At 41.3% G+C, this 115,343-nt stretch carries 108 protein-coding genes, 1 rRNA gene, 4 pseudogenes and 1 other annotated feature (1 of these 114 running past the window's edge); of the genes and pseudogenes, 17 read left to right on the top strand and 96 right to left on the bottom strand.

The genetic code is table 11. The features are described 5' to 3' along the window. The 16 genes and pseudogenes from ABT996_RS05380 to ABT996_RS05455 form a co-directional block, all read right to left on the bottom strand. Positions 1-178 (bottom strand): 16S ribosomal RNA (locus ABT996_RS05380); the annotation flags it as partial. Between the two features lie 520 nt (positions 179-698). Next, positions 699-1,955: a tyrosine--tRNA ligase gene (gene tyrS, locus ABT996_RS05385; protein WP_035447834.1), complete on the bottom strand. Its 1,257-nt coding sequence runs from the start codon at positions 1,953-1,955 to the stop codon at positions 699-701. A gap of 42 nt (positions 1,956-1,997) precedes the next feature. Continuing rightward, positions 1,998-2,189, bottom strand: a binding site (T-box leader). Positions 2,190-2,241: 52 nt separating this feature from the next. Continuing rightward, positions 2,242-2,688: a Fur family transcriptional regulator gene (locus tag ABT996_RS05390; RefSeq protein WP_035447832.1), complete on the bottom strand. Its 447-nt coding sequence runs from the start codon at positions 2,686-2,688 to the stop codon at positions 2,242-2,244. 118 nt (positions 2,689-2,806) lie between these two features. Continuing rightward, positions 2,807-3,394, bottom strand: a complete 588-nt coding sequence (locus ABT996_RS05395) for a metal-dependent hydrolase (RefSeq protein ID WP_035447830.1) — start codon at positions 3,392-3,394, stop codon at positions 2,807-2,809. A gap of 19 nt (positions 3,395-3,413) precedes the next feature. Continuing rightward, the gene (locus ABT996_RS05400; protein ID WP_052006347.1) at positions 3,414-6,509 is read right to left on the bottom strand and encodes an AAA family ATPase; all 3,096 of its coding nucleotides are present in this window, start codon (positions 6,507-6,509) and stop codon (positions 3,414-3,416) included. 2 nt (positions 6,510-6,511) lie between these two features. Then, positions 6,512-7,624 carry an exonuclease SbcCD subunit D gene (locus ABT996_RS05405; protein ID WP_010688099.1) on the bottom strand — a complete coding sequence of 371 codons (1,113 nt, stop codon included), beginning with the start codon at positions 7,622-7,624 and terminating at the stop codon, positions 6,512-6,514. 170 nt (positions 7,625-7,794) lie between these two features. Beyond that, positions 7,795-8,388: pseudogene (locus tag ABT996_RS05410) on the bottom strand (sugar O-acetyltransferase). A gap of 101 nt (positions 8,389-8,489) precedes the next feature. Then, positions 8,490-8,906 carry a type II toxin-antitoxin system PemK/MazF family toxin gene (locus tag ABT996_RS05415; protein ID WP_010688102.1) on the bottom strand — a complete coding sequence of 139 codons (417 nt, stop codon included), beginning with the start codon at positions 8,904-8,906 and terminating at the stop codon, positions 8,490-8,492. A gap of 25 nt (positions 8,907-8,931) precedes the next feature. Continuing rightward, the gene (locus ABT996_RS05420; protein ID WP_010688103.1) at positions 8,932-9,183 is read right to left on the bottom strand and encodes a hypothetical protein; all 252 of its coding nucleotides are present in this window, start codon (positions 9,181-9,183) and stop codon (positions 8,932-8,934) included. A 62-nt stretch (positions 9,184-9,245) separates the two neighbouring features. Then, entirely contained in the window at positions 9,246-10,361 is a 1,116-nt protein-coding gene (gene alr / locus ABT996_RS05425; RefSeq protein ID WP_035447827.1) for an alanine racemase, read from the bottom strand. A gap of 17 nt (positions 10,362-10,378) precedes the next feature. Next, positions 10,379-10,744, bottom strand: coding sequence for a holo-ACP synthase (gene acpS, locus ABT996_RS05430; RefSeq protein ID WP_010688105.1), 366 nt, complete (start codon positions 10,742-10,744; stop codon positions 10,379-10,381). A gap of 154 nt (positions 10,745-10,898) precedes the next feature. Continuing rightward, positions 10,899-11,630, bottom strand: coding sequence for a LutC/YkgG family protein (locus ABT996_RS05435; protein WP_035447824.1), 732 nt, complete (start codon positions 11,628-11,630; stop codon positions 10,899-10,901). After that, positions 11,623-13,113, bottom strand: a complete 1,491-nt coding sequence (locus ABT996_RS05440; protein ID WP_035447821.1) for a LutB/LldF family L-lactate oxidation iron-sulfur protein — start codon at positions 13,111-13,113, stop codon at positions 11,623-11,625. The genes ABT996_RS05435 and ABT996_RS05440 overlap by 8 nt, the downstream gene beginning before the upstream one ends. Continuing rightward, a complete protein-coding gene (locus ABT996_RS05445) occupies positions 13,114-13,911 on the bottom strand; it encodes a (Fe-S)-binding protein (RefSeq protein WP_029507265.1) in 798 nt (265 codons plus the stop codon). A 202-nt stretch (positions 13,912-14,113) separates the two neighbouring features. Further along, positions 14,114-15,322, bottom strand: a complete 1,209-nt coding sequence (locus tag ABT996_RS05450; protein WP_035447819.1) for an NAD(P)/FAD-dependent oxidoreductase — start codon at positions 15,320-15,322, stop codon at positions 14,114-14,116. A 15-nt stretch (positions 15,323-15,337) separates the two neighbouring features. Continuing rightward, positions 15,338-16,252 carry a prenyltransferase gene (locus ABT996_RS05455; RefSeq protein WP_035447817.1) on the bottom strand — a complete coding sequence of 305 codons (915 nt, stop codon included), beginning with the start codon at positions 16,250-16,252 and terminating at the stop codon, positions 15,338-15,340. An 87-nt stretch (positions 16,253-16,339) separates the two neighbouring features. On the opposite strand from ABT996_RS05455, the gene ABT996_RS05460 reads away from it, so the two are divergent. Then, positions 16,340-17,317, top strand: a complete 978-nt coding sequence (locus ABT996_RS05460) for a polyprenyl synthetase family protein (protein ID WP_035447815.1) — start codon at positions 16,340-16,342, stop codon at positions 17,315-17,317. Here the strand turns inward: ABT996_RS05460 and cydC are convergent, their stop codons facing one another. From cydC to ABT996_RS05515, 11 genes and pseudogenes are all read right to left on the bottom strand, one after another. Further along, a complete protein-coding gene (gene cydC, locus ABT996_RS05465; protein ID WP_035447813.1) occupies positions 17,318-19,063 on the bottom strand; it encodes a thiol reductant ABC exporter subunit CydC in 1,746 nt (581 codons plus the stop codon). Continuing rightward, the gene (cydD, locus tag ABT996_RS05470) at positions 19,053-20,777 is read right to left on the bottom strand and encodes a thiol reductant ABC exporter subunit CydD (protein ID WP_035447811.1); all 1,725 of its coding nucleotides are present in this window, start codon (positions 20,775-20,777) and stop codon (positions 19,053-19,055) included. Before cydD ends, cydC begins: the two co-directional genes overlap by 11 nt. Then, positions 20,777-21,802, bottom strand: coding sequence for a cytochrome d ubiquinol oxidase subunit II (cydB, locus tag ABT996_RS05475; protein ID WP_005922558.1), 1,026 nt, complete (start codon positions 21,800-21,802; stop codon positions 20,777-20,779). Before cydB ends, cydD begins: the two co-directional genes overlap by 1 nt. After that, positions 21,803-23,233, bottom strand: coding sequence for a cytochrome ubiquinol oxidase subunit I (locus ABT996_RS05480; protein WP_035447808.1), 1,431 nt, complete (start codon positions 23,231-23,233; stop codon positions 21,803-21,805). A 400-nt stretch (positions 23,234-23,633) separates the two neighbouring features. After that, positions 23,634-23,792 (bottom strand): annotated as a pseudogene (locus ABT996_RS05485) (YSIRK-type signal peptide-containing protein); the annotation flags it as partial. Positions 23,793-24,020: 228 nt separating this feature from the next. Then, a complete protein-coding gene (locus tag ABT996_RS05490; RefSeq protein ID WP_180978433.1) occupies positions 24,021-32,345 on the bottom strand; it encodes a Rib/alpha-like domain-containing protein in 8,325 nt (2,774 codons plus the stop codon). A 236-nt stretch (positions 32,346-32,581) separates the two neighbouring features. Then, positions 32,582-34,093, bottom strand: coding sequence for a degradosome RNA helicase CshA (gene cshA, locus ABT996_RS05495; RefSeq protein WP_010688119.1), 1,512 nt, complete (start codon positions 34,091-34,093; stop codon positions 32,582-32,584). 141 nt (positions 34,094-34,234) lie between these two features. Further along, a complete protein-coding gene (locus ABT996_RS05500) occupies positions 34,235-35,611 on the bottom strand; it encodes a UDP-N-acetylmuramoyl-tripeptide--D-alanyl-D-alanine ligase (protein ID WP_005919072.1) in 1,377 nt (458 codons plus the stop codon). Positions 35,612-35,737: 126 nt separating this feature from the next. Next, entirely contained in the window at positions 35,738-36,634 is an 897-nt protein-coding gene (gene htpX / locus ABT996_RS05505; protein WP_035447804.1) for a zinc metalloprotease HtpX, read from the bottom strand. A gap of 11 nt (positions 36,635-36,645) precedes the next feature. Then, entirely contained in the window at positions 36,646-37,203 is a 558-nt protein-coding gene (locus ABT996_RS05510; RefSeq protein WP_010688121.1) for a LemA family protein, read from the bottom strand. A 268-nt stretch (positions 37,204-37,471) separates the two neighbouring features. Further along, entirely contained in the window at positions 37,472-37,906 is a 435-nt protein-coding gene (locus ABT996_RS05515; RefSeq protein ID WP_010688122.1) for a GNAT family N-acetyltransferase, read from the bottom strand. A 159-nt stretch (positions 37,907-38,065) separates the two neighbouring features. On the opposite strand from ABT996_RS05515, the gene ABT996_RS05520 reads away from it, so the two are divergent. From ABT996_RS05520 to ABT996_RS05535, 4 genes are all read left to right on the top strand, one after another. After that, positions 38,066-38,203: a hypothetical protein gene (locus ABT996_RS05520; protein WP_004051144.1), complete on the top strand. Its 138-nt coding sequence runs from the start codon at positions 38,066-38,068 to the stop codon at positions 38,201-38,203. A gap of 292 nt (positions 38,204-38,495) precedes the next feature. Next, a complete protein-coding gene (locus ABT996_RS05525) occupies positions 38,496-39,689 on the top strand; it encodes a quaternary amine ABC transporter ATP-binding protein (RefSeq protein ID WP_035447802.1) in 1,194 nt (397 codons plus the stop codon). Beyond that, positions 39,689-40,525, top strand: coding sequence for an ABC transporter permease (locus ABT996_RS05530; RefSeq protein ID WP_010688124.1), 837 nt, complete (start codon positions 39,689-39,691; stop codon positions 40,523-40,525). The genes ABT996_RS05525 and ABT996_RS05530 overlap by 1 nt, the downstream gene beginning before the upstream one ends. A gap of 13 nt (positions 40,526-40,538) precedes the next feature. Further along, on the top strand, positions 40,539-41,444 hold the full coding sequence (locus ABT996_RS05535) for a glycine betaine ABC transporter substrate-binding protein (RefSeq protein ID WP_035447800.1): 906 nt from the start codon (positions 40,539-40,541) through the stop codon (positions 41,442-41,444). Positions 41,445-41,579: 135 nt separating this feature from the next. Here the strand turns inward: ABT996_RS05535 and ABT996_RS05540 are convergent, their stop codons facing one another. The 10 genes from ABT996_RS05540 to ABT996_RS05585 all read right to left on the bottom strand — a co-directional run bounded on the left by ABT996_RS05540 (position 41,580) and on the right by ABT996_RS05585 (position 52,503). Next, positions 41,580-43,394 (bottom strand): ABC transporter ATP-binding protein, encoded by a 1,815-nt coding sequence (locus ABT996_RS05540; RefSeq protein WP_035447857.1) that lies wholly within the window; start codon positions 43,392-43,394, stop codon positions 41,580-41,582. A gap of 26 nt (positions 43,395-43,420) precedes the next feature. Continuing rightward, on the bottom strand, positions 43,421-45,154 hold the full coding sequence (locus tag ABT996_RS05545; RefSeq protein WP_035447798.1) for an ABC transporter ATP-binding protein: 1,734 nt from the start codon (positions 45,152-45,154) through the stop codon (positions 43,421-43,423). Between the two features lie 156 nt (positions 45,155-45,310). Further along, positions 45,311-46,084, bottom strand: a complete 774-nt coding sequence (locus tag ABT996_RS05550) for a TIGR02452 family protein (RefSeq protein ID WP_035447795.1) — start codon at positions 46,082-46,084, stop codon at positions 45,311-45,313. A 22-nt stretch (positions 46,085-46,106) separates the two neighbouring features. Continuing rightward, complete coding sequence (locus tag ABT996_RS05555) at positions 46,107-46,631, bottom strand: dihydrofolate reductase family protein (RefSeq protein WP_035447793.1); 525 nt, start codon at positions 46,629-46,631, stop codon at positions 46,107-46,109. After that, on the bottom strand, positions 46,597-48,336 hold the full coding sequence (locus ABT996_RS05560) for a putative glycosyltransferase family protein (RefSeq protein ID WP_225361413.1): 1,740 nt from the start codon (positions 48,334-48,336) through the stop codon (positions 46,597-46,599). Before ABT996_RS05560 ends, ABT996_RS05555 begins: the two co-directional genes overlap by 35 nt. 156 nt (positions 48,337-48,492) lie before the next feature. Next, the gene (locus ABT996_RS05565; RefSeq protein ID WP_035447791.1) at positions 48,493-49,884 is read right to left on the bottom strand and encodes a flavocytochrome c; all 1,392 of its coding nucleotides are present in this window, start codon (positions 49,882-49,884) and stop codon (positions 48,493-48,495) included. A gap of 264 nt (positions 49,885-50,148) precedes the next feature. Next, positions 50,149-50,592 carry a MarR family winged helix-turn-helix transcriptional regulator gene (locus ABT996_RS05570; RefSeq protein WP_035447788.1) on the bottom strand — a complete coding sequence of 148 codons (444 nt, stop codon included), beginning with the start codon at positions 50,590-50,592 and terminating at the stop codon, positions 50,149-50,151. Positions 50,593-50,809: 217 nt separating this feature from the next. Next, positions 50,810-51,334 carry a TetR/AcrR family transcriptional regulator gene (locus ABT996_RS05575; protein ID WP_010688133.1) on the bottom strand — a complete coding sequence of 175 codons (525 nt, stop codon included), beginning with the start codon at positions 51,332-51,334 and terminating at the stop codon, positions 50,810-50,812. A gap of 180 nt (positions 51,335-51,514) precedes the next feature. Beyond that, positions 51,515-51,958 carry a universal stress protein gene (locus ABT996_RS05580; RefSeq protein ID WP_010688134.1) on the bottom strand — a complete coding sequence of 148 codons (444 nt, stop codon included), beginning with the start codon at positions 51,956-51,958 and terminating at the stop codon, positions 51,515-51,517. Between the two features lie 98 nt (positions 51,959-52,056). Then, positions 52,057-52,503, bottom strand: coding sequence for a CopY/TcrY family copper transport repressor (locus ABT996_RS05585; protein WP_010688135.1), 447 nt, complete (start codon positions 52,501-52,503; stop codon positions 52,057-52,059). Between the two features lie 162 nt (positions 52,504-52,665). On the opposite strand from ABT996_RS05585, the gene ABT996_RS05590 reads away from it, so the two are divergent. Next, positions 52,666-53,514: an undecaprenyl-diphosphate phosphatase gene (locus tag ABT996_RS05590; RefSeq protein ID WP_010688136.1), complete on the top strand. Its 849-nt coding sequence runs from the start codon at positions 52,666-52,668 to the stop codon at positions 53,512-53,514. Between the two features lie 201 nt (positions 53,515-53,715). Continuing rightward, positions 53,716-54,327, top strand: a complete 612-nt coding sequence (locus ABT996_RS05595) for a DedA family protein (RefSeq protein WP_010688137.1) — start codon at positions 53,716-53,718, stop codon at positions 54,325-54,327. 36 nt (positions 54,328-54,363) lie between these two features. Here ABT996_RS05595 and ABT996_RS05600 read toward each other — a convergent pair whose 3' ends face one another. Next, positions 54,364-55,539, bottom strand: coding sequence for an SAM-dependent methyltransferase (locus tag ABT996_RS05600; protein ID WP_035447786.1), 1,176 nt, complete (start codon positions 55,537-55,539; stop codon positions 54,364-54,366). A gap of 84 nt (positions 55,540-55,623) precedes the next feature. Beyond that, complete coding sequence (locus tag ABT996_RS05605) at positions 55,624-57,819, bottom strand: ATP-dependent DNA helicase (RefSeq protein WP_035447784.1); 2,196 nt, start codon at positions 57,817-57,819, stop codon at positions 55,624-55,626. Positions 57,820-57,951: 132 nt separating this feature from the next. Between ABT996_RS05605 and ABT996_RS05610 the strand changes: the two genes are divergently transcribed. Continuing rightward, positions 57,952-58,251, top strand: a complete 300-nt coding sequence (locus tag ABT996_RS05610) for a DUF454 family protein (protein WP_035447782.1) — start codon at positions 57,952-57,954, stop codon at positions 58,249-58,251. 63 nt (positions 58,252-58,314) lie between these two features. Here ABT996_RS05610 and ABT996_RS05615 read toward each other — a convergent pair whose 3' ends face one another. The 5 genes from ABT996_RS05615 to ABT996_RS05635 form a co-directional block, all read right to left on the bottom strand. After that, the gene (locus ABT996_RS05615) at positions 58,315-60,396 is read right to left on the bottom strand and encodes a DNA topoisomerase 3 (protein ID WP_035447780.1); all 2,082 of its coding nucleotides are present in this window, start codon (positions 60,394-60,396) and stop codon (positions 58,315-58,317) included. 107 nt (positions 60,397-60,503) lie between these two features. Next, complete coding sequence (locus ABT996_RS05620; protein ID WP_035447777.1) at positions 60,504-61,055, bottom strand: GNAT family N-acetyltransferase; 552 nt, start codon at positions 61,053-61,055, stop codon at positions 60,504-60,506. A 53-nt stretch (positions 61,056-61,108) separates the two neighbouring features. After that, positions 61,109-61,720, bottom strand: a complete 612-nt coding sequence (locus ABT996_RS05625) for a matrixin family metalloprotease (RefSeq protein WP_225361412.1) — start codon at positions 61,718-61,720, stop codon at positions 61,109-61,111. 174 nt (positions 61,721-61,894) lie between these two features. After that, entirely contained in the window at positions 61,895-63,034 is a 1,140-nt protein-coding gene (locus ABT996_RS05630) for a trans-sulfuration enzyme family protein (protein ID WP_035447775.1), read from the bottom strand. Then, positions 63,035-63,967 (bottom strand): PLP-dependent cysteine synthase family protein, encoded by a 933-nt coding sequence (locus ABT996_RS05635; protein WP_035447773.1) that lies wholly within the window; start codon positions 63,965-63,967, stop codon positions 63,035-63,037. Positions 63,968-64,279: 312 nt separating this feature from the next. On the opposite strand from ABT996_RS05635, the gene ABT996_RS05640 reads away from it, so the two are divergent. Continuing rightward, positions 64,280-64,765, top strand: coding sequence for a GNAT family N-acetyltransferase (locus ABT996_RS05640; RefSeq protein WP_202807645.1), 486 nt, complete (start codon positions 64,280-64,282; stop codon positions 64,763-64,765). Between the two features lie 90 nt (positions 64,766-64,855). Here the strand turns inward: ABT996_RS05640 and ABT996_RS05645 are convergent, their stop codons facing one another. From ABT996_RS05645 to ABT996_RS05655, 3 genes are all read right to left on the bottom strand, one after another. Further along, entirely contained in the window at positions 64,856-66,799 is a 1,944-nt protein-coding gene (locus ABT996_RS05645; protein ID WP_052006346.1) for an AlwI family type II restriction endonuclease, read from the bottom strand. After that, positions 66,796-68,901: a Dam family site-specific DNA-(adenine-N6)-methyltransferase gene (locus tag ABT996_RS05650; RefSeq protein ID WP_035447769.1), complete on the bottom strand. Its 2,106-nt coding sequence runs from the start codon at positions 68,899-68,901 to the stop codon at positions 66,796-66,798. The genes ABT996_RS05645 and ABT996_RS05650 overlap by 4 nt, the downstream gene beginning before the upstream one ends. A gap of 163 nt (positions 68,902-69,064) precedes the next feature. Continuing rightward, positions 69,065-71,191: a putative ornithine decarboxylase gene (locus ABT996_RS05655; RefSeq protein ID WP_035447768.1), complete on the bottom strand. Its 2,127-nt coding sequence runs from the start codon at positions 71,189-71,191 to the stop codon at positions 69,065-69,067. A gap of 202 nt (positions 71,192-71,393) precedes the next feature. On the opposite strand from ABT996_RS05655, the gene ABT996_RS05660 reads away from it, so the two are divergent. Continuing rightward, positions 71,394-72,848 carry an APC family permease gene (locus ABT996_RS05660; RefSeq protein ID WP_035447766.1) on the top strand — a complete coding sequence of 485 codons (1,455 nt, stop codon included), beginning with the start codon at positions 71,394-71,396 and terminating at the stop codon, positions 72,846-72,848. Between the two features lie 45 nt (positions 72,849-72,893). Here ABT996_RS05660 and ABT996_RS05665 read toward each other — a convergent pair whose 3' ends face one another. The 3 genes from ABT996_RS05665 to ABT996_RS05675 all read right to left on the bottom strand — a co-directional run bounded on the left by ABT996_RS05665 (position 72,894) and on the right by ABT996_RS05675 (position 75,355). Then, the gene (locus ABT996_RS05665; protein WP_035447764.1) at positions 72,894-73,886 is read right to left on the bottom strand and encodes an oxidoreductase; all 993 of its coding nucleotides are present in this window, start codon (positions 73,884-73,886) and stop codon (positions 72,894-72,896) included. A 75-nt stretch (positions 73,887-73,961) separates the two neighbouring features. Next, on the bottom strand, positions 73,962-74,585 hold the full coding sequence (locus ABT996_RS05670) for a GNAT family N-acetyltransferase (RefSeq protein ID WP_035447763.1): 624 nt from the start codon (positions 74,583-74,585) through the stop codon (positions 73,962-73,964). A gap of 89 nt (positions 74,586-74,674) precedes the next feature. Further along, positions 74,675-75,355, bottom strand: coding sequence for a putative quinol monooxygenase (locus ABT996_RS05675; protein WP_052006345.1), 681 nt, complete (start codon positions 75,353-75,355; stop codon positions 74,675-74,677). A 452-nt stretch (positions 75,356-75,807) separates the two neighbouring features. Here ABT996_RS05675 and ABT996_RS05680 point away from each other — a divergent pair, with 452 nt between their 5' ends. Beyond that, positions 75,808-77,145 (top strand): aspartate aminotransferase family protein, encoded by a 1,338-nt coding sequence (locus tag ABT996_RS05680; protein WP_035447761.1) that lies wholly within the window; start codon positions 75,808-75,810, stop codon positions 77,143-77,145. A gap of 74 nt (positions 77,146-77,219) precedes the next feature. Next, positions 77,220-78,380, top strand: a complete 1,161-nt coding sequence (locus tag ABT996_RS05685) for an MFS transporter (RefSeq protein WP_010688154.1) — start codon at positions 77,220-77,222, stop codon at positions 78,378-78,380. Positions 78,381-78,414: 34 nt separating this feature from the next. Here ABT996_RS05685 and mmuM read toward each other — a convergent pair whose 3' ends face one another. From mmuM to ABT996_RS05705, 4 genes and pseudogenes are all read right to left on the bottom strand, one after another. Beyond that, complete coding sequence (gene mmuM / locus ABT996_RS05690; RefSeq protein ID WP_035447759.1) at positions 78,415-79,344, bottom strand: homocysteine S-methyltransferase; 930 nt, start codon at positions 79,342-79,344, stop codon at positions 78,415-78,417. 115 nt (positions 79,345-79,459) lie between these two features. Then, positions 79,460-80,016 (bottom strand): annotated as a pseudogene (locus ABT996_RS05695) (TMEM175 family protein). Positions 80,017-80,090: 74 nt separating this feature from the next. Next, positions 80,091-80,567: a methylated-DNA--[protein]-cysteine S-methyltransferase gene (locus tag ABT996_RS05700; protein ID WP_035447843.1), complete on the bottom strand. Its 477-nt coding sequence runs from the start codon at positions 80,565-80,567 to the stop codon at positions 80,091-80,093. A gap of 73 nt (positions 80,568-80,640) precedes the next feature. Then, on the bottom strand, positions 80,641-82,068 hold the full coding sequence (locus ABT996_RS05705; RefSeq protein ID WP_035447757.1) for a glycoside hydrolase family 1 protein: 1,428 nt from the start codon (positions 82,066-82,068) through the stop codon (positions 80,641-80,643). A 123-nt stretch (positions 82,069-82,191) separates the two neighbouring features. Between ABT996_RS05705 and ABT996_RS05710 the strand changes: the two genes are divergently transcribed. After that, positions 82,192-82,878: a GntR family transcriptional regulator gene (locus ABT996_RS05710; protein WP_010688158.1), complete on the top strand. Its 687-nt coding sequence runs from the start codon at positions 82,192-82,194 to the stop codon at positions 82,876-82,878. A 714-nt stretch (positions 82,879-83,592) separates the two neighbouring features. Here the strand turns inward: ABT996_RS05710 and rpsI are convergent. The 6 genes from rpsI to ABT996_RS05740 all read right to left on the bottom strand — a co-directional run bounded on the left by rpsI (position 83,593) and on the right by ABT996_RS05740 (position 87,831). Continuing rightward, on the bottom strand, positions 83,593-83,985 hold the full coding sequence (rpsI, locus tag ABT996_RS05715) for a 30S ribosomal protein S9 (RefSeq protein WP_004050245.1): 393 nt from the start codon (positions 83,983-83,985) through the stop codon (positions 83,593-83,595). A gap of 13 nt (positions 83,986-83,998) precedes the next feature. Next, positions 83,999-84,442 (bottom strand): 50S ribosomal protein L13, encoded by a 444-nt coding sequence (gene rplM, locus ABT996_RS05720; RefSeq protein WP_004050247.1) that lies wholly within the window; start codon positions 84,440-84,442, stop codon positions 83,999-84,001. Positions 84,443-84,594: 152 nt separating this feature from the next. Beyond that, on the bottom strand, positions 84,595-85,347 hold the full coding sequence (truA, locus tag ABT996_RS05725) for a tRNA pseudouridine(38-40) synthase TruA (protein ID WP_035447755.1): 753 nt from the start codon (positions 85,345-85,347) through the stop codon (positions 84,595-84,597). Between the two features lie 9 nt (positions 85,348-85,356). Next, entirely contained in the window at positions 85,357-86,151 is a 795-nt protein-coding gene (locus tag ABT996_RS05730; protein ID WP_035447753.1) for an energy-coupling factor transporter transmembrane component T family protein, read from the bottom strand. Then, positions 86,144-87,016, bottom strand: a complete 873-nt coding sequence (locus ABT996_RS05735) for an energy-coupling factor ABC transporter ATP-binding protein (RefSeq protein ID WP_010688162.1) — start codon at positions 87,014-87,016, stop codon at positions 86,144-86,146. Before ABT996_RS05735 ends, ABT996_RS05730 begins: the two co-directional genes overlap by 8 nt. After that, on the bottom strand, positions 86,992-87,831 hold the full coding sequence (locus tag ABT996_RS05740; protein ID WP_010688163.1) for an energy-coupling factor ABC transporter ATP-binding protein: 840 nt from the start codon (positions 87,829-87,831) through the stop codon (positions 86,992-86,994). Before ABT996_RS05740 ends, ABT996_RS05735 begins: the two co-directional genes overlap by 25 nt. A gap of 128 nt (positions 87,832-87,959) precedes the next feature. Here ABT996_RS05740 and ABT996_RS05745 point away from each other — a divergent pair, with 128 nt between their 5' ends. Then, complete coding sequence (locus tag ABT996_RS05745; protein ID WP_035447751.1) at positions 87,960-88,493, top strand: NADPH-dependent FMN reductase; 534 nt, start codon at positions 87,960-87,962, stop codon at positions 88,491-88,493. A 44-nt stretch (positions 88,494-88,537) separates the two neighbouring features. Here the strand turns inward: ABT996_RS05745 and ABT996_RS05750 are convergent, their stop codons facing one another. The 33 genes and pseudogenes from ABT996_RS05750 to rpsJ form a co-directional block, all read right to left on the bottom strand. Beyond that, positions 88,538-89,182, bottom strand: a complete 645-nt coding sequence (locus ABT996_RS05750) for an SDR family oxidoreductase (RefSeq protein ID WP_029507269.1) — start codon at positions 89,180-89,182, stop codon at positions 88,538-88,540. 14 nt (positions 89,183-89,196) lie between these two features. Beyond that, positions 89,197-90,525 carry an FAD-containing oxidoreductase gene (locus ABT996_RS05755; RefSeq protein WP_010688166.1) on the bottom strand — a complete coding sequence of 443 codons (1,329 nt, stop codon included), beginning with the start codon at positions 90,523-90,525 and terminating at the stop codon, positions 89,197-89,199. Positions 90,526-90,726: 201 nt separating this feature from the next. After that, positions 90,727-94,140: a G5 domain-containing protein gene (locus ABT996_RS05760; protein WP_161633759.1), complete on the bottom strand. Its 3,414-nt coding sequence runs from the start codon at positions 94,138-94,140 to the stop codon at positions 90,727-90,729. A 108-nt stretch (positions 94,141-94,248) separates the two neighbouring features. Continuing rightward, positions 94,249-94,713, bottom strand: coding sequence for a YSIRK-type signal peptide-containing protein (locus ABT996_RS05765; RefSeq protein ID WP_035447746.1), 465 nt, complete (start codon positions 94,711-94,713; stop codon positions 94,249-94,251). Between the two features lie 489 nt (positions 94,714-95,202). Further along, positions 95,203-95,586, bottom strand: a complete 384-nt coding sequence (gene rplQ / locus ABT996_RS05770) for a 50S ribosomal protein L17 (RefSeq protein WP_004050261.1) — start codon at positions 95,584-95,586, stop codon at positions 95,203-95,205. A gap of 27 nt (positions 95,587-95,613) precedes the next feature. Next, on the bottom strand, positions 95,614-96,558 hold the full coding sequence (locus ABT996_RS05775; protein WP_010688171.1) for a DNA-directed RNA polymerase subunit alpha: 945 nt from the start codon (positions 96,556-96,558) through the stop codon (positions 95,614-95,616). Between the two features lie 85 nt (positions 96,559-96,643). Continuing rightward, positions 96,644-97,030, bottom strand: coding sequence for a 30S ribosomal protein S11 (rpsK, locus tag ABT996_RS05780; RefSeq protein ID WP_004050265.1), 387 nt, complete (start codon positions 97,028-97,030; stop codon positions 96,644-96,646). A 33-nt stretch (positions 97,031-97,063) separates the two neighbouring features. Continuing rightward, positions 97,064-97,429, bottom strand: coding sequence for a 30S ribosomal protein S13 (rpsM, locus tag ABT996_RS05785; RefSeq protein ID WP_004050267.1), 366 nt, complete (start codon positions 97,427-97,429; stop codon positions 97,064-97,066). Between the two features lie 25 nt (positions 97,430-97,454). Next, positions 97,455-97,568: a 50S ribosomal protein L36 gene (gene rpmJ / locus ABT996_RS05790; protein ID WP_003696792.1), complete on the bottom strand. Its 114-nt coding sequence runs from the start codon at positions 97,566-97,568 to the stop codon at positions 97,455-97,457. Between the two features lie 34 nt (positions 97,569-97,602). Beyond that, positions 97,603-97,821, bottom strand: a complete 219-nt coding sequence (gene infA, locus ABT996_RS05795; protein WP_003689399.1) for a translation initiation factor IF-1 — start codon at positions 97,819-97,821, stop codon at positions 97,603-97,605. 217 nt (positions 97,822-98,038) lie between these two features. Beyond that, entirely contained in the window at positions 98,039-98,698 is a 660-nt protein-coding gene (locus ABT996_RS05800) for an adenylate kinase (protein WP_010688172.1), read from the bottom strand. A gap of 239 nt (positions 98,699-98,937) precedes the next feature. Next, positions 98,938-100,230, bottom strand: a complete 1,293-nt coding sequence (gene secY, locus ABT996_RS05805; RefSeq protein WP_010688173.1) for a preprotein translocase subunit SecY — start codon at positions 100,228-100,230, stop codon at positions 98,938-98,940. Positions 100,231-100,233: 3 nt separating this feature from the next. Next, positions 100,234-100,668, bottom strand: coding sequence for a 50S ribosomal protein L15 (gene rplO / locus ABT996_RS05810; RefSeq protein ID WP_004050280.1), 435 nt, complete (start codon positions 100,666-100,668; stop codon positions 100,234-100,236). A gap of 35 nt (positions 100,669-100,703) precedes the next feature. After that, on the bottom strand, positions 100,704-100,886 hold the full coding sequence (gene rpmD, locus ABT996_RS05815; RefSeq protein WP_004050281.1) for a 50S ribosomal protein L30: 183 nt from the start codon (positions 100,884-100,886) through the stop codon (positions 100,704-100,706). A 16-nt stretch (positions 100,887-100,902) separates the two neighbouring features. Continuing rightward, entirely contained in the window at positions 100,903-101,403 is a 501-nt protein-coding gene (gene rpsE, locus ABT996_RS05820; RefSeq protein WP_004050282.1) for a 30S ribosomal protein S5, read from the bottom strand. A gap of 21 nt (positions 101,404-101,424) precedes the next feature. Continuing rightward, positions 101,425-101,790, bottom strand: coding sequence for a 50S ribosomal protein L18 (rplR, locus tag ABT996_RS05825; protein ID WP_029507270.1), 366 nt, complete (start codon positions 101,788-101,790; stop codon positions 101,425-101,427). A gap of 37 nt (positions 101,791-101,827) precedes the next feature. Then, complete coding sequence (gene rplF, locus ABT996_RS05830; RefSeq protein WP_010688174.1) at positions 101,828-102,364, bottom strand: 50S ribosomal protein L6; 537 nt, start codon at positions 102,362-102,364, stop codon at positions 101,828-101,830. Between the two features lie 31 nt (positions 102,365-102,395). After that, on the bottom strand, positions 102,396-102,794 hold the full coding sequence (gene rpsH, locus ABT996_RS05835) for a 30S ribosomal protein S8 (RefSeq protein ID WP_010688175.1): 399 nt from the start codon (positions 102,792-102,794) through the stop codon (positions 102,396-102,398). Between the two features lie 31 nt (positions 102,795-102,825). Continuing rightward, entirely contained in the window at positions 102,826-103,011 is a 186-nt protein-coding gene (locus tag ABT996_RS05840; RefSeq protein WP_004050287.1) for a type Z 30S ribosomal protein S14, read from the bottom strand. A gap of 12 nt (positions 103,012-103,023) precedes the next feature. Next, positions 103,024-103,566, bottom strand: coding sequence for a 50S ribosomal protein L5 (gene rplE, locus ABT996_RS05845; RefSeq protein WP_004050289.1), 543 nt, complete (start codon positions 103,564-103,566; stop codon positions 103,024-103,026). A 33-nt stretch (positions 103,567-103,599) separates the two neighbouring features. Then, positions 103,600-103,812, bottom strand: a pseudogene (rplX, locus tag ABT996_RS05850) (50S ribosomal protein L24); the annotation flags it as partial. A gap of 35 nt (positions 103,813-103,847) precedes the next feature. Next, the gene (gene rplN, locus ABT996_RS05855) at positions 103,848-104,216 is read right to left on the bottom strand and encodes a 50S ribosomal protein L14 (protein ID WP_004050293.1); all 369 of its coding nucleotides are present in this window, start codon (positions 104,214-104,216) and stop codon (positions 103,848-103,850) included. Positions 104,217-104,280: 64 nt separating this feature from the next. After that, the gene (rpsQ, locus tag ABT996_RS05860; protein ID WP_010688176.1) at positions 104,281-104,547 is read right to left on the bottom strand and encodes a 30S ribosomal protein S17; all 267 of its coding nucleotides are present in this window, start codon (positions 104,545-104,547) and stop codon (positions 104,281-104,283) included. 26 nt (positions 104,548-104,573) lie between these two features. Then, a complete protein-coding gene (gene rpmC / locus ABT996_RS05865; protein WP_004050297.1) occupies positions 104,574-104,768 on the bottom strand; it encodes a 50S ribosomal protein L29 in 195 nt (64 codons plus the stop codon). After that, entirely contained in the window at positions 104,758-105,189 is a 432-nt protein-coding gene (rplP, locus tag ABT996_RS05870; protein ID WP_004050298.1) for a 50S ribosomal protein L16, read from the bottom strand. Before rplP ends, rpmC begins: the two co-directional genes overlap by 11 nt. Before the next feature lie 3 nt (positions 105,190-105,192). Then, on the bottom strand, positions 105,193-105,849 hold the full coding sequence (rpsC, locus tag ABT996_RS05875) for a 30S ribosomal protein S3 (protein ID WP_004050300.1): 657 nt from the start codon (positions 105,847-105,849) through the stop codon (positions 105,193-105,195). Between the two features lie 13 nt (positions 105,850-105,862). Then, on the bottom strand, positions 105,863-106,210 hold the full coding sequence (gene rplV / locus ABT996_RS05880) for a 50S ribosomal protein L22 (protein ID WP_004050311.1): 348 nt from the start codon (positions 106,208-106,210) through the stop codon (positions 105,863-105,865). A 16-nt stretch (positions 106,211-106,226) separates the two neighbouring features. Further along, on the bottom strand, positions 106,227-106,508 hold the full coding sequence (rpsS, locus tag ABT996_RS05885) for a 30S ribosomal protein S19 (protein WP_004050313.1): 282 nt from the start codon (positions 106,506-106,508) through the stop codon (positions 106,227-106,229). Positions 106,509-106,561: 53 nt separating this feature from the next. Next, positions 106,562-107,395: a 50S ribosomal protein L2 gene (rplB, locus tag ABT996_RS05890; RefSeq protein ID WP_010688177.1), complete on the bottom strand. Its 834-nt coding sequence runs from the start codon at positions 107,393-107,395 to the stop codon at positions 106,562-106,564. 31 nt (positions 107,396-107,426) lie between these two features. Further along, a complete protein-coding gene (rplW, locus tag ABT996_RS05895; RefSeq protein ID WP_004050317.1) occupies positions 107,427-107,714 on the bottom strand; it encodes a 50S ribosomal protein L23 in 288 nt (95 codons plus the stop codon). Beyond that, positions 107,714-108,337, bottom strand: coding sequence for a 50S ribosomal protein L4 (gene rplD, locus ABT996_RS05900; RefSeq protein WP_010688178.1), 624 nt, complete (start codon positions 108,335-108,337; stop codon positions 107,714-107,716). Before rplD ends, rplW begins: the two co-directional genes overlap by 1 nt. 25 nt (positions 108,338-108,362) lie before the next feature. Beyond that, complete coding sequence (gene rplC, locus ABT996_RS05905) at positions 108,363-108,986, bottom strand: 50S ribosomal protein L3 (protein WP_004050322.1); 624 nt, start codon at positions 108,984-108,986, stop codon at positions 108,363-108,365. A 41-nt stretch (positions 108,987-109,027) separates the two neighbouring features. Beyond that, complete coding sequence (gene rpsJ, locus ABT996_RS05910; RefSeq protein ID WP_025086710.1) at positions 109,028-109,336, bottom strand: 30S ribosomal protein S10; 309 nt, start codon at positions 109,334-109,336, stop codon at positions 109,028-109,030. A 301-nt stretch (positions 109,337-109,637) separates the two neighbouring features. Between rpsJ and ABT996_RS05915 the strand changes: the two genes are divergently transcribed. Then, positions 109,638-110,186, top strand: a complete 549-nt coding sequence (locus ABT996_RS05915; protein ID WP_010688179.1) for a cysteine hydrolase family protein — start codon at positions 109,638-109,640, stop codon at positions 110,184-110,186. A 151-nt stretch (positions 110,187-110,337) separates the two neighbouring features. Beyond that, positions 110,338-111,198 carry a patatin-like phospholipase family protein gene (locus tag ABT996_RS05920; protein ID WP_035447732.1) on the top strand — a complete coding sequence of 287 codons (861 nt, stop codon included), beginning with the start codon at positions 110,338-110,340 and terminating at the stop codon, positions 111,196-111,198. 66 nt (positions 111,199-111,264) lie between these two features. Here ABT996_RS05920 and fusA read toward each other — a convergent pair whose 3' ends face one another. From fusA to rpsL, 3 genes are all read right to left on the bottom strand, one after another. Further along, entirely contained in the window at positions 111,265-113,355 is a 2,091-nt protein-coding gene (fusA, locus tag ABT996_RS05925; protein ID WP_004050332.1) for an elongation factor G, read from the bottom strand. Between the two features lie 106 nt (positions 113,356-113,461). Continuing rightward, on the bottom strand, positions 113,462-113,932 hold the full coding sequence (gene rpsG, locus ABT996_RS05930) for a 30S ribosomal protein S7 (RefSeq protein WP_004050334.1): 471 nt from the start codon (positions 113,930-113,932) through the stop codon (positions 113,462-113,464). A gap of 68 nt (positions 113,933-114,000) precedes the next feature. Further along, positions 114,001-114,414 (bottom strand): 30S ribosomal protein S12, encoded by a 414-nt coding sequence (rpsL, locus tag ABT996_RS05935; RefSeq protein WP_004050336.1) that lies wholly within the window; start codon positions 114,412-114,414, stop codon positions 114,001-114,003. 285 nt (positions 114,415-114,699) lie between these two features. Between rpsL and ABT996_RS05940 the strand changes: the two genes are divergently transcribed. Beyond that, positions 114,700-115,343, top strand: partial view of a prepilin peptidase gene (locus ABT996_RS05940; protein WP_010688181.1) — the 5' portion only. 34 nt of this gene lie beyond the right edge of the window; only the first 644 of its 678 coding nucleotides appear in the window; the start codon lies at positions 114,700-114,702; its stop codon lies off the right edge, out of view.

Raw genomic sequence — 115,343 nt, forward strand, 5'->3', positions numbered from 1 at the left:
TGTTTCCAAGTGTTATCCCCCTCTTTTGGGCAGGTTGCCCACGTGTTACTCACCCGTTCGCCACTCAACTCTTTATCGGTGAGTGCAAGCACTCGGTGATAAAGAAGTTTCGTTCGACTTGCATGTATTAGGCACGCCGCCAGCGTTCATCCTGAGCCAGGATCAAACTCTCAATTTAAAGTTTGTGACTCTTTATTTTTACTAGCGAATTGACTTCGCAAAATGTTTATTGCTCTTATCACTTAGATAAGAGACCCTGCACATTTGCTTATCGAAACTTTGTTCAGTTTTCAAAGATCTACTCAACTTTTATTCATTCACTTGAATAAAAATTCATTGATATGTCTTATCGACTTAATTATTATATCCAAACTTGTATCTCAATGTCAACAAGTTTTTTGAATTAATTTTTAAGCGATTTGAAATGTTTGATCACATCTCAACGACAAGAACTACTATACTCACTTTTGGCTTAAACGTCAACCCTACTTTTAAATTTTTTTGCATAAACTTTCACTTTCTACCGTTTAAAAAACGAACATAAATTATCACTAAATATTATTGTTCGTTTTTTACTCAATTAATCAGTATCTCTTTAACTAAAAAATAGTTTTTTACCCAGTAAAACACTTACATTTTCCGTGAAAAAATTTTTTCAAAAAAATCTGCAGACAAACCGTCTACAGATCCTTTAACAATTATTTAGTTACACGTGCCAAGAAATAACGCTTCTTGCCCCGACGTGCGATCACAAATTTTCCATCAAAGTTTTCTGCTGGATCGATCACCGCATCTAGATCTTGAACACGATCACCGTTGATATAGATCGCACCATTGGTTACATCTTCACGGGCTTGACGCTTAGATTTTTCGATCCCTGTGTCAACAAGCCATTCAACGATATTTTCCGGTTCAGAACTGATCTCAACTGTTGGCATATTCTTAAAACCTTGCTCGATCTCAGCTGCAGTCAAAGCTTTCACTTCACCTGAGAAGAGGGCCTTAGAGATATGTTCAGCCTGCACAACAGCTTCTTTTCCGTGAACAAATTCGGTCACTTCTTCGGCTAAGCGACGTTGAGCTTCACGCAATTCTGGATGTTCTTCAAGTTTCTTCGCTAATTCTGCGATCTGAGCTTCATCCAAGAAAGTAAAGTACTTCAAATATTTCACAACATCACGATCGTCTTGATTCAACCAGAATTGATAGAATTCATATGGTGTTGTTTTTTCTGCATCGAGCCACACTGCACCACCAGCTGTTTTACCAAATTTTGTCCCGTCAGCTTTCAACATCAATGGGATCGTCAAGGCAAATGCTTGAGTATCTGAGCCTTCCATTTTGTGGATCAGATCGATCCCAGCTGTGATATTGCCCCATTGATCAGCCCCACCGATCTGAAGTTGCACATCTTTTGTCTTCAATAAATGATGGAAATCGATTGCTTGCAAGATCTGGTACGTAAATTCAGTATAAGAGATACCTACTTCTAAACGGCTAGCAACGACTTCTTTGTTCAACATCGTGTTAACATTGAACAATTTACCATAATCGCGCAAGAAATCTAATAAGCTGATCTCCTTTAACCAATCATAGTTATTAACGATCGTGATATTATCTTTACCGAAAAGAGCCTTCATTTGTCCGGTCAAGGCTTCTTCATTGTGGTGAACTTGTTCCATTGTTTGTAAAGTCCGTTCTGACTTCTTACCCGATGGATCACCGATCGAACCAGTCCCCCCACCGATCAAGATATGCGTACGATGACCAGCCATTTGGAATCGTTTCAACATCATAAATGGGATCAAGTGCCCAATATGCAAACTATCACCAGTCGGATCGACCCCACAGTAAACACCGATCGATTTTTTAGCTAATAATTCTTCCAGACCCGCTTCATCTGAAACTTGGTTGACAGCGCCCCGCCATTTTAATTCTTCTAAAATATTTTCCATTTAAGATCCTCCTTTTAATAAAAAAGTCCCCGATGAAAAATCATCAGGGACGAATTAATTTCCGCGTTACCACCCAGATTGCTACATAAATGTAACCAACTCTGTCATCGATATCGGAATGACCCGTTGTTGCTCCATAGTGTACTTCGCAAAAATCATATATGCCACCTTCCAGCATCAGTGGCTCTCTGTGATAGGGATGAGATCTGCTACTATCTATTTCATCGCAAATAATAAAATATCTTGGTTGATTATAGCACAAAACTGGCTACTTACTCCAGAAAATTTATGCGTTAGTCTTCTTTTGCTGACATTCTGGGCAAATACCATACACATCATAGCGACTATTAACGATCTCGTAGTCACTTTGCGCCTGAGCCAGTTTTTCCAATTCTAAGTAAGTGTCATCAAAAATATCCTCGATCTTGCCACACTCTAAGCAGATCAAATGATAGTGGGGCTTAGCGAAATAATCATACCTCACATGTCCCGCACTATCCAAAGCCACTTCAGATACTAGGTCAGACTTCGCCAACAATTCGAGGGTATTATATACAGTCGCCAAACTCACCTTGATATCTTGCTTTTGCAGATATTGATGGATCATCGTGATCGATGGATGCTCATCTGAACACATCAGATATGCTAAGATCGCTTGGCGTTGTGGTGTTGATTTTATCCCGTGTTGCTTTAACTTTTGTGCTGAAGATACTAATAATGTTTGATCTTTCATTGGCTCCACCCACGCTATTATATATAGCCTGTCCTTTCTTGTTGACTTCTCACTTAGATGATACGCTATTTTTTCAAAAAAATCATCAAATACTTTTTCATGTCAAACATTTAGTATTTCAATGTGGTAAAAGAAGAAGCTGTAACTTAGCTATCAATAGTTTGAGTGACGCGGCCCAGCCATGATCAAATAAACTTGTTAAATGCCCGGACCATAGTAAGTTCAATTCGATCAGTAAAAGACATAGCGCAAAGCCTAAGATCAAATACTCACTCACATGCCCTGTTCGATAATAAAACAGGCGTTTACGCGCACTTTTCTTGAATTTAGAAAAAGGCCAAAACCAATGGATACTATTTTTGGAGAAACTATCTTCGATCAAATGCAAAAGATAGCCGATCAGTAGCCAAAATGGTAAGTGCATCGCTGCGGTCGCCAAATATGCTTTAGCAATAAATAAAGCCAACAAATAGACCCCTGCCGCAACAACTAATGAATGGGTCGCTCCACGATGGCCCAATGTTTTATTGGCTACTTTACTAACAACTTGACTCCGCTTACCGATAAATGACTTTGGATGGTCGATATCTGGTAAAACACTACCACAGACTAACGCCGCAGTATTGATAAATGTCACTTGATCGACTGCGGCTAGCATTGGCAAGCCTACAGCCAGTGAGACTGTTATATGTGTACGATATTGCATCGTTTTTCCTCAAATCTAACTAAATTGTCGTCACATACCGCAAAGTACTTCGCTCACCCTTAGTAACAACTTGTAATTGATATGGCAATTGCGCCTGTAATTCGGTAACGTGACTGATTATCCCGACCATGCGATTTTTCCCCTCGATCGTTTGCAAAGTTTCTAAAGCAACTCGCAAAGCTTCTTGATCGAGCGAACCAAAACCTTCATCGACAAATAACGCTTCGATCTCGATCCCTCCGCTCTTCTTTTGGATAACTTCTCCGAGTGCCAAAGCTAAGGCTAAAGCTGCTAGGAAACTTTCTCCGCCTGAAAGAGTGTGGACGCTACGTCTTTTGCCCGCATTATCATCGTAAATATCTAGTTCTAACCCCGTACTCGATGCTCCACGCCCAGTATCCTCATTTAAGCATAATTCATAGCGGCCATTAGTCAAATGGGCTAGGCGCGCATTGGCCGTTATTAAAACTTCCTTGAGATAGGTTTGTAAAATGTAGCGCTCAAAGCCCAATTTTTGTTCACCTTTACCTGTCACAACATCGACGAGCTCCTTTAACTGCCCTAACTGTGTAAATTCAGCTTGCTGTTGTTCAAAGAGCTTCTTTACCTGTTGATAGCATTTAGTATTGGAACTATATTTATGCTCTAGCTCAGCGACTGTTTGCTGTAACTTAGCTTCCGCCTGTTTTGCCTGCGATAATTCTTCGTTAGTTTGCTCCAAGTCAGGCTGTTTTTGACCAGCTACTTGTTTTGAAAGGATCTCGACCTGACCAGCGATAGAATCTAGCTCTTTTTGTTGCTCAGCTAAAGTTTGTTCTAAATGTCCAAGCTGAGCACTTTGGGATAACAATTCTTTTAATTCTGCTAACGTCATCCCTTTGGCAGCACAGGCCGCTTCTAAGTCGGCTTGTCTTTGAGCGATCACTTGTTGCAATTCTTGAGCTTGTTGCTTGGCTTCATTTAGCTTGGCCTCAGTTGCTACTAATGACTGCTCAGTTTGTTTTATATGTGCATTCAAGTCAGCCCAATGCGTTTCAAACTCAGCTATCTTCTGTTGCCAAATTCTCAACTGTGCCTTAGCTTGTTGTTCAGTCTGATACTCTACTGGCAACTGAGCTTGTTTTTCAGCCAATTGCGTCACCAATTTTTGCTTCTCAAGTTGGGCAGTTTGAGCTTGTTCATTTAACTCAGTCAACTTTGTCTGGGCTTGAGCGACCTTTTGTTCTAGGGTCGTCTTTTGTTCCTGCAAGCTCGCTGCTTCTTTTTCCTTATCTGTGAGTCCCCTTATCTCTTGGGTCAATTCGTGTTTAGTTTGGGTCAGTTCAACTTCTAAATGAGTTAACTCGCTTTGCTCTAAAGCAGGATATTTTTCAAAAAAATCCTGCATTTTCGTCTCAAATTCACGTTTCCGTTCAACATTTTCAGCGTTGATCTCATCTATTCGTGCCTGCAAAGCAGTAACTTTATCTTCCAGCTCACGTGCTTGTTGTTTAGCTTGTTCGACTTGTTCTTCATCGATCCCAGCCACTTCACTGACTTTAGCTGGAGCCGGATGGTCTAAACTCCCACAGACTGGACAGGGCTTGCCTGCTTGCAGTTTTTTGACCGCTGCAGCAATATAGTGATCCGCTAATTGATTAGCTAAAGTTCGAGCCTTAGCCCGAGCTTCTTGGCTGATAGTTGTTTCAGTAACTAATTTATTTTGCAAGTTTGCAATATTAGTTTGGCGCTTATCTAAGTCTGCTTGCTTTTCCAAAAGCTCGGCTAATTCTGCTTGTTGATACTTTACCCTTTCTAATTTTGCCTTTAACGTTTCTTTGGCTTGGATCGATTCTGTGAGCGCGTGCTGTTTTGCTTCGATAGCAGCTATTTTTGCTTGCTTTTTCTCTAAAATCGTCGTTATTTTTTGGATCTCAGCTGCCAAAGCATTCTGGCTAACTTCGACCTCTTCTTGCGTGGCCAAAAGCTCACTGACAACTTTGTATAGGGGCAAATTATTCTCCAGTTGTTTATGCTGGTACTGATAATTTGCGATCTCTTTACGCTTAGCTTCATACTCTGCCAATTGTGCAGCTGAACTTAACTGTTCTTTTTTTAGTTTTGCCTGTTTTTGTGCGGTCTTTTGGATGTCAGCTTCAGTCTTAACAAGTGTGGCCTTATTATTTTCCAATAGCTCAAAGTTTGTTCGGTGTTCCAATGCCCATTTCAACGCAACTATTTGCTGGCGTAAAGCTTCACGTTTAGGGGCTTTAGCTAGCAGGTCAGCCTGCTTAGCTTGTAACTTTGCCAGTAGATCGAAGTCTTTTTGAAGCTCTTCTTGTTTACTCAAAACATGCTGCAAGCTCTCGGTTTCTTTTTTAGCTTGTTGCCAGGCTTTGTCTTGTTCCGATAATTCTGCCTTGACTTGTTCGAGCCAGCTTTTGATCTGTTCGAGCCATAATTCAGGGATCTGTGTCTCACTGGTAAAGTCAGCTTGTTGCATCCTCAGTGTTAGTTGCTGTTCTTTTTGTTGGTAACTTGCATTTTGCTCTTTAAATTTTGCCTTGAGCTGTTCGGCCCAGCGTTCAAATAATTCACTGCCAAATAAATTGCGCAAGACTTCTTCTTTTTCCTTACTATCAGCTGCTAAAAAATTACGAAATTCCCCTTGAGGCAACAAAATGACCTTGGTAAATTGTTCCGCCGTCAAATGTAACAACTCATCGATAAAGCGCCGGGCTTCAGGGATCTTTTGGATGGCCAACTTTTCTTCATCCGGACCTGGATAGATCAATTCGACTTTGGCCTTTTTTTCAACGGGCTTGCCACCACGCCCAGCTAAAACTTGTTTTGGCTGACGCTTGATATAATAGATCTTGCCTTGATGCTCAAAGGTAAATTCAACACTAGTCTCGGCTTTATCGCTAGCAAAATCAGAGCGCATTTGGAAGGCTTGCCGTTTTTTACCCGAAGTTTCATTGAAAAGGGCGTAACACATCGCATCAAAGATCGTTGTTTTGCCACTCCCTGTCTTACCCGTGATCAAAAACAACGGTGCCTGCTCGAAGCGGGTAAAATCAACAGTCTCATCCACATAAGGACCAAAATTTTTGAGTTTTAATTCTAATGGTCGCATCCCTACTCACCTTCCTTTTTTAAGGCTAATAGACTTTCTTTAGCCCACTTTTGTTGGAGTTGTGTTGGCTCTTGACCAGTAGCTTGAACAAAGAAATCAGTAAATAACTCCAACGGGGTCTTGCTTTCGATCTTTTCAGCTTGCTTAGTGTGGACCAAACGCTTCTTGCGCTTCAATTCAACTATCCGCGGATAATACTTGCGCAATTTATTCATCACATCAATGATCTCATGTTCATCGGTCAATTCGATAGCCACGTAGTCATCTTCTGCAACAGTCTGATAAAGTTTTGTCGTCAATTCTGCGTATGAGGCCTCCAACCGCCGAATGTCATTGAGCGGATCTAATGGGATCCATTTGCACGAAAAAGGCTCCGTCTCTACGATCCAAACACCTTTTTGACTATTAGCCTCAGCCACCGAATATTTCAACAAACTCCCACTGTATTTGACCGTTGGTAGATCCAATGCTCGCTTGTCATGCAGATGACCTAGCGCCACATGATCAAAATCGCTGAATAGTTCAGGCGGTACTGAATCAAGTCCGCCCACTTCGATCTTAGTCTCGGAATCCGACCGTAAACTGCCAGCCGCAAAAAAATGGGCCACTAAGACCTGTTTTTTAGTCGGATCAAATTTGGTTTTCAACTTTGCAACGATCAATTTCATTGCTGAAGTCAGATCACTCAAACTTTCATCGGCAAAATAGTTACGCGCTTCTTGAAGTTCAAAATACGGTAATAAGAAAAATTGCGTATCCGCAAATTCGATCGGGGTAAAAGCTTCGGCTAGCTTAGTATGCAAGTATAGTTTAGTTTGCTTGAACCACTCTTGTCCTGTTGCCAAACGGACTGCGGAATCATGATTGCCACTGATCGCTAGTAAAGGAAGATCTGCTTTTAGATTCAAGTTTTTTAAAGCTTGATTCACTAACGTCACTGCTTCTTCACTAGGTAAAGAGCGATCATAGAGATCACCCGCGACGACTACTGCATCGACTTGCTCTTTTTGAGCGATCTGAGCGATCTGGTCTAAAGCATCTTGTTGCTCTTTGACTAATGGATATTCGTGAAGTCGTTTTCCGATATGCCAATCTGCCGTATGTAAAAATTTCATCGTCTACCCCCTAAATCAAACTTTTGTTCGTTATTAAAAATATTATACCACGAAATTCCCAAGCTATTATTACAAAAATAGCAACTGTAGTCTTCAACTTCGAAAACTCAGTTGCTATCAAGCTAATCTAAGCTATTAAATTTTTCTTTAGCAGCTAGATATTTATCTTTTTAGGCCTGCCAATATTTGCGATCGGCTTCGCCTAGCGTTTTAATGACCTTAGCTGGATTGCCAACGGCTACGCTATCTGCTGGAATATCTTTAGTTACTACAGCTCCACTGCCGATGACTGCATTTTTACCGATCGTAACTCCCGGTAAAACAATGGAATTTGCTCCCAGCCATACATTGTCTTCGATCACGATCGGAAGTCCAAATTCGAGCTGATCTTCATTTCTGATCTGACTATCTAAGGGATGACCAGCAGTATAAAGGCCGACTCGTGGTCCAAGCATGACATTATTACCGATCGTGATCCGATTGACATCTAAAAAAATACAATCCATATTAGCATAAAAATTCTCACCAATGCTCACATGTCTACCATAATCGACGTAGACCGGTGGTGTAACGTAGTAATTTTTACCCGTTTTTCCAAAAAGCTGTTTGACCAATGCCTTTAATTTAGCTTTATCCTCGATCGGAGTTTAATTGATCTGTTGGGCGATCTTTTTGCCGTGGACTGACTTATGCTCAGGTAAAATACCTCCAGCCAGATAAAGCTCACCTGCTAGCATTTGTTGGTATTCAAAGTCTTTTTCCATCAATGCTCACCTCACAAATTTATCTAACTATATTGTATCAAATTTTTAAATACTTCTCTTAAACAAAAAGCACCGATCTCCTGCTAGACCGGTGCTCATTATTAGCGATTATATGTTTTTTCTTGCTTTTTATCGCTATTATTTCGTGTATGTATATCGATCAACCCCACACTTACTTTAAGTGCATAGTCGACCGATCTCATAGTCGAATCATCTAAATGGGATATCTTATCCCGTAAACGTTGTTTGTCCAAAGTGCGTAATTGCTCTAATAGTACGACCGAATCTTTCTCAAGGCCTTTTTTACCCTTTGGCGCAGCTTTTAAAGCCACATGGGTCAACATCTTAGGCTTCGAGATCTTCGACGTGATCGCAGCTACGATCACTGTTGGACTAAACTTATTTCCAATGTTGTTTTGGATGACCAGAACAGGTCGCATTCCACCTTGTTCAGAACCCACTACAGGCGACAAGTCGGCATAGAAGATATCTCCTCTCTTAACCAGTTCCTTTACCATAGGATCACTCTCTCTAATTTATTTATTAGCTCACCGATCCATAATCGGCATCGCAATCACAACTGCCGAAAATACCACAAATTTCTTGATTCAAACCACCCATTTGACCGTAACCATCGATCAGCTCTTCCAAGGCTGTATGATACTTTTCGATCCGCTCAGCGTATTCGGGATGGTCCTTTATCTCTTCCACCTCAATAGTATAGAATTCACAGAACTCTTTAATATTTTGATATTGCAACACGGTCATTTTCTTCCTCAAATCATCTTCCACCATGACTAGCCCTCCGTGACCATTAGTTATCGCAATCTTAACATAAATGCGTTTAAAAGTATACTTTAATTGTAATAGCGTGGCAACCGCTCAGATAGTGCACAGACTATCTCATAATTGATCGTTTGCGCATACTCAGCTGCATCTTGCGCTGTGATCTTGTGCTCACCATTTTGTCCGATCAAGGTTACCTTTGTTCCCAAAGGTAATTTATCGGGTAGTCGCACCATAAACTGATCCATGCACACTCGTCCCACGATCTCACATGGTTGACCAGCGATCAATACGTGATAACCTTGCATTCGTCGCAACCACCCGTCGGCATAACCGACTGGCACAGTTCCTAACCATTCTGGCTTAGAAGCGGTATACGTTTTACCATATCCCACTCCATCACCTGGACGCAACTGCTTGACTGCGACCAATTCACTTTCTAAACTCAATGCTGGCTTGAAAGTCTCCGGTAATTCTAATTCTGTTCCCGACGGATTTAGGCCATACATCGTGATACCGTAACGAACGACATTACCCCCACAATCCGTATGCCACATTGCAGCCGCTGAATTAGCCACGTGAATATAACGCGGTCTAGTCGTCACGACTTCCATCAACTCATTGAATTTTTTTAGCTGGTAATTGTAGTGCTCTTGGTCTTTAGCATCGGCAGTCGCAAAGTGCGTAAAGATCCCTTCGAATTCAAATTGTGCTGCATGTTCGTGCAAAAAAGCGAGCGCTTGACTCAATGTGGCTTGATCTCTAAAACCGATCCGCCCCATACCAGTATCTAAAGCCAAATGAACTTTGAGTTTAGCACCAGTTTGAGCTAATTTGCTTTGTGCCTGGATCAGAAATTCTAGATCTCCAACAGCAGTTGAAAGATCATATTTAGCCATCAAAGTAGCCTCATTAGCAGGCGTAACACCTAAGATCAAGATCGTTTCAGTGATACCGGCTTCACGTAAAGCCAGCCCTTCATCGATCATCGCAACACAAAAGCCAGTCGCTCCCGCTTGTTTTGCAGCTTTAGCGACGGGGACGATCCCATGCCCATAAGCATTAGCCTTTACGACAGCAAAAAGTTCTTGTTGTTCATCCATGCGAGCTAATTCAACTGCAATATTATGCTTGATCGCAGCTAGATCAACATTTACATGGGCGTTGCGGTGCAAACCTATAACCATTTTGATCATCTTCTCTCTTACTTGATTTTTTCTAAAACAACCATCGTGGCAACATGTTCTTTGGTATGTGATATCGAAATAAATGCGTTACATTCATTTTCGAGGGGATGGTACGAAAAATACGGACGGCCCAAGGGATCATTTAGGATCTCAATATCTAAAAAACTGACAGTTTGACCGATCCCAGTTCCCACCGCCTTACTATATGCTTCTTTAGCGGAAAAACGGCCAGCCAAAAACTCCCCCTGACGTTTTGGGGACAGCTCAGCAAAAAACGCTAATTCCGCTGGAGTCAAGATCTTAGTCGCCGTTTTGGGCAATTTAACTAACATCTGCTTGACCCGTTCGATACATTCTAAATCATTTCCGATCCCCAAGATCACTCGATTTCACCCTAACATCATCACAATTTTTTTACATATCAATCATACTTTTTCTCTCCAGCTTAATCAAGCCAAAAATCCGCTAGTCGCCTATAGCAACTTCAAAGAGCTTGAACTAAAGAGAAAAGGGGCCTAAATAGCCTCTTTTGCGTAATTATAGATCTTCCACCACGACATAAGTCATATCAAGTGGACCATGAACACCCACGATCAGTACCATTTCAATATCCCCCGAATTAGACGGACCTGAAATGAAATTGATATTTGAAGTCTTGAGTTTGCCAGTTTTCATTGCTTCATCGTAGCGGTCGATCGCTTGGCGCATCCGAGGTAAGATCTTACTTTTTGGAATGATCGCCAAATAGTGCGTCGGTAAGAAATGAAAACCTCGGCCTTGTTCCTTAACGGTGGCAGCTGTGATCGTCCCCGACTCAGCTAAGAGATAATCGGCAAAACCGATCGCTGCATCACTTTGGTCAGCATCGACTAAGTTATCTCGACCGCGTTTGGCATCCCAAAAATACAATTTATCTAAGTCTAATGCATTCCGCCAATCTAAAATACCATATTCTTGCCACTTTTCATCCGCAAAAGTCGGCAACATCAAACTGTGGATATCTTTTTCATGTAAGAAATTTTCCAGTGTCTCACTCAATTTAGCTACTGGTACTGTCTTAAAATCAACATGGATCGCCTCACTATTGGTCTTAGCCAAGGCTAATAATTCATCTTGATCCAGACCTGATAGCGTCGTCTTCGGTAGATCATTGATAAATACTAGCGGATCATTTGCTAGCTCATGGCGGGGACGATCAGCTTTTTTGGCGATAAAATCTAGAAATTCTTCACGGTTTTTAGGATCATTTGCTTTGATCGTTTCAGTCATTTTGTTCGCCTCGCTTCCGTTCTTTTTCATGTCGATCGTACCAATGGCGGAAGTTTTCTCTCAACTTCGGTGGCTCAGCCAGATCTCTGACATCGACCCAACCATGGATCAACTTCGGTGCGATCTTTGGAACTTTATCGATCTTACCTTCTGGATAAAGGTTCTCAACACTATTTTCTTTCTTATTGGAGAATGGCTTCATTGCCAAATGTTCACCCATCAAAGCGCCTTTAAAGAGGATCGGAGTCTTAGTCCCGACACTGATCGTCTTAAAGATAACATTATTTAGACTATGATCTAAATGAAGTTTATTCATCTCGACTTTACGGTGTTCCAAGATCAGATCATGCAGTGGGATCTTGACCGGACATGTTTCTGTACAGGCTCCACATAAACTGCAGGCATATGGCAGCTCACCAAAGTTTTCATAACCATCTAAAATTGGAGATAAAACTTCACCCATTGGTCCAGGATAGATCGAACCATAGCCTTGGCCTCCGATCTGGCGGTAAACCGGACAAACATTCAAACAAGCTCCACAACGAATACATTGCAAGATCTGTTCAAAGACTGTATTCAACGCATTGGAACGACCATTATCAATGATGACTACGTGGAAATCCTCTGGACCATCAAGTTCGTCGTCTAGTTTTCCTGCACTAAAAGTACAATAACTTGTCAATTTTTGACCGACCGCACTGCGGCAAAGCAGATTATCCAACACTTCGGCTTCCTTTAGCCCAGGAACGATCCGCTCCATCCCCATGACAACGATCTGCGTCTTTGGTAACGCCATCGTCAAGTCAGCATTACCTTCGTTAGTGACCAAATTGATCATTCCATTGTCGGCGATCGCAAAGTTACACCCGGTGATCCCCAAGTCGGCTTCCATAAAATACTTACGTAAATAGCTACGAGCAAAACGCCCCATTCTTTCAGGATCATTATCGCCCTCATAGCCGATCTTTTGGAAGACTTCCCGTACTTGATCGCGATTTTTGTGCAAGGTCGGAAAAACGATATGGGTCGGTTCATCCCAATTATCTTCTTGTAGGATAAATTCCGCTAAGTCAGTTTCCATCAATGATAATCCGGGGATCTTCAACAATTCCTTGTCTAGATCGATCTCCGTCGTGACCATTGATTTAGATTTAACGACCTTTTTGACATTCTTCTCACGTGCGACTTGCTTGATGTAAGCCGTTGCATCGGCATCTGTCTTAGCAAAATAAACATGTCCGCCATTTTTTTGGACATTTTCGCTAAATTCTTCAAGATAATCTGGTAAATGTTTAACGGCATGTTGGCGGATCTGCTCACCTAACTCACGCCACTCGTTCCAATGGCCCAATTGTTCCCGGGCACGTGTCCGCTTCTCAAATTGCGCATCTTGGGCTTTAGCCACTGATGCACGCATAAACTTGTCTTTTTTAGCATTTTTTACGCGTTCGTCAAATGAAAGTTCACTTGTCTTTAAGCCCATCTAAAACACCCCGCTTCCATTAGCTGGTACCATCTGGTGATCCGTATCCTTGACGTATTTGACCCGGGAAAGATCGACATTATGATTCAAAACTTCTGCAATATGCATCACTTTGATCTTTTCCCCTCGACGATTCATCCGTCCACCAATATTCATCAAACATGCTTGATCTGCCCCGATCAAGATCTGGGCATTCGTAGCTACGATATTATTGACCTTATCGTCGACCATTGCTTCGGATATCTCGGGTTCTTTAGCCGAGAAAGTACCACCAAAGCCACAACATAATTGCACATTATGCAATGGGATCATCTCAAGATCTTTAACATGATCGAGCAAGACAAATGGCGCAGTCCGTTCACCTAACAGCCGTGTCATGTGACAAGAGCGGTGGAAGGTGGCAGTTGCATCTAATTGAGCTCCACAGTCTAAGATACCTAGCACACGATAGATAAATTGTGAGAACTCATAGGTCTTATCATGTAAAATCTGAGCCTTTTTGGCATAGTTAGGATCATCTTTTAAGATATCTTTATATTCCTTTAACATCCCGACACATGAACCCGAAGGTCCAACAATGTAATCCGCATCTACACTTAATAATGCATCGATCTCATTGTAAAATGTCTTGATCGTCCCCTTACTGTAACCGCTATTATACGTTGGCTGACCGCAACAGACCTGCCCCTTAGGAAAGACCGTCTCACAGCCAAAGCGCTCTAATACTTCGACCATCGCTTGACCTACATTTGGAAAAAGCAGATCAACGATACAGGTTGAAAAAATACATACTTTCATTGATAAGTGCATTTAAAATGCACCTCCACCTCCTTTGATAAGGCTTGGGCAACATATAAATCAAAAAATACCAATAATCATTGCTATACCATAATTATACTCCAAAGCACGTAAAACGCTTGCATGTTTTGTTTTTAATTATTGTATATTTGCACAAAAAAAGAACGTAGACAGTTGATCCTACGTTCTTTTACCTAAAATATTAGTGATATAAGTCGAAACGACCTTTAGCAATAAATTCTTTGAACCCGCCGATCTCAAAGAGTGACTTGTTCATGATCATCTTCTTCATCATCGAAGCCGGATAACCCTTGATCTCCAACTTGCCGATCACCCCAAAGCCATGGGTATTACCGACTGAAGCGACCGTCCCTTTGCTCTTATATACAAATGGTGTACTTAAATGACCATTGCCGTTGATCTGTGATTCGAGATCTTTAGCCGCATAGACTGCCATCTCAGTAGCGATCTGCGCCGTTGTTGGATATGGCCGGCCGCTTTCTTTATCCATCACAGCCGCGACATCACCTAAGATATAAAGATCATCAAAGTTTGGATCAGTCAAATTATCTGTGACTACGACCCGCCCGCGACGTTCTTGTAAGTTGGATTCACCTACGACTGGACTGCCTGAAACACCTGTTGTCCAAATGATCGTTTCAGCTTTCAAGGAGTTGGTTTGACCATCTTTTTCATAGATAACTTCGCCAGGTGCCACTTCACTGATCTTAGCACCGCAAAGTAGTTCAACCCCCAAGCTCTCAACTAGTTTGACACCATAATCCGCTAGTTTTTCGCTAAACATTGGCAAAAGACGTGTTGCTGCTTCAACAACTGTGATCTTGACTTCAGATGGTGCTACTCCAGCAACTTTAGCATATTCTGGACGTCCTTCAGCTAAAGCACCGGCTAATTCGATCCCGGTAAAGCCAGCACCACAGACAACAAGTTGTAAGTACCGCTTATCTTTTATTTCTTTGTATTTTTCCATCGAAGCTAAAATATGGTCATAGATCGCCAATGATTGCTTGATATTTGTCATTTCAAGTGCATTTTCTTTAGCGCCCTTGATCCCAAAAGTCTCGGAAACAAAACCTAATGCTAAGACACAGTAATCATAGTCGAGCATACCATGTTGTTTTAATTGTACTTGTTTTTTAGTAGCATCTAGTTTCACCACTTCATCTTGGATAAATTCAGTCACTGCCGGATCAACGATATCAGCGATCGGATAAGTGATCTTCAAAGCCGATTGGGTCCCAGAAGCAACTTCGTGTAATTCCGTTGTTTCATAATGATAGTCATCTTTATCGACTAAGATGATCTTAGCCTTACCCTTGACATTCTTTTGTAACTTATGCACAGTTTGTAACCCTGCGTATCCAGCGCCTAAAACAACTACTTTTTTCATAAAAAAATCTCCTCGTTAAAAAATAAAATCAAATAAAATACCTAACAGATATAAAATAACTTGTAAAAACGAACCTACAGCTAAAATCTTGACGGCTGTGATAAAAGTCTCATTTTTTACTTGTTTTTCCCAGAGTAATTTATTTTGCCGGTAGAAAAATGGGAGTGTTAAAACGATCAATAAGACCGTGTAGGGTGCCAAGCCGATAAATGGTGTTGAACACAAACTGACTAACGCCAAAATATTTTTTGCAGTATAGACCTGCAAGGCTCGTTTTTTCCCTAAATAGTGTACGATCGTATATCGATGATTGCGCTCATCTTCAGCTAGATCACAAATATTATTAGCTAACATCAGATTTGAGATCCAAAGCATATTCGGTAACGCTAATAATGCGATCCGCCAAAGATCAGAGAGATCAAACGTAAATTCTTGATAAGTATTGATATAAATACTTATCAACATGATCATTCCGCCCATGGTAAAACCAGAAAAGAACTCGCCGACCGGTAAACTCGATAGCGGACGCGGACCAGCGGAATACAAGATCCCGACAGCAAAACAAAATATCCCCATCAACAATAACGGCCACCCAGTGCGTACGACCAACACTAGTCCTAAAACAGTTGCGACTCCAGCCATTCCAAGCAACATCCATAAAACTTCTCTGGGTGATAAGTTTTCTCGACCGATAATATTGGTCTTTTGTTTATACTCCTCTTTATCAAGAGCATTATGATAGTCATTGTAATTATCCCACGCATCGACTGACATGTTAAATAAAAACATCGCGATAAAAAAGAGCAACAGATTCGCCCAATTTAGTGAATGATAATAATAATAACTAAAACATACTCCGAGCAAGAAAGGTAAAACACTGGCTGTTTTGGCCTTGATCTCAACAAGTTCAAGGAAAACCTTAAGTGACATTCAAATTACCTCGCTTTGTACTGGTTTAGTCTTCACAGTATAGTGTACAATAAAACTAGATAAATATGTCGGAAGGAAACCTAAATAATGAAATTAAATTTTTGGCAACAGTATCCGTTGGTCAAAGATGATCTCCAGATCGTCAACCAATTGATCGCAAAAAAGATCGAAGTCAACGATCCTAAACTTAAAAGAGCTCTCTTACAGATGGCAAATAACGGGGGAAAATATCTCCGGCCAGCCTTGTTATTGCTCTTTTCCAAAGAAAATGCGCCTACGACTGCCGATGAACGTCTCCTTAAACTCGCAGCTTCGATCGAAGTTTTGCACACTGCAACTTTGATCCACGATGATATCATTGACGATTCCCCTAAACGACGGGGGCAGGTCAGCATTCAATCTGCTTTTGGTAAAGACATCGCCGTATATGCTGGAGACCTATTATTTACTGTCTTTTTCGATCTGATCGCTGACGCTTTGTACGCTTCACCTTATCTCAAAGTCAACGCACAAATGATGCGTCAGATATTAAACGGCGAGATCGGCCAAATGAACGCTCGTTTTGATACAGAAAAGAGCTTTTTGACTTATCTTCGCAATATCAACGGTAAGACCGCTGCGATCTTTAGCCTCGCCTGTCAAGAAGGGGCTTATTTCAGCGGGGCTGACCGTCGTCAAGTTGCTTTAGCTAAACGGATCGGGCAAAATATCGGCTTGAGTTTTCAAATGTTAGACGATATCCTTGACTACTCTGATGGCAAAAATTTAAACAAGCCGGTCATGGAAGATCTCGCAACTGGCGTTTATTCTTTACCACTATTAATGGTCTTACAAGAACACAAGGCTGAACTGATGCCTTATCTAGCTAAAAAAGAACAGATGACCACTGCCGATATGGAGGCCGTTAAACAACTTGTCTTAAAATACGGCGGTGTCACTAAAGCTAAAGCCCTAGCAGAAAAATTCATACAAAAAGCGCTCGATCAAACTTCACAGCTTCCAGTCTCGCAAAAACGTGACTTGCTCGAAAAGTTGATCAAACGCCTTTTGAAGAGAACTAACTGATCAATAGCCGCCATCGACTTGTTTAAGTTTTTGATAGCGCTTATTGTCGGCCAATTGCTTAGGTGTCCCTTGCAGTTCGATCTGGCCATCTTCGATAAAGACGATCTGATCTACATGCTCGACGCCTTGGAGATGGTGTGTGATCCAGATCAAAGTCTTATCCTGTAAGACATCCATGAATGTCTTAACTAAGGCCCGTTCAGTGATCGGATCAAGTCCGACTGTCGGTTCATCCAAAATGATGATCGGCGCATCTTTTAATAAGATCCGCGCTAAAGCTAGCCGGTGTCTTTCACCACCTGAAAATCTCAATCCTGCCTCATCGACCATTGTTTCCAGTCCTTGAGGCAGTTTTTTTATCAATTTTTTCAAGCCTACGCGCTCTAAAACATCCCAAACTTCTTCATCACTAGCAGCTTCATTACCGATCCGGACATTATTGACCACAGTCGTATTGAAAAGATATGGCGTTTGGTGGATGACACCGATATATTTAGCAATATCATCGCCAAATTCGGTCGTCTTGATCTCGTTTAAGGTCACTGAGCCGGCTGTTGGAGCCAAATCGCCCCGCAATAAACTAGCTAGGGTACTTTTCCCCGAGCCACTCCGACCTAAAATCGCCAACTTTTCGCCTGGTTTTATCTTTAAGTTGATCCTATTCAACACATTATGATGTCCATCGGCATAAGCGTACACCAAGTCTTTAACTTGCAGTTCGTATGGTGCTGTCACTGCTGGTGCTTTTTTACGTTCTTCTTCTGGGTGTGGTAAAGCATTTAAGCGCTTGATCGAATCTAAATATACATTTGTCTCTTGTGCAGCCGTTGGCAGTGGCATAAAGGCATCCGCCAAAGGAAAGACACAGAGCACAAACGCTGCGATCCAGTTGATCGAATCAGTCTCGGTACCACCAAAACGGCCTGAAGCCCAAATGATCAAACTAACAACGATCGCTAAAAAGATAAATTGTCCCACTAGATCACGGCGACGTTCAAATTTTCGCATCTTTTCTTGCGTCGTGAGCAATTTTGCTTCATTTTCCTCGTGTCGTTTAAGATAATCATTGGCACGTTCCGAAAAGATCCAATCCGAGACCCCCAAGACATTATCGGTAAGATCAAGATACAATGCATTTTTGATCTGCTTTTCGTACTCTTGCCGGGCCCCGTTGACAATAACTGACCAAAGCGGGAGCGCAAAGATCAAAAGGCCATATAACACAAGCATCCATAAGGCAAACAGAGGTGAGATCACACCTAACCCAACAATGATAAAAACGTAAAGCCCACAGACCGTAAAATATGGGAAAAGTGTTCGCAAATATAGATTTTGGATGTGGGCAACGTCTTCTGATAACAAGCCTAAGATATCTCCTAAGCGATATTTGTTATTGAAAAAGACCGCATCCCGTTCCAAAGCATCATACATCTTGCGCCGAAACTCTGAGGTCATCTTAAAGACCCAGTTATGGCTGGTCAACCGTTCTAAATAGTGCAATAATGGGCGAAAGATCCCAAATGCTCTCGTCAAAACGATCGGAACATAAACTAATAAGATATTTTCCGGTGGTGTTGCTGATTTTGTGATCAGATAGCCACTAGTAAACATCAATCCCCCTGCACAGATAAAAGTTAAAACGCCGAGGAAGATCGCTAACCAAAGCGTTTTTTTGTAGTACTTCAAAAACGGTTTGACCCAGCTATCATGTTGCAAAGCTTTAAAAAATGATAACTTATTTAGCATCTGTATCCCCCCTCATTTCACTTAATAACTTACAGAAGTAACCATTCTTAGCTAAGAGCTCACTATAGGTTCCACTTTCAACCAATTTACCTTCATCCATGACTAAGATATAGTCCATTTGGTGCATCCAATGCAGACGGTGTGTAGCAAAGAAAACCAACCGATCTTGCATCAGTGGCATCATTTTTTCTTTTAATTCCAATTCAGTCTCGATATCTAAGTGCGCCGTCGGTTCATCAAAGATCATGACCTTGCGTTTTTTATCCAAGAAGGCACGCGCTAAAGCGATCCGTTGCGCTTGACCACCTGAAAGTGCGCGTTTCCCGCTCCCAATCTTAGTATCCAAGCCTTCAGGTAACTCAGCGACTAAACGCTCAAGACCGACCACTTTGATTGCTTCGTAGATCTCCTCATCCGAAACATCAGGCGTATAAAATGCGATGTTGTTTCGTAAAGTATCTGAGAAAACATAAGGCGACTGTGGGATATAAAGTACCTGTTTACGCCAGTCAGCTAGATCCAAGTTAGGTAACTTATGTCCTTGAACAGTAAACTCACCCGAATCAGGTGTATAGAACCCACTTAACAAATTGATCAAGGTCGTCTTACCTGAACCACTCATACCAATGATCCCAACTTTTTGATAGCCTTTGACTGCAAAGCTCACAGGTGCGATCCCATTTTGTTCATCGTAGCTAAACCCGATCTGTTCAGCTTTAAAACCATCTGTGGCTTGCCATGAAGTCAACTCGACCTCAGGTGCTTGAGGTAATGGCGCATGGATGATCTTAGCGATCGCATGAAATGAATTCTTACCATTCAGTGTGGCATGATAGTCATTGGCAAAATTTCTGATCGGCAAGAAATATTCAGGGGCTAAGATCAAGATCGAGAGGCCATAGAAAAGCGACATTTGCTGATCGATCAATCTCAAGCCTAAAAAGACAGCCAAAACAGCGATCGATAAAGTCGTGAAGAAATCGAGCGCAAAAGTCGATAACATAGCTACGCGCAAGGTCTGCATCGTAGTCTTACGAAAGTTTTCACTTGAGCGATAAACACTCTTAGAATATCGCTTACTTAAGCCAAAATACTTTAAGGTATCAATGCCTCGCAACGAATCGATAAAATGATTGGACAGACGTTGAAACGTCGAAAATTGACGATCAGCTTTAGCTTTAGCCGCAAAGCCTAAAATGACCATGAATAAAACGATCAAGGGATATACCAATAACATGATGACCCCAGAAGTGATATCCATCCAAAATGTCACTAACAAGATCAAGACTGGCACGATCGCCATGCTCATCATTTTACTCAATAATAATTTGATGTAATTTTCTACCTGAAAGATACCATCCAAAGTTAAAGTCACTAAATTACCTGTTCCTTGCGTTTGGACCACTCCAGGCCCTAGAATGAAGATCTTCTCTAACAATCGTTTACGCATTTCTTTGGCACTTTGCCGCGCATAGTTATCTAATAATTTGGCATCGATCAGACCTATTCCCTGACGCAGGATAAAACAGACCGAAAAAGCACAAATATTGAATACCTGACTCCTCAGTGGCTTTCCCAACCACAGATCGGTCAAAGTAGCACTTAAAAATAAAGCTTGCCCTATGATAAGTAAAGCTTGCAGAAACGAGAGTCCTGCAAGCTTTACCATGATCTGTCTTATTCCTGCTAGTTTAAATAGCAGTTTATCGACCATTATTTAACTACCTCCGCTGTTTGTACAACTGGGAGTGCGATCCGTTTTCTAAAGATCCAGTATGACCAGATCGTGTATGCCAAAACAAATGGCAACAAGCAGATCGTTGCGATCGTCATCACCGTCAATGTATATGAGGTCGACGAAGCATTTTGGATCAAGAGGTCATACTTATCACTGATGCTAGAGATCATTACCCGTGGGAACATGCCAACAAAGATCATTGCGACCAATGAGACCATTGTCAAACCACTAGAAATGAAAGCTAACATTTCGTTGCCCTTGAAAGTTGCGATATGACCTAAAACAGCAAAGCAAACGATCAAGGCTACTGTGATCAAAGTTCCGACCGGACGAACTTGGAAGAAGTCTGTCTGGAAGAATAACAAGATCGCAAAGACTACTAGTCCAGCATATAAGACCCAGTAGAGAAAAGCAGCGTAATTGCGTGCACGTTCACGAATATCGCCAAGTGTCTTTAATGCAATGTAGTTAAGGCCGTGTAAGTAAGTCAATAAGACTAATGCCACACCACCAACAACTGACATCACATTGAAGTAATCAAAGAAACCAGCGCTCATGTTACCATTAGCATCGATCGGCATACCTTGGATCATCGAAACAAACATCACGCCCAAGAAAAATGGTACGATCAAACTACCTAATGCCAAAGCTGAGCTCCAAATATGTTGTTTCTTTGGATCACTAGCTGTTCTAAATTCAAAAGAGACACCACGAATGATCAAGCCAAACAAGATCATCAACAAGATCAAGTAGTAGCCACTAAACAATGTTGCATACCAATATGGGAACGAGGCAAACATGGCACCACCAGCAGTGATCAACCAAACTTCATTACCATCCCAAACTGGTCCGATCGTTTCAATAATTTGTGAGCGTTCATCTTCATTGTGAGCTAATGACCGCGTCGCCATACCGACTCCAAAGTCAAAACCATCAAGGAAGAAGAAGCCTGCAAATAGGACGCCGATCAAAATAAACCATAAAATTTGTAAGAAACTCATTTAAAACGCCCCCTTATCGAATGGATCCAAGATCTTGTCCGCATAGCCGTGGCCTTGCATTTGCGATGGATCGTTTTGCAATTGACGTTTTACCAAACCGATCATTACGATAGCAAGTGTCGTAAAGAGCGTGAAGTAAACAATATTCGAGATCAACAAGGAAGTTACAGAAACATTTGGTGAAACACTTTGTTGGATCGTGAACAGACCATAAACGGTCCATGGGTAACGACCAAATTCAGTGATAAACCAGCCCGCTGTATTAGCGATAAACGGTACAAATGTCGTTAGTGCTAAAGCCCACAACATCCAGCGCCGTTGGTACAATGTTTCTTTTTTCTTGCGTGTCATCAGTAAGCCGACAAAGGAAACTAAGATGATCCAAGCACCAAAGCCAGCCATCACTCTAAAACTCCAGAAAAGTGTATTTACTGGTGGAATATAATCCATCTTGGTCCCATCGATCGTGGTACCATATTTTTCCTTCATTTCAGCGTTGATCTCATCCATCCCTTTAACTGAACCAGATGGCTTATTGTATGACAATAAACTCAAAAGAACTGGAATATCGACCTTGTACTTGACCGTATGATTCTTAGTATCAGCGATCCCCACAGCTGTCCATGGTGCAGGGTCTTCTGTAGTTTCATAAATTGCTTCTGTTGCAGCAAATTTCATAGGTTGTTCAGTAACAAGATATTTCATTTGGAAGTCACCGACTAAGATCGTCCCAACTGAAAAGATCATTGCCATCCACAAGCCTAAACGCATTGATTTCTTATAGAGGACCTTAGCTTCTTTGGTAGTATCTTTCTTCAACATTTGGAACGCTGTTAAACCAGCGAGTACTACCCCACCCATAGTTAAAGCAGCTAGGATAACATGCCCATATTCGAACCAAAGTTGTGGGTTCTTCAATAAGGCAAAGAAGTCGACCATTTCGGCACGACCGCCTTTGATCGCATACCCAACTGGATGTTGCATAAATGAGTTAGCTGCCAGGATCCATAACGCAGACGTTAAAGTCCCAAAGCAGACCATCCACATAAAGAATAAGTGCGTGCCCTTCTTCACTCGATCCCAAGTAAACATCCAAAGACCGATAAATGTAGACTCAATGAAAAATGACAATAAAGCTTCTAAGGCTAAAGGTGCCCCAAAAATATCCCCCATGAAACGTGAGTAGTCAGACCAGTTCATCCCAAATTGGAACTCTTGGATCAAACCGGTAACAACACCGACTGCAAAGCTCAACAAGAAGATATTACCCCAGAACTTGGCTAATTTTTTATAAGCCTCATTCTTGGTACGGACGTAGAATGTTTCTAAAATTGCAACTACAAAGGCCGTCCCGATCGAAAATGGTACGAAGAAGAAGTGAAAGACCGTCGTCATCGCAAATTGGAAACGCGCTAGATCTACAATATCCATTTCTATCCCTCCATTCTAAAAATTGTTCCATAGTAAAGCCTATACACCTTAAGTTTACTCTTGCGACTAAGCGTTTTCAATTATTTAACTCTTTAAATACAGAATAATTTGGTTTTTTTTGTATTTTTACGTTTATAAATTTAAAAAGATCCTAATAGGAAATTCCTACTAGGATCTTTTCGTTAACTAACTATTTTGCTTCGTCATCTTTTTTCTTACGCTTAGTAGCGCCAAAACCAAGAATTCCCGCGAGAACGGTCAGCATAGATCTCATATACGATCTGAGCTACTGCCGGACGATCTGGTCCTATCACACCTGCAAATCTGTATTTGCGGTACTAGAGTCCGTTTCCGTTGTTGCTGGTGGTGGCGCGGAGGCTTACTTCTGTTTCTTAGGCTGCTACGTAGCCTTTTTTGCTGGTAGCGCTTCTTGTGCTAAGAAAGTGGCTTCAGAAGCACCACTATCAGCTGAAACAACTGTATTTCCAGGATAGATGGCACATGTTGTTCCGATCAAAACAGAAATTACCCCGACCGTGAACCTTTTAATAGTAAACCGTTACTGGGGCGGTTCCATTTTTTGTGCTTGGAGATTCTTATTATTTTTTTGAAAGCATATCCTCATCTACTACGTAAAAGCGTTATGTTATTTAATTTTCCCAAAGCCTTTTTCTAATCTAAAAAAATCCTAGTAATTTATAAAACGCTCTTTTAAAAGACCATTTCATTCAATTACTAGGATCAATTATTTGTATTCTATTTTTGAATCAGTAAAAACTAACTCTTATCAATGCTTCTTCTTATCGTAACTTACTCCAAAATTAAACAATCCTAACAACATTAGCAGTACTAAGCCTAATAGAGAAGTGTTCTTTGAAGTAGTTTCCCCGGTTTGTGGTAAAACTTGCTTGTTGTTTCCAACAGTAGCAACAGCATGTTGCTTATGACCTACTTGACGTGTCGAAACTACCTTCTTAACCACCTTAGCTTGCGGATGATCCACTTCATGCGTCATCTTAACAGCCTTAGTTACATCAACTACTTTCGCAGATACATTTACTTTATCTTTAGAACCGTCCGCATACATAACTTCTAACTTACCAAGTTGTGTACCAAGCTTTTCAGTATCAACTGGTACTGCCCAGTTCAATTGAGAACCAGCTGGAAGTGTTCCCGTCACTAAGTCAGCCAAAACTAATTTAGTCCCTTTAGTAACGACTAGATTTTTAACAGCCGTTGGCGTGAACTGATCGGCAACAGACTGAACTTTGACTGTCACATCCACTACATCACTAGACTTATCTGGATATACGACCTTAACTTCACCAGTCTGGTTTCCAGTTACATCCGCATCGACCGCTTTTGCCCAAACAAATTGAGTTCCTTTAGGTAGTTTGTCAGTTGCAACCAGTAGTTGTTGTGGTGCTACTTTTTCATGAAGTTTAATGACTACACCTACTTTAGCCAATAAATCGTTCAAATCTGCATCTGTGCCGACTTTCACTGAAACTTTGACTAAGTCCTGCGAGCCATCTGGGTAGGTTACTTCCAATTCGCCTGTTTGATGACCTGCTTTGGTTGTATCTACTGGTGTCTTCCAGTTCAATTTAGTTCCGGTTGGCAACGTTACGCTCGGATCTAAAACTTCTTCTGGGGTCAATTTAGAGCCTAGGGATACTTCTAAGTTTGCTTTAGCTTTTGGTGTCACTGCTTGTCCATCTGTTCCTACTTTTACTGGAACCTTAACTAGGTCTTTCGAACCGTCTGGATATGTTATTTCTAACTCGCCTGTTTGGTGACCCGCTTTGGTTGTATCCACTGGTCTCTTCCAACTTACTTTAGTCCCGGTTGGCAACGTTACGCTCGGATCTAAAACTTCTTCTGGGGTCAACTTAGAACCTAAGGACACTTCTAAGTTTACTTTAGCTTTTGGTGTCACTGCTTGTCCATCTGTACCTACCTTCACTGGAACCTTAACTAAATCTTTCGAGCCATCTGGATAGGTTACTTCTAATTCACCCGTTTGATGACCTGCTTTGGTCGTATCTACTGGCGTCTTCCAGTTTAACTTGGTCCCTGTTGGCAACGCTACACTTGGATCTAACACTTCTTCTGGTAACAACTTACCACCTAAAGCTACTTTTAAGTCCGATTTTACTTTTGGCATTGTTACCTGTGTGTCTGTACCTACCTTCACTGGAACTTTCACTACATCTTTCGAACCATCTGGGTAGGCCACTTCCAATTCGCCTGTTTGATGACCCGCTTTGGTTGTATTCACTGATGTCTTCCAGTTCAACTTAGTTCCGGTTGGCAATGCTACACTTGGATCTAGCACTTCTTCTGGGGTCAACTTAGAACCTAGCTTCACTTCTAGATTGTTCTTTGCTACCGGTGTTAACGCTTCGTCATCTGTGCCTACTTTTACTGGAACTTTCACTACATCTTTCGAGCCATCTAGGTAGGCCACTTCCAATTCGCCTGTTTGATGACCCGCTTTGGTTGTATCCACTGATGTCTTCCAGCTTACTTTAGCCCCGGTTGGCAACGTTACATTTGGATCTAGCACTTCTTCTGGGGTCAATTTAGAGCCTAGAGATACTTCCAAGTTTGTTTTTGCTTTCGGCGCTGTTGCTTGCGCATCTGTACCCACTTTAACTGAAACCTTGACTAAGTCTTGCGAACCATCTGGATATGTTACTTCCAATTTGCCTGTTTGATGACCTGCTTTGGTCGTGTTTACTGGCGTCTTCCAGTTCAACTTAGTTCCAGTTGGCAATGTTACACTTGGATCTAGCACTTCTTCTGGCAATAACTTATCACCTAGTGTTACCTTCAAATCTGATTTGACCTTTGGCATTGTTGCTTGTGCATCTGTACCAACCTTCACTGGAACCTTAACTAAATCTTTTGAGCCATCTGGATAGGTCACTTCCAATTCACCTGTTTGATGACCCGCTTTGGTCGTGTTTACTGGCGTCTTCCAGTTCAACTTAGTTCCAGTTGGCAATGTTACACTTGGATCTAACACTTCTTCTGGCGTCAATTTAGAACCTAAGGAGACTTCTAAGTTTGTTTTTGCTTTCGGTGTTGTTGCTTGCGCATCTGTGCCGACTTTCACTGAAACTTCGACTAAATCCTTAGAGCCATCTGGATAGAGCACTTCTAGCTCGTCGTTTGGGTGACCCGCCTTTGTTGTATCTACTGGTGTCTTCCAGTTTAACTTGGTCCCAGTTGGCAATGTTACACTCGGATCTAACACTTCTTCTGGAGTTAACTTAGAACCTAATGCCACTTCCACGTTTGCCTTTGCTTTTGGTGTTAAACCTTGGGCATCCGTACCCACTTTAACTGGTACAGATACTTCGTCTTGCGAGCCATCTGGATAGGTCACTTCTAGTTCACCAATTTGATGACCCACTTTGGTCGTATCTACTGGCATCTTCCAGCTCAACTTGGTCCCTGTCGGCAACGCTACACTTGGATCTAACACTTCTTCTGGTAACAACTTACCACCTAAAGCTACTTTTAAGTCCGATTTTGCTTTTGGCATTGTTGCTTGTGTGTCTGTACCAACTTTAACTGGAACTTTCACTTCGTCTTTTGAACCATCTGGGTAGGTCACTTCTAATTCTCCCGTTTGATGACCCGCTTTGGTCGTATCTACTGGTGTCTTCCAGCTCAGCTTAGTTCCTGTCGGTAACGCTACACTTGGATCTAACACTTCTTCTGGTAACAACTTACCACCTAAAGCTACCTTCAAGTCCGCTTTTGCTTTTGGTGTTAATGCTTGTGCATCTGTCCCGACTTTTACTGCAACTGGAACTAGATCTTTTAATCCATCAGGATACGTCACTACTAGTTCGCCAGTTTGATGCCCTGCTTTAGCCGTATCCACTGGTGTCTTCCAGCTTGCTTTAGTTCCGGTCGGCAATGATACGCTTGGATCTAATAACTTGGCTGGTTCCAATACTTCCGACACTTTGGCAGTTAGATCTTGCTTAGCTACTGGAGCATATTTTTCAGCTTGCGAAACGACTCTAACCGTCAATGGAAGCTTAGTTGTCGAACCATCGGCAAAACTTACTGTTGCAGTATAATCCTTTTCACCAACTTTACTTGTGTCAACAACTTGATCAAAGCTTGCAGCGGTGACTGAATATTTCTGCTTGGTTTCTGCCGTTAATCCTTTGGCTGCATCCGTAGCTGGAACATTTGTGTTCAGGTCTTCTTCCACCAATTGGGTTTGAAGCACTTTAGCAGCTACTTCTGCCATTGATAGAGCTACTGTTAGACTTACAGGCACCTCTTGCTTAGCCCCATCAGCAAAGGTCACTTGTAAAGTTCCCGTTGTTTGATGACTTTGTTCTGGAGTCGGTGTAGTTACCGGCGAAGCCTTCCAGGTATATGTCGGACTAAATTTAGTTAATTCTGCTGGATCAGAGACAACTGTGCTGGCATCAGGCAAAACACCCCAAGTAGTTTTAACTACTGGTTTCACTTGAGCTCCGACCACCTTAACTGGAAGCTGAGCCGTCATATTCGAGCCGTCTGTAAAGCTCAATGTAGCAGGATAATTCTTAGTCCCCAATTCCGTCGTTTGAACAGGTACTGTAAACTTAGCTGTAGCCAGCTTGAGTTGTTGTTGCATCTCAGCAGAAACTTCAGAGAGTGCCTGGGTTGGATCTACCTTAGCACCATAATTGACCGTTAGCGGAACATATACTTGCCGAGTATTTTCCATCAATTTTTCAGCAGCTGAAGGTTCCACTGCAAAGCTTACTGGCAATTGTTGTTTTGCTCCGTCACCATAAGTTACGGTAACGACCCCTGAGACAGTATGATTTTGTTCTTTAGTAGGCGTTACAACCGGTTCGGATAACCACTGATACATAACTGGATGATCTTTTGACCCAAATTGAGCTAAATTATCTACATTAGCGACTAGCTGTTTGGCAGCAACTTTAGTCCCCCACGGTGTACTTATGCCTTGTTTGGCTACAGCTCCAACTACTTCGACTGGAACATTTGTCTCTAGCGTAGAACCATCAGTAAATGATACCTGAACAGGCTGTAAACTCTCCCCAACAGTTAACGTATCGACTGCATTCTTAAAGTTAACATCAGCTACTTTCAAATTAACTTTTTCCGTCGGAGTCAAAGCTTTATTGGCGGCATCAGCCATAACTGTCGCACCATAGTTGACCGTTAATGGCTGTAATACTAAATGATCCCTAGCCGCCACAAATTCCTCACCGGCTGATTTTTTTACCGTTACTGGCAATATTTGTTTGGCACCATCGCGGTAAGTTACCAAAAGTTGCCCCATCACTTTATGATCTTCTTTAGCTGATGGAGTTGTAACTGGAGCAAGCCCCCAACTATAAGTTGCACCAAATGGCTGTAGTTCAGCAGTATCAGCAACTACACTTGCAGCATCCGGGACCTTGCCCCATTCTGTTTCGACTGGTGACTTCACTGTAGCCCCGACTACTTTAACTGGAACAGCAGCGGTTGTCGTTGAAGTATCTGCAAAAGTTAAAGTAGCAGGTACATTTTTAGTTCCATCTGTTGTCGTTTCAACGGGTGTGGTGAATGTTGCTTGAGTCACTGCAAACTGCTTACGACTTTCAGGCGTCAGTGCTTGTAAAGCATCTGTTGTTGCCACAGTAGCTCCATGGTTGACAACTACTGAGACTATTTTTCCAGTAGTTGCTTCATCGAATACTGTTGCTTGTGATCTACCGACCGCCAATGTCACTGGAACTGCTTGAACAACTTTATCTGGATAGGTTACATTAACGACCCCTGAAACTACATGGGGTTGATTTTTACCAGGTGTCACATTTGGCTGTGATTGCCAAGTATAAGTCGGAGTATATTGAGCTAAAGCTGATACGTTATCCACTAACGCCTGAGCTGCTGGCAAAACGTTCCACGCCGTCTTGACACCTGTTTTAGCGGTTGCACCCAGAACTTGGACTGGAAGTAACATAGAAGCGGTCGAACCATCTTCAAAGGTCAAAGTTGTTGCCACTTGTTTATTGCCAAGACCTGTTGTTACGACCGGGGCATTAAAAGTAACTTTACTTACTTTGGCTTGAGCCTTTTGCTCCGAGGTCAATACAGTAGCCGGATCTAAGTTTTGTCCATAATGAACAGTAACTTGATCCAAAGGCGCTTTGAACTTACTTGCCAATGAAGCACCGACCGTTACTGTGACTGGAACTTCTTGCATCGTTTTATCGCCATAATCCACCACGACCGTATTGTGCACAACGTGAGCTTCATTTTCAGTCGGAGTTACGTTTAATGGTGTCTTCCAAGTATAGGTAAGTGGCGTCACTTTACCAAATTGTGCTAACTCAGTTGTATTAGCGATCATATCCTGAGCTTTTACACTAGTTCCCCAAGGCGTCTTCACCCCTTGTTTGGCAGTTGCTCCAATAATATTTACCGGTACATTCGCTAAGGTAGTCTTATCATCTTTGGTAGTAACTGTTACGACTCCTTGTGCCGTTCCAGCTAGCTTAGTAGATGGACTTTGACTCCAAGTTACACTCTTGACTAAGGACCATAGCGGATCCCCACTAAGTGTCTTTTTACCACCTGTTTCCTGCCAACTTTGTAGTTCTTCTACTGGCAAAGGCCGCATATCATCATTTACTTCATTGACATGCATCACTAATGGTTTAAGTGTAAATTTGCCTGCTTTTAGATCAATATCTTCCACATTGACAGGAACATTGACTTCCATTTCGTGATGATAATTAGGATCATATTCGTCAGGGAAACTCACTTTAACGACTGCGTTTTTCATCCCACTTGTACTTAGATCTGGTTTTTTGACAAAAGTATAGGTCGCATTGGCCGGTAGTTCCTTAACATTAGCGATCAATTCTTTAGGATCTTGTAGAAAAACAGCATTTAATGGATACGTAAATCCACTCGCAGCAACCGGTCCGACCTTGACCTTCAAAGCGGTTTCTTGCGGAACTTCATTTTTAGTTGATTCACCATTCCCATCAAATTTACTTGCAACACGCACCACTAAATTACTATTAGCTGCTAAAGCATTTCCTGTTAATTCCACCTCAAACGGCAAAGCTTTAGCTAAGCCATTGAAACGAACAGGTTGGACATCTGTCTCACCTAAAACTTTACCTGTCTTATTCTCAACTGTTACATGTTGTGTATTTTTTTCAACATTACTAAAGACTAATTGGCCGTGTACCTTATTTTCCGTTCCATATGCATTGGAAACATTAGGCATCGACACATGTGGATTAGTGAAGACCGATTCTTCCTTTAGATCGGGCAAAGTATCACCATCAGAATCATTGAAAGTAAGCATACTTGTTGCTAAAGAATAATTTTGCATCGTATCACTGGAATCTCCGTAATACTGGCTAAACAGCAAGTTTCCACCTGCAGTTCCTTTTTTTAGCATATCCGTGTAGATATCTTCAGGCTTTTTGTTCAAATGATAGACTAACCGAACCATCACTGGACGACCAGCGATCGACACTGAACTGTTAAATTGAACATAGTCAGCCATATTGGTAGGATCAAACACACCCGTTCCGTCCAAATTCAGCGGAAGATCTGCCACTTTGTGCTCAAGTCTAGACAGATAAGCTATCCGCTTCCACAAAGACTTTCCGGTTTTAGGATCTGTAACTTGTTCAAAACCATAAGAACCATCTGCACCCCAACCATCTGCAGCTTTATCAAGCTCTACCGTATATGCCCCGTTATTTTTTTCAATATAAGGAAGTAGTGCACGGTCGATCGCATAATGTAATTTGAATTTCCAGTCACTATTATACGACCACATACTGCTTTTTTCGGCTTGATAATAGACAACCAAAGCACCATTTTTTCCAACACTAGGATCATAACTGACCGTCGAATTGGCCCCCATGAACTTGCCACCAAAATCACTCGTAACTGGGACCTTAGCTAATGGATCATTAGGTCCAACGATATAACCTTCATTGTTAGTCGATAACAACGCCGTACGACTTGAATTATCGTAGACATATGCATTATATACGAGCGGGCTCTTAGCGATATTTGGCAGTTTAGGATAGATGTTATCAAGAGTATCATTTAACATGATCTTCCCATTGCGCGCCATCGTAGCCTTACCTGCGCTGGTAAATAAACCGCCAAAGATCCCACCTTGCTTATAAACAACATTAGCTTCCCAAATATTAGTTGGTTTTTGGGCATCATTGTATACCCGCTTAAAATGGACGACTTCATTTACAGTATCAGCTGGACTGATCGAGATATCGGCTACTTTATCGACTAAACGATCGTCTAATTGGATCCTAAACTTATAATCTACTGATAAAATAGCAGTGGCATTGCTCCGGTGATTGACCGCTGTAAATGGGATCGAATTGCCTTTCATCACATCAGGTGTCAATCTTCCTGGATCGACCGACATTGAATACCACTTAGCGTTATAACTCAATTGTGGCGTATATAGCCCCGTCTTATTATCGACCGCTTTAGTTGCATCAGCTTGCCACTGCGGTGATTTTTGCGTCTGGACGGCTGGTGTTACTTGAGTTGGTGCAGTTTGGGTCGGTTGAGCCACGGCATTTTCAGTTGCTTTAGGTGCACTGCCAACAGGTGTCGTTGTTACCGTTGGTTTACTTTGTGGCTGAACACTGGCATTTTCCTGTGGTTTGCTTACAACTGCACTAGAACTCGCCGTAGTTGCAGGTTTAGCCTGTGGTTGACTTTCTACCTGAGAGTGCTCAGTTTCAGTCGCCTTAGCAGTGGACGCAGCAGCAACCGGTTCTGTACTTGATACCTCAGCTGTAGATTTGGCCGGCGTTTCCCTAGTCGTCTCTGGCTTAGCGCTATTTAAAACGACTTCTTTTTTCATATTTTGCTTGTTACTATCAGTTTTTTCACTTGCTGTATCGGACTGTGGAGCCGTTTCAGCAGCCATTGCAGTGTGTGATCCTGCATACATAGCAAAGGTCGAGCTGATCAAAACTGAGGCCACACCGATCGTTAGTTTTTTGATTGCAAAATGCTGTTGCTTGGCTTCGAGTTTTTGCGCTTGAAGTTGATAATTGTTTTTCGAAAGCATACGCTCACCCTCCATTGATTATTTGAAATCAAGTATCTATTTCAGAGATACTCAACAACTTGAACATACTTTATCCCTAAAATAAGAAATAATCAATAGATTCAATCACTTTTTATTAATTATATTCAATAAAAACTTATTTATTCATTAAAAATATTATATAAATTTAAATAGATTTTGTATTACAAAAAAACACTCCAGTCTTCACTTAAACTGGAGTGTTTTAAGACACTTAATTAATCTTTAGTTCTGATCGTAAAGCTACGTTCGCTATTTTTTTTGGAAAAACGTTCGCGCGAATCGTTTCTCCGCTTCTTTTTATTATCACGATAAGATTTTGATTTACCATAGTCGCGTTTATTATTAAATTTATTGTTACGACGACTACCGTAACGCTTATACTTACCTGTACTACTGCTCTTACGTCTTGGTAATGGACGTTCAGGCGTGATCTTGACCGGAACTGAGCTAGCATCATCTTTAGTCATGTTATTGAGTAAAGCGGCTACTAGATCAACATCGTCATATTCCGCCAATAATTCCTTAGCTTGTGTTTCATATTTAGACGTTTCTGTTTTAGCAACTAATTCTTTGACATCGTCTAAAGCTGATGAAACTTGACCAACAAAAGCTTCTTCTTCTGTTGGTGGACGCAATGGATCCATACGTTTCTTAGTCAAACGTTCGATCACACGTAAATAATCCATCTCATTAGGTGTTACAAAAGTCACCGAAACACCGTGGCGTCCAGCGCGTCCTGTACGTCCGATCCGATGAACATAACTTTCTGGATCTTGTGGGATATCGTAGTTGTAAACATGGGTCACACCTGAGATATCTAGCCCACGAGCTGCCACATCAGTTGCAACTAAGATATCTAACTTACCTTCCTTAAAGCGCTTAAGGATACTCATTCGACGTTGTTGCGAAAGATCACCATGGATCCCAGCCGCGTTATATCCTCGTGCTTCCAAGCCCTTGGATAATTCATCGACCCGACGTTTCGTCCGCCCAAAGACGATCGTTAATTCTGGGGCTTGAACATCCAAGATCCGTGTCATGATATCAAATTTTTCATAATCACGTACTTTAACAAAATATTGATCAACTAGATCGGTCGTCAATTCTTTAGCCTTGATCTTAACAACTTCTGGTTCAGTCATGAATTTTTCGCCGATCCGCAAGATCGCTTTTGGCATGGTTGCTGAGAATAACAATGTTTGGCGTTGACCGGGCACATTAGAAATGATCTTTTCGATATCATCTAAAAAGCCCATATCTAACATTTCATCAGCTTCATCGAGGACCAACATCTTAACCTTGCTCAAATCAACAGTTTTACGGTTGATATGGTCCAATAAACGACCTGGTGTACCCACTAAAATTTGTGGTGGATTCTTCAAGAGTTTGATCTGACGACGAATATCAGCACCGCCATAGACAACTTGGACGCGTGCGCGCTTATCTTTTCCTAAGCGATAAAGTTCTTCTTGTGTTTGGATCGCCAATTCACGCGTTGGTGAAATGATGATCGCTTGAATAGCATGTTCCTTAGGATCAACATGCTCTAAGATAGGCAAACCAAAAGCTGCTGTTTTACCAGTCCCTGTTTGAGCTTGACCGATCACATCTTTACCTGCAAGAACCAGCGGGATCGTTGCCTCTTGAATTGGCGTAGCTTCCTCAAAGCCACTACGCTTAACAGCTTTCAACAGGTCTTCTGAAAGACCGAGTTCATCAAATTTCAAAAATTATTTCCTCCTAGTTTCGGTGGTCAGACCACCTGTCTGCACAAAATAACAGACCACTAAACTTCGCCAAAGCCCGCCAGCCCGCAAAGTTCATCTCATACTTATTCATTTTGTACGTATCATAATAGCATATCACTATTATTCACTCTTAGCAATCTTAGTTAGAACTTCTTCTAAATGGATCCCATGACTAGCCTTTAATAAAACTGCATCATCAGGTGTCAATTTTGCCAATAGATCTGTAGCTAACTGTTCTTTTTGCTCTGGTGAATAGCAGTGGATCTGGTCCACATCAAATTTAGCTTGTAAAGCTGTAGCCAAACTTTCCATCAATGGACCACAAAGGTAGACCTCACTGATCTTATTTGGATCGATCGCCTCAGCTAAACTAGCATGCATTTGACGTTCATTTTCCCCTAATTCCAACATATCTCCCAAAACAGCGATCCGTTTTCCCGCAACTTTGACCTCAGCAAAGGCTTGTAAAACCTCTTTAGCTGCTGTTGGATTTGAATTGTAGACATCGCTTAAGACCATAAAACCGTTTGTCCCTGTACGCCATTCCGTACGATTTTTGGTAAGATCGAAATTTTCTAACGCTTTAGCCATTTGTGCTACATCGATCATAAATTCCTTTCCGACACTTAAAGCTGCCAAAGCATTTTTGACATTATATGCCCCGATCATTGGGATCGTAAAGTTTTCATCTGGCCATAAAGTCACTCTAAAGCTGGATTTAGTAGCATCACTTACGACGTTTACCCCTTGAAGATCATCTTTAGGTTCATTACCAAACGTGAAGGTCGCTTGTTCGATCTTAGCCGCCCGTTCGACTAAAAGTGGTTCATCTCCGTTGTAGATCAAGAGACCATCTTCTTTCAAACCGTTAACGATCTCCATCTTAGCATCAGCGATCTTGGCGCGCGTACCGAAAAATTCGATATGTGCTTCACCGATCATCGTGATCACAGCTACATCTGGTTGCGCTAAACGACTTAACTCATCTATCTGTCCAAAGCGGTCCATCCCCATCTCGACGACCAAGATCTCAGTATTAGGTTCCATTGATAAGATCGTCATTGGGACCCCGATCTCGTTATTGAAGTTAGCAAAAGTCTTTTGGACGTTGAATTGAGTGCTCAAGATCGCAGCGATCATGTCCTTAGTGGTCGTTTTACCGTTACTTCCAGTCACAGCTACGACCTTTGGATTTATCTTTTGCAAATAATAACGACCTAATGCTTGTAAAGCGACCAACGTATCCTCGACCACCAAAGCTGGAATATCAGTTGGTGTCTCAGGATGATCAGCTTGCCATAAAACTGCACTCGCTCCATTATCTAGCGCAGCTTGAACATAACGGTGACCGTCTTGTTCGCCAATAAGTGGCACAAATAAAGCCCCCGGTTCTAGCTGGCGGCTATCAAAGCTGACGCTGGTAATGGTAATATCTTCCCAAGTTTCTTTTGCTTCTATCTCTAAAGCACGAGCAATTTCGGATAATTGCATCTTCATGCGGATGTTCTTCCTTTCTGCCGATCAAATAATGATCAACATAACTTTTTTTGTCAGTTCCTATCCATTGTATCACAAACAATAATGAGCTACAAAAAAAGGCACTGCTTGCACAGTACCTTCCGATTACATTTTTTGCAAACGTGCGATCCGTTCTTCGATCGGCGGGTGGGTATCAAATAAATGTGCCCACGTTTTACCCTTGAATGGATCGGCAATATACATCGAAGCGCTACTTGCATCAGCAGCTTGCATCGGTTCACTATTTGAGATCTTAGCTAGTGCATTGATCAACCCCAATGGATTTCGGGTCAATTCAACTGCTGAAGCATCAGCCAAATATTCTCGATTACGCGAAAGCGCCATTTGAGCCATTGAAGCTGCCAACGGGCCTAAAACGATGGCTAACAAAGCCAAGACCAACATGATGATCTCAAAGATCCCATTGCCACCTTCACGATCATCACGCCGTCTAGTGCCACCCCAAAAGAGTGAATGTGAACCAAAGTTAGCCAACAATGAGACAACTGCAGCTAAGGCTAATGCTGTGGTCTGCAACTTGATATCGTAATTACGAATATGTGAAACTTCATGTGCCATCACACCTTCGATCTCTTCACGATTCAAACGCGCCAATAACCCCGTTGTAGCTGCTACAGCAGCGTGTTCGGGATCACTACCTGTAGCAAAAGCATTGGGACTTGGATCATCAATGATAAAGACCCGTGGCATCGGGACCTTACCAACTAATGCCATGTCTTCTACGATATGCCACAATTCCGGTGCCTGGCTGGGATCGGTGATCTCATGTGCATTGTTCATATTCATGACTACATCAGTCGACTGACCTAACATGACGAACATGTAGACAAACCCTAAAACGATTGCAAAAATCACACCCATCGTCGCACTACCAGCAAAGGCGTAGCCGATCGCTGCTCCGATCACGCCTAATAATAAGAAGAAACCAAGTACTACCAAAACGGTTTTTCGTTTATTTGAGGCGATCTGTTGATATAACATCTTGCATCCCTCTAATCAAATGAAACTTTTGGCGCTTCCTTTTGTTCTTCTGGAACAGAAAGATAGTCGACTTTCGTAAAATGATGGATCTTAGCGATCAAGTTAGATGGGAAAGTCAATAACTTTTGGTTAAAAGCAGCTGCCGAAGAGTTGAACAATTGACGTGAATAAGCGATCTTATTTTCAGTATTTGTCAATTCTTCCATCAACTTAGTAAATTCTTGATTTGCTTTTAGATCTGGATAGCTTTCAGATAATGCAAAAATAGAACGCAATGTATCTGATAATTGATTAGAGACTTCCATCTTAGCTTGATGGTCACCATCTGGGATCGCAACTAATTGATTCCGCAATTTAACGACCTCAGCAAAGGTCTCCTTTTCATGCTTAGCATAGCCCTTAGTTGTTTCAACCAAGTTAGGGATCAAGTCATTACGGCGTTTCAATTGAACATCGATCTGACTCCAAGATTCTTCTGTGTAAACTTTTGCCTTTTGCAAGCCGTTATAAAGTGTGATATAAACAACGGCTAACAATAAGACGATCACGACTAAAACGATCAAAGCCATAAAATTTCCTCCTTAAATCTCTTTACAAAAAAAGCCAAGGGTGAACCCAATCACTCTCGGCTAGCGCAGTATTCATTGCTGAATAGAAGGCCACACTCCACAATGTAGACCATTCAAGCACGCTACATCCGGTAGCTAAATGTGCCCTGCTATCGACACTGACCACTAGTCGCCGCAGCGAAACAACAAAATGTTGCCTGGTCTATCTCGACTCATCGCATATTTTAATTTTACCCTATATCAAATAGCGATTCAAGTTAAGAGTTTGTTAAGATAATAGAGACTTATCCATCCTATGATGGGCGATACCAGCCTCCATAAAGCCTTCTCCGACCACTTGATAGCCTAATTTTTTATAGAAAGCTTGCGCCTGGTCCTGTGCCCCTAAAGTCAAAGTGTTTATCTTATGGTCACGTGCGCTCACTTCGATACCATTCAACAACTCACTAGCTAGGCCTTGACCACGATGTTCTTTTTTTACAGCAACACGCTGAATATGCCAAACACCTGGCTCTTCTTCAAAGGCTCGTGCCGTAGCGACAGGGAGCTCATCTAAATAACCTGTAAAATATAATGGTCCTTTTTCGCCTGCGACTTCAAGTTCTAAACTCACACCTTGCTCCATGATAAATACTTCTTTTCTAAGAGCTAATGCATCTTTATAGACTGAACTTTCAAGTGAATTACTACTTTTGATCTCCATATTGTCCACTCCATCAATAATTTTGCTTTATTTTAGCTAAACTTATTCCATTATTCAAGTAGTAGCTTTTGCTTGAACTAATTTGAAATAGAACTATAATGTAGTTGTGAAATGATTTCACCGCTTTGTGGAGCATTTTACGGAAAGAGGCGAAGGATTATGGCTAAGAAACTAAGTAAAGAAGAACGCAAGGCTATGGCACGTAAAGCAATGGAAGCCCGTGCTAAACAACCTAAGCCAGCAGCTGGCTCAGGCTTTGCAAAACTTGATTCTGATGCTGAACACCTACGCGGCTAATTACCGTTAGATATTCACAGCGCTAGCACCTGTTTTTGGCAGGTGCTTTTTTTATGAAATTTTTTTGAGTTTTATCTTCCCGCAAAACTCACTTTTTTGTCGCTCGATCTGTCATAAAATTAAATCATTATTCATTTTCTTCGGAAGAATTTCAGATTTTTCTAGCCCCCATTGTTAAGCTTAAGAAAGCGGTTGTCAAAGATTTTCACAATTTGCATGTTTTTTGCGTATATGCTAAGGTTTTTATATCGTTTTTCTGCGCAAATACTTAAAAAACAGAAAGGAAGATTACATGACAGTCGAAATCGACGTAAGAAATGTCAGCAAAATATTTGGGCGCCAAGTTGAAAAAGCTGAAAAATTAGCTGTCCAAGGTTTAAGTAAAGAAGAAATTTTAAAGAAAACCGGAGCTACGGTCGGGGTCGACCGTGTCTCTTTCCAAATCGAAAAAGGTGAGATTTTTGTGATCATGGGACTCTCTGGGAGTGGTAAATCAACTGTTTTACGGATGTTAAACCAGTTGATCCCAACTACCTCAGGCCAGATCATCGTTGACGGTCAAGATCTCACTAAATTGACCAAAAAAGAACTACTTGATTTTAGACGTAATAAAATGAGTATGGTCTTCCAAGACTTTGCTCTTTTTCCACACTATACAGTGCTTGAAAATGTTGCTTATGGACTTGAAATCAAAAATGTATCTAAAGAAGAGCGACTAAAAAAAGCCCAGCACGCACTTGAATTAGTCGGCCTTAAGGGCTATGGTGAACAATATCCTGACCAATTATCCGGTGGGATGCAACAACGTGTTGGCCTTGCTCGGGCGCTTGCCAGTGATGCACAAGTCTTATTGATGGACGAAGCTTTCTCCGCCCTTGATCCTTTGAACCGTAAGGAAATGCAAGACGAACTTTTACGGATCCAAGCCGAGTTAAACAAAACCATCGTCTTTATCAGTCATGATCTGAATGAAGCTTTAAAATTAGGGAATCATATCATGATCATGCGCAACGCTAAACTCGTTCAAGTCGGCACCCCCGAAGAGATCTTAACTTCACCTGCCGATGACTATGTTGAAAAATTTATTGAAGATGTTGATCGCAGTCGGATCTTGACGGCTGAAAATGTGATGATCAGTCCCGCAATGGTCAACATCGAAAAAGCTGGTCCTCGGACCGCTCTTCGCGAAATGCGCGAAAATCACACTTCTTCAATTTATCTCGTCGATAGCAAATATCGCTTTAAAGGCATCGCTTCTGCCCAAGATGTGTCTCAATGCCTTAAAGCGGGCAAAACAGACCTTTACGATGTTATTCAGACAGATGTTCCAACTACTACACTTGATACAGTCTTAACTGATCTTTTGGCCGATATTTCAACAACTACGATCCCATTTGCTGTCTTAGATGACCACCAGCGCCTCCGCGGGATCATCATTCGTGGCGCTGTCTTGGCTGCACTTTCAGGAAACGAGGTTGATGCTTAATGTTTAATATTCCAAAATTACCACTTGAAGATTGGGTCAACTCAGGGGTTGACTACTTAGCCAAATTTACCGGATTTTTTGATGCGATCTCAAACTTTATTTCGATGATCGCAAATGCTTTTCAATGGTTCTTTGACCTTTTCCCAGTTTGGCTCTTTATCCTATTACTGTTATTAGTAACTTATTACTTACGCCGTGATCAAAAGAAATGGGGCTTACTGAGTCTCGAGTTAGTCGGCCTACTGTTTATTTGGAACATGGGTTACTGGCGTGATATGACACAAACTTTGACTTTAGTTTTAACTTCATGTGTGATCGTCTATTTCTTTGGGATCCCCCTTGGAATTTGGATGGCTAAAAATAAAACCGTCAAAGCGATCGTCCAACCGATCTTAGACTTTATGCAGACGATGCCCGCCTTTGTCTACCTGATCCCTGCAGTTGCTTTCTTTGGGATCGGGACAGTGCCTGGAGTCATCGCCTCGGTTATCTTTGCGATGCCACCGACAGTTCGTATGACTGATCTAGGTATCCGTCAAGTTCCAGCCGATCTGATCGAGGCCGCTGATTCTTACGGCTCGACTGCTTGGCAAAAATTATTCAAACTGCAATTACCTTTAGCTAAAAATACGATCATGTCTGGGGTAACTCAATCCTTGATGTTATCGCTATCGATGGTCGTGATCGCCTCAATGATCGGGGCTTTAGGTTTAGGAACTAAAGTATACTTTGCTGTTGGTCGTAATAATGCCGGGGCTGGTTTTACTGCTGGGTTAGCGATCGTTATCTTAGCGATCATCTTAGATCGTTTGAGCCAATCTCTCCAAAATAAGTAAGGAGGGCTAATGTATGAAATATTTAAAAAAAATACTATTACCTGTGATCTTACTTGGGGCCTTTATCCTGAGTGGTTGTAGCAGCTCGACGCAAGCTAAGTACGACGCTACTAAAGCACTCGGCCCCCAGGTAAACTATACAGTCACCGGGATCGATGCTGGGGCTGGTGTGATGGGTAACACCCAAACTGCATTAGAAAAATACGGACTAACGCAAAAAAACTGGCAGTTACAAACCAGTTCGACCGCTGCCATGACGAGTGTTTTAGATAAAGCGATCAAAAATAAGCAACCGATCGTGATCACTGGTTGGGTCCCTCATTGGATGTTTACCAAGTATGACCTAAAATTCCTAGATGACCCTAAAAAAGTTTATGGTGAAAGCGAAGGGATCCACACGATCGCCCGCTTGGGTCTCAAAAAAGAGCAACCAGGTCTTTATCAATTTTTAGAAAACTTCAACTGGACTTCAGATCAATTAGCCCAAGTCATGTTGCAAATAAATGATGGGGTCGATCCTGCTCAAGCTGCTAAAAACTATCTCAAAAAGCATCCCGATCAATTAAAGGCTTGGCTCAAAAACGTTCCTGAAGGCAATGGCAAAACGGTGACCTTAGCCTATGTTGCCTGGGACTCCGAGATCGCAAGTGCTAATGTCGCTAAAGCTGCCTTAGAAAGCCGTGGCTATAAAGTCAACATTCGCTCGATGGACGCGCAACCGATGTGGACTGCTGTAGCCACAGGTGCTGCTGATGCTTCTTTAAGTGCTTGGCTACCTGTGACCCATGATGCCTATGCTGAGCATTTTAAGGGAAAATACATTGATGTTAGAACTAACTTGAAAGGTGCTAAAACTGGTTTAGCCGTTCCCACTTACATGACAAGTATCAATTCTATCTCTGATCTAAAAAATAAATAGTAGTGTGTGCAACACCGTTTGAATAACAAGGGGGCCCGCCATGATGTTTTGCATCGTGGCTGGGCCCTCTTTGTTATCAACAAAAATAACGCCCAGTGGATATGACTCTCACTAGACGTTATCGATTACTTATTTTTAACTTTGAGCTGCGATCTCATCAGCAAATTGGCTGTTGTACAGATCAGCGTAGAAGCCACCTTTAGCCATCAAGGCTTGATGATCACCAGTTTCAACGATCGAGCCGTGATCCATCACGATGATATTATCGGCATCTTTGATCGTGGACAAGCGGTGGGCGACCACAAAGCTCGTACGGGCCTGTAGTAGACGTTCCATCGCTTGTTGGATCAACACTTCAGTCCGGGTATCGACTGAACTCGTAGCTTCATCTAAGATCAAGATCTCAGGATCAGCCAAAAAGGCGCGGGCGATCGTGATCAATTGCCGTTGTCCTTGGGAAATATTGGATGCTTCTTCATTTAAGACCGTATCATAGCCTTCAGGAAGTTGGCGGACAAAGGCATCAACGTGGGCTGCCTTGGCTGCTCGAATGACATCTTCTTTAGTAGCATTCTCACGACCATACTTGATATTGTCATAGATCGTTCCCGTAAAGAGCCAAGTATCTTGTAACACCATTGAAAAATGTCCCCGTAGATCTTCACGCGTGAATTTACGTGTATCTTTTCCATCCAAACGGATCGCACCATCATTGATATCATAAAAACGCTCAAGCAAATTGATCAGAGTCGTCTTACCGGCCCCAGTTGGACCAACGATCGCGATTTTTTGTCCCGGCATTGCCTTGAAACTAAAATCATCCATCAAGATCTTATCATCGGTGTAGCCAAATTTAACGTGATCAAATTCAAGTTTGGCATTGGTTTGAATATCTGGCTTTGTTTCGGTAGCGGGATGCATCTCAGGTTCATCTAAAACTTCAAAGATCCGTTCAGCCGAGACGATCGTTGCTTGGATCGTATTGGCTAAGTTAGCTAATTGCGTGATCGGCTGGGTGAATTGGTTGACGTATTGCAAGAAAGCTTGCACGTTACCTAATGTGATCGTACCATTTGAGACTTGGATCCCACCAACAACGGCAACTAGCACATAACCGATATTTTTAACAAGGTTCATCAGTGGCATGATCAGCCCGGAAATAAATTGTGCCTTCCATGAAGCCTTGTAGTAGCGCTCATTTTCAGCTTCAAATTCAGCGATCATATCATCGGCCTTGTTGAAAGTCTTAACGACTGTATGGCCCGCATAATCTTCTTCGACAAAGTTATTCAACTGGCCCAAGCTCTTTTGTTGCGCTGCAAAATGCTTTTGTGAACGTGGAGCAACGACTGCAACTGTGACTAACCCCAGTGGGATCGTGATACAAGCGATCAGGGTCAATTTCCAACTGATCGAAAGCATCATGATCAAAACAGCGATAAAAGTCACCGAACTAGTCACTAGCTGTGTCAAACTCTGTTGAAGCGTTCCCCCGATATTATCCATATCGTTGACCGCACGTGACATGATATCCCCATTCGAGTGAGTATCATAGTATGAGATCGGCAAACGCTGCATTTTTTCTTTAAGATCTTTACGCAAACGGTAAACGATCTTTTGGGAAATATTGGCCATGATCAGCTGTTGGGCAAAACTCAAAACAGCTGCGATCGCATAAAAGCTTCCGACGATCAATAATATGTGTTTGATCGCATCGAAATCGATCGGCAAACTGGTCAAATGTTGTCCAGCTTTCATCTGCCTATAGCCCAATAAAACTCCATTGAAGATCTCTGTCGTGGCTTGACCTAAGATCTTTGGCGTGACCGTTTGGAAAATGACAGAACTGATCGCAAAGATGATCACCAAAAGCAGGCCCCACTTCCATGGATCCATATACTTGATCAATCTAAAAGTCGTCTTCCAAAAATTCTTAGCTTTCCGATTCATCGGATCTTTTGTACCATGTCCGTGCACTAGTGCTCATCTCCCTTCTTTAATTGTGACTCAACGATCTCTTGATAAGTCTGGTTGTTTTCGACTAGCTCATCATGTGTCCCTTGACCAACTACTTTACCTTCATCCAAAACGATGATCTCATCAGCAGCGGTAACTGTTGACACACGTTGGGCCACGATCACTAGTACACTCTTTTGGATCTCAGGATCGTTTTTCAAACCTTCACGTAATTTAGCATCTGTCTTAAAATCAAGCGCTGAAAAAGAATCGTCAAATACGTAGACCGCAGCTTTTTTCATCAAAGCACGAGCGATCGCTAACCGTTGCTTTTGCCCCCCAGAGAAGTTGTCGCCACCCTGTTCTACCTGAGCATCTAAACCATCTGGTAGTTCAGAGACGAATCCCTTGGCTTGCGCTAATTCTAAAGCATGCCACATCTCTTCATCCGTCGCTGTTTCATTGCCAAACTGCAAATTGCTTCGGATCGTTCCCTTAAAGAGCACGGCTTTTTGCTGTACAAATGACACATGCTCATGCAGATCACTTTGGGCCACTTCTGTGATCGGCGTTTCATTTAAGGTGATCTGCCCTGCTGTCGGATCATATAACCGTGGGATCAAGTTGACTAAGGTCGATTTACCCGAACCAGTCCCCCCGATCACAGCTAACATCTGCCCTGCTTTAGCCGAAAATGACACATTTTCTAAAGCGAGATTTTCGGCATTTTCATAGCGAAAACTGACATTATCAAAGAGCAAATGACTCGGTTTATTTTGATCGATCACTTGATCACCAGTTGTTTCGACGATCGAGAGTGGCATCTCCAAAACTTCATTGATCCGCGCAGCCGCCGCTTGACCACGGGGGATAAAAACAAAGACCATCGACAACATCATAAAGCTAAATAAGATCATGCTGGCGTAAGTCATAAATGAAACTAAATTACCGACACCCATTTCTTGGTTGCCGATCAATTTAGCCCCAAACCAAACGATACCCATGTTCGTTCCGCTTAAGATCAAAGTCATGATCGGAAACATCAAGGATACGATACTAAAAACTTTGATCCCCGTGTTCGTATAATCTTTATTAGCATCATCAAAACGTTTTTGTTCAAAATCATCCCGGCGGAAAGCCCGAATGACCCGCACCCCAGTCAAACCTTCTCTGAAAGTCAAGTTGATCCGGTCGATCTTTTTTTGCAGGCCTTTGAATAAAGGAACCGCAAAATACATAATGACCGCGATCGCCACTAATAATAATGGGATCGAAACTAAAAAGACGCCCGTCAAACGTTTTTCACTTTGATACGCCATAAAACTAGCCCCGATCAGCATCAAAGGTGCCATCAACATCATTCTAAGCAACATGATCAACACATTTTGGATCTGCAAAATATCATTGGTCGTCCGTGTGATCAAAGAGGAGGTCCCAAATTGATCGATCTCGCGCCCACTAAATTGCAATACCTTGCGAAAAACGGCTTCACGTAACTTAGCCCCAGTTTTTTGTGCCTGTGTCGAGGCAAAGTAGACATTACCCACAGCTGCCACTAAGCCAATTGCGGCAATCAATAACATTTGAAGCCCGATCTTCCAAATATAAGCTGTATCTCCCTTAGCAACCCCATTATTGATCATATCTGAGGTCAAAGCTGGTAAATTCAGATCGCAGATGACCTGAATAAATAAAAAGAATACCGCTGCCAAAACTGCACCTTTTGACAGGCGCTTTTTGACTAACTTAAACATACGATTTTCACTTCCTCAAGATTAAATTTGTATAGTTATCTTACCGCCCTCGCCCCTTAATGTCAACTTACTTTACAGATATAATCGATTTTATAACAATTATTAAGAAAAATAGCTAAAAAGGGTAAGCAATGACTTACATCATCACCTACCCTTCTAAGCTGCAAAAGCTCGTTGAAATTCCGCTAATGTAGCCGGATCTTGCCAAATATCAAAATATATCTGTTCAAAGGCTCCATCAAATTCCGCTCGCTTTAAACACGAACGGAAACTTTGCGCGACCATCTTAGGATCATTTCCTGCAGCACCACACCCAAAAGCACCTAAAATAAGAACAGTTGCTTGCGCTTGTTTAAAAGCGCGAAGTGTTTGTAAGATCTTATTTTGCACGCTCAGTTGAAGCTGCTTTTGATCTGGCTTTTGGCCTAATAATTCAGTTATCTGGTGAATATTTGGCGGACTGATCGCCGCCACATCAGCATAGCGGGCCTGTGCCAAGATCTTGTCTTGCTTAGCATCCCGCAAAAATTTGACATGTTCAACATAGATCAGTGCTTCTGAATAAAACCCCTTCTTTGGATCGAGTTTATTTCTATAATAAAAGTTACGCCGATACTTATATAATTCCGGATATAAAAAACTATTTCGACACAATAAGCGCTCTTGGCTATCAGTTTGCAATAACCGACTTCCGATCAAAACCGGATCAGCAAAGTCCATTACACCAACTTTTTTAGTTGTATTTATCTGTTGTAAACGTGACAACAAATGCTTATTTTCAACCAAGATCTGCGTAATAAAGCTATTTTGCGTCCTCGTTTCCGGTAAAAGTCGTGTGATCAACTGTGATTTTTGCTTTAAACTCGGCATCTGGATCTGATAGAGATTCATCGCTTTATGCTCAAGCGCGTCACTTGTTGATTTATCCATCTCATCCACCTCTTTTTTACCGTTATTTGGTCCAAATCGAATATGACATTTCGTATTTTGTCTCTAGGCTTTGTAAATTGACTTTAGGAGCTTGATGAGTCGTATTGAACAAGGCGATCCCCTTAGTCAAATTGAGGGGCAAGGTGACTAACCTGATCTGATCTACTAGGTCGCCACAGACAACCTGGTCGATCAGATCTCCGCCGCCAAAGAGCCAAATATTTTTCCCTTCATTGGCCCGCAATTGTGTGATCAAAGAGATCACATCACCTGAAAAACACCGCATATTAGCTCCCAGTCCTGCTAATGGGGTATGTGAAAAAACGATCACTTCTTTTTGCGTCATATTCAATAAACTATGGTAGTAACACTTATAGGTATTCTTTCCCACCAAAACTGTATCAAAATCCGGGGGAACTCGCCAATCTACCACCCCCGCAGGTAAATGATCTCGATAAAATCGTTCTAAAGCTAAAACACTTCCTTGCTCATCTGCAATGTAGCCATCCAGACTAACGAGCACTGAGATAATTAAATTTCGCGTCATCTTCTCTGCTATATCCTTTACGTTTAATTACGATCCCTAAACACCCCAACCAAACAAAGGTTGGTAACACTAAAAATACGACCGTTGTTTTAGCTGGAATATAGGAGATCTCTAACCGATTATGTCCCCGCTCTTGTCTTAATTTTAGCGCGCCGATCCGTGTATGTCCAAATTGAGCATCTGTCAAAGTTTTTCCATTTAGCACAACTTTGGTGTTTTTATATCCGATTGCAGGCACAATGATCTCTTTAGCTTCGGCAGCATCCCATTGATAGACCAAAGCATCCTTAGTAGCCGTTTTGGTAAATTTTTGTTCTTGCATGATCACTTGTTTGCGATAATGCCGGTAACCATGGATCTCATCTTGATCGGTCAACTTGGTGTAAAGCGGTAAATAATCAGGCGTCGATTTTTGAACATAGTACAGGCCTAAAGCAAGATCCTTACTAAAGAACGCTTGCTTGATCTGCTGGGTATCATCGGTGAAATAGGTTGTATTTTTTTGATACATAAATTCTTCAGGCTCATCCCACATCGCTAAACTCTGCTCAAGCGCTTGGATAGTTTGAACAAAAGAACAGGTAACTAATACGGCTAACGCACCGATCACCACCCATCCATTTATCTTTAGTTCAGTCGCAAATAAACCTAGCGACATGAGCAAGAGCACCGTGTAAGGGACAAAGAAGCGAAATGGGAACTGTAAGATATTGACAAATTCAAAGGTCTGACTCAACCATTTCCAAGGTAATAACCGCGATGACAGGATCAAAAAGAGCAAGGCTTCTAGCGACACGATCTTATTTAAAGTGGAGATCTTTTTCCAAAATACGAGCAACAGGATAATTTGCAGCCCACCCAAGATAACGATCCCAAACGGTGCGAGCCAATTTGATAATCGATAAACACTCAAGGAGACAGCTGTTCCATAAATATTTTTATTGATAAATGGTTGTAAAACAGTATTTCCAAAGTAGACCTCGACTAAACCAGCCCAAATATTAGTTGTCAACAAGAAAAATAACCCAATTGCTAGAGCCATATGTTGTAATAATTTAATACGTTCAGGCGTTTTGATGAAAGCATAGATAAAGGCGGGAAGGTAAGCCATGACGACAAATAAACTTGTCAAAAAGTGGATCTGAAACATCAAAGCCGTGCATAAAGCCAATTCTAAAACATTGACCCGCTTTTCGACGATAAAGGTCACTAGTGGCAACAAACATAGTGGCAATAAGGCAGCAGCCCAACCGGAAAATGCCTGGGATAGCGTCCAGTACTGGACCGCATATGTTGTTAAGTAAAAAAGCGCTAAGCCTAAACTATAACTCACCCTAAGTTTGCATTTCCGCAAAAGGGCATACATCGACCCACCAGCTAATAAATAAACAGCAATATCAGAGAGAATTTGGTAGTTGAACCAAGTCTTGCCCACCAACAACAAAGCTCCATTGAAATAAGCGACCACCGGCCCATAAAGCGCATTGATGATCCGCCCCGACTGCTGAAAGCTATACATTGTAATAAAGTGGTGGAAATTCCCTTCTTTTAACTGCATTGCTGCTTCATAAAAACGATTATAGTGGAAGATCGAATCTGATCCCAAAAGCATTTTATGAGCCAACACTTGTGGTAAAACTAAGACGAGCGCACCGATCACAATAACTAACGCGATAAATAACCTTGAACGCATTAATTTAGACATCTTCACTTGAAGAACCTCTTTCAATAAAATGATAAAAATATCTCTATTTTTTAACTAATTTATTTTCATAATTTATTATACACTCTTTTTGAAATTAAACGTAAAAAAACAACAGTTTAACTAAACTGTTGCTTAAATTTAAACTTTTATTTGAATTTAGGCCAAATAGACCGCTGCTTGTTGACCTGCTTGGCGCCCAAACACCACTGTTTCAGCGATCGAGTTGCCACCGATCCGATTATTACCATGCAATCCGCCTGTTACCTCGCCGGCAGCAAAGAGTCCTGCCATGATATTACCCGATTGATCTAAAACTTGAGCTTTTTCGTTGATGTGTAAGCCCCCCATCGTGTAATGGATCGCAGGAGCAACGTGGATCGCATAATAAGGAGCTTTTTCTAGCTTGCGTTGCATCCCTGTTGTTCGACCAAATTTAACATCCCGCTTGGTTTCGACTGCTGTATTCCATTGGATCAAGGTATCTGCCAAAACAGTTGGGTCTAGCTGAAGCTTTTGTGCTAGCTCAATTGGGGTAGCCGCACTGACGACCAAACCCTTGCTAGCGTAAAAATCGATCGCTTTGACCCGTTCTTTGACACCCTGATCAAAGATCAAATAGGCAGCTTGCTCAGGTAACGCTGTGATCTGTTCGGAAACAACTTTCCGCGTCCCTAGCTCATTAGTGAAACGAACGCCTTGTTGATCAACTAAGATCGCACCTTCCCCCCGCACAGCTTCACCGATCAAGTAGGTATGTGGTGTATCTTGTTGCACGGTCGGATGGATCTGGATCATTTCCATCTGTAATACTTGCGCTCCAATATGCTCTGCTAAAATGATCCCATCCCCAGTCGCGCCGACATGATTAGTCGTCTTGTAAGCCAAAAGATCGGGACGATAGCGTTTGAGCAATTGCTTGGAAGCACCAAAACCGCCCGTTGCCAAGATGACTGCTGGGGCAAAGATCGTTTTGGGCTCACCCGCAACTTGGACATTTACCCCTTTGATCTTACCAGCATCGTCTTTTAACAGCTCTGTGACTGTTGCTTGGGTAAAGATAGGAACTCCGACTTGGTCTAACAACCACAAGAGATTATTGACTAAAAAAGCTCCGATCGGGGCAGTACTCTTAGGCCGATGGGCGCGTTTTTTCTTCATTCCTCCAGTGATCGTCAAGTCATTTAAGATGATCCCATGTGAACGTAACCAATCGATTGCTTGCCCACTATGCGTCGTGAAATAGTTCAATAATTCTGGATCATTTAAGCGCCCCCCACCTTGGTAGGTCTCTTGATAAAATTCAGCAAAGCTATCCACGATCCCTTCACGCAACTGAATGTTCGTTTCAGCTGCATTCATGCCTGAAGATGCTCGCATAGTGTTGCCCCCAACTGTAGGCATCTTCTCTAAAATAACCGGTCTTAGACCTAATTCTCGTGCTTGAAGAGCACTGACCAGTCCAGCTCCACCTGAACCGATGATCACAACATCATACTGTTCCTTTAAGTCACTTGGTGCACTTGGAGTAAATTTAAATTTTTCAGCCACGCTTTATCATAACTATACAAAATGCGGAATTATGTAGTTCATAACTAGAAAGAATATAGTTTTTCCTTTCTAAATCTCGCTTACCAGTAACACACAATACTCCCCACTAAATATCCACCCCACATTTCTCTTCCTAGTGAATATCAGTCAGCCACTACTGGTTTCTTTGCGCTAATTCTATTTTATTGTAAAACACAAAAAAAGTGTAGTTCAAATCGCAAACTACACTTCATCTTATTTTATTTTTGATCCAAGCTTTTCCCTTTAAAAATCATTTAGTGTTGTTTCTTCAGACAAAACCTCGACTAATTGACGTAAGATACGTTGAAAAACAGCCATATCACGAACTGAAACTGTTTCTTCTAAACGGTTTTGTAAAAGTTTCCAAAATTCGGAATTGGATTCCAATGCTTCGTGATATTTATCGGTCACAGAAAGATGTGTTACACGATGGTCTACATCATCTAGCCTTTTTTGAATCAAACCAAGCTCAAGCAACTTTTTGATGTGATAGTTCGTATTTGGAGTCGATTGTCCCAACAGTTTTGAGATCGTCCCGATGGTTGGATCTTTCAACTGATAGATCGCTTCCAAATAGTAAATATCGATCGCACCGAGTTTTTCCAAACCTGGCATGTTGCTATTACGATACTCGTGCAAGCGCAAAACTTGGCATAAGTTAGTCGTCATTTTTTGTAATGAACTCATTACGTTAACCCCCTCTAAATCAATGAGCGCTGAAACTCGTAAGCTTAGCAATAAAATCTGACACGCTAATCTACTGCCATGCGCTCGCTTGCTGTAAAGGAAGGCATGACACACCCCTCGTAGATAGTATAGTTTCCACCATACTAATAGCAATTACATTGTACACTATTCTAAAATTAAAGTAAAAGATTATGATAAATTTATTTCTTCAAAAAAATCAATGCAAGTGTTTGATAAAGTCACTCAGCTCGGTTGAACTCATTTGATAGTTACTGTCGACCCATTTGAACAGCAATGTTAAAAAGGCACCAGCTATCATATCTGCGGCTAATTTTTGGTCAGTTGCATTGAGCACCGTTTCTTCTATCCAAAGAATATTATGCAAACGATTATTTAAACTTGCTTCTAAGATCTGTTCAGCAACCATATCGATCATGAGCGCATATAAGGAATTGTTGCTATTGTTGATCGAAATATTCCGGAAAATATCCTTATCGTGAACGATCATTTCGATCATCGAATCAACAACATTATTCTCATCGATCTGTTCCAACCAGATCGTTTGAAAAACATAATGCAATAGATCGTACTTATCTTGAAAATAGCGATAAAATGTACTCCGGTGCACATTTGCTTCCCGGCAAAGTTGATCGACTGTTATCTTTTCGACTGCCTCATGATGCAAAAGAGCTAATAAAGCTTGCGCAAGGGCGTCTTTTTTTCTCACTTGACTCTTACTCATAGATCTAACCTTTATCCTTATCTTATCATTAGCATATCAAAAAGGTAGCTTTCCTTTTTTGCCTTATTAAATAATATAATGGAGCCTGCAGTAATTCAAGTACACATCCAAGTAAAAAAGGCAACAGCAAAAACCCAAACTGCTTTTAGATCTTTACTGTAGCCTCTTTTGCCGCTTTTCTTAACGCACCACTAATACAGAGATCGGTGCATTTTTTGCCATATAAGCTGCTTGGGAGCCAAAGAACTTCTTGACACCCTTCTTGGAAAGCGCCCCAATGATCAATAGATCAGGTTCAACTTTCGGAATGACACGCTTGATGATAGTTTCACCAGCGTCACCTTCAGCAATTACGACTTCGACCCGTTTGATCCCAGCTTGAAGTGCGATCTTGCGGTAATTTTCAACGTGCTTTTCCAATTCCTTACGTTCACCATGAATGTAATCGGCACTCAAGGCTTGGAAAACGTTCATCTCATCTGATTCAAGGATCGAAGTGATGCATAAAGTAGCATCTAGATCCAAGGCCCGACGCATCGCCACCCGAAAAGCAAGCTGCGCATCTTCAGAATCATCGACCCCAACGAGGATCTTTTTGATGTTTTTGATCGGTTCTTTGTCCATATCAACCATCCTAACTATAAATATTTTTTAACGTTCTTAGTATAACACATTTTTTAATATCCGAAAGAATAAATTAGACGCTCCTAAATAAGATAAATTCATTTACATTGTTGGCAACCTACTCGATGAAATTCTGCCGGAATACAGTCACACTCCAATTTCTCGGGTGCACTACTTTTTTTATCTTCAAGTTTGGCAGTTATTTTAGCGATATCACCCTGCGTTAAATTGAGATTTTCCACTAAATAAGCTAAAGTCTTGCCCACATGCATCTGACAAATATTGCTAAAATTTTGCATCAACTGGGCATCGATCGTTGCTTGTTCTTGGACTAAAGGCGAATAGATAAAGCCACGCCCTTCTTTTTTAGTTTCAAGTACATCTTTAGCGACTAACCGGCCTAAAAGAGTTTTAGTCGTTGCTGGTTTCCAGTTTTGCTTTACTTCCATGATCTCGATCAACTGGCGACTAGTTGCTTGCCCCAAGGTCCAGATCACACGCATTACTTCCCACTCAGCGTTACTGATTTCGATTTGTTCTGTCATTTGATCACCCTGTCACTTTACTAACTATAATTATACCACGTACGCGTAATATCCCCTTGTTTTAACTCTTAGCTGCCTCTAAAAATTACTCTACTTGTCACTTAAAAAAACTTATCTTATAATGAATAAGATTCTTAATACTGAGAAAGGAATTTTCACTAAATGTTACTTGAACTCTTAAAGGCTTTCTTATTCGGGGTCGTTGAAGGGATCACCGAATGGTTGCCGATCAGCAGTACTGGACATATGATCTTACTTGATCAATTTGTCCAACTTGGTGTCTCAGAAGATTTTTACAGCATGTTTGAAGTGGTGATCCAACTTGGGGCGATCTTAGCCGTAGTTGTGATCTACTGGCACAAGATCTGGCCGTTCCACCAAGCCGATAAAAGCGCACATGCTCAAGGTATCTGGCGTTATGTCGACAAAGATATCATGGTCATGTGGCTCAAGATCTTCATTGCTTGTTTACCTGCTGGGATCATCGGTGTAGCTTTCAATGATACTTTTGAACGTCTCTTTTATAACCCGACCTGCGTAGCTATCGCCTTGATCGTTTTTGGTATTGCTTTTATTTTGATCGAAGATATACATAAAAATAAGCAACCTAAGATCACCTCGATCGCTGAACTTTCGTATTATACCGTAGTTTTGATCGGCTTTTTCCAATTGATTGCAGCCGTATTTCCCGGGACATCTCGTTCAGGGGCCACGATCGTAGGGGCTTTGATCTTGGGTGTTTCGCGGACAGTTGCGACTGAATTTACTTTCTTCTTGGCAATTCCGGTCATGTTTGGGGCTGCGCTATTCAAATTAGTAAAATTTGGGTTTAGCTTTACACCTTTAGAAATTTGGATCTTAGTTGTTGGTCTAGTCACAGCCTTCATCACTTCGATCATTGCGATCAAGTTCTTGATGCAATATATCAAAAAGCATACTTTCAAAGCTTTCGGGTGGTATCGCATCATCTTAGGACTTTTGGTCATTGCCTATTTCTGGTTTGTAAAATAACTTTATTGAATATTTACCGATACAAAACAAGGCTCTACCACGATACAGTGTGGTGGGGCCTTATTTGTATGTCTTACTTTAAAAGTAGTAGCCATTATTTTTTAAGGAATTTCAAAATTTGATATGAATTTGCTTAATTCAGTTGTCTTTTTGGAGCGTCTCCAGTAGAATCATATTTACTAACTTAAGAGGAGAATTTTAATGGACACAACAGTTTTGACCGAACTTATCGGACAGTATGGGTATCTCGGGATCGCACTGCTGATCGCCCTTGAAAATATTTTTCCCCCGATCCCTTCAGAAGTCGTTTTGACATTTACCGGATTTTTGACTCTGACTGCCGGCCTAAATGTTTTAGGTGCGATCACCGCAGCTACGATCGGTGCCGTTTTAGGGGCAGTGATCTTATATGCGGTGGGCCATTTCTTATCTGTCGAACGCCTTGAAAAGATCTTAAACGGTAAAATTGGCCAAACATTGCGTTTCAAAGCAGAGGATCTAAATAAAGCGACTAATTTCTTCCAAAAAAATGGCGTCTTAGCCTTATTCTTTGGCAGATTCGTCCCCGTAGTTCGCTCTTTGATCTCCGTTCCTGCAGGTATGACCCATTACAAATTTACAAGTTTTATCATTTTGACGACGCTTGGTACTTTGATCTGGAATACCGTCTTGATCATCGTTGGTCGTATGGCTGGTTCAGCTTGGCCTCAGATCGTTGCCATGATCGAGACCTATTCGTTAGCGACCGTGATCGTCTTAGCCCTCGCATTTGTAGGCGGTGGCTTTTACTTCTTTAATCGTAAAAAAGCATAAAAAAATGGAGATCATTGCTACGTGATCTCCTATTTTTTATGCTTGATACATATATTCACGTGTCATTGGTAAATTGCTACCACTTGGTCCTTTCGAGATCAAGTACTGGATCACATCGATGTTGCCCGATTCAAATGAAGCTGCACAAGCTTGCAGATACAGATCCCACATGCGAATAAAACGTTCATCTTCGATTTTTTTGATCTCAGGTAGTGCCCGGCGGAAATTTTGATCCCATAATTCCAAAGTCTTTTGGTAATGACGCCGCAAAGTTTCAATATCAGCCACTTGCATCCCTGCATCAATGATATGTTCGATATTTTCAGTCAAACCAGGGACATAACCACCTGGGAAGATATATTTATCGATCCACGCATTGACTGCACCACCCTGTTGCCGTGTGATCCCGTGGATCAAAGCTGCGCCGTTTGGCTTTAAATATTCGGAGATCTTTTGGAAATATTCACCTAGATTTTCCTTACCGACATGTTCAAACATCCCTACACTAGTGATATAGTCAAATGGTTCATGTTTGAGCTCACGGTAGTCTTCCAAAATGACTTTAGCCCGATCTTCGAGGCCTTCAGCTTTGATCCGTTCGTTAACTAGATCGTATTGTTCCTTACTCAACGTGATCCCAACAACATTTAGATCGTATTCTTTACAAGCAGTCAGCATCAAAGTGCCCCACCCGCAACCGATATCAAGCAAAGTTTTCCCGGGTTTAGGGTCTAACTTATTGATGATATGATGCACTTTATTTAGTTGTGCTTCTTCCAGCGTATCTTGTGGTCGCTCGAAATAGGCACACGAATAGGTCAGTGTCTTATCGAGCCACAAACGATAAAAATCATTACCGATATCGTAATGGCTTTGCACATCTGACTTACTTTTTCGCTCAGTATGTGATTGTTTGGGTAAAAAGTGTTTGAGCTTATTATTGTTCAAAAAGCTATCAGCTGATTCATAGGCTGAGGTTATCAAGTCTTGGATCGAGCCTTCGATTTCAATCTCTTTATCCATATATGCTTCACCTAAAGTCAATGAAGCATTATGAACTAACTCTCGCATCGAAAAATCTCGGTGGAAGGTTATTTTTACTTGCGGTTCACCATCTCCGTACCGTTCTGTCTTACCATTGGCATAAGTCACTTGTACTGGAATATTGAATGAATGTTCGAGCACTTTTTTTAACAAGAAATTATTAAACATCTAAATTCCGCCGCCCTTCTAAAAATAAATATAGTAACAAGTACATTCTAGCACTAGTCTTTACTAAATTGTAAGCAAATAGATCTATTTATTTTTATCATCCATAAAATTTAGCAAGTTTTTCTTTTTCGGAGTCTCTGTCTGCACTCCTTCCAAGAGTTGCGTTCGTGTGACCCCAACAAAAAACAATTCCTGCTTAGCCCGTGAGACCGCTGTATACGCCAGACCCTGATCTTCTGGTTCTAGGACGTAGACTCGCTTAGATCCACTACCTTGAGCTTTGTGGATCGTTAAGGCGTACGCTAAGAGAAGATCTTTTTTAGCCCGATACAGGGGCAACTTATACTTTCCGACTTCAGTTTGGACTGTTACCGTGCTATCTTCATCATCATTTTTGAGCTCAAGTCCTATGACCTCACCAAATTCACTATTCGTGTAGCCGTAATTTTGAAAACTGTCATCGTTATGATAGAAAACGACTTTTGCCCCGATAAAAAAGCCACCCCGACCAAGCCCATTTTGAAAGTAAAATGGCACAACTTTTTGCTTACCCTTTGATAAAATGCGGTAAAATTGCTGATTGATCAAACCAACCGTCTTATTGCGATAAGCCAAGATCATACACTCTTCCAAAGCTTCGTGTTGATATTTGGCTAAGACCATTTCTTTACCAGTTGCCGTCTTAAATGCCTGACTGCGGGCTAAATACCTGATGTCGCCAGCCCGACAAGCAGCGATCAACTCACCCGTGGCTTTATCTTTACAGCGCAGATTAGCTCTAAAATAAAAGCATGCTCCCCTAGCTTTTATCAAGGCCATGGGATCACCACAAACACTCAATGCGTCTTCGTCTTGTGAGACTGGCGGTAACTGTTTTTCATCTCCGACCAACAGATAACGGACTTTCGTACTAAAAGTCTGGGTCAATTTAGCTAGTAATTCCAGAGGCGCCATTGATACCTCATCGATAATGATCACTTCATAATCATTCACCAGTTCTTCATTACCATTTTCGATCTCATAGATCACATGCTGCAAAGTATCATTGTTAAAGAAACCGTGTTGCGCTAAATTCAGCCGTGCCTTATGTGTCGGGGCTAAGGCTAAAGTCTTTTTAGGATCAAGGATCTGGCCCAAAGTGTAAGTTTTTCCCGAACCCCCAACACCTAGTAAATTGATGATGACGTGCTTATTTTGCGCGAGCCACTTTAAGAAAGCAAATTGCTCTTTAGTCGGACGATAAGTTTTAGGCGGATGAACTAAGGGTAATTTACGCCGCGAGTGCTGGCCCAATAACTGACTAAAGTTACGTTCATATTGGCATTTATCCACTAAATGTAACGTATGACCACAATTCTGCTTGCATAAATAGCCAAATTCCTTGAGCAAATTTAATTCTGAAAGGTCAGCCGCTTGACTTTCGGGCAAGACTTCACCTACCTGCTTTAAATAGACGAGATCATCGCACCCTTTTAAATGCCGGTCAGCTGTTTCATCCAAAAGATCATTTAACTCCAGTAATTCAGTGATCTTAGGCCGGTCAAAAGCTGGGATCTGTAAGAGTGAAAATACGCGGGATCGTTCCCATTTTGACTTGAAGAACTCGTCTTCTTCCAGATGATCATTGAAAACCGAACGCAAAAAAAGATCGGGAAACTTCGGTAGATATTTACGATAATACGTCCGTTCATCCCTGATCGAACACGACATGTAGCCTTTGAACTCTAGGAATTTAGGCTTCGTGACCGCTAATTCTTGCCATTTCCCAGCCGCAAAGCGTTGTTTTTGGAGCTCACTCATCCCGTTGATAAAAAATTTATACGTCCGATATTTGGGATGAGAAGTTTTAGCGATCGGGGTCTTATTTTTAGCAAACTGAATAAATTTAAAGCGCATATGCGTGGGGGCTTTGCCGGTCCACTTAGTCAAGATTTCAGCAAAAGGCTCCAGTTTGGTGACCGCATCGATTTTTGCTTGCTCTAAAAATTCAGCTAACTGGGTCTCATTTTTGAACTTGACTGCTGTTTTTAACGCTAACTGATAAGCTGCCTCACGATTTTTAGTTGTCTCTGTGGCTAAATGGGCTTTGACTAAGGGATAAATATTTTCCTCAGCTTCATTGAGCACAAATGCACATTTAGCTAAAAAGTAGTTGACCGAACGATATGTCGGTTCACTTTGCCGGACCTCATCAAAATAAAAGCGCGCCTTTTGGTATTGCTTTTGGCGCATTGCTTCACATGCTACTTGGTATGTTTTTTTTATTGTTTTCTTAAGCATCTTATCACCACCTTCAAAGTCTTAATAAAAATTTATATTACTTTTACAGACAAATAAAAAATTCTGTGTTATGCTTTTCTAAACAGTCAAGAAAGGGAATACATTGCACACAGCTAAGAAAGGATGGATTCGATGTTCAAACACATTAAACGCTTTTTATGGTTGCTTCTTGCGATCATTAGTTTTATCTTTGGAGTGATCGGAATCTTACTTCCAGTTGTCCCCCAAGTGCCCTTCTTTATTTTAGGCTTTTTCAGCCTCTCTAAGTTTTCACTGCGCTTCCACAACTGGATGGTGAATACTAAGATCTACCGTAAACTCCAAAAATTTCTGGACGAAAAAATAGCTGAAGCCGAGGCTAGATCAGAACATATCAAGCAAACTTGGTATCAAGTCCTTTGGCTAAAATTCTTATTACTCGCGAAAAATTAATGATTAACGCCCACAAGCAACGTCGACTCTTGCAGTTTGCGTTACTTATGGGCGTTATTTATTTTAAGCGTTATTGTCACCTAACGCAGCTTTTAGAGCTTGAGCTAGTGCACTTTCTTGTGGTTCATCATCTTGATTGATCTTCTTTAGCAGCCGTCTTTCTTCGTGTTTGGTCATCTTCTTGTTCTTCTTTTTGCCCCCAGTTAATTTTTCAGTCGTCCCATCATATTTACATCTGAAATAATCACCGTTCTTGCCACTGATGATCAACATCTTCTTATGACAGACTGGGCAGCGATGATTGGAGACTTTTGCCTCAGCTCGGCGCTTGTAATCACAATTTTCACTGGTGCAGACCAGCAATTTACCGTCCCGGACCTTCTTTTCCTTCAAAAAGGCACCACATTTAGGACATTTTTTCTTGGTCAATGAAAAGTCCTGATATTTTTGTTGACTGTTCTTCACTTCACGAACCAAACGTTTAGTATCAGCTTCGATCTCGCGTAAGAATTTTTTGCCATCATAATTTCCCTTAGCGATCTGTTCGAGTTGTTGTTCCCACTTTTCAGTCAATTGTGGGCTAACGAGCTCTTCATTGACTAATTCCAGCAATTGTTGGCCTTTTTTAGTCACTCGTAAACTGTTGTTAGTCCGCTCCATCAGTTCCGATTTGACTAATTTTTCGATGATCTCAGCTCGTGTTGCCGGTGTCCCTAAACTATAGCGCTCCATTTGAGTTAGCAGTGAACCTTCACTCAAAGGCTTAGGTGGGGTCGTTAAGGCTTCTTTGACCGTGAAATGTGGCGCAACTTGCATACCTTCGCTAAACTTAGCAGCTGCCTTTTCTGGTGTCGTGTTCTTTTTCCAGCCAGCTTCAATGACTTTTGTTTGGGTCAGTTTAAAGCGTTCCTTACCAAAAGCAAATACGATCTTTTCTTGGCGTTCTTTGTGAGGTGCTGCAAATAAACCTATAAATCTTTCGGCGATCAAAGTATAGATCCGATGTTCATCACTGCTGAGCTTATTATACTGTGGTAACTGTTCCGTTGGGATCAAGGCATGGTGGTCTGTCACCTTAGCGTCGTTAAAAGCTTTATTTTGAACGACTTTTGCGCCCTTGACCGCATATTGTTTAGCTTCCGGAAATAGCCCTGCGATCGCATGTAATCGATCTTTTAATGTCGCCTTTAAGTCATTAGATAGATATTTACTATCAGTCCGAGGATAAGATACGATCTTATGCACTTCATATAAACTTTGGACTAATGACAAGGTCTTTTTAGCGGAATAGCCGTACTTTTCGTTGGCAACGCGCTGTAATTCTGTTAGATCGTATGGTAAAGGTGCAGGGATCGTCTTATCTTTAGCCGTGATCTGTTCGACTTTACCATTTTGAGAACTCATCTTTTTGACGAGTTCATCTGCTTCTTTGCGCTCCTTTAATGCATGCGGATCTTTTTGGACCCGTGTTGCTCTTTGACCGGCAACTTCAAGACTGATCGTAAAATATTTTTGCGGGATAAATTTGCTGATCTTCTCTTCTTGCTTAGCCACTAAAGCTAAAGTTGGCGTTTGGACCCGCCCCGCCGATAAATTATCCTGGTACTTGACCGTTAAAGCACGCGTCACATTCAACCCGATCAGCCAATCAGCTTTAGCCCGGGCCAAGGCCGAATAATAAAGATCATCGTAAGCTTTAGCTGGCTTTAGTGAAGCAAAGCCTTCTTTGATCGCTTTATTAGTTTGTGAAGATATCCATAAACGCTTGACTGGCTTATTGAAACGAATATATTCCAAGATCCAGCGCGCCACTAACTCACCCTCACGCCCAGCATCGGTAGCGATGATCGCTTCTGAGATATCTTTTCGTTTAGCTAAGTTAGCGATCGCTTTTAATTGGGCTCGCGTTTTAGGTAATGGCTTGGTCCCGATATACTTAGGGATCATTGGCAAAGTTTCCATTTGCCAAGTTTGCCATTCATTTTTTAAATCTTCCGGCATCTTCAAAGTCAACAAGTGACCAAGCGCCCAAGTAACAACATAATTTTTACCTTCATAATAATTCTTGTGCTTTTGGTCTGCGCCCAAGATCTTGCTCAGATCACGGGCAACACTTGGTTTTTCTGCCAACACTAATCGTTTCATATTTTTCTTCCTTTAAGTTTGATAATTTTTATTATCTAATTTAATCTACTTTTTTGCAAATTTTTCAGGCCAATGAAAAAAGTGGCTCAAATGAACCACTTTTCTGACTAATCTTTAACTACTTTGATCGGTAATAAGAATTTTTGCCACAGTCCTAGGCATTGTGCCATTAACTCTGGATAAGCTTGGGGTCTGATCTTTTGTCCATTTTGGGTCAAGAATTCAAACTCCACGCCACCTTTTTCAGCTGTATAAAAATCAGTCGGTAAAAACTCATTTTTAGCATAAAATTTTAAACGGCGTAAACGCTCGTGGTTGTTAGCCGCAGCTTCATCAGGCCTTTCAGCACTTAAGCCGATCACTTGCCCTTGATAACGCTCTTTTATCAGCTTCATCAAACCACTGCCATACCCCTTAGAGCGTTCAGTCGCTTTGATCGCCAAAAAGAACACATAGACTAGTTCGGCATTTTTGACCGTATAGATAAAACCGACCCAGTTATCATCGTCATAGAGACTACAAAATTCGGCTATCTCAGTCTTAGTGCGCTTTTTTAACAGCCAAAATGGGATCCGTTCTACGGCTGGAAAAGCACTCAAATACAATTCCTTTATCTTAGGTAGATCAGCTGGAGTTGCTGTAACTAATTTCAAAGTCATAAATATCCTCCTCATTGCTACTTCTCAACTATAGCAGACCTCTCCTAATAACTCTAGCCTTGATAGAGAGCTTTTACAGCTTCGATATCTTTAGGTTGGATCGAATAATACGATCCAGCCGACTGCATCACTGAGACATTTTCATCATCATGCGCCAAACCGATCGCATGCCCTAATTCATGTTCTGCGGTATTAGTTATCCGTAATTGGGAATAACCATACTGCGCATTTAATAAATAATAGGAATTGAGATAGACATCTGCACTGGTCAAACGATTCGTCAATTGATTTATCATGGTATGCGTCACCCCAGCTGCACTGGTATTGGCATCATTTTGTTGTTTTAAAATAATCTGGGCTCGTTTTTTATCATCAGTCAAATCAAAGTTAAAAGCCCCAGTTTGGTTCCAATTTTCGATTGCCCTTAAATAGGCGGTGCGGAAGCGTTCATCACTTGCTTCAAGATAAACAGTCGCTGTGTTTTTGCTCCAACGTGCGCCATTTGCCGCCTGCGCATTGGTATCCTCAGAATAACTTTGCGCCGTTGGATCACTTGGGGATATGCTTTCAGTTTTGACATTCAGCAGCTTTCCTTGATCGGGAACGATCTTAGTTACCAAAGTCTGTATCTCACGCACAACTGGGAGAGCGTAAGGACTAGTCATAAACCACAACAAGCCTAAACTTAAGCTAGCAGTGATAAAAAGGGTCAAAAATAGATTCCAAATGAAACGTAAAAATCTGATTTTGCGTCACCTCGCAATTATTTTTTGCTCCCTGTACTTACTAATTGTACACAACTTTCGGCTTAAAACTTTTAAAGAATTCTTTAAGTTTACCTATGCTTGTTCCAAAGCTTGCTCTAGATCTTGTAGCAGATCTTCTTTAGCTTCGATCCCCACTGATAGTCGGATCAATTCATCGCTGATCCCATCTTTTAGCCGGATCTCACGTGGGATAGCTCCATGTGTCATGATCGCAGGTACTTCGATCAAACTTTCCACTGAGCCTAAACTTTCGGCTAACGTGATCAAGCGCAGGTATTCGATAAAGGCTTTTACATCGGCCCCAGCTATCAACTCAAATGAGATCATCCCCCCAAAATCACGCATTTGCTTTTTAGCAAGTTCATGCTCTGGCGCACTTGGATCACCAGGGTAGTAGATCTTAGCAACTTTTTCATGCTTTTGCAAAAATTCAAAGATAGCTCGCGTATTTTCATTATGCACACGCATCCGGACCGCTAATGTCTTGATCCCCCGTTGTAGTAACCAACTATCTTGTGGACCTAAAATAGCCCCGATCGCATTTTGTAAGTAAGCTAATTGATCCCCGAGTGCTTGGCTCTTAGTGACCGCTAAGCCTGCCACAAGGTCGCTATGTCCCCCGAGATATTTTGAAGCACTGTGGACCACGATATCAGCGCCTAGATCTAACGGCTGTTGCAAATACGGAGTCGCAAAAGTATTATCCACGATCACCAAGAGATCGTTAACATGGGCTAAGTCAGATAATGAACTCAGATCAGAGACATGTAACAAGGGATTAGTCGGAGTCTCTAAATACAGTGCCTTTGTATTCGGCTGGATCGCTTGTTTGACCGCTTTTAAATCACGGGTATCGACTGCGGTAAATTCCAGACCAAGACGATTTAAAACTGTATTCAACAGCCGAAAAGTTCCGCCATATACATCATTTCCTACGACAACATGATCACCCTTAGAAAATAAATTAAACACGGTATGAATCGCTGCCGAACCCGAAGCAAAGGCTAGCCCGCGCTTCCCATTTTCTAGCTCTGCGATCAATTGTTCAAGTGCATGGCGCGTTGGATTACCAGTTCGGGAATATTCATACGCTGGTGTCCCCCCCAACTCGGCTTGCTTATAGGTCGAGACCTGATAGATCGGTACACTCACTGCACCTGTTGTCTTATCATTACTGATACCACCGTGGATCAACTTTGAATCAAATTTCATTTAAATCTCCTCCTCAAATCGATAAATATGTTTACTTAAATAACGTTCTGAACTATCGGGAAAAATCGTGACGATATTACTGTTTTGAGGCAGCTTTTGTGCTAATTTCAAGCTAGCTGCCAACGCCGCTCCGCTCGAACTTCCGACAAACAAACCATTTGTCAGTGCCAGTTGCTTGACTTGCGCAAACGCCTCCCGATCACTTATCGTATAGATCGCATCGGGCTTAGTTTGAGCGAAAAAGGGCGGTATAAATTCAACCCCGATCCCTTCCGTCAAATGACTATGGGGCGCACCACCATTTAGGATCGAGCCCTCTGGTTCAACCACGGCAGCTGTTAACCCAGGAAATTTTTGCTTTAAAGCTTGCGTGATCCCAGCAAAAGTCCCACCACTGCCAGCCCCAGCTACAAAAGCAGCTAAACTCAACTTATTTTTTTCAAATTCAGCAATGATCTCTGGCGCCAGACTAGTCGCATATGCAGCTGGATTGGCCGAATTTTCAAATTGTAGCGGCAAGTAGCTATCCGTGATCTGGGCAGCTAATTTCTTAGCTTGGGCGATCGCACCTTTGATCCCTAATTCACTTGGCGTATGTACTATTTTTGCACCTAAGGCACGCATCAAGATCTGTTTTTCCTGGCTAAATTTCTCGGGCACGACTAAGATCGTTTTTAAGCCACGTTTTTGTGCTGCTAAAGCTAGACCGATCCCAGTATTGCCCGCTGTAGGTTCAATGATCGTCGTTTCTGCTGTCAACAAGCCTTTTGCCTGCGCATCATCCATGAGATACTCGCCTAAACGATCTTTAATACTGCCACCTGGATTAAACATCTCTAACTTGGCATAGATCGATACATTGTTTGGCGTTTTGACTGCAAGTTTTATCAACGGTGTCTGACCGATCAGCTGTGATACGTCTTGATATATCATGTTCTTCCCTTCTTTCTGCGATCTGAGTAGAAAAAAAGGGCGCAAACTTTAAAAAGTCTGCGCCCTCTTACGTTGAAGAAGCCTCCTAGTTACGTTAAAAAACTCAACGCAAATGGACCTTCTTCGCTAGCTGGCGCGAAGAAGGACAACATGTATGAGCCATATTGTTGATAACTAAAGTCTTCATCGTAATTCCTCTTTTCAAATCGTTACCAATACAATAGCACTTACTTTTCGTAAATGCAATCCCTCTTGCAAAAAAATTTTTCTTTGCTAGAATTAAGCTAAATATTTTAACAAAAAGGAGTTGTTCTGATGATCCGCTTAGCTACCATAGCCGACCTTCCAGCGATCAGTGCGATCTATGCATTTGCTCGTACTCAAATGGCAAAAGATAACAATCCAGATCAATGGGGTAAAACTCACCCTGCCTTAGATGTTTTAGAAGCTGATATTGCTGCTAAACACCTCTATGTCATTGAAGAAGCAGGAAACATCGGTGGCGTTTTTGCCTTTATCCTAGGTGAAGACCCAACTTATCAGCAAATAGAAGGGTCTTGGCTAGACGACCAGCCCTATGGTACGATCCATCGTATTGCCGGTAACGGGAAAGTCAAAGGTGTCTTTAATAAGGCATTAGCTTTTTGTGAACAGCTCGAACCAAATATCCGGATCGACACTCATCAAAATAATAAGCGTATGCAACATCTGATCAAAAAAAATGGCTTTGTTTATTGTGGAATCATCTTGACCGAGGATCAAACACCACGCCTCGCCTATCAAAAAAAGCGCCCGTAAGTATTAGAAGTGTAAAATGGAATTCTTTAACTTAATCAATAAAAAGACGACTCTAAGCTTTCTATATAGGTATAGGTCGTCTTTTTTATATCACTTATTATTTATACAATCTAATATCTCATCTCTCCAGCCGAGGTCAAAATCTCCTGCAAATTTAGTATAAGATTTATCAATCGCTTTTAATAAAACTACCTCGTCCCGATTATTCTTAAGCATATCTAGCAGTTCCTTATTTTCAAGTGGAAAAATTTTTACTAAATCGGCAAATTCATCTTTATTTGATGATTTAAGTGGGACACTTGCCACTGCTCGCCATATATTAATTGTATTTTCATCAAGCTCGTCAGCAATAAATAATGTAGTTACATTTTTCGAAGAATTATCCACTGTAAGATTAGTTGCATGTCGAAGCACAGGTTCCCATTCTCCGCGTTTCTGAGCCTGCTTATTCATCAAAGTAACTTCTAACATAAGCGTTAGATTTTCATAATTGATTACAATATCCCCAGCACCTCCTGCTGCATGAGAAAGTGGTAACATATTTCCATCCAAAGTTAGATTCAGACTCTGAGTTATGGAGAAATCTTCTTTAGAGATATAAAACCATGCAATTGCCACAATATATTCATAAATAGTCGGAACAGTTGCTGATTCCGAAACAGCTGATTTAATTTTTTTATCATCTCTCTTGGAAAATAAAGGTAGGAGTTCCATGATCTTTTTGCGAGGAAAAACTTCGGAAATAAATTCTCGAAATTTTTTCTCTTTCTGACTGGCAACAGCATTTTGAATTTGTGAATAATCTGTAACATTGAGTAGCTCTTTAATTGCTTGAATTTTTTCATCTTTATCTAAGTTCAAAATTGTTGTAATTGTGGATTCTTGATAAAAAAAATAATTTAGATTTTTCTCATAATCCGAATATTTATCCTCACCTGAAAATCTCATATTTGTAAATATAATTTTAAAAATTTCTCTACTTGTAGCATTCACTAATCCGTTTCTAAAATCAAATAAACCCGAAAGATTGAGAGTTCGCTTGGTCATATCACCATATTCCTTTACAAGGTCATATTTTTTAGAAAAAACAAACCGTTCATAAATGAATGTATCGTCTTCAGAAAGTAATCGGCTACCTTCATTTTTCTTGAGAAAATCATTAACATTATCAGCTTTCTTGAACACTGATTTACCAAATCCAAATGCCCTCTTTAATTTAGCGTCTGTATTAAATTCAATCAATCTTGCAAAATTTTCCTGAGTCTTACATTCTTTAAATTTAATCAATGATGTCACAAAGTCAAAATACACATCTTGCGTGCTAGATGACTTACGATTTGTAAATAATAAATCAAATTTATCTCTATCTAGTGGCCTACTTGAAAATAATTCCCTAGCTGTTACATCACTCTCATTCTCAGGAAATTCCCTGTCTAGGAATTCTGGGAATGTTTCTTTATTTGAGGCTACACTTTCATAAGCAGTAATTATCCCTTCTATCTGCAAATCATCAAAGTTTGGTTGTATGGAATGAATCAATATCAAAAAATTTCGTTGTGGTATGTTTCTATAGCGCTTTACCAACTCCAACGCAACTCGAACTGGGTGGAAGTATCTTATTCCATCAGAGTGATATATTCGTAATTTAAGCAACTGACGTGTAAACATTAAATTATTAATATCAATTCCCAATGTTCCTTCAACTTCATCGGAAGCTAAATTACTGTTACTTAGCCAGTTATTTGCTACTCTCGAAAGCCTGCGTTTATCATTAATTAACCCAATTTTAGCTAATGCACTAGTAAGTGTTCTCCCTCGTCTGGCAAAATCCTCTTCTTCATTTCTCGAAAACATATTAGTTTCTTCAAGTACTGTTTCATAAAATTTTTCCTGTGCTTCCTTATCCCACTCTGGGTACTCTAAATTTACTTTTTGAAGTAATGACAACAATACTTTGTAATCATCAATTAATGCTTGCCTACGAAAACTTGTGTCCCCTAAATTAAATGTTTCGGCGTCCTTTTTCAATTTCATAATTTTTCTCCTCCGTAATTTGTAACTAAGACTTCAACTGTTTCATTATATTTAGCTTTAGATTGATAATTACTATTGTTGTAATTATAGTTTAGAATGTGAATATTATATTTTGAAGCCCACTTGGTAAGCATTTTATTTTCCTGTCCCTTATGAAAAATCACATTTGATAATGCAAATTTAACCCCATTTTTATCAGCTTTATCAAGGTAACTATATAGATCTAACTCATCTTTTTCTGACCATCCACCATTCTCATTATACGCTGCTGTTGTGATAAGGTATGGAGGATCTGCATAAACAAAGTCACCATCGTGTACATCTATCTCTCTAAAATCTCTTGCTGAAAAAAAAATTCTTTGGTCCTTTATTTGACTAGCAAATCTTCGTAATTTTTCTTCCATTTTCTTGTTAAAATCTCGTTTCCCAACAGGTAAGTTATACTCTCCCTTTGAGTTATAACGAATTTGATTATTGAAACCAAATACTACCAGTAAATAAAATAAGATTGGGGAGGGTTGTCTATTGTAATCCTCACGCAACTTCAAAAATTTTTCTTTATTATATTTTCCCACACCATTAGCACTATCCATTGAGTAATATGCGTAACCATTTTTCTTTGTTTCAGATAATCCATACTTTGATATATTATTTTCAACTTCCCGAATAAAATTATCAATATTTATTTTTGAAAGATACTCAAAAAACTCTATTACATGTTTCTCAATATCATTGACAAGATATTCATCTGCAATTCCTTGCTTAATTAGGTTTACAGTAACACTTGCTCCACCTGCAAATAAATCAATAAATCTGGAATAATTACTTGGAAAAAGTGTTTTAAGTTGAGGGAATAATTTTTGTTTTCCACCTGTATAATTCAAAGCCGATTGAATTATCTCATCATCGACTATACAAAGATAGAGAAGTTCCTTATGGTTATCAATTTTAGATTTTCCTGTTGTAAAAGCCTTAAAGTCAGTTTCAAACACTCTTACCTTTCCCCTCTTTTCTAAACTAGCAATTATCTCCTCGTTTGAAATTTTAGCGTTTGATCGAGAATTTCCCTTCTTTGCCATGTTATTATAGGAAACTAAAATATAACGTGCATCTATATGCTGAATTAAATCGTCAAAAGCTTGTGGAGCCTTAGCCTTTGTATATGCAGAAGATTTTTCAGAACGGTTTACCGCTTTTCTAGCAATTCCTTCAACCGCTGGCTTTTTCCACTCCATAACATTTTCCAAAACATGATAGGCACTTTCATATCCACGAGAGTTATACGGAGTGTCAATATATACAAGATCAGCTTTTATTTTTCTAACTAGTTGGTTAGCATCTTCATTATAAATTTTATTCTTCTTATTCTTTTTAATCTCTGGCATTCTTAGATATATAGGCTTCAGAGTATCCATTTTCTTTCGATAAGCATCAAAATGTCCCACTGTATTAGCAGCTTTATCCATAGCATAAAGTAGTGAAGTTAGCAAAAAGGCTTTCTCCCGAAAATTTACATCTGTATAGGTCTCAATTTTTTCACGAATAGCATCTATTTTTTTTGCGTTGTCTAAAGAAAAATACTTATCTCCAAAATTTTTCGCCACATATCCGTAGAATCCCTGTAAATCATTTAGCTCTTGTATTTTACATTGAATCTTCATTTCATCAATTGATTCATTTCCAAACCATGTCTGGTATGAAATATAATTACTTGTCAAAATATCGTTAACTATAACCTTCTTTCCTTGTTTACTAAACATATCAGCCACCACACCAGTGCCCGCAAAAACGTCAGCAATAGTTGATACTTTTGTAGTGTTTTTCTCTACAACATGATTGATAAAATCAAGTATTTTTTGCTTACTACCTAAATATCTTCGATTATTAATATGCAAAGGTTCATTATCCGCTTCAAAAAGCTTAAGTTGCTCAGAATTTTTTTGAATAACTTTTTTGTCTATATATTTTACCTGATTCTTTGTCCAAGCATTTTGGCGTCCTTTTTTCTTAGCAGGTGCGGGAATCTCTTGTTTACGTATCCAGTTATTCAGAGTTTGGCGTGTAATATCGTATTTTTCCATTATTTCTTGTGTCGTCATCATTAGGCATCGTTCTCCTTTTACAGTTAGTCACATTTTATCATAAATCACGTATAAAGTATGCCTATTTTTGCTGTTCACAAGCTAATTTTAGAAAAATCGCTACTTAACCTCCCATTATAATAGCCTAGTCCACAGTACCGTCATCCTATTTTTTCACAACACCTCATATTCTATATAAATTCTCATCTAAAACATAGCCAGCTGCACTTAGGTGTCCAGCTTCATCCCGTTCAAGATAGATGCCTTGGATCTCCGGTTCAAAACCCGGGAAATTTTCCATTGCCCCAAGCAGTACCTTGAAGTATTTAACATCCAGTGCCTGCCATCCTTCACCAGGTGCGACGATAAAGACTCCAGGCGGGTACGGCAAGACCCCTTCAAGTGCGACTTTACCTTCGATCTTGTCTAATGGGACCAACTTACCTTGCCCCCGCATAAACGCAAGATCAGCTGTGCGTGGCAAACAACTATAGCCTTGAAGTTCTGGCTTGATAAATAGGGCTTGTTGCAGATGATAGATCTGTTGTCCCTTAAAATACTCATGCATCTCTTGACACAACTGTCTTAAAGTATAGCCAGAATAACGTTCTTTATTTTGCCGATAAAAACGGGGGAGAGCTTTTTCTAACGGGGCATCTGTCAAATAGAGTCGTTCAAATTCTAATAGTGCCGTCAGCAATGTCTGTAAACTGAGCTCATCTTCACCGGGAGTCAAAAAGAAAAGTGTTGAATAAAGATCGGCTTTACCCGGAATGATCCGTTTTTCCAATAAAAATTCGCCGACTAATGGGCTCGGGATCCCCGTTTCAGTATATTTACCTGTCTTTAGCTCGACTCCCGGAGAGGTGATCGTCAACTTCAAAGGACTGATGATCGCTTCTCCTAAAGCAACTTTACTAAAGCCATGCCAGGTATCTTTAGGATCAAGTTGCCATAAGCTTAGGTCAGCCGCTAGCTTTTCAGTCGGGATATTTTCCCAGGAAATACCGTTTATCTTTGTGGGAACGAGTGGTTTAAACAGCTTGCTTTGACGCAACAATGTCTTTCTAAATTCGATCCCTTTGACCAGTGTTTCTTCCCACCACGCATGATTAGCCGAACTAGCTGCCATCGCTGCATTGACTGCTAAAGACGCATAGATCGGATAAGAGTAACTCGTTGTAACGTATTTAAGGTAGGCATTATTGAAGTGTTTATGATCGATATAACGTTTTTGCCCTTTTAAGTGTGCATCTTTTTTCAAGATCTGAGAAGTTTGGGCTACCCCAGCTTGCTGTTTGTGCACAGATTGAGTCACTAAGATCCCAGGATCAGCTGGACCATATTCTAAACTCAGCGGCGATAATTCTTTCATCAGATCGACAAATTGTTCATAACCGCCCCAAGCACAATCAAATAAAATATAATCACATAATGGCCCGAGCTTTTTAATGAGATACCGTGCATCATAAAAGACGCCATCATATGTTTCCAGTTGTAAGACCGCTAGTCTAAAAGGCCGCTTAGCTTTGGCTTTTTTAGGATCGACCAATGCGATCTGTTGGCGGATCTTTTTTTCATCTAACTCTTCACCTACCAAAGGACCGATCAACCCTAAAGGATCACGATCAGTCTTTAAATAGACCGGTTTAGCCCCTGTCATAACTAGGGCACTGTTGTAGAGCGATTTATGGTTATTTCGATCAAAAAGCACGAGATCACCCTCGGTCAATGCAGCGGTCGCACAGATCGTATTTGAACTAGTAGTCCCATTTGTACAAAAATATACTTTATCGGCGTTAAAAGCTTTAGCTGCCTGTTTTTCAGCTGTCAACGGCGTTCCACCATGGGTCAAGGTATCACCCAATTCAGGGATCGTGTCACTGACGTCAGCGTATAAAAAATTATCGCCGAAAAAGTTTTTAAAGACTTCACCAGCTGGATGCCGCGTGTAAAAATTCCCATTATGGTGTCCCGGTGTGGTAAAGCTGACTGCTTTTTCATCGGCAAAATTGATTAGATCTAATAAAAAGGCGGGCACATTTTCTTTTTCATAAGCCGTGGCTGATTCCAACACTCTTTTCATATCAGCATCGATATTTTCCGCCGTGACTTCGATCAGCGGTATTTTTAGCCCAGAACGCTGACAGATCAATTCAGCGATCGCACGTTGTTTGAGATCACCGGCTTCGATCACTAGTGCGGCTAATTTAGCCCCTGAGACTTCAGGTGTTAGTTCGACAGTGGGCCACTTCTTAGCTACATCTGCCTGTAACTTGGCAGGAGTAGCTATTTTTAGATATTTCTTCATTTTTTCACCTACTCACTTTTTCAAAACAATTTTATATTTTTTCATAAGAAAAAACAAATTTATGGTAGTAATTTCATAAAGGATTCTTTAAAATGGAAAAAGTAATTATTTTCACAAAGGAGGGATCCACGTGCATTCCAATAAGCATCCGGGTGTTAATGCAAAATAAACTCAGATTTTGCATTAATTAAAGGAGATAAAATTGAATACTTTAAACCAAAACTCACTCGACCAAAAGAAATATACCCCCTGGCTCGTCTTAACATTACTTGATTTTGTTACGATCATCAGTTTTGAAAATATCTTTTATCCTTTTCAAAATCAAGGGCTATCGGTAGTTATTTCTTGGATCTTTATGTTGTTTGTCTATGTCATTCCCTACGAATTGATCGTCAGCCAATTAGGTTTGACCTTCGACCAACAAGCAGGTGGACTTGCTTCGTGGATCAGACGTGGGACTGGCAGTGATCTCTTTGGTTACGCTACTTCCTGGATGTATTGGGTCCAAACTATCCCATACTTAGTCGATGTCTCCAACTCGATCATCGTATCCTTTAGTTGGATCATCTTGGGCGATGCTACTTTGAGCAGTCACATGTCCACATTTACTTTTGGCTTACTGACATTTGTTATCATTTTAGCTTTCATTCTTTTGGAAAATATTTTCAAAAACGCCTTAGAGATCTTATCCTTGATCGGTGGGGGCGCAATGTTTATCATGTCGATGCTCTTTGTTTTGATGACCGGTTATGCCTTGACACATGGGGCACATATTGCGACACAACCATTTGATTGGTCAGCATTCAAACCTAATTTCAGTTTACATTATTTTTCAACGACTGGTCTGTTGATCTTTGCGATGTCCGGGGCTGAACTTGCAGCACCTTACATTAGTCGTATGAAAAATCCTAAACGTGATTTCCCACGTTCCATGTGGATGCTCGCCTTGATGACTGGGGCCTTGACGATCTTTGGGACCTTAGCTTTGGCGGTCTTCTTTGATGCCAATAATATCCCTAACGACTTCAAGATGAACGGTCCTTATTACGCGTTCAAACTTTTAAGTCAACAATTAGGCTGGGGCAATAGTTTGATGTATGTCTTTGCTGTTGTCCAATCATTTTTCATGTTAGCTCAGCTTGCAGTCTTGATCGATGCTGCCAGTCGCGTCTTTGCCGGCGATGTTAATCAAAGATACATGCCAACTTGGCTCACGAAGACCAACAAAAACGGGCGTCCTGTCCACAGTTATACTTTGACCGCTGGGATCGCCTTGGTCCTCTTACTTTTGAGTGGGACTTTACCTGATATCAACTCCATTTATAACTGGTTGCTCAACTTAAATGGGATCGTTTCCCCTTATAAGACCTGTTTAGTCTTTGTTGCATTCATCGCTGTTAGATGGCAACAGGATAAATTTAGCTCAGACTATATCTTCATCAAAAACCGTACCGGCGCTTTGCTCGTTGGTTTCTGGTGTTTCTTATTCACATTTGTCTGTGCGACAATGGGATTCATTCCACAAAATGCACACTTTGGAACAAAGCAATTCACACATGAATTGATGATGAATTTCTTCTTTGTCTTCTTGATCTTTGGGATGGGTGTTATCTTACCATTCTTACGTAAACTAGAGATCAAACGTAAACAAAAATAAACATAACGGGCTAGAGATCAGCAACAGATCTTTAGCCCGTTATGTTTATTTTTCATGTAATTCTTTTTTAGCTTCAACGACCCAGCGTGCATTTGTATCAAATACATGAGCTTCCAAGATCAGATCAGCTTGTTTTGTTTCTAAAATGTACTCACACAACTTTGAATCAAGTAGCATCCCTGTAACTGCGATCGGTAAGTTGACTGCCTTTTTCATTGCTGTTGCATATGGAACTTGCCAGCCTTCATAAATATGGTCTGGCTTTTTATCAAATAGCCCACCAGTCGTGATACTCAAGCAATCGATCCCATCACGCTCGAGCCATTGACTGATAGTTTGCCACTCAGTTAGCTTATTTTGCTCATCTTCTTTAGCATAATCATCTAACGACAAGCGGACCCACAATAGCCCCGTATAAAAGTCTCTGATCTGAGTAATGATCTCCTGCACGAAGCGATAACGCCCTGCAAGTTCACCACCATACTCATCATCTCGCCGATTGATGACTGGCGAAAAGAACTCATCGATCAAAAAGCCCTCAGCTCCCTGGAGCTCGATCAGATCAACTCCAGCCTGTATAGCTCGTTTAGCTGCAGTTACAAAAGCACTTTGGATGCGTTTGATCTCAGCGATATTCAAGGCTCTTGGTTCATTGTAATCATCACTGTAGGCTTCAACAAGACTCGGTGCAACTGGTACCGACTCAGCTTTAGCTTTACGGCCTGCATGTCCGAGTTCGATCCCAACTTTTGTGCCCAAACTATGCAAAAAATCGACCAAACGCTTTAACTCTTCTGCCTGTTCGTCGTTCCACAAGCCTAAATCGTGCTCAGTCGTGCGCCCTTCAGGTTCAACAGCGGTCATCTCAAGGATAACTAACCCAACTTGCTCGACCGCACGTGCTCCATAATGAGCAAAATGCAACGGATTTAAGACACCATCACCTTTTTGGACACTATACGTCCGCATGGGCGACATCACTATTCGATTCTTTAGATTTAATGACGCTACTTTAGCTGTTGAAAACAGCATCGACATAAGCTTTACACCCTCTTTTGTGAATTATTATCCACCTAAGTTTAACGATAAAAGCTAAATTTGTAAAGATTTTGCTTAGTTAAAGTCTCGCCCATAAAGGTAATAAGTCTCGGCGGTCTCTTCGTTGCCTTCATCCCAATAAAAACGCTTTTCCACCAATTTTTCTAAGCCATTATGTTCATAGAAGCCATAATCCGATGAATCATCTGTATATAAATAGAATGATCTGACACCATTTTTTTGTAAATATTCACAGAAGTTGTTGTATAATTTTTTCCCTAAACCTAGACCACGATATTTTCCATTGACCAACAATAAATTGAGACTCCCTTCAAATTCACGTTTACTTTGAAGTAACAGCTCCTGATCTAATGCCATCGTTTGAATATATTTTTCAAAGATCGAATCAGGTTCGGTCTGCTTTAAGATTGCACCTAAAGCAGCAGTCTTTTTCCGCAAACAAAAGCGCTGGATCTTCGTATAGTCTAAAACGTCGCCGGCACAGATCCCGGCAGGCTTACCGTCGACCGTTACCACAACGATATGATCTGATTTTTGCAAAAGATCACTCAAAAAGTATTCTGCCATCGGTTCAACCAGGTCTTTGGGGACCCAAGAGCGATAATCCCAAGTTGTGATCACCATCTTTAAGATCTCATCATAGTCACTTGCCCGCATCAGCCTTAAATCAATTTCCATTTTTCACACTCACTTTACTGAAATACACCTAAATTTTAGCGTATTTGAGCCAAAAACAAAAGAGAGACGCAAATAACGTATCTCTAATATTAATTTTCCCCACGTTCATAACTCAAATTCCCCTGACTGACTAAAGTATCAGCTGTTAGATCTAATAGCTCTTTTTTTGCCACTAGATCAGTAGTCTTTTTGATATATTCTTTAAAATGTGGAGTCTCCCGGTGCTTGGCATAAGCTTGTTTATCTTGATAGAATTCTAAAAAGATCCATTCATCCGGCTTATTCTGGACCGTTGCTGCATACATCGCTAAAACACCGGGTTCAAGTACGATCGCTTGGTGCATTTCACTAAAGACGGCAGCTTTAAAGGCAGCAGCACTGGATTTTTCTAATTGTAATTTAGCTAATTTTACCGTCATATTATCTGGCGTCCCTTTACCTAAAAAATCAAACTTTTCCAGTAATAATTCTGGGATCAGATCGATCACCTTGCGATTGACGATCGCATTTTTAGCAAAAGTCGCGTACTTTTGAAATTGCGGTGAGGCTTGATGTCGTTTTTGCGCCGCAGTATCTTGATAGAGCTCAAAGACTAGATTCTCCAGCCCCTTTTCATCAATATGAGTTGCATGCATCGCTAATGTCTGCGGTTCAGTTTTGATCGATAAATTCAAATTTCTCTGTCCTAAAGCTAAAAATTCCGCTTTCTTTTCTGGTTTGATCTCAAGTTCATACAATCTAAACAAAGGCGGATATTCCAAATTGGTCACTTCATATCACCTGCCATTAATTTTTCAAAGTTTAAATACATGATCTGCTCGCGCTCTTTAGGTGTCAAAATTGCCTCGAGGACCGTCATAACAGCCCCAACAATCAACTCTGGCGCTAACTGTAATAATTACTGATAAAATTTAGGAGGCAAGACATGGGCAAAGATATCGATTGCCGGCTTTGACACTCCGATCACTCCTTTTGATTAATATTCTAAATTTTTTCTGTAAAAATCACGGCTAATTCTTAATTTTACTATTCGAGCCTTTCTGCTTTATTATAACAAAATCTTTAACAAAACGGCACTTATATATCACACAAGTTATTTTCAATTTTAAGTTATAGCAACCTTAATTTCCCTAAATTACTTAAAAAATATACTTTAAATCTTTCATTAATAGGTTTATAATACACGTAATCTTTTTTTAAGAAAAAGAAATGAGGTGCTACTATGGCAAAAAATGATGAATTACTTCACCAAGAAGCCCGCAGTTTAGCTTCGCAATCACGGATCAAGTACTTTGACCTCGTGATCGCACAAGGAAACGGCGCCCTATTGACTGATGCTGACGGCAAAGAATATATCGACCTCTTAGCCTCCGCCTCATCGACCAACACTGGGCACTGTCATCCATCGGTGGTCCAAGCGATCACCCAGCAAGCTCAAAAGTTGATCCAATACACACCAGCCTATTTTGCTAATCAGATCGCAGCCCAATTGAGCACCAGATTAACAAAACTTGCACCAATGTCAGGACCTGTCAAGTTAGCCTGGGGAAATTCTGGCTCAGATGCCAATGATGCGATCATCAAATTTGCGCGCGCCTATACTGGGCGGCAATACATCGTGACTTTTACCGGAGCTTATCACGGTTCGACCTATGGCTCTCTGACTGCTTCGGGTGTCAGTTTGAACATGACCCGCAAGCTCGGTCCCTTACTTCCCGGGATCATCAAAGTACCTTATCCCGACCCCTGGCAAAAAGCGTCGCAAGAGACTGAAGAGCAATTTGTAGAGCGAATGTTTGCAGCCTTTAAGTTACCATTTGAGACCTATCTTCCTCCTGATGAAGTCGCCTGCATCTTGATCGAACCGATCCAAGGTGATGGTGGGATCATCAAAGCACCGACAAAGTATCTCCAAAAAGTCTATGAATTTGCTCATGAACACGGGATCTTATTTGCAGTCGATGAAGTCAATCAGGGCATGGGACGAACCGGTAAATGGTGGTCGATCCAACATTTCGAGCTTGAACCCGATCTCATGAGCGTCGGCAAATCACTAGCATCTGGGCTTCCACTAAGTGCAGTGATCGGACGAGCTGAGATCATGGAAGCGTTGGACGCTCCGGCTCATATTTTTACTACTGCAGGAAATCCCCTCACTGCAGCAGCTGCTCTAGCTACTATTGAAATCATCGAAAAAGAAGAGCTTTTACGTCGCTCGACAGAACTAGGCAGATCAGCGGCGACCTTTTTCCAACAAGCTCAAGCAAAATACGATTTTATCGGTGATGTCAGAATGTATGGCCTCAATGGTGGGATCGATATCGTTGACCCTAAGACTAAACAGCCTTCCACCGAGATTGCGACCAAGATCATCCACCGTGCCTTTAAACTAGGTGTGATCATGATCAGTCTACGGGGCAATATCTTACGCTTCCAACCACCACTTGTGATCACCACAGCTCAGTTAGAACAAGCCTTTGCGATCTTAGAGCAAGTCTTTAGCGAAGAAGCAGCAGGAAAACTCCAACTGCCTAAAAATGCGGCTGAATTAGGGTGGTAAAAATTAATAGCCAAAAAGCGGTTTTGTGGTTTAAAATGATATATGCAATTTAAATCGAAAGGACCGCAATTATCATGAAATATCGCTTACAGGCATGTTTATTTATTTTTATCGCTTTTATGCTCGGATGTAATGAGTATATTATCGTCGGGGTCTTACCAGACATTTCGAGTGAATTTGGGACTGGGTTATCACAACTTGGGCTGTTAGTCACCATTTTTGCACTTGTCTATGCGCTAAGCACTCCGCTTATAACCTCATTTGGCAATCGTTTTTTACGGCATCGTGTCTTACTAGCACTAATCTTGATCTTTTTTATCGGCAATACTTGGACCGCTTTAGCCACTAACTTTACTTCGCTTCTATTGTCGCGGATCTTGACCGCCAGTGTAGCTGGGGCGATCATTTCGATCGTTTTGGTCATGGCCAACTACATTGCACCGCGGCATAAACGAGCTAGCCTAGTTTCTTGGGTCTTTGCCGGTTTTAGTTTAGCTTCGATCATCGGGATCCCCCTTGGAACTTTGATCAGTACGACTTTTTCCTGGCACGATAGCTTTTGGATGATCAGTGCGATCACCTTTATCGTCTTATGCCTACTGCTTTGGCTCGTGCCTAAAGATACCCCTCAGTTTAAAGGGACACTCAAACATCAATTTGCGCTACTCAAAGAAAAGCAAGTTCTCTTAGGCGTCGCCTTTGTCGTAGCTGTGTGCGCCGCTGACTATACGATCTATACCTATATCCGTCCACTTTTCACTAATGAAATGGGCTTTAATAACACTTGGCTCAACTGGTTATTGTTTGGGATGGGGATCTTCTTTATCATTGGCAATAAGTTTGGTGGCTATTTAGCCGATAATGGTGGCTTAAAGCCACTCCGCTACGTCTATATCACGATGACACTATTGATGTTGCTCTTAGGACCAGCAATTCAGCTTCCGTGGCTAGGTGCAGCAACGATCGCTCTACTTTGCGTTTGCTTTGCTAGCTATGGTGCCTCAACTCAGCTGATGTTTTTAGATATCGCTGAGAAAAAATATCCCCAATCCCTTGATCTAGCATCATCGCTCAATTCGATCTTTGCTAACCTAGGGATCTCGCTGGGTTCATTGACTGCAGCCCAAGCCGTCAGTGTTACTTCACTGGGAAATATCGGCTATATCGGTTCCATCTATGGGATCCTAGCCACTTTCCTCGTTTTCATCCTTTACGCTCAAAACAAAAAAATTTAGTCTAATAAAAAAACACGCCTCAGCGCGTGTTTTTTTATACATTCTCTTTTTGATACTGCTCAAGGTACGTTGCGATCTGACTGATCTGGGGACTCGTCGTCATGCAACAGCCACCAATGATGCTCGCACCAGCTTGATACCATTTTTCAGTCAGCTGCGTAAAATCTAACTGTTGCTCACTTTTGGCCCATGTCTTAGTCTCAGGATCATATTGAGCTCCGAGATTAGGGTAGACGATGAGCTTTTTAGTCGTTGCTTGCCGCATAACTTTAAGCGCTCCACTCACAAGCTCAGGTACGATACAATTGACACCGATCGCAAATACTTGCTCAAATTTACTGATCGCTGCAACCGCCCGCTTAAGTTCGGTCCCATCGCTAAGTGTCATTTCATCTCGGAGTGTAAATGAAACGTAGACTGGCATCTGAGGCACATTTTTTTCCAGCCATCTCAATAAAGCTAGTGGTTCTGAGAGTTTTGGCTGGGTCTCTAAAGCTAAACAATCCGGTGTTTGCGCAAGTACGGCCGTCAAACGTGGCAAATGAAAATTAAGATATTGCGCATCATTCAACAAATAATCCCCCCGATACTCACTGCCATCGGCAAGATAGGCTCCATATGGTCCGATCGAGGCAGCCACTAAAGCATGTTTTCCGGTCTGTTCTTCATAGTCATCTCGAGCTTTTTGAGCCACTAATACCGCCATCCCTACCAAGTTTTCAGCCTGCTGTTTGGAATGACCAGCTTTTTCAAAAGCTTGCAGATTAGCTTGATACGTATCGGTCAAGATCATCTGGGCTCCAGCTGCTAAATAACTGTAATGCGCATCATAAACAGCTTCGATATTGTCGCTTAACGCTTGGGCTGTCCACAGCTCACCCGTACTATCTATTCCTTGTTCTTTCAAGGTAGCCGCCATTGATCCATCTAAAACGTGGATATTTTCAGTAAATTTTTCGTTCATTCACTCACTTCCCTTTGCTAAGTTTTAACCTATATTACCACTCTTCTTACTCAAATGTACGTTTTTACACTCAAACTAAAAAATAAGCTGGTGTTACCACCAACTTATTTACTGATCAGATCGAGCGTGGTAAAACGATAAAGATCGCCGTGATCAAGACTTCCCACATCATTGCAGGCGGAAAGATCGTTAAAGTCAAGATCAGACCGATCACTTTTCCTGCAACATCAAACATGCCACGACCATCTAGGATACTAAAATCTGCCTCGACTGATTTTCCCTTATTTATGCGTTTTAGTTCCACATACATCCAAATATTGCAAGCTGTAACAGCTAAAACAATGATTCCATACATCGTTTGAGCAACGGGACTGTCAAAATTATCAGCTACGATACTTGTTGTATAGGGGAAAATGAAGAAAAGAATAACAAGATCAAAGAGTTCCATACTAGTTCATTATTGATCTTTTCAACATTATGCCAAGCTCGGTGCATATTGACCCACATCGTTCCTAACCAGAAAAATGAAACAGTGTAGGCAAAGAAACTCTCACGTAGATCCCAAACGGCAGCCCAAGTCATCGCTTCAGGTTTATTCAACTCTAAAACTAAGATCGTCATAATGATCGCTAATACTGCATCAGTGAAGGCAGTCAGGCGTTCTTTTGACATTTCCATAATTTTATATTGCCTCCTAGACATTTTTTATTATTTTAAAATATCTTAAATGATCTGGCAATAATTTTTTATAAGATCTGTTCCAGTTCTAGTAGCGCCTGTTTACGGTCAAGTCCACCAGCATAGCCATGCAAACTGCCGTCACTTGCCAAAACGCGGTGACACGGGATAAAAAGACTCAATGGGTTATGCGCTACAGCCCCACCGACAGCCCTTGGATGCGAGGCCAATTGTTTTGCTAGCTCTTGGTAGGTCGCCGTAGTTCCATAGGGGATCTGCTGTAGTTGCTGCAATACTCGCTGCCTAAAAGGCGTAACTTGTGGTGCTAACGTGATCTTTGTAGTCGGGATCTGACCATTAAAATACTCCGTTAGCCATGCTCTAGCTTGTTTTAAAGCCGGAGTCTCAACATCTGCGATCTTTTCAAGTGAAAAATCAGGAGCAAAATATTTTTGATCAGTGAACCAAGCTCCCACAAGTTCTGTTTCGGTCCCGACTAACAGCAATTCTCCCAGGGGCGTGGAATAGATCTGTTTGAAGTACATACTTTCACCTGCTTGATTTTTCTTTAGCATAACACAAGTCTATAGTTAAGCACATCCCCCAGCCACTCTTGGTTTAGAACTGATCACTGAGATCTTGGCCGTTAGTCGCAATAACTTTTTTATACCAATAAAATGAATCTTTGCGGTAACGTTTTAAAGTCTTGAGATCAAATTCATCCCGATCAACATAGATGAAACCATAGCGCTTCTTGATTCCTTCATGCGTTGAGATCAGGTCGATCGCTGACCATGGATTATAGCCTAACATCTCAACGCCATCCGAGATCGCTTTTTGTATCTGAGCAATGTGTTCGCGCAAATAAACGATCCGATATGGGTCATGGACTTTTCCATCTGCAGTTAGTTCATCATAAGCTCCGATCCCATTTTCCGTGACTAATAATGGAAGTTGGTAGCGATCATATAAGGCACGCATGGTCGCTCTAAAGCCAACTGGATCGATCTCCCAACCAAATTCGGTCTTTTTCAAATTTTGATTTTGTACACTGCGGTAATATCCCGGTTCAGACATTGCGGATTGCTGATCAGCAAATTTGTCATCGATCTGTTCACTACCATCACTTGCTTCGACCGTAAATGAAGTATAGTAATTAAAAGCGATAAAATCAGGTTTGGCTGCCTTTAAGACTTCGGCATCTCCAGGAGCAAACGTTGGGGTTGCATCTTTAGCTTCTAAATACGCCCAAACCAAGTTATTGTAGCGCCCATAAACAGCCATATCTAAATATAACCAATTGCGGATCGCATTGGCATTTTGTTCCGCGATGATGTCTTCTGGACGATTACCATTAGGATAAGCCAACGCGATATTTGGCGCCGGACCGATCTTGGCTTGTGGCAACATCTCGTGGCATAATTGCATCGCTTTAGCTTGCGCCACTAATTGATGGTGATTTTGTTGATAGATCTCTTTAGTCAAGTTCGTTGTTGCTTCTGGCACACGTAATGTACCGATCAGTTGTCCAACTAAAGTCATCATATTTTGTTCATTGATCGTCAACCAATATTTGACCCGGTCACCGTAATTTTCAAAGAGCACTTGAGCAAATTCCTTGAACCATTCGGAAGATTCCGCATTGCTCCAAGAACCTTTTTCTTCCAGAGCTGCCGGCATGTCGAAATGAAACATCGTGATGATCGGTTCGATATCATATTTCAAACATTCATCGATCAAATTATTATAAAATTCGATCCCCTTAGGATTAACTTTCCCGATCCCTTCTGGTAAAACACGTGACCATGAGATCGAGAAACGATATGCTTTAAAACCCATCTCGGCCATCAAGGCGATGTCTTCTTTGTAACGATGATAATGATCAACTGAGACCGTTAGATCAGCGGTCCCTGGTGGCAATTCCTTGGTATCTTGAAAAGATGGTCCTTTGCCGTCTTCTAAACTGGCACCCTCAACTTGGTAAGCCGAAGTCGAAGCCCCCCATAAGAAATCTTTTGGAAATGGTTTTAATGTTTGATGGATCATTTGTATAAGCCCCTTTCTTAGATTATGTATAATTGTTTGGGTACACTTATATGCTAAATTGTTACCAAACATTTTGTCAAGCGTTTTCATTATGCTATACTGAAATATGAGGTGAAATAGCATATGTTAAAACATCAAGCGATCGCAAACAAGCTCAAATCTTATATCGATGATAATCAACTTTCCCATGGAACTAAACTGCCCAGTTTGACCGAATTGATGGAAATGTATGGTGTGAGCAAAAACACGATGATGCAAGCACTTAAGAATCTCGAAAATTCGCATGTAGTCTACCAAGTTCAGGGAAGTGGGATCTTTGTCAGACGGCGCCAACGCCAAGATTATGATCCTTTATTTCAAAATACTGCTGGTTTTTTTGGTAATTTTCACGAACGGATCACCAACCGTGTCCTCGCTTTTGAAAAACTCCCCGCCGAACCTGAAATTGCTAAAAATTTACAGCTCCCAGTCGGCAGTTTGGTCTACCGCATTTTGCGGTTACAATATTTAGATGGTAAACCTTTTTGGCTAGAAGAATCTTTTTATGTTGCCGATCTCGTCGGTCATTTACCCGCTACTGTAGCAGAAGGCTCGATCTTTAGCTATTTACGCGCCCAAGGCCTAAAGATCGGTTTTTCGGATAAATACTTTGATAGTGTTTTGCTCGATGAAGCTCAAGCTAAATTACTAGACTTGCCCCCTAATAGTCCCGCTTTACGACTCGAAGATATTTATTATTTAAATGATGGGCGCATTTTTGACTATTCACGCACTTACTGCCAAGCTAAATTCTACGCCCAATCAAATTGAACCAGCACGTTGTGGATCCCACGATGTGCTGGTTCTTTTGGTTGATCATATTTATATAATATAGACAACAATATTTCTGCAGATTAGCCATTTTTCTGCAGATCAATCTCTATCTTTTGTGATTCTTAAATCGGCTGTCCTTTGTTTGATCGTAGCAACTTCTTGCTCCAAAGTTCTATTACGTCAAATCTGATTTATTAATCATCTTATGGATCTATACAATACATCCCTTGGGAATATTCAACTTATACTTCTTATTCTCGAGTAAAGCTCTGATCAGAATTTCTCTCAATTCACTATCAGTTACACACATCTGAGCTATCGGTAACCTTTCACCAAAATGATCCATATAAACTCCCAACAACTCCCATGTTGTCTTTCTTTCCAATAAAAACCGCTTAATCTTTTTCAATTTTTAGCACCTAGCCATATCTTTCCTGAATTACTAGAAGTAATATAGCTTTTCCCTTCTTAATTTATTTACCACCATTAACATTCATTGCAAATATCACGATCATGAACTTTTTTCTGCAAGAGAAATAATAGCTTCACGATCTGACTAACACACTCCATTTTCTTTCTCCATGATATCCCTGATAATGGTCTACGGCAAATAAAATATCCCATAATCTTCTGAAAAGTCTAGGTCAAAACAAAAAAACGCATCTCCCACCGAAGTGAGAAATGCGTTTGAAATGTTGATATAACGCGATATTAACGTTTTGAGAATTGTGAAGCTTTACGAGCCTTCTTAAGACCTGGCTTCTTACGTTCTTTCATACGTGCATCACGAGTCAAGAGACCTGCACGCTTCAAGACACCGCGGAAGTCTGGATCTACTTCAAGTAAAGCGCGTGCGATACCATGACGTGTAGCGCCAGCTTGACCTGAGAAGCCACCACCGTTAACGTTTACCAATACATCATATTGGTCTTTTGTTTCTGTGGCAACGAATGGTTGAGCCATAACTTCGCGTAAGTTTGCAAATGGAATGTATTCTTCTGCAGATTTGCCGTTCATTGTGATCTTACCTGTACCTGGTACCAAGATCACACGTGCAACTGAGTTTTTACGACGACCTGTGCCGCGATATTGTACTTGTGCCAAATTCGTTTTCCTCCTAGATTAAGTTTGTGATGTCTAATACTTCTGGGTTTTGAGCAGCATGCTTGTGTTCTGCACCACGGTAAACGTGAAGCTTCTTAGCTTGTGCACGACCAAGAGTACCCTTTGGAAGCATACCTTTAACAGATAATGCGATCAATTTTTCTGGATCCTTTTCACGGTAGTCACCAGCTGTACGTTCCTTCAAGCCACCTGGATGGTTTGAGTGATGGTAATAGATCTTATCTGTTGCTTTACGACCTGTCAAAGCAACTTTTTCTGCATTGATGACGATCACAAAGTCACCTGTATCAACGTTTGGTGTGAAAGTAGGCTTGTTCTTGCCGCGTAAAACAGATGCTACCACTGTGGATAAGCGTCCCAAAGGAACATCTGTTGCATCTACGACATACCATTTACGTTCTACTTCGCCTGGTTTTGCAATATATGTTGTACGCACGTTTATTTCCTCCATTTAATGTATACATGTTTGACAAACAATAAGATTAACGGGGCTTACTGTGGGGCAAACAATACCAAATACTATATTACGATTTTTTTTAGGTATAGTCAATTATAACTTTCAATAAATCGTAAAATCAAGCTATTATTTTATTCATAATACACTTTCTTCAGATAAAGTCCACTTGCGGGTGCTGTTTCCCGACATTCATTGCGGTCTTTGACTTCGTACAAGCGCAAAAAATCATGGACTGGACGTTTACCATTTCCGATCTCTAACAAGGTCGCTACCATGATCCGCACTTGATTATACAAAAAGCCGTTGCCGTAGAATTCAAAGATCACTTCATTGTTTTCTTTGTCTTCTCTGACGGTAGCCTCATAGATCGTTCGGACATGATCTCTAGTTTGACTGCCTGAAGCTACAAAACTCGAAAAATCATGGGTCCCCACGACATCGGGCATCGCTTCTTCGATCCGCTTGATATCAAGGGGATATTTGTAATGTCCCGTGTAGAAACGTTTGAAAGGATCGGTAAACCACGAACGGCTGACACGGTACATATAGCGCTTGCCATGAGTGGTAAAGCGCGCATGAAAGTCATCACTGACGATCTTGCAGTCGATGACCTCACAATCAAGGGGCAACATTGAGTTTAACCCCTTGAGCATCCCTTCTGGTGAGATATCATGGGGAAAATCAAAGTGAATGACTTGCCCCAAAGCATGGACACCCGAGTCAGTGCGCCCCGAGCCATAGATCGTGATGTAGTCGTCAAATTTACTCATCTTGTTGAGTGCTTTTTCTAGAACTGACTGCACGGTCCGTTGCTTAGGTTGGGCCTGAAAACCCGCAAAATTAGTGCCATCATAGGCTAAAGTTATCATATAACGCTTCGTCATTAAAATTCCTCAATTTCTCAAAAATATCAAAGCAAGGGTCACTAGGAAAAAAAATACTAGCGCTAGCGTATCTTGTAAATGCCAAACTTGCAAACGATACTTGCTTCGCCCTTCTCCTCCACGATAACCACGCGCTTCCATCGCAGTTGCCAGATCTTCCGCCCGCGTCAAGGCACTGACAAATAAGGGGATCAATAGCGGGATCACGGCCTTTATCCGGGAGATCAAACTGCCTTCACTAAAATCGACCCCACGCGAGCGTTGTGCATTCATGATCTTAGTCGTTTCATCCATCAAAGTCGGCACAAAACGCAATGCAATCGACAACATCAAAGCGATCTCGTGCACTGGGACCTTTAGTTTCTTTAACGGTTGCATCAACGATTCAGTTGCATCCGCGATCGCAAGTGGTGTCGTTGTCACGGTCAAAAGTGTCGACATAAAAATGATCAACACAAAACGACAAAAGACATAAAAACCATTGACTAAGCCAAACTGTGTCAAGGTCAGTGGTCCAAATTGCCAATAAGTCGTGCCGCCACGGGTGAAGAAGACCTGCAAGAGGACTGTAAATAAGATCAGCCAGATCAACGGCATGACCCCTTTGACAAAATAACTCAGGCTGATCTTTGAAAGTAAAACACTGAGCAAGGTCACAGTTCCTAATAGCAGATATGATTGCCAGTTGTTACATAAAAAAATGATCAACACAAAGTAAAAACACAAGATCATTTTGGCACGGGGATCAAGGCGATGTACCAAAGAATCACCCCGTATATAACGTCCGAGTAATAATTTATCCATTTTCAGCCCCCTGTTCTTTTATTTTTGTCGCTAAAATTTGTGCTAATTCATGTTCAGTCAACGGTAGCTGCGCAAATTTCAATCCCCGTTCGACTAACCGCTGCGCAAATGCGGTCGTTTGTGGCAGATTTAAGTGATGTGCTTTTAGCCAGTCGGGATCAGAAAAGAGCTCAGCTGGTGTTTTATCGGCGAGCAAGCGCCCTGATTCCATCACTAAAACTTGATCGGCAAAATTAGCCACATCGTTCATTTGATGGGTCACTAAAATGATCGTCAATTTTTCTTTTTCATGAAGTCGTTTGAATAACGCCATCATTTCGGCACGTCCGCTCGGGTCTAGGCCTGCAGTCGGTTCATCTAAAACTAAAACTTTAGGTGACATCGCTAAGATCCCTGCGATCGCGACCCGACGCATCTGCCCCCCAGAAAGCTCAAACGGTGAACGCTCCAACACACTTTCATCTAAATTAACGAGTTTGGCTTTTTCACGCGCGATCTTTTCAGCTTCTTCAGCCGTTGCCCCAAAATTTTTCGGTGCAAAGGCAATATCCTTTAAGACCGTCTCTTCAAATAGTTGAGCTTCAGGAAATTGAAACACGAAACCAACTTCTTGGCGCAACTTGGCCAACTCTTTATTTTTAGTCGCTGGCGTTATCACCTGCCCATTGACTGTCAAACGACCACTAGTAGGTTTTAAAAGTCCATTTAAATGCTGGAGCAAGGTGGACTTTCCACTCCCAGTATGTCCAACAATAGCGGTAAAACTTTGATCTTTGATCGTAAAGCTCACATCTTTTAGAGCTTGTTGGGCTAACGGGGTCTCGGCTTGATACGTATAGCTTAATTTTTCAAGTTGAATTGCCATAACCAGTCCACCAATTCCTTTTCTGTCAAATATTTTTCGGGTACTTTGATCCCCAGCTTAGCTAGCTCATGCTTCAACCGTTCGGGATAAGGTACATCTAACCCCACTTTACTCAATTCATTGCCCCGGGTAAAGATATTTTCTGGGGTATCATCATCGATCACTTTACCTTGCTCTAACACAATGATCCGATCAGCCAGAGCCGCCTCATCGATATCATGTGTGATCGAAATGACTGTAAAACCTTCTTCTTTATTCAAGCGTCGCATTAAAGCAACTAACTCGGCTCGGCCCTCGGGATCAAGCATACTGGTCGATTCATCGAAGATCACGATCTGTGGTCTAATCGCCAAGACGCCTGCGATCGCAACGCGCTGCTTTTGTCCACCCGAAAGCCGGACCGGTTCGTGTTTGGCAAAAGCCTGCATGTTAACAGCTTCCAAGGCTTCTTGAACATGTTGATGCATTTGTTCATAGGGTACACCTCGATTTTCCAAGCCAAAGGCCACATCCCCTTCAACATCTGCGCCCACAAATTGATTATCCGGATTCTGAAAGACCATCCCGATCTGATCTCTGATCGCCCAAATATTTTCTTCATTCAAAGGAAGACCGGCCACAGTTATCGTCCCCTCAGTTGGCGTCAATAGCCCATCGAGCAATTTAGCCAGAGTACTCTTGCCACTTCCATTATGGCCGATCAAAGCGACCCACTGCCCTTGTTCGATCGTTAAATCGATCTGCGACAATGTCTTTTTTTGACTCGCTTCATCGTACGCAAAGCTAAGATTTTTTATCTCAATAATTACACTCATTTAGCTTCCCCCACTGAAATTCTAGTTGCTAGTCTGCAACCCTTTAGGAATAATATACCACATTCTCACGTTTTAATTTGCCAATCTGAGATTTTACTTCTAAAATTAAAGTCACGAGGTGAAATTTTATGAAAAAAATCGGGATCATCATCAGTAGTACGCGTCCTGGGCGCCGGAGCCCCTCGATCGCTGAATGGTTCGCAAAAAATCTGCCTCAAGCTGAGCTGACTTACGATATCATCGATCTAGCTGATTTTGACTTACCCTTCTTAGATGAAAGTGAAATGCCCCAAACTGGTACTTACCAGCATGAGAAGACCAAACGTTGGAGTGAAAAGATCGCTGCTTACGCGGGCTTTATCTTCATCGTTCCGCAATATAACTGGGGCTATCCTGCGGTCTTGAAAAATGCGCTTGACTATCTCTATTGCGAATGGCAAGGAAAACCCGCTTGCTTAGTTACTTTTGGTGGACACGGTGGCTCCCAAGTCCAGATCGCCTTACGTTTAGTCATGCAAGGGCTCAAAATGCCTGTTCTTTCGGTAGCACCGATGATCACGCTCTCACCTAGTGCAAGTCCAAGTGAAGCCTTAAAGACTCTAAGTACATATGAACCTTTACTTCCAGCGTTAGCAGCTGAGTTCAAACGCTCTTTAAGCTAACTAAAAAGCCGACCGGTGCTGGTCGGCTTTTTAGTTAGCCATTACTATACGTTTGCCAAAGCTTGAGCGATCGGTGTATCACCACTGCTCATCATGATAACTTTTTTGCGTGTATTGTCATGTTCCAAGATCTCAGCTAAGGTCAAGGCCACATCTGGGATCGGATTTTTAGAAACTTTAGTCGCCCCGACCGTGATCTTACCTGTACCAGGTTCTTCGGTCAAAGCTGTTGGTTGTAAGATCGTATAATCTAAGTCCGTGTTATGCACTAGATAGTGGTCCGCAAAGAATTTGGCAATGTTATAATCCATGATCTGAGCTAAACCGTTCTCATGCCAAAATTCTGGTTCTAAGGCATGTAATGAGCTCAACATGATATAACGTTTGATACCATTCAACTCGGCTGCTTGCATCGTCTTGACAGCCCCAAAAGCGTCGGTCTGTAAGAGATCTTTACCACGTGAACCGGCTGTAAAGTAGATCGCATCTTGTTGACCGATCAATTCTGCCAATTCTTCTTTTGAAGCATGCAGATCTAATTTGACTGCAGTCACTTGGGGTGAATCCTTCAACGAGACATTTTCCGGATGACGCGCAGTTGCGGTTACTTGATGCCCCTTAGCAACTAGCTCTTTGACCAATTCTGATGCAACTCGACCAGTAGCACCGACTACAAAAATTCGCATTATATAATTACCTTACTTTACTTTAAAACATCATTGAGCGCTTCACTCATCGTTGGATGGGTATAGATCTGATCACGCAACATTGTGTATGGTAATTTAGCATTGATCGCCAAACTGAGCAAATTGATCAACTCGTGTGATTCTTTAGCATAGATCGTAGCCCCTAAGATCAAGTCAGTTTCAGGATCGACTAAAACTTTAAAGAGTCCCCGAGTATCCTTTAAGACCCGGGCCTTAGGAATAGCTGCAACTGGTAACTTGAAGAGCTTATATTCGATCCCTACTGCTTTAGCTTCTTTTTCATTTAGACCAACTTTAGACAATGGCGGTTCGATAAAGACGCTATAAGGCACATTTTTACGATCACTGATCCGACGTTTGCCAGCGCCAAAAAGTTCATCTTTAATGATCCGGAAATCATCTAAAGAGATATAGGTGAATTGCAACCCACCTTTAACATCCCCGATCGCCCAGACACCAGGAACACTGGTATGCAATTGATCATCAACGACCACTGTTCCACGTTCATCCAATTTGATCGCGGTATTTTCTAAGCCTAGTTCGCTAGTCCGCGGTTTACGTCCCGTCGCAGCTAAAACTTTATCCGCTGTTACGGTATGTTCACCATCGTTTTCATAGACGATCTCAACTTTATCCTCAAGGTCGCAAACTTCTTTGATCTTGACACCCAACTTAAAGTCGATCCCCAAAGCACTCAAGTCATCAAAGACCATTTGGGAAATATCATCATCTTCTCTTGGAATAAACTTATCTGATGCATCCAAAACTGTGACCTTAGCACCATAATTGGCAAACATGCTAGCAAATTCAAGCCCGATATAACCAGCACCAATGATCACCAATTCTTTAGGCAATTCACTTTGATCCATCGCACCAGTTGAATCCAATAGATACTTGCTATCTGCTAGACCTGGGATCGGTAATATCACTGGTTCAGCTCCAGTATTGATAAAGATCCGTTCCCCTTCAAAATCTAGGGTCTCACCAGCAGGCGTCGTTACTGTGACTACATGGTCTGACTTGAACTTAGCGGTCCCATCTAAAACACGCACAGTCGGTTCGTCAGCCAACATGTGGTAATTCTTATCCCGCAAGAAAGCTGTCATCTCATTTTTACCAGTAACAGCTTGACTGAAATCAGCCTTTTTCTCAGCTTCAATGATCAAGCGTTTGGAGGGTAAGCAACCGATATTGATACATGTTCCCCCATACATCTGGTCAGAACGTTCGATCACTAAAACTTCCTCGCCTTTAGTTGCCAAAGTCTTGGCTAAAGTTTTACCACCCTTACCAAAACCGATAATAATATTTTTTACCTTTTCCATTTTCACTCCCACTTTCTTTTACTTACTACTCTTGATTATACAAACATTTTCCAACTTGTCACGAAACATGCTTACAAATTATAAGTTCGATAAATAACCACTCTCATACTGAAGTTACCGCTTTCGTTTTGCAAAAGCAATTTTTTTGCCTAAATACTAAAAAAATCAGCACCCATCCAGGATGAGCACTGATCTTTTCAACTATTTGATTTGACGTTTACGACGTCCGACAGCTAAAAGTCCAGCTCCCGTAAGTCCGAGCAAGCCAAGTAGCGATAAGTTATTTTCGTTGACATCCCCAGTTTGTGGTGATTCAACTTTTGGTTGCGCTTTAGGTGTTTCCACCTTAGCCACTGGTTTTACTTCGGGTTGTGGTTCTTCTACCTTAGTCCCTTGTTTGACCAATTGAGTAACTGGTGCGATCACTTCTTCAGTTTCTTCAGCGATCAATTCACCGGTCTCTTCATCAACGCGATAAGTTATGGTCTTGATCTTTTGTCCTTTTTCCCCTGCTTGTACGATGACTGTCGTCCCCACTGGTAAGGTCGGATCGGCTTCACATAAGATCGTGAAATCGAGTTCTTCGACTACTACCTCTGGCTTGGTCCCGACCAAAATGATCTCAGTTACTGGTTCTTTAGTTACTGTACCATTTGGATGTTTGATACCTACTTGACCAGCGACTTTAACGGCTGTTGTGCCATTTGCCATTGTTTCATCAGCTTCATAGCGTGTTTGGTATGGGATCTGATTTTCTTCACCACTACCACGCTTGATCACGTGGTCGATCGCTTTGATCGTTTCAACGGCTGTACTTGAGCTTACTTCACCCGTTTGTTCATTGACAGTAAAGGTCGTTGTTTCGATCGTCTTACCTGCTGTGCCTGGAACCACGATCACTTCTGGATCATCTTTTTTCATCGTTGGATCATCTTGGTAGATCACTTGCGGCTCAATCGCAGTTTCGACCACGACTGGTTTAGTCCCAACTTCGATCACACGAGCAACCACTTCGGTCAAGACCTTACCATTTGGATGAACGACCCCATCGACCCCAGCCACGACTTCACGTGTCGTCTTATTTGCTAACTCGACATTAGCAACATATTTGGTTGGCTTAGCTACAATAGTCGTCTTACCAGTCCCGCGTTTTACGATCTGATCGACCGCAGGAGTCGTTTCGACTGTTGGTTCTAAAGCTGTTACCGCCCCAGTTTTGCGATCAACTTTATATTTAGTCGTCGTTACTTGTTTACCAGCCTTACCAACTTGTTCGATCACTTCTGGATCAGTTGGTAAACTCATTGGATCAGCCGTGTATAAAGTCGTAAAATCTAGCGTCTTTTCTTCGACCGTTGGCTTGGTCCCAACTAAGATGATTTCGGTAACAGCAGCTCTAGTGACCACCCCATTTGGTTGCAAGACACCATTTTTACCTTTAACTTTGATCTCTTGTTTGTTTAAGTCTAATTTTTCACTTGCTTGATAAATTGTTGTATATGGGAGCGAAGTTTCTTTACCCACACCACGTTTGATCTGATGAGTTATCGGTTTAGCAGTGATAACTTCTTGTGGTGGCTGGGCAGTCACTTTACCTGTGTTTAGATCGAGCGTGTAGTTGATCGTCGTCACTTTTTGGCCAACCTTACCCTCAACCAAGACAACTTCTGGGGCATCGGCCCGCATCTTTTCATCAGTCACGTAAATCGTTTCAAATGGGATCTCTTCTGAAGTCGAAGTTGGTTTCGTCCCGACTTCGATGATCTCATTTGTTGGTGTTGTAACTTCAAAATGAGCTTTTGGTTGCACATTTGTTGATAATTTAGCTACTGACGTGCCATCTGCAGTTACGTTAAATTCGATCGCACGTGTTTGTGTTGCTTTACCTGCAAAAGCATAGCTGACTTCGATCGGCGTATCATCTTTCGGTGTATATTCATCCTGAACTTTACCAGCAGCTACTTTAAGATCTTTTACCTCAGAGCCAACTTTTAATTGAGCAGATGTGATCTGCAATTCACCTGATGGATCAGCGATCGCGATCGTCAATGGCTTATATACGATCGTTGGGATCAAGTTTGGTGTCACACTGAGCAATCCAGCTTGATCATCCAATTTGTATGGCATCTTAGCTTTTTGGAAGGCTTTTTCCGCAAAACCAAACTTTTTGAATTCCTGTTTGTTTTGGCCGGTATTTCTGATCGAGATCACCCGTGAACCAGCTTTATTCAATAGATTTACCAAAGCTTTATTATTGATCAAAGAATTCTCATTTTCTGTAAAGAGGTCAGTCTCTAAACGAATTTCCGCATTTTTAAGATCCTCATCGGAAATATTAAACCGTGCTGGAATTTGATCAGCTGTGATCGTGCCAATGCTTTCTAATGGTTTGATCGCTGTATCTTGTCCTTTGACCGAATAACTTGCTTTAGCATCATCAAATTTTTCTGGGATCCGCAAAGCACTGATCCAAAGTAACTTGTCGCCATCTTCCATCTTATCCCAGAGTGGTGCTAATTTAGAAACGTCAGTCGATAGATACATATCGACTACACCACTATTTTCAACTAAAACGACGATCAATTGTGGCTCTCTTGTCACACTAGCTTCAGTTTTTGGACTAAAGGTCGCCGTAGCTGTACCATTTACTGGGTCATAGACCTTAGTCGAAGCACCTTTTTTACCAGCTTGAATGACTTTCGTTTCACCCGCAGTAAGGTTCTTATTTTCACGATATTCTGTTTGGTAATTGATCTCACCACTTGGTCCGTGCTTGATAACTTGATTGACTGGATCGGTCACCTTCACTGTTTCTTGGGTCGTTAGTTCACCAGTCTGTTCATTTAAAGTATATGTTTTTGTCGTCACTTTTTGATCTGCGACCCCTGCCACCGCGATCACTTCTTTATCTGTGACCTTCATGGTTGGATCTTCTTCGTAGACCGTTACAAATGGAATGGCTTCAGTTGTAGTTTCCGCCTTAGTCCCGACGCGAACGATCTCTGCTTCTGGTTGTTTGGTGATCTCTTCACTCGTTTTAGCAACGAATTGGTTATTTGCCCCTAGAACATGTGTCGTAATGACTGTTTTTTGCCCTGAAACACCCTGACGTTGGCCCCCGAGCAGTTCTGGATCTGCTTTATATACGGTTTCATACGGTACTTCTACTTGTTCTACTTTATCAGCCGGTGCTTCTAATTCCTGGATCACATCATTATAGGCTTTAGAATCAAATTTATTAGTTGCAACTAAAGCGTTATTGATAAAAGCTTGGCCCTGATGCTTAGCTGGGAAAGGTTGGCCATACCCTTGATTAGCCGTAGCGATGTATATATTGAAGGAAGTCACTTTATTTAAACGACCTGAAACATTGACCGTAAACTCGATCAGGCTTTCTTCGTTAGGTCTGACCTTAACATTTTTGGAATAATAGTAACCATCTCCAGTCAGTGCAACAGAAGTGCCATTTACTTTGATCGAACTTGGCAGTTCATAATTAGAATTACTGGTCAACTCGATCGAGATCGGTAATTCTTTACCTGTTTTTGCACTTGGGACATATTTAACTTCTACACGAACGACTTCAGATCTTGTGGTATGTTTTTTCTTATCCACATAACCATCCATCGCCGTTACTTTAGCACCACCATTTTTAATCGCAACTTGACTATCTAAGCTATAAACTTTAACTTCATTAGCTTTAGCCGCTCTAAATCCTGAACTTTAGCCGTATTCGTTTTCAACAACAGGAACTGGATCTGCCTCATTAGTTACTGTTTTTGCCTCTGTATTTGCTGACGCTTCAGGAGCCTCAGTATCGACCACTGAGTTTTCTGTTTCTGCTTGAATAGCTGGAGCTGGTGTCACAGAAGTTTCAACTGGTGTTTCTGTATCCTCGACTGTCTCTGTTTCGGTGTTTTCCGGCATCGTTTCAGTCACTTCGGTCGATGCTTCAGTAGATTTTAAAGTATCATTCTCAGATGTCTCTTTTGTATCGTCAGTTTCTGTCATTGTCACTGCGGGATCAACCTGAGTATCCGCTGACGCACGATCCACTCCTGTATAGGTGGCAAACATAGTACCTACCAAAACAGACGCTACCCCTACACTCAATTTCTTTATTTTAAAACGTTGCTTTTTAGCAGATAGTTTTTGGTTAGATAATTTATGATTATTTTTTGAAAGCATTTTTTTCCTCCAATTGATCTGACCTTAAGTTATCATTCTACAATTTAATATTAAATTTTTACTAAGCAAAAAACAATTTAAATTATGAAAATCTAAAGGTTATCTTCTAAAAAAACGTTTTTATCCAGCAAAAGATTAATTTTTTTATCTAATGCCTTAATTTAACGATTTACATTTAAAAAACGGTTTTCTCAAATAGCTAAAAAACGCCTAATAATAAAGTTTTAGTCCGCAAACTCCTAAATTCAAACATAAAAATTTTAAGTTATATAAACTAAAAAAGAGTGCCCTAAAAAAGGCACTCTTTTCATCGTTATTTAAGATTTATACCAAAAAAATGAAGATAATAAAAAAATCACTTTTTATAACGAAGGTTTCACAGATCCAACACCTGCTACTTAGGACTAGACTCGGTTTTACCCAACATCGTAACGCCCAGTTATCGCTATAAAAGTGACACTAGTAATATTCGTCGCTAATAATTAAAAATTAGTCGACCAATTCAAGAACAGCCATCTTAGCTGCATCGCCGCGGCGTTCGTTCATCTTGATGATACGTGTATAACCGCCGTTACGGCCTTCAAAACGAGGTGCAACTTCTTCAAACAACTTTTGCAATGCTGTTTGAACAACTGCCTTATCGCCATCTTCTTTAACGTCTGCAACAACATCCATCATGAATGCAGCAGCACGACGACGAGAAGCTAAATCACCTTTTTTACCCAAAGTGATCATCTTTTCAGCAGTCTTACGTACTTCTTTAGCACGTGTTTCTGTTGTAACGATACGACCGTTAACGATCAAGTCAGTTGTCAAGTTGCGTAACATTGATTTACGGTGTGCGCTTGTGCGACCTAATTTACGGTAAGCCATGAACAGTTCCCTCCCTTAAATTTTATATTAGTCATCATGACGTAATGACAAGCCAAGATCTGCCAATTTAGCCTTAACTTCTTCCAAGGACTTGCGACCAAGGTTACGTACCTTCATCATATCTGCTTCAGACTTGTTAGTCAAAGCTTGCACAGTGTTGATACCAGCACGCTTCAAGCAGTTGTATGAACGTACAGATAAGTCAAGTTCTTCGATTGTCATTTCAAGCATTTTTTCTTTATGTGTTTCTTCTTTTTCGACCATGATCTCAGCATTCTTAGCTTCATCTGTCAAATCAACAAATAATGTCAAATGCTCTGTTAAGATCTTAGCGGACAAGCTGATTGCTTCACTTGGTGTGATCGAGCCGTTTGTCCACACGTCTAACGTTAATTTATCATAATCATTTTTTTGACCAACACGTGTTTTTTCTACTTGGTAGTTGACACGTTCGATCGGGGTATAAATTGAGTCGATTGGTAAAACGCCAATAGGCATGTCTTCAGCCTTAGCTTTGTTTTCCGTTGCGGAAACATAGCCTCGACCCTTGTTAGCAGTCATTCGAGCATGGAACACAGCGCCATCAGCCACAGTACAAATATATTGATCTGGGTTGAGGATTTCTACATCACTGCTACCTTGAATGTCACCGGCAGTAACTTCTTTTGGCCCAACAACATCAAATTCCAAAGTTTGAGAATCTTCAGAATCAAGTTTAAGTGCGACTTTCTTTAAGTTCAAAATGATCGCTGTTACATCTTCTAAAACACCTTTTACAGTTGAGAATTCATGTAACACACCATCAATTTGAACATCAGTGATCGCCGCACCTGGTAAGGAAGAAAGTAAGATACGACGTAAGGAGTTACCTAAAGTTGTACCATAACCACGTTCAAGCGGTTCAACGACGAACTTGCCGTAATCTTGGCCTTCTTCGATTTTATGAATTTTTGGTTTTTCAAATTCGATCATTCTTATCTTTACCCCTTTCAAAACGTTACGTGTAATCTGGTTGAAAACATTATGAGTCTATCCTCAAAATGAATACTGATCCACATTAAACACGACGGCGTTTTGGAGGACGGCATCCGTTATGAGGAACTGGTGTAACATCCTTGATAGATGTAACTTCAAGACCTGTTGTTTGAAGCGCACGAATAGCAGCTTCACGACCAGAACCAGGACCTTTAACTGCAACTTCAACAGTCTTCATGCCATGATCCATTGCACCCTTAGCTGCTGCTTCAGCGGCCATTTGGGCAGCAAATGGAGTAGACTTACGGGAACCCTTGAAGCCTAAAGAACCTGCTGATGACCATGCTACGGCGTTACCATGAACGTCTGTGATCATAACAAGTGTGTTATTGAATGTTGAATGAATATGTGCAACACCGCTTTCGATATTCTTCTTTACACGGCGCTTACGAGACTTTTTAACTGCCATGAAATAGCTAACCTCCTTCTTAGATTATTTAAATTATTTCTTCTTACCTGCAATTGAAACTGCTGGGCCTTTACGTGTACGCGCATTGTTCTTCGTGTTTTGACCACGAACTGGTAAATGACGACGATGACGTAGACCACGGTAAGAGCCAATTTCGGAAAGACGCTTGATGTTTAAAGAAACTTCACGGCGAAGGTCACCTTCTACCTTGTAGTTATCAACAACAGCACGGATCTTGTCTTCTTGATCTGCTGTTAAATCGCGAACGCGAACGTCTTCTGAAACACCTGCTTCAGCTAAGATCTTCTTAGCTGTTGTATTACCGATTCCGTAAATATAAGTTAAGCCGATAACGATACGCTTGTCGCGTGGTAAATCGACACCTGCAATACGAGCCATTACAATTACACCTCCTGATTAATTATTATCCTTGACGTTGTTTGTGCTTTGGATTATCGCAAATAACCATAACGCGACCTTTGCGTTTGATAACTTTGCAATGTTCGCACATTGGTTTAACTGATGGTCTTACTTTCATGAATTATACCTCCTAAATATTTTTGAAGTACAATCTATTTAAAGCGATAGGTAATGCGACCCTTAGTCAAATCATAAGGGGACATTTCAACAGTAACCTTGTCTCCTGGTAAAATACGAATATAATGCATGCGGATCTTACCGGAAACGTGAGCTAAAATCTCATGTCCATTTTCAAGTTCAACTTTGAACATCGCATTTGGCAACGTTTCTTTGATCGTACCCTCAATTTCAATCACATCATCTTTCGCCACGCAAAAGTACCTCCTTAAATTGGTTTTAAAACTTTACACGTAAAAATGTGAGAAGCTTTTTATGGAGTCCCACCTTTTTCCGCAAGTTCTGTTTGCTCAAAATGGCAAACTGAGCCTATTGAAAAGATAAACCTGAATTATCATATCATAGTGCCAAGCTGGATGCAAGCACTATTTTAAAAAAATGACAATCCAGGTGTATCTTTTTTATTTGATTTTAGTTGATTTGATCTAAAACAGCCTTGATATCAGCAAAAACTTTATCGATATCTTGGTTACCATCAACTTCATGCAAGATACCTTGTTTCTTGTAGAAGTCTAATAATGGTGTGTTCATCTTGATATTAACATCAAGACGGTTCTTAACTGTTTCAGGTTTGTCATCTTCACGTTGATAGAATTCGTGTTCACCACAACGATCACAAGTACCTTCGACCTTAGTTGGGTTAAAGATCTTGTGGTAAGTTGCGCCACAGTTACGGCAGATATAACGGCCTGTCAAACGTTCCATCAAAGATTCTGGGTCAACATGAATGTTGATCACACAGTTCAATGGCTTGCCTAATTCAGCCCCGAATGTTTCCAAGGCTTCAGCTTGGGCCATGTTACGTGGGAAACCATCAAGCATGTAACCATCATTAACATCATCTTTAGCTAAACGTTCTTTAACGATACCGTTCGTTACTTCATCAGGGACAAGTTCACCCTTATCTATGTAACTCTTAGCTTCGATCCCCATTGGAGTATTGTTCTTCATTGCTGCACGGAAGATATCCCCCGTGGAAATGTGTGGAATGTGATATTGGTCCACGATCTTTTCAGCTTGGGTACCCTTGCCCGCACCTGGCAGACCCATCAACATAAGATTTAATGCCATTGTAAAATGCTCCTTTATACTTCAAGATTACGTTTTGAACTTTCCCGTTTTATATAACCACAAATACATCGTGATCACCAAGGTATGCTCCATACCCAGCTCGGTTTAAACGTCCATATTGATTATACCACTAAATAGCCGTAAAAATAAGGACTTACCTGCGCTAAAATGCATTCATACTCTATATAAAAAACAACAAGCAAAGTTGAGCAACTTTGCTTGTTGTCAATGGCAGTTCATTATTTTCTGATAAAACCGATATATTCACGTTTCATCATCATACCGTTCAATTGACGCATTGTTTCAAGAGTTACCCCTACAACGATCAAAAGACTAGTACCACCTAGACCGATCGATTCATTCAAGCCCCAAACAGCCGAAGCTACTAATGGGATCAATGAAACGAGCCCTAGGAAAAGTGAACCTACTGAGCTCAAACGCATCAATAAGCTTGAAACATACTTTTGTGTTTCACGCCCTGGCCAAACAGAAGGAATATAGCTTCCTTGTTTTTGCAAGTTTTCAGCCAATTTTTCAGGGTTAACTTGCACAAAGGCATAGAAGAACGTGAAGACAACAATAAGCACTGTATACAAGATCATACCTGGTACAGTTTGCATATTGAACAATTTGCTCATAATGATGTACCAATTATCTTCCGAGTGATTTTGTGTAAATAACATCAAGATCGTTTGCGGAGTTGCGATAAATGAGCTAGCAAAGATAACTGGGATAACCCCAGCAACGTTCACTTTCAATGGTAAATATGAACTCTCTGAAGCACCTGCGAGGCGTCTTGTATATTGGATCGGAATCTTATAGTTAGCTTGTTGAACATAAGTCACGAATGTAACGATCGCCAAGATAGCTAATAATAAGATGACAATATATAAGATCGGTTGCCACAAGTCTGAGGCACCTTGGAATTCTTCAACAAATACCTGACGAATACCATCTGGAACACGGGCGATGATACCCGCCATAATGATCATTGAGATCCCATTACCGATACCACGATCAGTGATCATATCACCTAACCAAGTCGTAAACATCGTACCACCAGTCAAGATCAACCCGATACTGATGTATGTTTGTGGACTTGGATCTTTCACCAAGTTCAAACTACTCATATAGTTGAACCCAGCTGTAATCCCGATTGATTGTATAAACGCGAGCACAATGGTCAGATATCTAGTCCACTGATTTAACTTGCGCCGTCCGACTTCACCTTGTTTACTCCATTCAACAAATCGTGGAACAATGTCCATTTGTAATAACTGAACAACGATCTGAGCGGTAATATATGGAGAAACACCCATTGCTAAAATGGAATAGTTAGTCAAACCGCCACCGCTAAAAGTGTTCAAGATACTAATTAACCCTGAAGACGCAACACTATTCAATGCTTTAGCGTTGATCCCAGGGACAGTGATATACGTGCCTAAGCGAAATACAACCAAGACACCTAAGGTAAATAAGATTTTATTGCGAATCTCTTTTACAGCAAAGGCGTACTTTAGTGTCTTAAGCATGTATTACATCACCTCTGCTTGACCGCCTGCTGCTTCGATAGCTGCTTTAGCACTGGCAGAGAACTTATTAGCTTTAACAGTTAATTTCTTGTTCAATTCACCATTACCTAAAACTTTAACGCCATCTTTTTCATTCTTAACGATACCAGCTTCCACCATCAATGCTGGTGTTACTTCTGCACCGTCTTCGAATTTGTTTAAAGTTTCTAAGTTTACAATAGCATATTCCTTGCGGTTGATGTTATTGAAACCACGTTTTGGCATACGACGGAACAATGGCATTTGTCCACCTTCAAAGCCCAAACGTACTTTACTACGAGCCTTTTGACCTTTTTGGCCACGACCTGCAGTTTTACCGTTACCGGATGAAGTACCACGACCTACGCGGTTACGTACTTGGCGTGAGCCTTCAGCTGGCTTTAATTCATGTAATTTCATTAGGGTTGGCACCTCCTTATTTATCTAAATAATAATTATTTAGCCAATTCAACGTCCACTAAATGATTGATCTTGCGAATAGCACCGCGCATTGCAGCGTTGTCAGGAACGACAACAGAGCTGTTTACACGTCCAAGGCCTAAGCCCTTAACGATTTCGCGTTGATTTTGAGGACGTCCGATGACAGAACGAACTAAAGTAACTTTTAAGTTAGCCATGAATTTGTCCTCCTTATTACTCTGCTAAGTGTTGAACAGAAACGCCACGTAAAGCAGCAACTTCTTCAGCACTCTTCATGTTAGCTAAACCATCCATTGTTGCACGAACAACGTTGATTGGTGTGTTGGAGCCTAATGATTTACTTGTAACATCAGCAACTCCGGCGAGTTCCATAACGGCACGAACAGCACCGCCAGCAGCAACCCCAGAACCAGCTTCAGCTGGCTTAAGTAAAATACGACTACCGCTGTATTGACCGAGAACTTCGTGAGGAAGTGTTGTTCCGACCATTGGAACTTTAACTAAGTTCTTACGAGCAGCATCAACAGCCTTACGGATAGCTTCTGGAACTTCTTGAGCTTTACCTGTACCGAAGCCCACGTGGCCATTATGGTCACCGACGATTACTAAAGCAGCAAAGCGAAGACGACGTCCACCTTTAACAACTTTAGTGATGCGGTTGATCGCAACAACGCGATCTTCTAAATCTAATTGAGCTGGATCAATAAAAGTCATAAACGTTATTTCCTCCTTTTCCTAAAAGTCTAAGCCGTTTTCGCGAGCAGCTTCAGCCAAAGCTTGCACACGACCATGATAAAGGTATCCGCCACGGTCAAATACAACTTCTTTGATACCCTTGTCTGCAGCACGTTTAGCCACTAATTCACCAACAGCACTTGCTTGAGCTGTCTTTGTACCAGCGCTAACTTCACTGTCTAAAGTAGAGGCACTGACCAGCGTCACACCCGCTACGTCATCAATAACTTGAGCGTAGATGTTTTTGTTTGAACGATAAACATTTAAGCGTGGGCACTCAGCAGTACCAGAGATCTTACCACGAACACGTGTATGGCGCTTTTGACGCGTCTTATTCTTATCTGGTTTTGAAATCACTTTTTTCACCTCTTAGTTTTATTTAACAGCAGATCATGCTGCAAGATTATTTACCAGTCTTACCTTCCTTACGACGTACATATTCGCCAACGTAACGAATACCTTTGCCTTTGTAAGGTTCTGGTGCACGAGTTGCACGAATGCGAGCAGCGCAATCGCCAACGTCTTCTTTGTTGATACCAGAAACGATAATTGATGTAGCTGATGGAGTTTCAAATTTGATTCCATCTTCTTCTTCAAATTCAACAGGGTGAGAGTAGCCCACGTTTAACACGAGCTTCTTACCTTGCATTTGAGCACGGTAACCAACACCACGAAGTTCAAGTTCTTTCTTGTAACCTTCTGTTACACCAACTACCATGTTGTGGAAGTTAGCACGGGTTGTACCATGCATTGCTTTAGCTTTTTTATCATCGCTTGAACGTTCAAATGTTGCAACGTTACCATCGATGTTGATCTTGATAAGATCAGAGAATTCACGAGTTAATTCACCCTTAGGACCTTTTACAGTCACAACGTTTCCGTCTTGTTTTACTTCAACGCCTTCAGGTAATTCAACTGCCTTATAACCAATACGACTCACGAGATGGACACCTCCTTTTGAACTTTATATATTACCAAACGTAAGCGACTACTTCGCCACCGATTTTCTTAGCGCGAGCATCTTTATCTGTCATAACACCTTCAGATGTTGACACGATAGCGATACCTAAACCGTTAAGAACCTTAGGCACTTCGTCAGCTTTAACGTATGAGCGTAAACCTGGTTTTGAGATACGACGGATACCAGAGATAACGCGTTCGTTGTTTTTACCGTATTTCAAGAATACACGGATGATACCTTGCTTGTCATCTTCGATGTATTCTACATCACGAACAAATCCTTCGTTCTTAAGGATTTCAGCGATGTTTTTCTTCATTTTTGAAGCAGGAACTTCTACAGATTCATGCTTGACCATGTTAGCATTACGAATACGTGTCAAGAAGTCTGCAATAGGATCTGTCATTGCCATGTTATTGCCTCCTTTTCCTTGTTAATATGGACTACCAGCTAGCCTTTTTCATGCCAGGGATTTGACCCTTATGAGCAAGTTCTCGCAGGCAAACACGGCATAACTTAAATTTACGATATACAGAATGAGGACGACCGCAACGTTCGCAACGTGTGTATTCTTGTGTTGAGAACTTAGCTGGGCGCTTATTCTTTGCTACTTGTGACTTTTTAGCCAATGTGAAACCCCCTTATTTAGCGAATGGCATTCCAAGTTGTGTCAAAAGTTCTTTGGATTCTTCGTCTGTGTTAGCAGTTGTAACGATAACGATATCCATACCACGAACCTTGTTAACATTATCAAAATCAATTTCAGGGAAGATCAATTGTTCGCGTACGCCCAATGTGTAGTTCCCGCGGCCATCAAATGCACGCTTGCTTACACCATGGAAGTCACGCACACGAGGCAATGAAACTGAAACTAATTTGTCCAAAAATTCGTACATACGTTGTCCACGTAAGGTAACCTTGGCACCGATTGCCATACCTTCACGTAAACGGAAGCCAGCGATAGATTTCTTAGCGCGGGTAATAACTGGTTTTTGACCAGAGATAAGCGTAAGTTCTTCCACAGCTTCATCCAAATTTTTAGCATTGCTTACAGCATCACCAACACCCATGTTGATAACGATCTTATCAACCTTAGGTGCTTGCATGATTGATGAGTAGTTGAATTTTTCCATCAAGGATGGAACGATTTCATTAGTATATTTTTCTTTTAAACGGTTAACCATGAAGAAAGTATCCTCCTTTCTCGACTATTCACTGATTTTTTTAACGTTAGAAACATGAATTGGTGCTTCCATTTCAACGATCCCACCGTTTGGGTTTGCGTTGTTAGGTTTTTGATGCTTCTTAACGATGTTTACACCTTTTACGATCACACGATCATTTGCTGGGAAAGCCTTGATAACAACGCCTTCTTTACCTTTGTCCTTACCAGCGATAACTTTAACTTTGTCATTGCTCTTGATGAACATTTTCTCTGCGCACCTCCTTGCCAAATAGACGGATATTATAATACTTCAGGTGCTAAGGAAACGATCTTCATGAAGTTTCCGTCACGTAATTCACGTGCAACAGGTCCGAAAATACGTGTACCCTTAGGTGACTTGTCATCACCGATGATAACAGCAGCATTTTCATCGAACTTGATGTATGAACCGTCAGCACGGTGTGCACCAGATTTTGTACGAACAACAACAGCCTTGACAACATCGCCTTTTTTGACAACGCCACCTGGTGTTGCTTGTTTAACAGTAGCAACAATAATGTCACCGATATTAGCAGTCTTCACACGGGAACCACCCAAAATCTTGATAACCAAGATTTCGCGGGCACCGGAGTTATCAGCGACTTTCAAACGACTCTCTTGTTGGATCACAGTATGTGACCTCCTTTCGCTATTAGATAGATCAGAATACGAATGCTTTGTTAGTTATCGAAAATTAGATAATAACTGCTTTTTCAACGATTTCTAATAAACGGAAACGTTTTGTAGCTGACAACGGACGTGTTTCCATGATCTTAACAATGTCGCCAACTTTTGCTTCATTGTTTTCGTCATGTGCCTTGTATTTCTTTGAATACTTAACACGTTTGCCGTAAACTTTATCGTTCACGTAAGTTTCAACAACAACAGTGATTGTTTTTTCCATTTTGTCAGAAACGACACGTCCTTGATAGACTTTGCGTTGGTTACGAGCTTCACTCATGCGCGATTAGCCTCCTTTTCGTATTCTTATTTGTTCAATTCTTGTTGACGCAACGCAGTCTTGATGCGTGCGATCGTTTTACGAACTTCTTTCAAGCGTGCGGTGTTTTCTAATTGACCGGTAGCTAATTGGAAGCGTAAGTTAAATAATTCTTCTTTGAATTGCTTTTCTTTTTCGAGCATTTCAGCAGTGGTTAATTCATTAATTTCATTAATCTTCATTTGATTCGCCACCTACCTCACGTTTTACAAACTTAGTCTTGACTGGGAGTTTGTGGGAAGCTAAACGCAATGCTTCACGAGCAACTTCTTCAGAAACACCACCAATTTCAAACATGACCTTGCCACGTTTTACAGGAGCTACCCAGCCTTCTGGAGCACCTTTACCGGAACCCATACGAACACCAATAGCCTTAGCTGTGTAAGACTTGTGAGGGAAAATCTTGATCCAAACTTTCCCACCACGCTTCATGTAACGAGTCATAGCAATACGAGCAGCTTCGATTTGACGGTTTGTGATCCAATGTGAATCAGTAGCTTGTAAACCGAATTCGCCGAATGTTACTTCCTTACCGCCTTTTGCTTCACCACGCATTTTACCGCGGAATTCACGACGGTGCTTTACACGTTTTGGTACTAACATAGACTATTTCCCTCCTTTACCGTTATTTTTCTTTGTTGGCAATACTTCACCACGGTAGATCCAAACTTTAACGCCCAATTGGCCGTATGTTGTTGTAGCTTCTACCCATGCGTAATCGATATCAGCACGCAATGTATGCAAAGGAACAGTACCTTCTGAGAATTGTTCGATACGGGACATATCAGCACCGTTCAAACGACCAGCAACTTGAACCTTGATACCTTTTGCGCCAGCACGCATTGTACGTTGGATAGCTTGTTTCATTGCACGACGGAAAGCAACACGGTTTTCCAATTGTTGAGCAATGCTTTCACCAACTAATTTTGCTTCTAAGTCAGGCTTCTTGATTTCCACAATGTTGATGTGTACTCGCTTGCCTGTCAAGTTGTTTAATTCTTTACGAAGCTTTTCAACTTCAGAACCGCCTTTACCGATGACCATACCTGGTTTTGCAGTATGGATAGAAATGTTAACACGCTTTGCAGCACGTTCGATTTCTACGGTAGAGACAGCAGCGTCGGCTAATTTCTTTTCGATGTATTCACGGATGTGTAAGTCTTCGTGTAAGTTGGAAGCAAAATCTTTTTCAGCATACCATTTTGCATCCCAGTCACGAATGATACCGACACGTAACCCGGTTGGATTTACTTTTTGACCCACGCGTTATCCCTCCTTATTTAACAGATACCACAACTGTAATGTGACTTGTACGCTTGTTGATTGGGGAAGCAGAACCCTTTGCACGAGGACGGAAACGCTTCAAGGTTGGTCCTTCGTTAACATAGGCTTCGCTTACATAAAGATCTTCAACATCTAAGTCAAAGTTGTTTTCTGCGTTTGCAACAGCAGATTTCAAAACTTTTTCGATTAAGTAAGCACCAGATCTTGGTGTGAACTTCAAGATACCGAATGCTTCAGCAACGTTCTTACCACGGATAAGATCGATCACAAGACGTGCTTTACGTGCAGGGATTCGAACTGTCTTGGCAGTTGCTTTTGCTGATGTTACTTGTTCAGCCATGATTTATCCTCCCTTATTATTTCTTGCCTGTCTTCTTATCGTCTGCGGCATGACCATGGAATGTACGTGTTGGCACGAATTCACCTAATTTATGGCCGACCATATCTTCTTGGATATAAACCGGCACATGCTTACGACCATCATATACTGCGATTGTGTAACCAATAAAGCTAGGGAAAATCGTGGAACGACGTGACCATGTCTTGATCACTGATTTCTTTTCTTGATCAGCTTGTGCTTCAACCTTTTTCATCAAGTGTTCGTCGACGAAAGGTCCTTTTTTCAAACTACGACTCAAAGTATGTCCTCCTTTCGGAACAATAATCGCATAAAATTTACGCGATTAGGAGATTATTTCTTTTTACGACTACGTACGATAAATTTGTTTGACTTAGCTTTCTTAGAGCGAGTCTTAAGACCTGTAGTCTTCTTACCCCATGGAGACATTGGAGATGGACGACCAACAGGAGCTTTACCTTCACCACCACCGTGTGGGTGATCGTTAGGGTTCATTACAGAACCACGGCTTTGTGGACGCTTGCCCAACCAACGGGAACGACCAGCTTTACCGATGTTGATAAGTTCGTGTTGTTCGTTACCAACAGCACCAATCGTAGCACGGCATGTAACTAAGATCATACGAACTTCACCAGAAGTCAAACGAACGATTGCGTATTTGCCTTCTTTACCAAGTAATTGAGCTGATGTACCAGCAGAACGAACCAATTGGCCACCCTTACCTGGTTTTAATTCGATGTTGTGGATAACTGTACCAACTGGAATGTTTTCCAATGGCAATGTGTTACCAACTTTGATATCAGCATCTTTACCGGATTGAATTTTTTGGCCAACTTCAAGGCCTTTTGGTGCAAGGATGTATGATTTAACACCATCAGCATAAACAACTAATGCGATGTTAGCAGAACGGTTTGGATCATACTCGATTGCTTTAACTGTTGCAGGAACATCGTCTTTAATACGTTTGAAGTCGATCAAACGGTATTGACGTTTGTGTCCACCACCACGGTGACGAACTGTGATATGACCGTAAGAGTTACGACCAGCTGTCTTACTCTTAGATGCAAGCAAGGACTTTTCTGGGGTTGTTTTTGTGATTTCAGCGAAATCTGAACCAGTCATATTACGACGACCGTTAGAGGTTGGTTTGAATTTTTTGATCCCCACTATATTTCCCTCCTATGATTAATTTAAAATTTTATTCTTCGTTGAATAATTGAATATCTTTTGATTCTGGTTTCAAAGTAACGATAGCTTTACGACGCTTACGTGTGTAGCCTTCGTAACGACCCATGCGTTTCTTTTTACCTTTAACGTTCATGATGTTAACTTTAGCAACTTCAACTTCAAAGATGTCTTCAACAGCATCTTTAACTTGTGTCTTGTTAGCACGTAAGTCAACTTCAAATGTGTAGCGTTTGTTGTCCATTTCATTCATAGAAGCTTCTGTGATGATAGGACGTAAGATTACATCGCGTGATTCCATTATGCAAGAACCTCCTCTACTTGAGAAAGAGCTCCTTTTGTGATGACCATCTTGTCGCTGTTTACGACGTCTAATACGTTCAAGCCTTTAGCTGGGATAACTGTTACGTTAGCCAAGTTGCGTGCAGCTAATGCAGCTTTTTCGTTGTCATCTTCAAGAACTACTAAAACTTTGGATTTAACATCTAAGTTGTTCAAAACTTCTGCAAATGCTTTTGTCTTTGGAGCGTCGAAGTTCAATGTTTCAACAACTACCAAGCTATTGTCCAATACCTTTTGAGAAAGGACGGAGCGGATAGCCAAGCGACGCACTTTACGTGGAAGCTTGTAAGCATATGAGCGAGGTGTAGGACCGAATACGGTACCACCACCAACCCATTGTGGTGAGCGGATAGAACCTTGACGAGCACGACCTGTACCCTTTTGACGCCATGGCTTACGACCACCACCGCGAACAGCACTTCTGTTCTTAACTGCGTGTGTACCTTGACGAAGTGATGCACGTTGCATGATCACAGCATCAAAAACAACACTTTCATTTGGTTCGATACCAAAAACTGCATCGTTCAATTGAACATCACCGTTTTGTGTACCGTCTTGATTAAATAATGCTACTGTAGGCATGTGTATTTTTCCTCCCTTCCTCTAATTATTTAACTGTACTCTTAATTGTAACGAATGACTTGTTAGCGCCTGGTACGTTACCCTTGATCAAAAGTACGCCGTTTTCTGTATCAGCTTTAACGATTTCCAAGTTTTGGATCGTAACTCGTTTGCCACCCATACGTCCTGGTAATAACTTACCTTTCATAACACGGTTGATGATAACACCCATCGAACCTGGTCGACGGTGGTAACGGGAACCGTGAGCCATTGGTCCACGACTTTGACCCCAACGTTTGATGTTACCTTGGAAACCATGTCCCTTGGACGTACCTGTTACGTCTACGATGTCGCCTGCTTCGAACAAGTCTGCCTTGATTTCGTCACCGACTTTGTATTCTCCAAGCTCAACATCGCGGATTTCACGAACGAAGCGCTTAGGAGCAGTATTTGCTTTTGCTGCATGACCCTTAGCAGGTTTGTTAGCATTCACTTCACGTTGGTCATCAAAACCTAATTGAACAGCTTCGTAACCGTCGTTTTCAACAGTTTTAACTTGTAATACAACGTTAGAACCCACTTCAACAACTGTTACAGGAACTAATTCGCCGTTTTCAGTGAAGACTTGTGTCATACCTACTTTTTTGCCTAAGATTCCTTTAGTGGTCATGAGTACACCTCCAATTAATTTTTATAGTTTAATGTAATTTATTATAATTTGATTTCGATATCAACACCAGATGGTAAGTCAAGTTTCATCAATGAATCAACTGTCTTTGGTGTAGGATTTACGATATCGATCAAACGCTTATGTGTGCGCATTTCAAATTGTTCACGAGAATCTTTGTATTTGTGTGGTGAACGAATAACCGTGTAAATTGTACGTTCCGTTGGCAACGGAATAGGACCGGAAATTTGAGCACCTGTTCTCTTAGCTGTTTCCACGATCTTGTCAGCGGATTGATCTAAAATGCGGTGTTCGTATGCTTTCAAACGAATACGAATTTTTTGTTTTGCCATTATGTTACCTCCCTCGTCTATTTTAAAAATAAGACTAGCTCCGTGAAAATTCCCGTCACGCCTGTGGCAAAGCTCCCGGGTGTGTCGCAACCTTTCACATCATAGCTCATTTAAAATATAAAACAACTGAATTATGCACTTGTCCCTTGCACAAGTACTTTTCTATATTATTACAAACAAAAACACAAATCAAGTATTTTTTTGAAAATATTTTTGTGAAAGCGTTATTTGTGCTTTTACTTTACAACTAGATCACTTTTCTTCTATTATAATAAGAAAAATATATACGAGGTATCTCAACATGAAAAAAGCTCTACTCATTATCGACTACACTAACGACTTTATCGCCGACGACGGTACGCTTTCCTGCAAAGAGCCTGGCCAAGCTATCGAAGAGACTATCCTCAAATTAGCTGACACCTACCTAGCTAACGGTGATTATGTTATCTTACCGACCGACACCCATCAGTTAAACGATAAGTACCATCCTGAAAGTAAATTATTTCCCCCACATAATATAGAAGGAACTTGGGGACACCAACTTTACGGTAAGTTAGCAGAGTGGTACCAAAATAATCAAGCCAACGAATTAGTCTGGCAATACTCCAAAGATCGGTATTCCAGCTTCCAAAATACAGGCTTAGATAACTTTTTACGCACCCGCAAGATCGATACGCTCTGTTTAACTGGGGTCTGCACTGACATTTGCGTTCTGCATACTGCCGTGGACGCTTACGACCTAAACTACTCACTTGAGATCCCTAAAAATGCCGTGGCTAGTTTTGATCAAATCGGACACGAATGGGCTTTACGTCATTTTGAAAGTTCTTTAGGTGCAAAAGTATACTAATATAATAAAGTAGCATGCAGCCTAGATTTAAACTAGCAAGACATGCTACTTTATTTTTAAGCATTTAGTTTAAATTTTTCCTTTTACCTTGCACAAAAAACTTAAACTTCTTAAAATTAGGTTGTACCAAGAAGAGAGAAGGTCATTAATTATGTACTATAATGCAGCACTAGTGCTCGAAGGTGGTGCCATGCGTGGGCTCTACACTTCAGGTATCCTTGATGTTTTACTAAAAAAAGATATTCAATTTAAAACCGTGATCGGCGTTTCAGCTGGCTCTTTGAGTGGTGCTAATTACGTTTCCAAACAATATAAGCGAACTTACAACATCAATACGCAATACCGCGATGACAAAGAATACATCTCAATGGCTAATGTGCTCAAAAAAGAAAGCATCATCAACCTTGATTTCTTATTCGCAGATCACGGACCAACTTGGCATAACTTTGATGTTAAAGCATATGAACGCTCGGAAACTAATTTCGCGGTCGTAGCGACTGAATTGACAAGTGGCAAAGCCGTTACTTTCAATAAACCAAAACCAGGCAAACCATTTGTGAATGCTTTAGAAGCTTCATCTTCTATGCCTTTTATCTCCAAACCAGTCCAAACGGCTAAGGGATTATGTCTAGACGGCGGGATCGCTGATTCGATACCTTATGATCTAGCTCAACAAGCTGGTTTTGATAAGATCGTGGTCGTCAGAACTAGAATGCGCGATTACCGCAAAAAGCCAACTAGTTTTGCTCTTCAAAAGCTCTATCATCGTCATTTCAAAACTTATCCTAACTTTGTCAAAGCTGCGATCGCACGACCAGAAAATTACAATAAGTCGGTCAAAACTTTGAATCAATTGGAAAAAGATGGCAAGATCTTTGTTTTAGCACCAGAAACACCTGTTAAAGTCGGCCGTTTAGAACATAACATCAAAAAACTCGATGAACTCTATCACGTAGGAACTACCGATATGGAAAACAACTTCGATAAGATGATCGCTTACTTAGAAAGTTGATTTTATGTATCACAAAAAGACCGCTGGGATAACCCCAACAGTCTTTTCTTATACCATCAATTATGATTAAGCGTTGCCGCCGTTTTTCTTGATGATTTCTTCTTGGATAGCCTTTGGCACTGGTTCGTAGTGATCCATTGTCATTGTAAATGTACCACGACCTTGTGTTGCAGAACGCAATGTTGTTGCGTAACCGAACATTTCGGACAATGGAACAAATGCGTTAACAACTTGTGCGTTACCGCGAGCTTCCATACCTTCAACACGGCCACGACGAGCTGTCACGTGACCCATAACGTCACCCAAGTTATCTTCTGGAGCAACAACTTCAACCTTCATGATCGGTTCAAGAATTACAGCGCCAGCCTTGGATGCAGCGTTACGCAAGGAAAGTGATGCAGCAACCTTAAATGCAGCTTCAGAGGAGTCAACATCGTGGTAGCTACCATCATATAACTTAGCCTTAACGTCGATCAATGGATATCCAGCCAAGACACCATTTTGCATAGCTTCCTTCAAACCTTGTTCTACTGAAGGGATGTATTCACGAGGAACAACACCACCGACGATAGCATTTTCGAATTCGAAGCCTTTACCTTCTTCGTTTGGTGTAAATTCGATCCAAACGTCACCGTATTGACCTTTACCACCAGATTGACGAACGAACTTACCTTGTGATTGTACTTGTTTTGTGAATGTTTCACGGTAAGCAACTTGTGGTTCACCAACAGTAGCTTCAACGTGGAATTCACGCTTCATACGATCAACGATGATATCCAAGTGCAACTCACCCATACCAGCGATCAATGTTTCGCCTGTTTCAGGGTTTGTTTCAGCCTTGAATGTAGGATCTTCTTCAGCAAGTTTTTGTAAAGCAACGTCCATCTTATCTTGGTCAGCCTTGGATTTTGGTTCCACAGAAACTTGGATAACTGGTTCTGGGAATTCCATGGATTCAAGGATCAATGGGTGCTTAGGATCTGTCAAGGAGTCACCTGTTGTTGTGTCCTTCAAACCGATAGCAGCAGCGATATCACCGGAGAATACTTCAGAGATTTCGTTACGGTGGTTAGAGTGCATTTGCAACAAACGACCTACACGTTCACGCTTGCCCTTTGTAGCGTTCAAGACGTATGAACCAGCTTCCAAAGTACCTGTGTAAACACGGAAGAATGTCAAACGACCAACGAATGGGTCAGTTGCGATCTTAAATGCTAAACCAGCAAATGGCTTGTCATCATCAGCAACAAGTTCAACAACTTCGTCTGTATCTGGGTTTGTAGCGTTATATGGCTTAACATCTAATGGAGATGGTAAGTAATCATTAACACCATCAAGCATCATTTGAACACCTTTGTTCTTGAAGGCAGAACCAGCAAAAACAGGGTATACATCTAAGCTAAGTGTAGCTTGACGAATAGCTTTCTTGATTTCTTCTTTAGAAATTTCTTCCCCACCAAGGTATTTTTCCATGATGTCTTCATTAACATCAGCTAATGCTTCGATCATTTCTTCACGGCGAGTTTGTGCTTCTTCCAAGTATTCTTCTGGAACTGGAACTGTTTCCCAGCTAGCACCAGAAGCATCTTCATCGTAAAGGTCAGCTTGCATTTCAACCAAGTCGATAACACCTTCGAATTGATCTTCAGCACCGATAGGCATTTGAACTGGCAATGGGTTTGCTTGCAAACGGTCCTTGATCGTGCTTACAGAGTAGTCAAAGTTAGCACCAATCTTGTCCATCTTGTTGATGAATACGATACGTGGAACACCATATGTTGTAGCTTGACGCCATACGTTCTCTGTTTGTGGTTCTACACCAGATTGAGCATCCAAAACAACTACCGCGCCGTCAAGAACACGTAATGAACGTTCTACTTCGACAGTAAAGTCAACGTGTCCTGGGGTGTCGATGATGTTGATACGGTTGTCTTTCCATTGCGCTGTTGTAGCAGCGGATGTGATCGTGATACCACGTTCTTGTTCTTGTTCCATCCAGTCCATTTGTGAAGCACCATCGTGTGTTTCACCGATTTTGTGGATCTTACCTGTGTAATACAAGATACGTTCGGTCGTTGTTGTCTTACCAGCATCGATGTGAGCAACGATCCCGATGTTACGTGTTTTTTCCAATGGGAATTCACGCTTGTTTGCCATTTGAGATTTCTCTCCTTCCAAAAATAAAGATAATAGTAGTTCTTTTTTCAAAAAAATGACTACTATAAGATTTACCTATCTAAATCATATAATAGTCATCCTAAAATTACCAGCGATAGTGTGCAAATGCGCGGTTGGCTTCTGCCATCTTGTGTGTATCTTCGCGCTTCTTAACTGATGCACCTGTATTGTTAGCAGCGTCCATAATTTCTTTAGCTAAGCGTTCTGGCATTGTGTGTTCCCCACGTAAACGTGAGTAGTTAACTAACCAACGCAAACCTAATGTTGTACGACGTTCTGGACGAACTTCGATCGGAACTTGGTAGTTAGAACCACCAACACGGCGAGCTTTAACTTCCAAAACAGGCATGATGTTCTTCATTGCTTCTTCGAACACTTCTAATGGATCGTTACCTGTTTGTTCCTTAATAATATCAAAAGATTCGTATAAAATTTTTGATGCAGTCCCGCGCTTACCGTCTAACATCAAACGGTTGATCAAGCGTGTAACCAATTTTGAGTTGTAAATTGGATCTGGGAGCACTTCGCGTTTTGCAACGGCACCTTTTCTTGGCATCTAAAATGACCTCCTCAAATTCTAGCTACTTCTTCGTAATTAAGTATTTTTTAGTTATTTATGTTTAATTATTTCTTAGGTTTCTTAGCACCATACTTGGAGCGACTTTGCATACGGCCGTCAACACCGGCTGTATCTAAAGCACCACGAACGATATGGTAACGAACCCCTGGTAAGTCTTTTACACGACCGCCACGGATAAGAACAACACTGTGTTCTTGCAAGTTGTGGCCGATACCTGGGATGTATGCTGTAACTTCGATCAAGTTAGACAAACGAACACGAGCATACTTACGTAAAGCAGAGTTAGGTTTCTTAGGTGTCATTGTACCGACACGAGTTGCAACCCCGCGTTTTTGAGGAGCAGGATTGTTTGTTTGTACTTTCTTGTAACTGTTATACCCAAAGTTTAAAGCTGGGGAATTAGATTTTGAACCTTTAGACTTACGGCCCTTACGAACTAATTGGTTAATTGTAGGCATATCTAAAGCTTCCTCCTTCCTTGTCTCATGTATTATTTTAAGTACACACATCCAGGAGTTCCTTTTTTATAAATAAAAAAATAACGTCCCGATGTACGTCGTTTAAATGTGTGCTAACTTGCTCACAGCCAGCACGATCTTGGACTGATCCCAAGAGAACTGTTCACATAAAGCACCTTTTACAGATTAACACGTTTAAACAAGGGATGTCAAATAATATTTTCAAATTATGTGCAATTTTTTTCCAAGGTCTTGCGTATCTATAAAGTGAGGAGGAATCTTAACATGCTGATTACACTGATAATTATCTTAGGTTTATGTCTGGGGTCATTTGCGACCTGTCTGGCTTACCGCTCTAAATACCGCTGTTCATTGCTCTATCCGCATTCTTTTTGCGAAACGTGCCAACATAACTTGACGTGGTGGCAATTACTCCCCGTTTTAGGTTATGTTTTACAAAAAGGGCATTGTCATTTTTGCCACCAAAAGATCTCACCCTTAAGCACCTACATCGAATTAGGTTTTGGTCTATTACTGGGGAGTGTCTGCTATTTTTTGCCGTGGGAGATCTGGCCTAATTTCATTTTGACGAGTTTTTGGCTACTTTGCTTGAGCCTAGAAGATTGGCAAGATACGACTATTTCTCTTTACCTATTGATATTGGGTGCCATCTGCTTACTAACGCTTGCTCCCTTGCAGCTTTCCTTTACCCAAGTCGTTTTATTTGGTGTGCTCTTTTGGGCAAATTGGACTAAAAAGCTTGGCTATGGTGATACCTTTGTTATTTTAGTCCTAGGGATAACACTAGGTGATCAAACTTTAGCTAGTATTTTATTTATCGCCAGTCTGACCGCACTTATCTATGCCAAATATACAAAACAACATGCGTTTCCCTTTGTTCCTTTTTTGTCTGTGGGGTATCTTTTGAG

Origin of the sequence: Ligilactobacillus sp. RTP31139st1_D10_RTP31139_211217 (assembly GCF_040226755.1) — a bacterium.
GTDB classification, from domain to species: domain Bacteria; phylum Bacillota; class Bacilli; order Lactobacillales; family Lactobacillaceae; genus Ligilactobacillus; species Ligilactobacillus animalis.

Excerpts from the sequence above, each read along its gene's own strand:
- rpsL (WP_004050336.1), bottom strand. The coding sequence starts at position 114,414 with ATGCCTACAATTAACCAATTAGTTCGTAAGGGCCGTAAGTCTAAAGGT.
- ABT996_RS05700 (WP_035447843.1), bottom strand. The coding sequence starts at position 80,567 with ATGTACTTCAAACAGATCTATTCCACGCCCCTGGGAGAATTGCTGTTA.
- ABT996_RS05590 (WP_010688136.1), top strand. The coding sequence starts at position 52,666 with ATGTTACTTGAACTCTTAAAGGCTTTCTTATTCGGGGTCGTTGAAGGG.
- rpsM (WP_004050267.1), bottom strand. The coding sequence starts at position 97,429 with ATGGCTCGTATTGCAGGTGTCGATTTACCACGCGACAAGCGTATCGTT.
- ABT996_RS05510 (WP_010688121.1), bottom strand. The coding sequence starts at position 37,203 with ATGGCTTTGATCGTTTTAGTCGTGATCGTCTTATTGTTAGCCGTTGTT.
- ABT996_RS05635 (WP_035447773.1), bottom strand. The coding sequence starts at position 63,967 with ATGATATATCAAGACGTATCACAGCTGATCGGTCAGACACCGTTGATA.
- ABT996_RS05520 (WP_004051144.1), top strand. The coding sequence starts at position 38,066 with ATGGCTAAGAAACTAAGTAAAGAAGAACGCAAGGCTATGGCACGTAAA.
- ABT996_RS05765 (WP_035447746.1), bottom strand. The coding sequence starts at position 94,713 with ATGCTTTCAAAAAATAATCATAAATTATCTAACCAAAAACTATCTGCT.
- ABT996_RS05570 (WP_035447788.1), bottom strand. The coding sequence starts at position 50,592 with ATGAGTTCATTACAAAAAATGACGACTAACTTATGCCAAGTTTTGCGC.
- ABT996_RS05455 (WP_035447817.1), bottom strand. The coding sequence starts at position 16,252 with ATGTCACTTAAGGTTTTCCTTGAACTTGTTGAGATCAAGGCCAAAACA.
- cydB (WP_005922558.1), bottom strand. The coding sequence starts at position 21,802 with ATGAGTTTCTTACAAATTTTATGGTTTATTTTGATCGGCGTCCTATTT.
- ABT996_RS05595 (WP_010688137.1), top strand. The coding sequence starts at position 53,716 with ATGGACACAACAGTTTTGACCGAACTTATCGGACAGTATGGGTATCTC.
- ABT996_RS05615 (WP_035447780.1), bottom strand. The coding sequence starts at position 60,396 with ATGAAACGATTAGTGTTGGCAGAAAAACCAAGTGTTGCCCGTGATCTG.
- rplP (WP_004050298.1), bottom strand. The coding sequence starts at position 105,189 with ATGTTAGTACCAAAACGTGTAAAGCACCGTCGTGAATTCCGCGGTAAA.
- ABT996_RS05550 (WP_035447795.1), bottom strand. The coding sequence starts at position 46,084 with ATGGATAAATCAACAAGTGACGCGCTTGAGCATAAAGCGATGAATCTC.
- ABT996_RS05545 (WP_035447798.1), bottom strand. The coding sequence starts at position 45,154 with ATGTTTAAGTTAGTCAAAAAGCGCCTGTCAAAAGGTGCAGTTTTGGCA.
- ABT996_RS05650 (WP_035447769.1), bottom strand. The coding sequence starts at position 68,901 with ATGATGACGACACAAGAAATAATGGAAAAATACGATATTACACGCCAA.
- ABT996_RS05755 (WP_010688166.1), bottom strand. The coding sequence starts at position 90,525 with ATGGAAAAGGTAAAAAATATTATTATCGGTTTTGGTAAGGGTGGTAAA.
- ABT996_RS05630 (WP_035447775.1), bottom strand. The coding sequence starts at position 63,034 with ATGAAATTTGATTCAAAGTTGATCCACGGTGGTATCAGTAATGATAAG.
- ABT996_RS05620 (WP_035447777.1), bottom strand. The coding sequence starts at position 61,055 with ATGACTTTGAAATTAGTTACAGCAACTCCAGCTGATCTACCTAAGATA.
- ABT996_RS05645 (WP_052006346.1), bottom strand. The coding sequence starts at position 66,799 with ATGAAATTGAAAAAGGACGCCGAAACATTTAATTTAGGGGACACAAGT.
- ABT996_RS05730 (WP_035447753.1), bottom strand. The coding sequence starts at position 86,151 with ATGGATAAATTATTACTCGGACGTTATATACGGGGTGATTCTTTGGTA.
- ABT996_RS05710 (WP_010688158.1), top strand. The coding sequence starts at position 82,192 with ATGTTAAAACATCAAGCGATCGCAAACAAGCTCAAATCTTATATCGAT.
- rpsQ (WP_010688176.1), bottom strand. The coding sequence starts at position 104,547 with ATGAGTGAAGCTCGTAACCAACGCAAAGTCTATCAAGGACGTGTCGTT.
- rplW (WP_004050317.1), bottom strand. The coding sequence starts at position 107,714 with ATGGAATCACGCGATGTAATCTTACGTCCTATCATCACAGAAGCTTCT.
- ABT996_RS05500 (WP_005919072.1), bottom strand. The coding sequence starts at position 35,611 with ATGAAGATGCAATTATCCGAAATTGCTCGTGCTTTAGAGATAGAAGCA.
- rpmC (WP_004050297.1), bottom strand. The coding sequence starts at position 104,768 with ATGAAGATTAATGAAATTAATGAATTAACCACTGCTGAAATGCTCGAA.
- cydC (WP_035447813.1), bottom strand. The coding sequence starts at position 19,063 with ATGCTAAATAAGTTATCATTTTTTAAAGCTTTGCAACATGATAGCTGG.
- ABT996_RS05400 (WP_052006347.1), bottom strand. The coding sequence starts at position 6,509 with ATGCGACCATTAGAATTAAAACTCAAAAATTTTGGTCCTTATGTGGAT.
- ABT996_RS05450 (WP_035447819.1), bottom strand. The coding sequence starts at position 15,322 with ATGAAAAAAGTAGTTGTTTTAGGCGCTGGATACGCAGGGTTACAAACT.
- ABT996_RS05390 (WP_035447832.1), bottom strand. The coding sequence starts at position 2,688 with ATGAAAGATCAAACATTATTAGTATCTTCAGCACAAAAGTTAAAGCAA.
- rpmD (WP_004050281.1), bottom strand. The coding sequence starts at position 100,886 with ATGGCTAACTTAAAAGTTACTTTAGTTCGTTCTGTCATCGGACGTCCT.
- rplE (WP_004050289.1), bottom strand. The coding sequence starts at position 103,566 with ATGGTTAACCGTTTAAAAGAAAAATATACTAATGAAATCGTTCCATCC.
- htpX (WP_035447804.1), bottom strand. The coding sequence starts at position 36,634 with ATGTTATATCAACAGATCGCCTCAAATAAACGAAAAACCGTTTTGGTA.
- ABT996_RS05440 (WP_035447821.1), bottom strand. The coding sequence starts at position 13,113 with ATGGGCTTAAAGACAAGTGAACTTTCATTTGACGAACGCGTAAAAAAT.
- ABT996_RS05540 (WP_035447857.1), bottom strand. The coding sequence starts at position 43,394 with ATGAATCGGAAAGCTAAGAATTTTTGGAAGACGACTTTTAGATTGATC.
- ABT996_RS05445 (WP_029507265.1), bottom strand. The coding sequence starts at position 13,911 with ATGAAAGTATGTATTTTTTCAACCTGTATCGTTGATCTGCTTTTTCCA.
- ABT996_RS05575 (WP_010688133.1), bottom strand. The coding sequence starts at position 51,334 with ATGAGTAAGAGTCAAGTGAGAAAAAAAGACGCCCTTGCGCAAGCTTTA.
- ABT996_RS05775 (WP_010688171.1), bottom strand. The coding sequence starts at position 96,558 with ATGATCGAATTTGAAAAACCAAAAATTCATAAAATCGAAGAAGGCCAA.
- ABT996_RS05600 (WP_035447786.1), bottom strand. The coding sequence starts at position 55,539 with ATGTTTAATAATTTCTTGTTAAAAAAAGTGCTCGAACATTCATTCAAT.
- ABT996_RS05800 (WP_010688172.1), bottom strand. The coding sequence starts at position 98,698 with ATGGCATTAAATCTTATGTTGATGGGTCTGCCAGGTGCGGGCAAGGGT.
- tyrS (WP_035447834.1), bottom strand. The coding sequence starts at position 1,955 with ATGGAAAATATTTTAGAAGAATTAAAATGGCGGGGCGCTGTCAACCAA.
- ABT996_RS05530 (WP_010688124.1), top strand. The coding sequence starts at position 39,689 with ATGTTTAATATTCCAAAATTACCACTTGAAGATTGGGTCAACTCAGGG.
- ABT996_RS05525 (WP_035447802.1), top strand. The coding sequence starts at position 38,496 with ATGACAGTCGAAATCGACGTAAGAAATGTCAGCAAAATATTTGGGCGC.
- ABT996_RS05665 (WP_035447764.1), bottom strand. The coding sequence starts at position 73,886 with ATGTCGATGCTGTTTTCAACAGCTAAAGTAGCGTCATTAAATCTAAAG.
- fusA (WP_004050332.1), bottom strand. The coding sequence starts at position 113,355 with ATGGCAAACAAGCGTGAATTCCCATTGGAAAAAACACGTAACATCGGG.
- ABT996_RS05535 (WP_035447800.1), top strand. The coding sequence starts at position 40,539 with ATGAAATATTTAAAAAAAATACTATTACCTGTGATCTTACTTGGGGCC.
- ABT996_RS05705 (WP_035447757.1), bottom strand. The coding sequence starts at position 82,068 with ATGATCCATCAAACATTAAAACCATTTCCAAAAGATTTCTTATGGGGG.
- rpmJ (WP_003696792.1), bottom strand. The coding sequence starts at position 97,568 with ATGAAAGTAAGACCATCAGTTAAACCAATGTGCGAACATTGCAAAGTT.
- rplD (WP_010688178.1), bottom strand. The coding sequence starts at position 108,337 with ATGCCTACAGTAGCATTATTTAATCAAGACGGTACACAAAACGGTGAT.
- secY (WP_010688173.1), bottom strand. The coding sequence starts at position 100,230 with ATGCTTAAGACACTAAAGTACGCCTTTGCTGTAAAAGAGATTCGCAAT.
- ABT996_RS05915 (WP_010688179.1), top strand. The coding sequence starts at position 109,638 with ATGAAAAAAGCTCTACTCATTATCGACTACACTAACGACTTTATCGCC.
- ABT996_RS05580 (WP_010688134.1), bottom strand. The coding sequence starts at position 51,958 with ATGGACAAAGAACCGATCAAAAACATCAAAAAGATCCTCGTTGGGGTC.
- rpsG (WP_004050334.1), bottom strand. The coding sequence starts at position 113,932 with ATGCCAAGAAAAGGTGCCGTTGCAAAACGCGAAGTGCTCCCAGATCCA.
- ABT996_RS05415 (WP_010688102.1), bottom strand. The coding sequence starts at position 8,906 with ATGGTAAAGGAACTGGTTAAGAGAGGAGATATCTTCTATGCCGACTTG.
- ABT996_RS05680 (WP_035447761.1), top strand. The coding sequence starts at position 75,808 with ATGGCAAAAAATGATGAATTACTTCACCAAGAAGCCCGCAGTTTAGCT.
- ABT996_RS05585 (WP_010688135.1), bottom strand. The coding sequence starts at position 52,503 with ATGACAGAACAAATCGAAATCAGTAACGCTGAGTGGGAAGTAATGCGT.
- ABT996_RS05420 (WP_010688103.1), bottom strand. The coding sequence starts at position 9,183 with ATGGTGGAAGATGATTTGAGGAAGAAAATGACCGTGTTGCAATATCAA.
- mmuM (WP_035447759.1), bottom strand. The coding sequence starts at position 79,344 with ATGAACGAAAAATTTACTGAAAATATCCACGTTTTAGATGGATCAATG.
- alr (WP_035447827.1), bottom strand. The coding sequence starts at position 10,361 with ATGGTTATAGGTTTGCACCGCAACGCCCATGTAAATGTTGATCTAGCT.
- ABT996_RS05560 (WP_225361413.1), bottom strand. The coding sequence starts at position 48,336 with ATGTCTAAATTAATGCGTTCAAGGTTATTTATCGCGTTAGTTATTGTG.
- ABT996_RS05405 (WP_010688099.1), bottom strand. The coding sequence starts at position 7,624 with ATGAAATTTTTACATACGGCAGATTGGCATATCGGAAAACGACTTCAC.
- rplQ (WP_004050261.1), bottom strand. The coding sequence starts at position 95,586 with ATGGCTTACCGTAAATTAGGTCGCACAAGCGCACACCGTAAATCAATG.
- ABT996_RS05460 (WP_035447815.1), top strand. The coding sequence starts at position 16,340 with ATGAAATTAAATTTTTGGCAACAGTATCCGTTGGTCAAAGATGATCTC.
- cydD (WP_035447811.1), bottom strand. The coding sequence starts at position 20,777 with ATGGTCGATAAACTGCTATTTAAACTAGCAGGAATAAGACAGATCATG.
- ABT996_RS05655 (WP_035447768.1), bottom strand. The coding sequence starts at position 71,191 with ATGAAGAAATATCTAAAAATAGCTACTCCTGCCAAGTTACAGGCAGAT.
- rpsJ (WP_025086710.1), bottom strand. The coding sequence starts at position 109,336 with ATGGCAAAACAAAAAATTCGTATTCGTTTGAAAGCATACGAACACCGC.
- rplV (WP_004050311.1), bottom strand. The coding sequence starts at position 106,210 with ATGGCTGAACAAGTAACATCAGCAAAAGCAACTGCCAAGACAGTTCGA.
- rpsH (WP_010688175.1), bottom strand. The coding sequence starts at position 102,794 with ATGGCAATGACAGATCCTATTGCAGACTTCTTGACACGTATTCGTAAT.
- ABT996_RS05625 (WP_225361412.1), bottom strand. The coding sequence starts at position 61,720 with ATGACTAGTCCTTACGCTCTCCCAGTTGTGCGTGAGATACAGACTTTG.
- ABT996_RS05735 (WP_010688162.1), bottom strand. The coding sequence starts at position 87,016 with ATGGCAATTCAACTTGAAAAATTAAGCTATACGTATCAAGCCGAGACC.
- ABT996_RS05555 (WP_035447793.1), bottom strand. The coding sequence starts at position 46,631 with ATGACGCGAAATTTAATTATCTCAGTGCTCGTTAGTCTGGATGGCTAC.
- ABT996_RS05480 (WP_035447808.1), bottom strand. The coding sequence starts at position 23,233 with ATGGATATTGTAGATCTAGCGCGTTTCCAATTTGCGATGACGACGGTC.
- ABT996_RS05395 (WP_035447830.1), bottom strand. The coding sequence starts at position 3,394 with ATGCAATATCGTACACATATAACAGTCTCACTGGCTGTAGGCTTGCCA.
- rpsK (WP_004050265.1), bottom strand. The coding sequence starts at position 97,030 with ATGGCAGTTAAAAAGTCTCGTAAGCGCCGTGTAAAGAAGAATATCGAA.
- ABT996_RS05920 (WP_035447732.1), top strand. The coding sequence starts at position 110,338 with ATGTACTATAATGCAGCACTAGTGCTCGAAGGTGGTGCCATGCGTGGG.
- rpsE (WP_004050282.1), bottom strand. The coding sequence starts at position 101,403 with ATGACTTTTATTGATCCAGCTCAATTAGATTTAGAAGATCGCGTTGTT.
- ABT996_RS05745 (WP_035447751.1), top strand. The coding sequence starts at position 87,960 with ATGAAAAAAATCGGGATCATCATCAGTAGTACGCGTCCTGGGCGCCGG.
- ABT996_RS05605 (WP_035447784.1), bottom strand. The coding sequence starts at position 57,819 with ATGCTTAAGAAAACAATAAAAAAAACATACCAAGTAGCATGTGAAGCA.
- ABT996_RS05610 (WP_035447782.1), top strand. The coding sequence starts at position 57,952 with ATGTTCAAACACATTAAACGCTTTTTATGGTTGCTTCTTGCGATCATT.
- ABT996_RS05515 (WP_010688122.1), bottom strand. The coding sequence starts at position 37,906 with ATGGAGATCAAAAGTAGTAATTCACTTGAAAGTTCAGTCTATAAAGAT.
- rplC (WP_004050322.1), bottom strand. The coding sequence starts at position 108,986 with ATGACCACTAAAGGAATCTTAGGCAAAAAAGTAGGTATGACACAAGTC.
- ABT996_RS05670 (WP_035447763.1), bottom strand. The coding sequence starts at position 74,585 with ATGGAAATTGATTTAAGGCTGATGCGGGCAAGTGACTATGATGAGATC.
- ABT996_RS05490 (WP_180978433.1), bottom strand. The coding sequence starts at position 32,345 with ATGCTTTCGAAAAACAATTATCAACTTCAAGCGCAAAAACTCGAAGCC.
- ABT996_RS05685 (WP_010688154.1), top strand. The coding sequence starts at position 77,220 with ATGAAATATCGCTTACAGGCATGTTTATTTATTTTTATCGCTTTTATG.
- ABT996_RS05435 (WP_035447824.1), bottom strand. The coding sequence starts at position 11,630 with ATGACTGAAACGATCAAAGCAAATGATCCTAAAAACCGTGAAGAATTT.
- rplO (WP_004050280.1), bottom strand. The coding sequence starts at position 100,668 with ATGAAATTACATGAATTAAAGCCAGCTGAAGGCTCACGCCAAGTACGT.
- ABT996_RS05740 (WP_010688163.1), bottom strand. The coding sequence starts at position 87,831 with ATGAGTGTAATTATTGAGATAAAAAATCTTAGCTTTGCGTACGATGAA.
- truA (WP_035447755.1), bottom strand. The coding sequence starts at position 85,347 with ATGACGAAGCGTTATATGATAACTTTAGCCTATGATGGCACTAATTTT.